A 110,000-nucleotide genomic window follows, 5' to 3' on the forward strand; every position below is an offset into this window, starting at 1 on the left:
CACGGCTCTCCGGATCCTTCGACAGGAACAGGTCAACCACCGCATCCGATATCTGGTCCGATACCTTGTCCGGATGACCCTCCGAAACACTCTCCGATGTAAACAAATAACTCTCGCGCATAGCTCTCCTGCTTTCTCTTTTTGTTGTTGACTGGTTGGATTTCTGAAAGTCGGGCGCGGCGTTATGCCTCGCGCGCGATGATGTAGCTCTCGTCGTTGAACCACAGCTCGCCATGCTTGCGCAGGGCGGCGCGCGTCGCTTCGAGATAGTTCGAATTGCCCATTGCCTCTGTCAGGCGTTCATCCTCGATCTGCGCCACATAGGTCGCCGCGTTCCACGCCGCGAGCAGAGTCGAGGTCCCGATCGACGCGTCCCCGCTATCGATCTCGTCCGGCATGGTGTGCATTTCGTAGCGAAAGACCGCCTGCCGATTGGGCAGGGGATCGAAGAGGAAATGTTTCGCCTCTTCGCCCAGCGCCTCGCGCGTCGCATCCAGCAGGTCGCGCCGCGAGGTCGTGAAGGGATCTTCGCCGGGCCACACTTTCTGGACGATCTCGACCCCCGGGTCGCTGCCCGCCGAATGGATGCCGAGCAACCGGCCGCCCGGCCCCAACGCCCGGGCCAGCGGCGCAAGCACGCGCCTCGCCTTGAACTGGGTTTCCGCGCGCAGCCGGAATGGCTGGCTGGCGAGGATCAGGTCGAAATCCGCTTCGGGCTTGCCCTGGCGTGGAATCACGCCATCCAGGAGGAAGCGGCAATCCTTGCGATAGAGGACAAGCACCGTCGGCGTTTCGGGCAGAAGGCTGCCATTTTTTTCGCTGACCTTGGTGCGCCAGCTATTGGCAAGAAACGGCTGTAGGTCGAGGATCTGCCGCTCGAAATCGGCCGTCGTCGATCCTTCGAGCGCCGCTTCCTTCCACACCACCTTGGCGGCCAATGCCGGGTTTTTGGGGCGAAGCCAGGGCGCATCGGCATAGGAAATATTGGTAACCGCGAACACGGTTTCGGGATGTTCGAGGAAGCGGTCGGGCAGCTTGTCGAGCGTCAGCCGAACATCCTCGAGGCTGATTTCCTTACCCGCGACATAGAAGGGAAAACGTTCGAACTTGCTGTGCATTGCGCGCAACACACGGGCCAGCACCGTGCCGTCGCCCATTCCCGCATCGAAGAAGCGCAGGGCTGGCGGACGCGGCGTGAGCGACGACAGTTCCTTGGCCACACGCTCGGCCACGATCCACTTCTCCGAGCAGGTGTTCACGAACATCAGATATTTCTGGCGGTTATCGTAGAATCGGAAATTCTGATCCGACTGTTCGGTATCGCTACCCTCTGTAGCGTCCGATTCCGGGGCCGGTTTTACGATTTGCTGTTCTGCGGAAGCGGCAGCCATGGGTCAGGGTCCTATCCAATATTTTATCTTTATCGACGGCCCATTCCGAGAAAGCGGAGAGCCTTGCCTTATATTGATGTTGGACGAAGCGTCTGGGCGTAAACCACAATCGGACCCACTTCCGATGTGGGGTATATCCCACTTTAAGCGATAACCCCGCGTCGTCGTTCGATTTGCGGCCGGGGCTGTTCGGCAGACAAGGGCTAATCTACGCTGGCCCGATTACGATCGGTGCCCCCGCGTTCGGGAGGGCTGCCGCCAATGGCCGACCATGGGAATAGGGAGAGCGTTCCATCGTTTGCATTTTGATCGGGCCCAGCCCGCTGGGGAATGTCGGCCGAACGGCATTCGGCCGCCCTTCCATCCGGCCGGACGAAAAGAGCGAGGGCTAACCATGCGCGCCATGCGATATTTCGTCGCGATCGCGAGATCGGGAAGCCTCAGGGCAGCCAGCGAGGTGCTCAATATCTCTCAGCCGGCACTGGGCATGCAGTTGCGACAGCTGGAGGACCGGCTGGGCGTGACCCTGTTCGATCGCCATTCGCGCGGCGTCACGCTCACTCGCGCAGGCGCGGTTTTCCTTGAGGAGGCCGAACAGGTCATGGTGGCCTATGCCAAGGCCGAGGCTTCGATCGCCCCCTTCCGCCGCCCGGTCACCGAGGTGCTGCGCATCGGCGTTTCGTCTACCGTGGCGCGCCTGCTGATCCCGGAGATGATCGCCGAGAAGTCCGATTCTTCCGGTATCGAGATCAAGGTACGCGTCGGCTATGATGCCGAGCTTCGCAGCAACATCCTTACCGACGAACTCGATGTCGCGCTATTCGATTCCCATCTTCCACTGAATCTCCCCAATACGCGCATCCTGGCGACCGAAGACCTCTGGCTCATCGGTCCGCCGAGCCGCGTCGACCCCGAGCTCGGCCCGATCAAGTTGCAGGCGCTTCAATCGATTCCGATCGTGATGGACAGCATCCGTGCGCCCGATCGGGCCTTTGCGGAATATCTCGCTACCACCCACGATATCCGGTTCGATCTGGTCGCAGAGGTCGAGCCAATCAGCTCGCGACGGCAGCTCATGCTCGAGCATGAAATGTGCTGCATCTCGACCTACCCAACCTTTCTCAACGAGTTGGGCGATGGCCGCCTCGTCGCGCGCCCGATCGACGCAGAGGGGGCGAGTTTGCGTTTATATCTGCTGACCCGATCGGGGCTCAATGGGCAGGTTTTGGAGCCATTCGAAGCGCTGATCGAAAAGGCGATTCGGCGCCTCGTAGCTGCCAACCAGGCTCCTTGGAAAGTGCTTTAGCTGTAAGTTATTCTTATACCTGTATCTCAAAAATAGTATTATTCAACCGCTCCAAATTACCTCCAAAGGGTCCGCAACAGGCGGTTCCTCAAGGAATCTCCATAAAAACAGACAACAGGGAGAGGGTAGCCATGGAGCAAACCAAAAATTCGCGCGATTCCAGAACCAAAGCAAAACTTATAGTCGGTGCCAGTCTGGCGGCGATGATCGCGTCCGTCGGCGTCCCTGCAGCGGCACAAACGACGGAGGATGACAGCGCGACGGAACAATCGGGCGGGCAGCCCATCGTCGTTACCGGCAGCCGTATTGCCCGTGGCGGTTTCGATTCGCCCACGCCGCTCACCGTGATCGGCGCCGAACGCATCGCCGAACTGGGCCAGACGAATATTGGCGAGGCGCTCTCGCAAACACCTGCTTTTCGCGCGACCAATAATCCGACGACCGCCAATCTCTTCGCGAATAATATCGGCGCGCGCTTCGCCGATCTGCGTGGCCTGGGCAACCAGCGCACGCTGGTTCTCGTCGATGGCCGCCGCTTCGCACCGAGTACGGATCTCGGAATCGTCGATCTCAATCTCATCCCGGCAGGCATCATCAGCCGGACCGAAATCGTCACCGGTGGCGCGTCCGCGGCCTACGGTTCGGACGCTGTAGCCGGCGTCATCAACATCATTCTCGAAAACGAGATCGACGGCATCCGCGGCACCGTCCAGGGTGGTATTTCCTCACGCGGCGACGATGGCGAAATTCTCGTTTCGCTGGCCGGCGGTCAGGACATCATGAACGGCAGTGGCCATTTCACGGTCGCCGCCGAATATAACCGCTATTTTGGAATCGGCGACTGCTACACACGGCCCGCTTGCAGGCTTGAACCCGGCACGATCACCAATCCCAATCCCGGGGTAAACGGCCTGCCCGCCATCCTTCTGCTCCCCAATGCCAAGGGTGCCACGATCCGCCCCGGCGGCGTCATCAACACGCCGGAAGCACTGGCCGGTATCCAGTTCGATTCCGCCGGCAATCCGATCCCGTTTAACCGCGGCGAATATTGGTCACCCACCAGCACCTTCATGATCGGCGGCGATGGCTATGATCCCTATTTCACCGGGATCAGAATTGCCCCGGAATATGAACGCTATTCGCTCTACGGCCATCTGACGGCGGATCTGACCGACAGCATTTCAGGCTTTCTCGACCTTTCCTACGGCCGCGTCGAAGGCTGGTCGATCTCCGCCCAGTCGCGCGATTCCAACCTTCCCATCCAGATCGACAACCCGTTTATTCCGGCGCCCATCCTCCAGATGATGGTCGACCAGAATATCCCTTCCTTCACGCTGGGCCGGGAAGGACTCGACCTTGGCCGCGCGATGAACCGTTCGAGCACGGGAACCTTCCGTCTCGCCGCCGGCCTGAACGGCGATCTGGGCGATAACTGGCGGTGGGATGCATATTACCAGTTCGGCACAACCCGCTATCGGCAGCGCACGACCAATGTACAGATCCCCGCCGCCTTCCGGCGGGCCGCCGACGTGACGACGCAGGGCGGTGTGCCGGTCTGCCGGGTCAATGCCGATGCGGACCCTAGCAACGACGATCCCGCCTGCGCGCCGCTGAACCTGTTCGGCGAAAATATGTGGTCGCAAGCCGCGAAGGATTATTCCTACGGCGCGACCCGGCAGCGGACGCGCTTCGAGCAGCATGTCGTTGCCGCCAATATCCAGGGGGAACCTTTCTCGACCTGGGCAGGGCCGGTCTCGGTCGCCGGCGGCATCGAATATCGGACCGACTCGGCCTCTGGCGACGCCGATCCGATATCCCTCGCCCGCGGCTTCCTGACGGGCAACGCGGTTGCGATCAACGGCGATAGCGAAGTGTTCGAAGGTTATGCCGAAACCGTGGTTCCGCTGTTGCGGTCAGACGATGGCGGCCCGACCCTGGACCTCAACGGCGCCATCCGCCGGACGGCTTATGAATTCGACGGCGCGAGCGGATCCAGCAGTTTCTCGGCCACCACCTGGAAAATCGGCGGTGTGTTCGAGCCGGTGGAAGGCCTCTTGTTCCGCGTGACGCGTTCGCGCGATATCCGGGCGCCCAACGTCAACGAGCTCTTTTCGTCGGCGCGCCAGACGCAGACGATCGTTCTCGATCCGGTCCAGAACACGACGATCAGCACACCGACGATTATCGCTGCGAACCCAGATCTCAGCGCCGAAGTCGCAAACAGCTGGACGGCCGGCGTCACGATCCAGCCGGGCGGCGCCTTGCAGGGCTTCAGCTTCTCGGCCGACTATTTCGACATCGATGTGAGCAACGCGATCACCCGTCCGGGCACGCAGACCGTGGTCAACCGTTGCGTAGCGGGCGCAACCGAATTCTGCCCGTTTATCGTCCGCGATACGAACGGCATCATAACCCAGGTCACTGATCCGCTGTTTAATTTCGCTTCACTGCAAACGAGCGGGATCGATTTCGAGCTGGCCTATAATACGGAAATGCCCGGCTTCGGGGACGAGATCGGCAACCTCAACATTCGTCTGCTCGCCACCTATGTCGAGCATCTGACGACCGAGGACAGCGGCGGACGGATCGATCGGGCAGGCCAGACCGGCTACCCCCCCGGGCAGCTGCCGGGCATGCCGCGCTGGCTGGCGGATCTAGTCGTCACCTATGCAACCGGTCCCTTGTCGGTAACCGCGCAGCTTCGCTACATCCACAAGGGCATCAACAACGTGACCCGCGTGGGCCCGGAGGACGACGGCTATGATCCGACGCTCCCCAACAGCGTCAATTTCAACCGCCTGCCAGCGGAAACCTATGTGAATCTTTTCGCCCATTACCGGATACCGATGGGTGGGAATGAAGACGCACTGGAGCTGTTTGGCGGTGTCGAGAACCTTTTCGACAACGGCCCGACTTCGGTTCACAGCAACAATTATGGCAGCAACAACGTACTGTTCGACCTGATCGGTACGCGTTTCACCTTCGGCGCCAGATTTGCATTCTGAGCGACCGAAGCGAAACGACCAGACCATGGGAGCGACAATGCCGGAAGAGCCTTTTACGCCTGCGGAGATGGAACGCCTGCGCGATCTCCTCGTTCGCGACGAGATCATGCAGTGTCTTTACCGCTACGCGCGCGGGCTCGACCGGCACGACGACGATCTGATCGCGAGCGCCTTCTGGCCGGATGCCGAGGTCAACTATCTGGAAGATTTCAGCGGACCGCGTGATCCGTTCGTCGACTGGGGCAACGAACTCCACGAAAGCAAGTACGAGATCCACCAGCATCATCTGACGACACAAAATATCGATGTCGACGGCGATGTGGCGCATGTCGAATCCTATGTCATCTATATGCTGCGATCGCCCGAGAAGCTCCAATATCTCGGCAGCGGCCGCTATATCGACAAATGCGAGCGGCGCGATGGGGTATGGCGGATTGCGCTGCGCGAATTCGTTCCCGAAATGCGCATCGCCGTCGAGGATGGCAGCTCCTACGAGCGCGCCGACCCGCCGGGCCCGAGTTTTTGGGACAGGCGGGACATTTCCTATCAACGCCCCATGCGCCGCCGAAACGGCGAGGAATAGGGCCCTGTATCCACACCTGCTTTCGGAAGGCCGGGTCGGCGGGTTCGCGGTGCGTAATCGCATTGTGATGGCACCCCTCACCCGTGCCCGTTCGCCGGATACCGTCCCCAACGCGCTCAACGTGGAATATTACCGGCAACGTGCCGGCGCCGGCATGATCATATCCGAAGCGACGGCCATCTGCCTACAGGGAACCGGCGCCTATAAGGGGCCCGGCCTATATGACGAGCGCCAAGTCGCGGGCTGGCAAAATGTGACCAGCGCGGTTCACGCGCAAGGCGGCCTGATCATCGCCCAGCTATGGCATGCGGGGCGCATGGCGCATCCCGACTTCCTGCCGGACGGCCTTTGGCCGGTGTCATCTTCGGCCATCACCGCCGACGCCATCGTAGCGACTCCCAACGGGCGGCAGCACCTCGTCAAGCCACGCCAGCTCGAAGCTGCCGAGATCGAGGAAATTCCTGGCCGGTATGCCGCCGCGGCCAAGGCCGCGGTGGATGCAGGCTTCGACGGTGTCGAGCTGCACGGCGCCAATGGCTATCTGATAGACCAGTTCTTGCGCAGCTGCGCCAACGAACGAACCGACGGTTGGGGCGGCACGATCGCGAAGCGCTGCCGCTTCCTGTTCGAAGTCGCCGCTGCCGTGGCCGCGGTAGCAGGACCTCAAAAAACGGGCGTGCGGCTTTCGCCCACCAGCCCCATTGGCGACATGCAGGACGAAAACCCGTTGGCCCTCTATACCCATGCCGTCCGGGGACTCGACGATCTGTCAATCGGCTATCTCCATATCGTCGAAGGCAATACGAGCGGCGAGCCGCAGGCCGAGGACCGGATCCTGACCCAGGCGCTGCGCCGCTCGTTCAAGGGCGACGTCATCGTCAACAACGGCTACGATCTGGACACTGCAGAAGACGCCATCGCAGACGGCATGGCGACGGCGGTTTCGTTCGGACGGCCATTTATAGCCAACCCCGATCTTCCCGCGCGCGCGCGGCAGGGCCTGCCACTGGCGGCGGTAAATCGCGCAACGCTCTATATCGACGGGGAGACCGGCTATACCGACTATCCGGCGGCGGGAGGGGCAACATCGTGACCGCCGACTCCGCCGCCCTCGACACTGGCCCGTCGCCAGCAGAACCGCGGAATTTTTCGAAGGGCTATCTCCGCGTCGTCATCGGGATCCTGTTCCTGATCGAAGCCGTGGCCTTCATGGAACGGGTCGTCATCCATACGATCGGGCAATCGATCAAGGCGGATCTCGGGCTAAGCGATCTTCAGCTTGGCATATTGAGCGGCTTCAGTTTCGTCGTTTTCTATTCTACGATGGGGCTGCCCATTGCCCGAATGGTGGAACGCTACAGCCGCAAGACGATCCTCGTCACATCGGTCGGCCTGTTTTCGGTCTTCGCGGCGCTGTGCGCGGCGGCCGGCAACTATGTGCAGCTTCTTGCCTTTCGTTCGGGGGTCGGTATCGGCGAGGCCGGAGTTCAGCCGACGGTCGTGTCGATGGTCGCCGATTATTTCGAAAAGCACAAACGCGGCGCAATACTCACCATCATCATGCTCGGCATCCCGTTCGGGTCTCTGATCGGCGCGGTCGGCGGCGGCATGCTCGCCGAACATCTCAACTGGAGAACCGCGTTCATCGTCGTCGCTGCGCCGGGCCTCCTCATCACGTTAATTGCAGCGATCGTGCTACGCGAACCGCGGCGCGGCGCGCAGGACGCGGTGGTCGCCACCGGCAAGCCGCCGCCCTTTGTCGAGGTACTGCGTTTCCTCGCTGCGAAAAGCTCGTTCCTTTTCGCGATTGCGGGAGTCGCCTTCGCGACCATGGGCATCGGGTCCATGGGCGCGTTCACCCATCCCTATCTGGTGCGCGAATACGGCACGAGCGTATCGGACGCGGCCGTGATGTTCGGCATATCGAGCGTCGTTGCCGTCACTTTCGGCATGTCGATCAGCGGCTTCGGATCGAACTGGCTCGCGCGCCAGGATACCCGCTGGTACGTCTTTGCCCCCGCAATCGGCACGCTGCTTTCGGCCCCGCTCTATTTCTCGGCATTCCAGGCTTCCACGGCGATAGCCTCCATGGCGCTGATCACGGCGGCGAGCATGTGTTCTATCTGCTATTCGATGCCGACCCTGTCCTTCGTGCAAAATCTCGCGACATCGCAGATGCGCGCGACGACCACTTTCTTCTTCTATTTCGTCGGCACGCTGGTCGGTCACGGACTGGGGCCGATCCTGTTCGGCTGGATCAGCGATATCGTCACCGTGTCCAGCTTTGCGGGCGGCAACTATATGGCGTTATGCACCACGGGCGAGGAGATTGCCGGCGCGTTGCATGACCGATGCCTCGCCGCCTCCTCGTCTGGGGCGCGTGGCGGAACCGTGCTCGTTGCGAGTTTCATGGTCCTGTCGTCGCTCTGTTTCCTGCTGGCGTCCCGCACGATCAAGGACGACATCGCCATTACCGAAGCGCAGGAAGCCGGGGCCTAGCCAGCGCACTGATGCCGGACACCAATGTCCGTTGCCTTGCCTGCATCCATATTGCTTAAGCGGCACAATCGTGGCTAGGTGACTCGGCGACAGCAGCTTCGGGAAGGTTGATTTTGGCGACGAACAGGAAAGCGGCAGCGAAAGACGCTGGTTCGATCACCGATGCCTGGCAGATTTTCGGGCCGAAACACATTCTCTACCGGATATTGATGGTCGGCAAGGCGCTCGACCGGATCGGCGCGCAACAGGTTCGTGATTCTGCCGATATCAGCCTCGCCGAGTGGCGGGTCATGGCGCATCTGGGGCGCCTCGGCGAAACCAGCGCCAGCGAGCTTTCGGCCGCAGCCCAGGTGGATCGGGCCGAAGTGAGCCGCGCTGTCAACTCGCTTGCGAAGCGCGACTTTATCCGCAAGCGTCCCAACCCGGCCAACCGGTTAAGCCAGCTTCTAAGTCTGACAGAGACCGGAGAGGAGGTCTTCGACCGGGTTTTCGCCGAACGGCAACAATTCTTCCAAAGCATCACGGCCGACCTCAGCCGCGAGGAGTTACGCGAGCTGGATGACCGGCTCTACCGGATCGCTGGCAAGATCGACGAGTTCGTCGAGAACCAGTAATCTCTCGGTTCCGATATATTAAGAATCCACGCGTTAGGCATTCCCCGCCGAAGGCGATGCAATGCGCAGCTGTGACCCAAAATCCACTTCCGTCAATTTCTTGACAAATCAACATTGCCAAGAAAGAGACGATCAGCCAATAAAGAACGACCTCGTACGAGTTCGCGGCACCCCCTGCCACGGATGCGGCAGGCCGGATGCAGGGTTATCACCGTCGCCGAAACCAAGGCGGCACCGATGGAGCACCGGGCAAGCGCGGCGAACGCCAAGAACAGAATATATGTTCGGGGCCGTGATCAGATTTTGGGGATGGAGAGATGCAAATGAAAGCGAAGAACAACTCCCGTGGAAACGGGTTCCTTATCAATGGTGGCGGTAGCCTGACGGCACTCGGCGTCGCCCTTTTCTGGAGCGCGACGCCCGCGCTGGCACAGGATCTGGACGACGACGAAGTCGTCGAGGCAAGCGCCGACCAGAACACCAACGACCAAGCGATCGTCGTCACCGGCTCGCGCATCGCGCGTTCCGGCTTCGACACGCCGACGCCGGTCACCTTTATCGGCGAAGATCAGATCGCCCGTCAGGGTACGACGAACGTCGCCGAAGTCCTGAACGACATTCCGGCGTTCCGCCCGCAGGCGACATCCTCGACCTCCGCGATCTTCTTCAGCAATATCGGCGCGAGCACCGCCGATCTTCGCGGCCTCGGTGCCAACCGGACGCTGGTGCTTATCGACGGCCGGCGCGTGGTTCCGGCAACGGTCGCCGGCGGCGGCTTTGCTGCGGCGGGCACCGTCGACCTCAACATGATCCCGACTTCGCTGGTCCGGCGCGTGGAAGTCGTCACCGGAGGCGCTTCGGCGGCCTATGGTTCTGACGCCGTTGCCGGCGTCGTCAACCTGATCCTCGATACCGATCTCGAGGGTATTCGCGCCAACGTCCAGTACGGTTTCGCCGATGCGGGCGACGACGACGAATGGTCCGCCTCCTTCGCCGCCGGGACGAGCTTCGCTGACGGCCGCGGCCATGCGATCTTCGGTATCGACTATGTCAACGACGAGGGCACGGGCGATTGCTATTCGCGCGATTGGTGTTCGCAGACCTGGAACACGGTCAGCAACCCGGGCAATGTCGACGGTCTCGCCAACACGCTGATCCTGCCGGACATCTCGGTCGCGCTCGGCACGTTCAACGGCATCATCATCGGCGGGCCGCTCCGTGGCACCGAGTTCAATGTCGACGGAACGACCTTCCAGCACGACTATGGCCAATATTACGGCGCGGGCATCTTCCAGTCGGGCGGTGCCGCCGGTCAGCGCGACGAACAACTCGCCTTCTACCAGTTTTTCCCGCTGGCAAGCCCGAGCGAACGCGTCAACGCCTTCGGCCATGTCGAATATGAATTTTCCGACGTCTTCACCGGTTTCATCGAGGCGTCCTACAGCCATGTGGAGGCCGACACCCTCGGTGCCCAACGTCGCGATATCGCCAGCATCGTGATCACTCGCGACAACGCCTTCCTGCCGGCAGGCGTGGCCGCGCAGATGGACTTTTTCGGACTGCCGGCTTTCCCGATGGGCAAGATGTGGAATGACATCGGCCCGTCGCGTGGCCATGTCGAACGCGAGACCTTCCGGATCGTCACGGGTTTCGAAGCCGATATCGACGATAACTGGAGCGTGAACGGCTATTATCAATATGGTCAGACCAACTATCACCAGATCGGCGAGAATACGACGATCAACTCGAATCGGGCCTTTGCTCTCGACGCGGTAATCGATCCGGGAACCGGCGATCCGGTCTGCCGCGCCGTACTGCTCGGCAACCCGGCCGCGGCCGGCTGCCAGCCGCTCAATCCGTTCGGCAATGGCAGCCCGTCTGCCGCCGCGATCGACTATGTCACCGGCACGTCCGAGCAGACCACCCGTCTCGCCCAGCATGTCGCCTCGATCACCCTCCAAGGCGATCTTCTCGACCTGTGGGCCGGCCCGCTCGCGATCGCAACCGGCGTGGAATTCCGCCAGGACGAAGCCAGCGGCACCGCCGACCCGATCTCGACGGCGCTCGACTTTTACACTTCGCCGGGCGCGCCGATCGACGGCGAAGTCGATGTGTTCGAAGGCTTTGTGGAAGCGGTGTTGCCGCTGTCAGACGATGCCGAGCTCAACGGCGCGGTCCGCGTCACTGATTATAGCACGTCTGGCAGGGTCACGACCTGGAAAATCGGTGCCGACTGGTCGCCGCTCGACTGGCTCCGCCTGCGCGCCACGCGGTCGCGGGACATTCGCGCACCCAATGTGTTCGAACTGTTCTCGCCGGCGCAGAGCTCGTTCCAGTCAATCAACGATCCGAATTTCGGGGGGACGCAGTTCCTGATTCCGGTGCTTCTCGCCGGTAACAATACGCTCCAGCCGGAGACTGCCGATACTTGGACCGCAGGCTTCGTGCTGCAGCCCGATTTCGGCTTCGGAGACCTGCGTTTCTCGGCCGACTATTTCGACATTACGCTCGACGGTGCCGTTGCGACGCTGGGCGGACAGGTAATCGTTGATCGGTGCGCCGCCGGTGCAACGGATCTCTGCTCGCTGGTCAGCCGCAATGCGACCACCGGCGAACTTACCCAGGTTCGCAATTTCAACTTGAACCTGAATACGCTGATCACGCGCGGTTTCGATCTCGAGGCCTCTTACAGCGTACCGGTCAGCACGGGCAGCGTGACGTTGCGCGTCCTCAGCACGATCGTCGACGACCTGATCACGGTGGATTCGAGCGGAACCTCCGTCGACCGCGCGGGCCAGAACGGTTCGCCGGTATCGCAGCCTTCGGGCGTTCCGCGATACATCGTGAACACCTATCTGACCTATGACGTCGAGCCGTTTGCAGCGCAAATTCAGGTTCGCCACGTATCGGGCGGCCGTTACAACAATACGCTGATCGGGCCCGACGAGGACGGCTATGATCCGGCGCTACCGAACAGCATCAGCGACAATCGCATCGGCGCCTTTACCTATGTCAACCTGAACGCGTCCTACGATATCTGGAGCGAGGGCGATCGCAACTTTGAGATCTACGGCGTCGTCAACAACCTGTTCGACAAGAATCCGCCCGTCGCGCCGTCCAGCTTCGGCCCGACCAATAACGTTCTCTACGACGTTGTCGGGCGGACCTACCGGGTCGGTCTGCGGCTCCGCTACTAACGAGACTCCTCCCTCGGCGAATTCTTCAAGCCGTTGGGTTTAACTGGGGCCGGAGATTATCTCCGGCCCTTTTTTTGGATTGGTGTTCAGGCTGCCGAGGCGAGGCCTTCCCGTACCTCTTCGCGCGGAAGGGACGTGCCGCGAATAAGATCAGCCGCCTTTTCACCGACCATGATCGACGGCGCGTTGGTGTTGCCACCGGGCACGGTCGGCATGATCGACGCGTCACAGACGCGCAGGCCCTCGATCCCGCGCACTCGCAGTTGCGGGTCGACAACCGATTGAGACCCGATGCCCATCGCGCAGGTGCCGACCGCATGATGCGTGACGATCAGCGTATTGCGCAGCCATTGTTCGATCGCCGCCTTGCCGCGGACCTCGGGGCCCGGAACCACCTCATGCGAAATCAGACTCGCGAGCGGATCGGTTTCATACACTTCGCGGACCATTTCCACGCTGCGCACAAGCGCATCGACGTCGCTTCGTTCAGACATCAGGTTCAGGCTGATTCGCGGCTTGTCCCTGGGATCCGCCGAACGGAGCTCCATCCACCCCCGGCTATCGGGCTGGACGAGACAGGCAACGACGCTCAATCGGTGCTCTTGCCGTTCACCGATCCCAGGGAACCAGGGCTTGGCGTCGCCGCGGGCCGGATTGAAATAGAGCTGGAGATCGGGCTGTTCGAGCTCCGGCCGGGACCGGACCTCCGCGTGGCAGCTGTTGCTCTGCGACGCGAGGACGCCGGTGCCGAACATCGCCCACCGTGCGAGTGAAATAGCCAGTCTGTCGGCACGCAGCTCGCGCAACAGGGTGATAGGCTCACGCGTCGCATGTTCGGTCCAATAGCCGGCATGTTCGGAAAGGTTGCGGCCGACCCCTGGTAGATCGCAGATCGGTTCAATGCCGATCGAGCGCAAATCATCGGCCGGACCGATGCCCGATAGCATCAAGAGCTGCGGGGAATTGTAAACGCCGCCGGCGAGAATCACTTCGCGCTCGGCACGGACGGTTTTGCTTTTTCCATCCTGCACATAGTCGAGCCCAGTCACCCGGCCGTTCTCCACGCGAATGCGCGTCGCATAGGCCCCGGTTGCGATAGTGAGGTTCGGCCGCGAGCGTACCGGATCGAGATAGGCCCGCGACGCGCTCGATCGCCGCCCCCGGCGATCGGTCGTCGTGTCCCCGCCGCCAAAGCCTTCATGGAGTTCGCCGTGGTGATCGTCGGTGATCGGATAGCCGAGCTTGCGCGCCGCTTCCATCACCGGCTCGTGGACGAGCTTGCGCGTATCGATCCGGCTGACCTGAAGCGGTCCCGATCCGCCATGATAGGTGCCTTCGCCGCGCCAATTGGTTTCCGAGCGTTTGAAATAGGGGAGTACATCGGCATAACCCCAGCCCTCGCAGCCCATTTGCCGCCAGCGGTCGTAATCGAGCGGATGGCCACGCGAATAGAGCATGCCGTTGATCGTCGAGGAACCGCCGAGCACCTTGCCGCGCGGTAGCGGGATTCGCCGGTCGCCCAGATGCGGTTCGGGTTCGGTCTCATATTGCCAGTTGGTCTCGGGATAGCGCCAGCTGTGGAAGCCGAGCGCAAGGCGGTAGAAGAACTGCCGATCGCGTCCGCCCGCTTCCAAGAGCAGCACCGAAACATCCGGATTCTCGGTCAGCCGGTGGGCGATCACGCACCCGGCAGAACCTGCCCCGACGATCACATAATCATAGCTTTGGGTCATCGAATATCAGCTCCTGCGGATCGGCAATCGCCCCACGGCACCGACATCGTTATTTGATTTATCAACATCCTTGCGTCGCCTCAACCCGCTGCTATCACACGAGCAGAAACAGGAATCCGGGGTGCGCGCAAGCCTTGTGCTGCCGCAGGAACCGGGAGCGACGAGGGGACAGAATGGCCGACGGAAATCAGGAATTCGAACTTATCATGCGCGATGGCGTCGATCCTTCTACGGCACCGAACAAGCCACCCTTGCCCCCGCGCGGTTATACGAAGCGCGAAGAAGACGGTCTGTTGATAGAACGCAATGTCGAAGTCCCGATGCGCGACGGGATCACGATCCTCGTCGATATCTACCGGCCCGCCAACGCGCCCGATGCGGACCTGCCGATCCTGCTCGGCTGGAGCCCCTATGGCAAGCACGGCCTGTCCGACACGCTTTGGCCGCCTTCGGGAGTCCAGGACGGCTGGATGTCGCGCTTCACCGCTTTCGAAGCGCCCGACCCCGCCTTCTGGTGCCCGGCCGGCTATGCGGTGGTTTTTGCCGATCCGCGCGGCGCCTGGCTGTCCGAAGGCGATCTTCGCCACAATGGCATCGGCGAGGGCGAGGACTGCTACGATTGCATCGAATGGCTGGCACAATTGCCATGGACCAATGGCAAGGTCGGGATGACCGGCGTCTCCTATCTCGCCGCGATCCAGTATCTCGTCGCCGCGCTGAAGCCGCCACACCTCGCTGCGCTCAATCCCTGGGAGGGCTTTTCGGATTGGTATCGCGAATTCGCCTATCATGGCGGCATCCGCGAAACCGGCTTCGTGCCGCGCGGCTCCGACAACCTCCGCTTCTCCCTGAACCGCACCGAAGACACCAACGCCAATGTCCAGGCGCACCCGCTCTACGACGCCTATTGGGAGAGCAAGGAACTCGATCTCGAGGCAATCGACATCCCCGCCTATGTCGTCGCAAGCTGGTCCGATCACGGCCTCCACACGCGCGGCACGATCGAGGCGTTCCGGCGCATGGCATCCGAAGAAAAATGGCTGGAGATCCACGGCCAGAAGAAATGGGCGCATTATTACATGCCCGAGAGCCGCGCAAAGCAGCGCATCTTTTTCGACCATTTCCTGAAGGGTGAGGACACCGCCGTCACCGAATGGCCGCGCGTCCAGATCGAAGTTCGCGAGAGCGCGCAGGTCCGCGCGACCCGCACCGAAGACGAATGGCCGCTCGCGCGCACTGACTACAGAAAACTTCATCTCGACGCCGCCAAACACGCGCTGTCCGAAACGGCACCGACAACCAGCTCGGCCGCGCGTTACGACCCGCTCGACGTGCTGGGCGAGGCGGTGTTCGATCACCGTTTCGAAGGGGACACCGAACTCACCGGCTATATGAAGCTCAAACTCTGGGTCGAGGCCGAGGGTGCTGACGACATGGATCTCTTCGTCGCGCTCCAGAAGCTTGACGCGGAGGGCGAGCCGGTCGGCATGACCTTTTACGCCTTTTACGAGAACGGTCCCGTCGCGCTGGGCTGGCTCCGCGCGAGCCACCGCGCGCTCGACGCCGCGCGCTCGACCCCCGAGCAACCGGTCCACAGCCATACCGAGGAACAGATGCTGCACCCGGGTGAAATCGTCCCGGTCGAGATCGAGCTATGGCCGTCCTCGACGTTGTTCCGTGCGGGTGAGACCCTGCGTGTCGTCGTGAAGGGCATGGATATCTATCGCGATGCCTTGCCCAACCTGCCCTTTGCGCGGCACGAAGATCTGCGCAACGCGGGAACGCACGTGATCCACACCGGCGGCGAGCATGACAGCCACCTGCTCGTCCCGGCGATCCCGGAAAAATAGGGAGCGCAACGCCCCTCCTACTTGTGGGAGGAGAGCCGTCAAGTCACCGCATAATAGGTGAAGATCGAGTGATCGGGATTGGTGCAGCGGCGCCCGGCACCCACGATCAGCGTTTTTCCCATCCAGTCGTGCGGCCCTTCGGGAACGACGAAGGTCGGCGAAAATTTGAAGTAGCCGGGCTGCAGCACGCCGTCGACGACCTCGTCGACGCCCTCCTTACCCGGCACCAGATAGCCGTTGTTGTTGATGTAGATCTTGGTGCCGTCATCGGCCTCAAGCATATAGTGCGACTTGACCACGACCACGCCGTCGCCGCGCACATCGGCGAAGTCGGCGCCGCTGTCGGGCACGATTTTGCCGCTCAGCCGCGGCCCGTAAATCTCGCCGCTCGAACAGGGCGTATAGCCCTTGTGGCCGCCGCCGGGCAGGGGCCCGAAGATACAGCGCTCGGGCCGGAAAAAGACTTTCATCTCGAACACATATTCGAGGCCGGCCGGTACCTGGGGGTCGTTATCGCTCATCCTGATTCTCCTTCGCCGACCGTCAAAGCACCATGAAATAATGGATGCGATTGGCTTTCGGAATCTTTTCCGCGACGCCGACGAAGATGTGCTTGCCCATCCATTCATAGGGGCCTTCGGGCACGTCGAACTTCGGCGATACGCGCATATAATATTCGTGCGGTTCGACCGGCTCGTTGCGCGCCATCTTCTCCATCGCATCGCCTTCGGCCCAGCGATAGCCGCGGCTCTGCAGATAGATCGGCACGCCGTCATCGGTTTCGAGAAAATAGCGGGCGTCGAAATCGATGACACCGTTGGGGCGTACGAGCGGAAAGTCTCCGCCACTCATCGGGATGACGCGACCCTTTATACGCGGGCCCTCAAACGTCCCTTCCTTGGCCCACACGCCGGCGCGCGTCTGCCCCATGCTGCTGGGCTCCAGCCAGACGGCCGGAGTCAGATCGATGCTGACGGTGAAAGCGAATTCGAATTTCGGTGCGAACGGATGCTCGGCCTGATCGGCTGCGGTCATGAAATCTCTCCTCAAGGGGTGCCGAACGACGTCAGGCCTGTGCGGGAACGGTAGGCAGCGTCTTGTAACGCGCGCCCATTATCTCGGCGAATTTGCCGTCTTTCAGATAATAATAGCCCAGGCTCTCTATATTGATCGCTTCGCCCTTCATCAGCGGCCCCGCGATGAAATCAGGCCAGTCCTCAAGGCCGAAAAACTCGGTGCGGACATGGACGGCAAGGAAATCCTCGTTGCCGACGGAGCTCACTACATCGAGCGTCTCGCGAACCTTGGATTTTACGTCGCGATAGAAATCGAGAATATTCTCGCGACCGATGATCTGCTTCTTGTCGCCAAGATTGAACACCACGTCGTCATGATAATATTTGCCGAAGCCATCGAAATCATTGGCGTTGAAACAGGCGATATAGTCTTCATAATCCGTAGCGTTCACGGGCAGCCTCTCTCTGTTATCTTCTTGCCGCCTCGGGCCCAAGGCACCGCCGCGGCACTACCGGCCTATCCTATTATTGTTGATCTATCAACTAATGGGCGAAGTTTATGGCGTTTCCCGGCCGATGAGACAAATGGCGGCCCGAAAACACTGGCACTGGGGGGGCAAAACCTTATGGTCAGAGCATGGGGAAGAGGAAAATGCATGCCGATGACGAGGGCCGATACCGTCGAAACTGATCGATTGTCAGGCGCGCGGCCTGTCTGGACCAATCTGGCGAGCACAGCGATTCATGGCTGAGGTAGCGACCGTCGCCGCATCCCGAACCGGACTGCTTCCGGCTTCGCCGAAAACGGCCGCTGCGCCCACCGATCGCGAGATCATGCAGGTTTTCCTCACGAAACCGGCCTTTCTGCTTGGCCGATTCGACCAGATTTGCACTGCCTTTTACGCCGAACTCTCATCGGGTGAAACGCTGGCCCAGGCAGAAATCCTGCTGCTGCTCGATTGGCTGGACGATTGCGACCAGATATCGCTGGCGCGCGCGGCCGGCATCGACACGTCGACCATGGCGCTCATTATCGATAATCTCGAAACCGCCGGCCTTGCCGAACGTCGTCCCGATCCGGTCGACAGGCGCCGGGTGCGGCCGCGGCTTACAGGGGCCGGCGTCCACCGAATTGGGCAGGTCCGCGCTTCCTTCAGTGCATTGCAGAAAGGGCTCATTGCCCCGCTCGAAACACGCGAGGAGAAAGAACTTCAAGCGTTGCTCTGGCCGCTGGCAACCAGCACAGACGGCCCCGCGCCGGCATGGAGCGCCGACCCTGAGAATCCGCTGTCCGGCTCGCCGAGCTTTTTGGGCCGCCGGGCGCTGCAAATGGCGCAGGCGCTGTTTATTGCCAGCACGGCGGAGCTGAAGCTCACGCCGCGGCAGTTTTCGGCACTTTTCATCCTGGCCCTGCGACCCGCCACCAGCCAGGTCGAATTCGCCCGAATCTTCGGTCTCGATCCCTCGACCTGCGGGGTGATCCTGCGCAACCTGCTGGCGCGGCAGTTGATAACGGGCAGGCTTTCACGTCGCGACCGGCGCAAGCGGCTCTATTCGGCAACCGATGCGGGACGCGAAACGCTGGCATTGGCCCAGCCGCTAGTCGATCAATCGGAGGCGCTCACGCTCGTCCCGTTCAGCACGGCTCGGGTCTCCCGACTTGTTGCGATCCTGAGAGAGGTTGTACTCGTGCACAGCGTGCATCTGCGCTTCCCCGGCAAACTGGGCTTTGACGAAGAATAAACGCGAAGGGTTTCGCTGGTTGAAAGCCCGCCCCGAGGCGCGCTTGACAGGGCGCGGGCGCAAGATACAACGATGTCTGACTATTGAAGAATCAGCGTATTTGAAACGCTGATCGCAGAGAGGATGAAATGGCCGACATGGACCTCCGGACGCTTCCCGTGCGCAACCCGCGCACCGGCGCAGTTGATTTCGAACTGACGGTCGCGACGTCCGCAGAGGTTTCCGCCAAGGCCGCCCGATTACGCGCGAACCAAAAGGCCTGGGCGGCGATGCCGCTTGCGGCGCGGATCGGCGTGATGGCGCGCTGGCTCGGCGAAGTGCAGAAGCGCGCGAACGACATCGCCGAAGCCGATGCCGTCGATACCGGGGGCTGCCACACCTCCTATCTCCAGGGTTTCATCACCATGGGTAATATCGGCGGCTGGATGGAGGACGCGCAGACGGGCCTCGACATGGCCGCGTATAACGGCCCGTCCAAAGCGATGCCGGACGTCGAGGTTCGTACCCAGTTCGTGCCTTATCCGCTGGTAAGCGTGATCGGACCGTGGAACGCGCCTGCGATGCTGGTGCTGCTCGACGCGATTCCGGCGCTTTTCGCCGGCTGTGCAGTACTGATCAAACCTTCGGAAATCACCCCGCGCTGGGTGGAGCCGCTATTCGAGGCGGTTGCCGCCGTGCCGGAGCTGGCCGGCGTGTTCGACTATGTGCAAGGCGATGGATCGACCGGTCAGGCGATGATCGACGAGGCCGACCTCGTTTGCTTCACCGGCAGCGTCCCGACCGGACGCAAAATTGCGGTGCAATGCGCCGAGCGGCTAATCCCCTGCTATCTGGAGCTTGGCGGCAAGGATCCGGTGATCGTTGCCGAAACCGCCGATATCGAGCGCGCGACCACTGCCGTGCTGCGCGGCGCGGTCCACGCCAACGGCATGGTCTGCTTTTCGATCGAGCGCATCTATGTGCATGAAAGCATCCACGACGCCTTTGTCGAGACGCTCGTCGAAAAGGCAAAAAAGGTCCGCCTGAACAGCGACGACCCGCGCGCCGGCCATTCCCACCCGTTCACCTTCGCGCCGCAGGCCGAGATTGTCGCAGGGCACGTCGCCGAAGCGAAGGAGAAGGGTGCGACCGTGCTCACCGGCGGCGAGATCGAGGAGATCGATGGCGGACTCTATATGCGGCCGACCGTGCTGACCGGTGTCGATCACGAGATGGCGATCATGCGCGACGAAACCTTCGGCCCGTGCCTGCCCGTCATGAAATACAAGACGATTGAGGAGGCCATCGCGCTCGCCAATGACACGATCTTCGGGCTCACGGCCTCGGTGATCGCGGGCAGCGAGGAAGAGGCGCTCGAGATTGCGCGCCAAATCAATGCCGGCGCGCTATTCGTGCAGGATACCTTCCTCACCTTTGCCAAGAACCGCACGGTCGGCAGCACCGCGTTCGGCGCGTCGGGCGTCGGCGGTGGCTCACGGACCGGGCCCGAGGCGATCCTGCGCTATGTCCGCCGCAAGGCGATACTGGTCCAGCGTGGCGAGGTCGCCGATATCCAGAACGATCATCATCTCGGAAAGCCGGGAGGGGAGGAATAATATTATGGCCGATTGGCAGATTACGCCGGAAGACCGGTGGGAAATACAGGATCTCTATGCGCGATACGCTTGGGGCATCGATCTCGCCGATACCGAGATGGCACTCTCCGCCTTTTCTAAGGAGGCGTTTTTCGATCATCTCTGGCAAGGCCGCGTCCATGGGCATGAGGCGATCCGCAAGAACCTGGAATCGCTTTGGTACGACCGGCAAAGCTGGTGGTACGGTCGCCAGCACATCATGAACACGCACCTGATGACGCCGCGCGACGACGGCAAGATCGATTGCAAATGCTTCTTCCAGATCCTCCAGTTCAACGTCGAATATCGGAACAATTTCGTCTTCGGCATCGGCACGCGGCAGGATGTGATCATCAAGGAAGACGGCAAGTGGCTGTTCGAGCAACTCCACGTCAACGCCTGGACCGACATGAGCGAAGTTCCCTGGCAGGGCGAGTTGACGATGAAGAGCAAGACCGGCGCTCCGGCGACCAAAGAGACCGCCCAGTGAAAATCGAAGCTGCCGTCAGCCGACCGGGCACACCGGCGCCCGCGTTCGAGGAACTCGAGCTCGAAGCACCGCGCGCCGGCGAGATGCGCGTGCGTATCGTTGCCACCGGCATCTGCCATACCGATGTCCACGAACATCCCGGCCGCCATTCGCCCCAGCCGATCGTGCTTGGCCATGAAGGCGCGGGCGTGGTCGAGGAGGTCGGCGAAGGCGTGCGCGATTTTGCGGCCGGCGACCATGTCATCCTCAGCGGCGCCTCCTGCGGCGCCTGCCCCAGCTGCGCGAACAACCGGCCAACCTATTGCGACCAGGCGATGCCGCGCTGTTTCGGCGGCCAGCGCATGGACGGCAGCACCGCGCTGTGCGCCGGCGACGAAACCATCCATTCGCATTTCTTCGGCCAATCGAGCTTTGCAAGCCATGTCATCGCCACCGATCGCACGGCAGTAAAGGTCGACAAGGACCTTCCACTCGAAAAACTCGGCCCGCTCGGCTGCGGGGTGATCACCGGAGCGGGATCGGTCATCGAAGCGCTGAAGGTCGGCTATGGCGACACGATCGCGATTTTCGGCGTCGGCGGCGTGGGCCTGAGCGCGGTGATGGCGGCGAACCTTGTCGGTGCGCGGCGCATCGTGGCGGTCGATCTCGCCGAGGACCGGCTGGAATTGGCGCGAGAACTTGGCGCAACCGATACCATCCTGGCGAGCGAAGACGATATCGCCGGAAAGCTCCGCGCGATCACCGGGCGCGGCCTCGATTATACGCTCAACACGACCAACGTTCCCGCGGTCCACACCACCGCGCTTGACTGCCTGGCGATGAACGGCACGGCCGCCTTCGTCGCCGCGCCGCTCGGCCAATGGGCGCCGGCGATGTTTCCGATGCTGGCAGGCGGCAAGATGCTGCGCGGCATTCTCGGCGGCGACGCATCGCCCAGCCTCTTCCTGCCTAAGCTGATCGACTATTGGCGGCAAGGCCGTTTCCCGTTCGACCGGCTTTTGACCTTCTACCCCTTTCACGACATCGCGCGCGCCTTCGAAGATATCGAAGCCGGCAAGGTGATCAAACCGGTGCTGATGATGGAGGCGAACGATGCTGCCTAAAGCGATTCGCAATCAGATCGAGGCCCTCGGCCCCGATCTCAACCCCGACATGATGCATGGCACGCAGGGGCTGATCGCCGGCCTTCATGGCGAACCCGACCCGGCGACCAAGATCGTCCGCGATCTCGCCTATGGCCCCGACGAGCGGCACAAGGTCGATATTTTCGCGAAAGACGGCGCTGCCGATGCCCCTGTCCTCGTCTTCGTCCATGGCGGGGGCTTCGTGATGGGCGACAAGCGCAGCGAAGGCACGCCCTTTTACGATAATATCGGCCAGTTCGCGGCGGCGAACGGCTGGATCGGCGCGACGATCACCTATCGGCTCGCCCCCGCCAATCCCTGGCCCGCCGGGCCCGAGGACCTGGCGACGCTCGTCGGATGGCTGCGCGCAAATATCGCCGATCATGGCGGTAATCCGGATAAAATTTTCCTAATGGGCCAGTCGGCCGGCGCGGTGCATGTCGCAAGCTACGCGGCGTTAAGCCGATTCCATGGGGCCGACGGCGCCGGAATCGCCGGCGCGTTGATGATCTCGTGCATCTACGATGTCGAGGCAGCGCACGCCAACCAGTTCCACATCGCCTATTATGGCGAGGACAAGGCGGCTTATGCCGAATGCTCGACAGTCGAAGGGCTGATCGAAGCCGATATCCCCTTCCTCGCTTCGGTCTCAGAATTCGATATCGAGGATTTCCAGAAACAGGCAGCCGATTTCGTCGGCCGCTATGGCAAAGCGCGCGGCGCCTATCCGCGCATGCTCTATCTGGAAGGCCATAACCATTTGTCCCCCGCGCTCGCGGTCGGTTCGTCCGCCGATTCGCTGGGCCCCGAAATTCGCGCCTTTGTTGAGGCGCATAGCTAGCGGCGCGCGGCAAGCCTGCCCCGAAAATCGAAGGAGAACCCCATGGTTGAACCGGTCAAATTTCCCGAAGTCGAACTCTATGAAGGTTGGGGCGAACCGATGCGTACCGAATGCACCATCCGGGGTCTCGAGCTGATTGAGGGCGAGATCCCGGCCGATCTGGAAGGCGCGCTCTACAAGGTAGGCGCCGATCGCCAATATCCATCGGGACGGACCGACGATATCTTTATCGACGGCGAGGGCATGATGCACATGTTCCGCTTCAAGGATCAGCAGGTCGACTATGTGAACCGCTGGGTGCAAACGACGCGCTACGAAATGCAGAAGGACGCGAAACGCAGCCTCTTCGGCCGCTACCGTAACCGTTACACCAACGATCCCAGTGTCGATCACAGCGTGTCCATGGGCACGGGCAACACGACCGCGATGTTCCATGCCGGCCATCTCTATGCGCTGAAGGAAGACGATCTCCCCTATGAGATCGACCCGGAAACGCTGGCGACGATCGGCAAGTCCGATATGGACGGCCAGATCGGATCGGTGAGCTTTACCGCGCATCCGAAGGTCGATCCGGTTACCGACGAACTGCTCGGCTTCTCCTATCAGGCAAAGGGCGACGCGACGAAGGACATCGCCTTTTACGTGTTCGGGCCGGACGGCAAGCTGGTTAACGAAATCTGGTTCGAGATGCCCTATCCCGGCATGGTCCACGATTTCGCGATCACCGACGAATGGGTGATCTTCCCCTTCTTCCCGATGATGACCGATCTCGATCATGTAAAAGAAGGCGGCGCCTATTACGAATATCACCCCGACAAGCCGACCCATGTCGCCCTCGTGCCGCGCTACGGCAAGGCTGAGGATATTCGCTGGTTCAAAGGGCCCAACGCCACCGCCGGCCATATGATGAATGCGACCCGCGAGGGCAGCAAGGTGATGCTCGACCTGTGCTATTATGACGGCAATTGCTTCGATTTCTTTCCCACACCAAGCGGCGAAATCACGCCCGAAGTACCACCCTTCCTGACCCGGCTGACCTTCGATCTCGAGCGCAATGACGATAGTTATGAGATCGAGCGGCTGCTTAATGTGCCCTGCGAAATGCCTCGCACCGACGACCGCTATCAGGGCCGTCCCTATAAGCACGGCTATTGCATCGTACGCGGAATGGACGGATCGAGCGGCACGGGCCATATCAATCTCGAAACCGGCGAGCTCCATGTCTGGAAGCCCGGCCCCGGCGATACCGTGCAGGAAGCGCAATTCGTGCCGCGTTCTCCGGATTCGGCTGAAGGCGATGGCTGGTTGCTTGTGCCGGTGTGCCGCGTTTCGCGAGTCCGCAGCGATCTGGCCGTTCTCGATGCGCAGAATGTCGAAGCGGGGCCGGTAGCACTGCTCAAACTGCCGGTCCGCGTCAGGGCGACCTTCCACGGCACCTGGGTGCCGGAAGAAGCGTTCACGACCGGCCGCTACAATTTCAAATTGCAGGCGGTATAGAGCCCTTGGCGACGGGCGCCGCGCCCTCTCCCGCCGATACGGCCCGAAGCGCAACCCCGCGCTTCGGGCCGCTCTATCGTGGGTGGCTATTGACGCTTGTCCTGCTGACGGCGGCTTTTGGCTATGTCGACCGGGTCATCGTCCAGACCTTGGCCCAACCGATCAAGGAAGATCTCGGGCTCTCCGACTTCCAGCTCGGAATGCTGAGCGGGCTCGGCTTCGCCATCCTCTATTCGGTACTCGGGCTGCCGATCGCGCGACTCGCCGAGCGGCACAGCCGAATCACGATCATTTCGGTTTCAGTGGCGCTCTTTTCGGGCTTTACCGCGCTGTGCGGCATGGCCGGCAATTTCACTCAGCTTTTTCTGTGCCGCATCGGCGTCGGTATCGGCGAGGCTGGAGTTCAGTCACCCAGCGTCTCGCTGCTCGGCGATCATTTCCCGGCCCATCAACGCGGCCGGGCGATGACCATCATGAAGCTGGGCGCGCCGGTTGGGTCCTTCTGCGGCGCCCTCGCCGCCGGCTGGCTCGCCCATCATTATGGCTGGCGGGTCGCGATTATGGCGATAGCCGGCCCGGGCCTCATCGTGGCGCTGCTGTTCCGGCTGACCTTGCGGGAACCGGAACGCGGCATGTGCGACGAAATCCCGCCTGCCAAAGGTGAGCGCCCGCCCTCCTTCAGCGCCGTGTTGAAAATGATGTGGCTGCGCCCCGAATTCCGCCACATGATCATCGCGCTGGCGCTGGTGACGATGGGCCTGTTCGGCGGCGGCGCTTTCGTCACGCCCTTCTTCATGCGCGTTCACGATCTGCCACTCGACCAAGCAGCGGTTTATATCGCGATCCTCACCGGCGTCGCCGCGTCTGCCGGCTTCGTGTTCGGCGGCTTCACGATCGATTTTATCGGTCGGCGGTCGCCTCGCTGGTACGGACTCTTGCCGGCGACCGGCGTAGCCATGGCGGTGCCCTTCTATCTGCTCGGCTATTGGGTTGGCGATCCGCGTCTCGGTCTCTTTTTCCAGATATTCGGCGGCGCCAGCCTCTTCTTCCATCAGATTCCGACGCTTGTCGCCTTCCAGAATATGGTGACCGCCCGGATGCGCGCGACAGCCGCTTTCGTCTTCTTCTTCGTCTCCTCGTTACTGGGAATCGGGCTGGGCCCGCCGCTGATGGGCTTTATCAGCGACCTGTACGCCAGCATGTTCTATGCTGGCGACTTCGCGGCGAGTTGCTCAGCCCAAGCCATGACGGCCGATTGCGCAAGCGCCTCGGCGCAGGGCGTGCGCTATGCCCTGATGACCAGTATGGTGCTTTATCTCTGGGCCGCGACGCATTTCTTTCTCGCCTCGCGCCGGTTTACGACACAGAATGAGTTGGCATGAAGGCAGATTATATCATCGTAGGCGCCGGTTCGGCCGGCTGCGTTCTCGCCAACCGGCTGAGCGCGGATCCCAAGAATCGCGTTTTGCTGGTCGAAGCCGGCGGCAAGGACAATCACTGGCTGCTGCGCATGCCGCTGGGCTTCATGCGCGCCTACAAGACGCCGCATTTCCTTTGGCATTATGAGACCGAGCCCGAGCCGAGCCTGAACAATCGCCGGATAGCGATACCGCGCGGCCGCGTCCTCGGCGGCTCCTCCTCGATCAACGGCCTGTTCTTCATGCGCGGCCACAGCCTCGATTTCGATACCTGGCGGCAGATGGGTTGCGAGGGTTGGGGCCATGCCGACGTCCTCCCCTATTTCAAGAAGATGGAGCGGAGCTGGCGCGGTGCGGGACCCTATCATGGCGATAGCGGGCCCCTGCCCGTGGTGCCCGTCGATACTTCGCGCCTCCTTCATGAACCGCTGATGCAGACGGCCGAGGCCGCCGGCTTCGGCACGACCGAGGATCTCCACGGAGAGGTCGAAGAGGGCTTCGCCCGCGGCGAACTGACCATCGACGAGAAAGGCCGCCGCGCCAGCACGTCACGGGCCTATCTGACCCCGGCCCTTGCCCGCCCGAACCTGACCGTCGTCACCGGTGCGCTGACCCGGCGCGTCGTTATCGAGAACGGCCGCGCAACCGGCATCGAAGTGCATCGCGACGGCAAGACCGAGCAGTATCACGCCGAAAAGGAAGTGATCCTGTGTGGCGGCAGTTACAATTCTCCACAATTGCTGATGCTTTCGGGAATCGGCCCCGGCGATCATCTGCGCGAACATGGAATCGAACCCGTTGCCGACCGGCCGATGGTCGGCCGCAACCTGCAAGAACATCCGCGCGTGCCTGTGCATTTCGCCATGAGCAAGCCGGCGAGCTTCCTCAACGAATTGCGGTTTGACAAGGTCGCGCTTTCGGTGATCCGCTGGGCGCTGACCGGCAGGGGGGCGTTCGCGACCCAAGTGAACAGCGCCAATCCGATCCTGAAATCGCAGCCCGACCTCGCCCAGCCCGATCTGCAGATCTGGGCGAACCCGATCCGCATGGACGCGAAAATCTGGTTTCCGGGTTTCGGCGAACGGCAGGAACACCGGATGACAGCGGACGTGATCCTGCTCCACCCGCGCAGCGCGGGCTGGGTACGCCTGCGCTCCGCCGATCCCGGAGATTCCCCGGCGGTGACGCTGAACATCTTTTCCGAGCCCGAGGATTTTGAAACCGCGAGGCGCGGAATTGAGATCGTCCGCCGCATCTATTCGACACCACCCCAGTCCGAGTTTACAGGCCGCGAAATCGTGCCCGGCGCGGAACTCGACGATCCGTCCGCGCTGGACACCTATATCCGCGAAAACGCGATGGTGACCCAGCACCCGGTTGGCACCTGCGCGATGGGCGCTTCGCCGGACACGGTATGCGACCCGCAATTACGCGTCCGCGGCGTAGCGGGCTTGCGCGTCGTCGACGCGTCGGTGATGCCGACCGTGCCTGGCGCCAACACCAACGGCCCGACGATCATGATCGCCGAAAAGGCCGCCGACCTGATATTGGGGCGCCCCTCGCTCCCCGCCGAAGACCCACGCACATTGAAAGAGGCTGCAGCATGACCAAGGAAGACTGGCTGGAAAATTATATCGGCGCGTTCAACCGCAGCGATTTCGATGCCTTCACCAGCTATTATGACGAGGATGTCGAGTTCGATCTCGGCGGAAAGCATTTCATTAAGGGCCGCCAGGGCATTCGCGACTTCTACACCGGCGTCTTCGCGAAGGTGGAGGAAACGCTCGAAGTGACGCAGGTCGTGCTCGACGACAAAGGTCTTGCCTGCATTATAGAGACCGAGTTCAAGGCCCTCGAAGACTGGCCAGATTTCATCGCCGGCCCGATGAAGAAGGGCGAGAGCATCTTCATCGAGAGCTTCATTTTCTACACGATCGGCGAGAACGGCAAGTTCACGAAGATCCGCACAACCCGCTCGAAAGGCTAGAGCCATGAATGCACCCTTTTCCTCTGATGCGCTTGGCGCGCTGCGCAACGATCTTGGCGCCGGAGCGCGCAAGCTCTTCATCGCCAACGAGTTCGTCGACGCCGTTTCCGGAGAAACCTTCGACGTCGTCGATCCGGCAACCGGCGAGATTTTTGCAAGCGCCGCTTCGGGCGGCGCTGCGGATATCGACGAGGCGGTAAAGGCCGCCCGCGCCGCTTTTCCCGGCTGGGCCGCGACCCCGCCTGCCGCGCGCGCAGACATTTTGCTGAAGCTCGCCGATCTCATCGTCGCCAATGGCGAACGGATCGCGCTAACCGAATCACTCGACAATGGCATGCCGTTCATGATGGCGAAGTTCGGCGGCGTGATGGGTGCCGCCGGCGTCCTCAAATATAACGCCGGCTGGGCGACCAAAATCGCGGGAGAAACGCTCACCCCATCCTCGCCCGGCGAATGGCACGCCTTCACCCTGCGCGAGCCGGTTGGCGTGGTCGGATCGATCGTGCCGTGGAATTTCCCCTTCATCATGGCGGTGGCCAAGATCGCGCCCGCACTCGCGGCGGGCTGCACGGTGGTGCTGAAACCCGCCGAACAAACGCCGCTCAGCGCCGTGATTCTCGGCGAATTGCTGCAGGAAGCGGGGCTGCCCGAAGGCGTCGTCAACATCGTTACAGGTTTCGGCGAGACGGCGGGCGCCGCACTCGCGGCCCATCCCGATGTCGACAAAGTCGCGTTTACCGGCTCGACCTCGGTCGGCAAGGCGATCGTCCATGCCTCGACCGGAAACCTCAAGCGCCTTTCGCTCGAACTCGGCGGCAAATCGCCCACCGTGATCTTCGAGGATGCCGATCTCGACAAGGCGATCCCGGCCGCCGCGATGGGCATATTCGGCAATGCCGGTCAGGTCTGCGCCGCCGGATCGCGCCTCTTCGTCCATGAGAAAATCGCCGATCAGGTGATCGACGGCATCGTCGAGCGTGCCAAATCCCTGCAGGTCGGCGCCGGCCTTGCGCCGGGCACCGAGATGGGCCCGCTGGTCAGCCAGGAGCAGCTCGAGCGCGTCATGGGCTATATCGAAAGCGGCGCGGGTGAAGGCGCGGAAATCACCGTCGGCGGCGAGCGGATCGACGGCTCGGGCTATTTCGTCCAGCCGACCGTGCTGACCGGCACGGCCTCGGGGATGAAAGTTGTCGACGAAGAGATTTTCGGCCCCGTGCTCTGCGCGATGCGCTTCGGCGACGAGGAGATCGACGCCATCGCCGCACAGGCCAACGCGACCGACTATGGCCTGTCCTCGGCAATCTGGACGCGTGACATTTCCAACGCGCTCAAGCTTGCCAAGCGATTGAAGGCGGGTTCGGTGCGGATCAACGGCGGCTCCGGCGTCGATCCGGCGATGCCGCTCGGCGGCTACAAGCAATCGGGCTGGGGACGTGAAAACGGCAGCGCTGGCATCTTGGCCTATACCGAGCTCAAGGCCGTGACGGTTGCGCTCTAGGCGGCTGGAGAGAGAGAAAATCGATGTTCGACTATAACGAATATATCCGCGTCTTCTGCACAGGCGACGACGAAGCGCTCGTCGATCGTTTCTTCAACGACAATCTCGTCTTCACCGGCGGAACGCGCATCCATCACGGCAAGCAAGGGCTGAAGGAGTTTCTCGACTGGGCGCATGACGGCGTCCGCGAGGTTCCGCGCGTCCAGCACTGGGCGCGCGACGGCGACATGTTGTTCGCCGATGTCGACATGGATTTCCATGCGACCAAAGAGCGACCGGACTTTCCGTTCGGCCACCTCCATCCTGGCGATTCGGTGACCGTGAAGTTCCACGTCACCTACCGGCTGGAAGACGAGAAGATTTCTGCGCTGAACTCAATGACCTGGGCGCCGGAATATGGCGTGACCAAGCTGCCCAAGCTTGGCGGCCATCCCAGCCAGGTCGCCGCTTACATGGCCTATGGTTCCGCCTTCTCGAACGCGGACCATGAACGCTATTCGCAATTCTACACCGACGATGCCACGCTCCAGCTCAGCACCATGCCGCTGATAGAGGGCAAGCAGGGCATCATCGATTTCTACACGCCGATGTTCCAGCGGGTGCGCGAACATCTGACGATCCACAAGCTGCTGGCGGACGACGAGGCGATATTCGGCGACACGACCAGCCGGTTCACTGCGGTGGAGGATTCGCCCGAATTCGTCGTTGCGCCGCTCGCCAAGGGCGAATCCGTCGAGGTCCGCGTTTTCGTGCTGTACACCCTGCGCGAGGGCCTGATCTCGTCGATCAAGGTCGCGCGCGCCGGCGAACTGGAACGTCTTACTTAGGCGATCCGTGCGAAACCGGCCGAGCGGATACGCGTGAACTTGCCGTCTGCGATATCATAGAAAGCGAAATTTATGCTCTGCCGTAACTCGCCCGCCTTGAGCGGTCCGGTAGGGAAATCGAGCCAGTCCTCATAGGGCCGAAGCGTGGTACGAACCTCGACGGCTACCCGGTCCGGCGAACCGACAAAGGTCAGCAGCTCCAGATTTTCTTCCAGCCGTTCCTTCACGCCGCGATAGAAATCGAGGATCGCGTTGCGCCCGGTCAGGGTCGCCGCCCGGCCATGAAAGGCGACGTCGTCTGCGTAATAGGCGCCGAAGCCGTCGAAATCGTCGCCGTTGAAGGCGGCAAGATAGGCTTCGAACCAGGCGCGCGAACCCGGCTGTTTCATATCAGGCTCTCTTCGCCTCGATGACCGAGAATTCGGTATCCGTCGGAAAAATACCGGTGAGTTCCAGCCCGGACTCGGCGAGCAACGTTCGATATTCCGATTCCGTGCGTTCCTTGCCGCCAACGCGCAGCATCACGAGATCGCCCTGGATCACGGACAAGGTGCCCGCCGCGGGTTCGACGATGTCGGGCACGATCCGTTCGACCAGAAGAACGACGCCATTTTCGTCGATCGCTTCGCGACAATTGCGCAGGATGGTGCGCGAATGTTCGTCGCCCCAATCGTGGATGATATATTTGAGGAGCAGGCAATCCGCCTTGGCCGGCACGGCCTCGAAGAAGCTGCCCGGCAGGAACTCGATCGCATCCCCCTTACCCAATTCGCTCCGATAGCGATTCCCGGGCTCGCCCAGCCCTTCGAGATCAAACACGCAACCTTTTAATTGCGGATGGGCATCGAGGATACCGATCAACAGCGCGCCATAGCCGCCGCCAACGTCCATCGCCGTCTCGAAACGGGAGAAATCATAGGCCCCTGCAACGACATGCCCGACCTTGAGCGTTGTCTCGGCCATGGCCCGGTTGAAGATATCCGACTGTACCGGATCGTTATTCTGCATCTCGGCAAAATGCTCCGGACCGGACTCGACCGAGGGCTCGCCCGTTTCGACGACATGGCCGAGTTCGGTAAACCCGTCCCAGAGCCGGCCCGACCAGTGTTGCGCCATGCCGCTCAACGAATCCGGATGGTCGCGCCGCAGAGTCTGGCCGATCGCGGTCAGCGCAAAGGTCCGCTCGTCGGTCTGCTGCAAGAGACCGAGCACGGCGAGCGCCCGCATCACACGGTGCAGGCCATCGGTCTGCACGCCGGCCACAGCCGCGATCTCGCTCGCGCTTTTCGGCCCTTCGGCAAGTTGGTCGAAGACGCCGAAACGGACCCCCTCACCGATTACTTTGGTCGACCAGCACGCACTGATCATATGCATCAATTCCTGCCTGTCCGGCGACAGGATCGCGGTTTCCTTGTTCACTATGCCGTTCCTCTCTGTGTAACCACCGACGCTATCACGGCCTGGCGTGCATAACTGTTCCGTCCGAGCATAAAGACTAGCACGGCAACGATCAGCGGGACGACGGCGATGCAGGTAAGCGTCAGCTGTAGCGAAAAATTCTGGGCGATAGCGACGCCGCCGAAGATCGGCGAGATGACGCCGCCGATCCTTCCGGCGCCGCCCGACCAGCCCAGCGCGGTCGAGCGCATGCGCGGCGGATAGACTTGGGTGATAAGCGTGTTGAGACCGCCTTGCCCGCCGGTTTGCGCGAAGCTCCAGAAGAGCAGAATGCCGATAAAGATCGGCGCCTCGAACGATACCTGGCCCATGGCGAAGAGCGCCACCGAGATGCCGATATAGTAAAACGGAATCAGCGTTGTCGCGCGGATGCGGTCCATAAGATAGCCGATCGTCAACGTACCGACCACGCCGCCGCCATAGGCGATCAGCGCTATGATCGCGAAGCGCTGGATCGGGATGCCCGCCATTTCCTGGAAAAAACTCGGAAGCCAGGCGGCGAGCAATGCGATATTGGCCATGCTCAGGAAGCATGCGGCCCACAGGATCGACGTCATCCATGTGCGGCCCTCTAGGAACACATCGAGCAGCTTGGCCTTCCGCGCAGTACCGTCCGCCTCCCCAAGCACGAAAACCTCGTCGCCGGCCAGCACGACCGAGCGGTCCATACGCTGGATCGTCCGCGCGATGCCGGGATCTTTCGGATTCCGTTCGGTTCGGTATTTGAGCGATTCGGGAACGAAGAACAGCAATAGCGGAATGCACAGGATTGGTACGATTCCACCGATCCAGAAGCCGCTCTGCCAACCATATATATCGATCAACCACGCAGCGACGGCGCCCGATGCGGCGCTGCCCGTCGAATAGCCGGCCAGCGCAATGGCGATGAAGGTCGAGCGACGGTGCCTCGGCGTCGCTTCCGAGATCATCGCCAGCGCCATCGGCAAGCCTGCCGACATGAAGACACCCGCTATGCCGCGCATGATCGACAGCTGGAAAAGCGTCTGAGCATAAACGCTCGCCAGGGTGACGGCACCGAAGGTCGCGCAGGCGAATATCAGCATGGAGCGCCGACCGAAGCGGTCCGCCAGCGGCGCGACGACGAAAGCGCCAACGGCAAGGCCGATCTGCTGGCAAAGGAAGAGCAGGGTCATGGCTTCTACCGGCTCGCCGAAACCTTCGGCGATCGCCGGGGCAATCTTGCCGACCATGAAAATATCGAAGCCGTCGATAAAGCAGACGAGCAGACAGACGAGCAGCACCGCCAGCTGTGGCCGGCCGATTTTCTGCCGATCGACAAAGGCCTCGACGTCGAATTGCGCCATTCGCTACTCTCCTCTGCGGGGCTCTCGATACGAAACTATGCCCGACGCCCGCTTGCGCCGCGAGTAAGCCATGTTTTTGTTGCGAGATCAACAAATCGAATCCGCGGGACACAAGCCAAATCGCGGACAGCCCCGGGGCCGAGGAAGAATTTCTCCGTCAGGAAACCATCTTCGAATATGTTGCCGGAAGCGGCCGTTAAAGTATAAAATCTCCCACAACGAGAGTGACAGTATCCTCGATCCGGATAGCGAAGTCGGCCACCATGTCGCCATCGGTATCGCCGAAGATCCGCGTTTCGCCGCCGATCTGCTGATAGCGCAGCTCGCCCGCAGCGCCGGAAAAGGCATCTGTTCCGATAAAGGTAAAATCCTGCGTGCCGCCGACTGTCGTGTCGGCGTCAATGCCGACAAGCTGGATGCGATCGCTCTCTGCCTGACTGAAATCGGTGATCCTGTCGGTCTGGCTCAGCGTCGCCGACAAATCCCCATCGACAAAAGCAAAGCGGTCGGCGCCGCCCCCGCCGGTCAAGGTATCCCGACCCGCGCCGCCGAACAGCGTATCGGCCCCCGCATCGCCGTTGAGGATGTCGTTGTCGGCTTCGCCCTGAAGCCGGTCATTGTCCGCGCCGCCGAACAAGGTGTCCGCGCCGTCCGAGCCCAGCAGCCGGTCATCGCCATTATCGCCATGGAGTTCGTCGCCGCCGCCATTGCCGGCCAGCGTGTCGTTGCCGTCGCCGCCGTGCAGCGTGTCGGACCCGCCGCCGCCGGCCAAAATATTATCGAGCGCATTGCCAAAACCTTCGCGCGCCACCGGGCCGACCAGCCGCAGCTCCTCGACATTGTCCGGCGCGGTGATTCCGTCGAGATAGACGAAGACGCGGTCCCAGCCCTCGCCCGCCGCTTCGATGATCTCGTCGCCCGCCTGTTGCAGGAAATAGGTGTCGTCCCCAGCGCCGCCGACCATGCTGTCGTTGCCGGACGATCCCGCCAGCGTGTCGTTTCCATCGCCGCCGGCCAACGTGTCATTGCCTGCTTCGCCGGATAGCCTGTCATTGCCGTTTCCACCGTTGACGGAATCATCGTCCCGCCCCCCGCGCAATGTGTCGTTCCCGTCATCGCCGCTGATATTGTCGGCACCCGAACCGCCGATCACGGAATCATTGTCGGCACCGCCGATAATGCTGTCAGCACCGTTGCCGCCGCGAATGAAGTCGTCACCGGCTCCGCCGTCGAGCGTGTCGTTACCACCCAAACCGTCCAGCGTATCGTTTCCGGAAAGTGCAAAAAGATCGTCAGCGCCTGCCGTTCCCCTGAGGTCATTGTCGGTGATGTCGAGTAGAGCGAGCAAAGCAGCCGCTGCCTGGATCAACCCTGCCCCGGTCAATGCGTCGGTGCCCGCCGCCTCCATGTCGATCGCGGTGCTCTTCAACACGCTGTCGATCTGCGCCCACGTCGCATTGGGCGCCGCCTGGAGAAGCAACGCCACGACAGCGGCGGCCGCTGGCGCGGCCGCCGAGGTGCCGAAGAAGTTGGGAAAGCCGTCCGGCTCCACGTCGCTGCCAAAAAAGGTCGTATTGCCGCCGTCAACCGCGACGAAATCGACATTCATCCTGTCGATGGCGGTCGCTAACCGGTTCCCAAATATATCGAACAGGATCGGTGTTCCGCCGAGTGACGTGTAGCTGTTGGCAAGCGGCGGATTTTGCCCGAATTCCGGCGTGAAGAAATAGGCCGAAGCACCGACCGCAAAGGCGCCGTCCGCATTGGGATGACCAAAAACCGTCGAAGCATCGACATCATATTCGAGCCAATTGGCATCGCCGACAAAATCGACGAACTTCATCAAGCCGGGCGCGGCGCCGCTGAACAGCACGATCCCCAGATCAAATTGCGCGGTGGCGCCGGTCGTGTTCGTGAAGGTGAAAATTTCGACCGCATCGCCGCCAAGATTATTGTCGAACGAACCGCCGATAATGTTGGTCGTCCCGGCTTCGTAGATAACGATATCGACATCGCTTTGCGATCCTGCTCCACCCGACACCGAGAAAAAGGGCTGATCCCATTGGAAGCTGAGCTGGATCGATTCGCCGGCTCCGAGCTCGAAGGTCAGGCTGGTATCGACACCGGCCGTGGGATCGAAATCGTGCAGCTCGCCGCCGAAATTGACCTCCGTCACGCCGGAAGCGGTAAAGGCGGATTCGTAGGAATCGTCTGCGCTGTTGCCGGCCGCAGAAAAATAGAAGGCGCCGCCGGCCGTGACCGTATCGACCGCCTGCGAGATGATGCCGTCCTGGAACATCGGGCTGTTCAGATAGCCGACATCGTCGACGATGACCGTCGCGCCGGCATTGGCGAGGTCGATGATGCCCTGAGCAAATGCCGCGATGCCTGTGAAAGCAGTGTGAAAATAGAGATCGGCACCTGGCGCGATATCGTGGACGATCTGAAGCATGGCTCGACCTTCGTCGGTCTCGCCAACCGTGGAATCGTCAAGCACGATGATGCCCGCCGGAAGATCGCCTGTACCGATATCGGTCGCATAGCCACCAAGATCGTTGAAACTGTCGGACAGCACGCCAATGCCGATGCCAGTTCCGTCGAGCGCGAAATCGCCGCGCACATCGTCGGCGGTCAGCGCGGAATCGGCCTGGTTCGTGGTTGATCCCCCGCGCGTGACCATCTGGGACGCTTGCGCAAAACGAAGTCCGTCGATCGCCTCAAGCGCCGAAATCGACGCCACCGGCAGCAGCCCTGACACGATATTGCCGAACATGGAGCCTTTTTGCAGACCCAGCGCTTCGAGTGCCGCCAGAGCCGCGGCGGGATCTTCGGCGGCGATATCGACCACCACCATATCGCCGGTAAAGGCGAGGCTCGGGAAAAGCGTCTGCAGCGCAGCCTGCGCCGTGGACGCCGTGTATGATTGCAATCCCGTACCAAAGGCAGAAAGCGCGCGGAGCGATCCATCGAGGATCGATGCCTTGGAGACCATCAGGCTTTGCATGAAGGGGGCGGGACCGCCCTCTACGCCGCCGCCCCCCGGCGACAATGCGGCCAGTCCCGGCCCCGCGGAGTGGGGGCCTGGAAGGTCGGTATATCGCAGATCCGGCAGGGTGAGATCAGGAGCGGAATCGTCCGGACCGGAGAGGCGGGGAACAGAGATATCGGGGGCGGAATATTCCGGTGTGCCCAGCCATTGCTGGCTTAGCCGGCCGAGATCGAACTCTTCCGATCTATCGTCCTCCGACCGTTTGGCCTCCCGACCATCGCCATTGGTTTCAAAAGGAATATCAGCCATTCCGTGTCCCCTCGTCGCGGAATGCGAAATGCTGCAAAGCATCGCGCCAACGTTTTCTAGCGGCCCTGTGTTACGATATCGGATGCAGGTGACCGCCACAAGACAATGGGCAGTCACCCTGGACAAAGGGTTACCCGCAGCTTTCGACCAGCGCCTTCCACTTCTCCAATGCATCAGGCAGCGAGTACCGTTCCACGATCCGGCTGCGCGCATTTGCGCCCAGCTCGGCTGCCAGCCCGGGATCTTTCAACAAGATATCGGCTTGGCGTGCGAGCTCTTCGGGATCGAAGAAATCGAACAGCAGCCCCTGCTCTTCATGCGTCACGACCTCTTCCACCGGCGCCGTCCGGCTGCCGATGATCGGGACACCGCACGCCATCGCCTCGAAACAGGACCAACTGAGCACAAAGGGATAGGTAAGATAGATATGCGCCCTCGAGCTCTGCAGAATTGCCATGTAGCGCGCATAGGGCACTCGACCGAGGAAATGGACGCGCGAGGCGTCATATTCGACTTCGGCATCCATCTGTTCGCGCCACGTCTCGAAGCGCTCGTTCTGCGGTGGCGCGCCGTAACTTACCTCGTCGCCGCCGACGATCACCAGATGCGCTTCCGGCTGGAGGCGCTGGATTTCGGGGATTGCCCGGGCCAGAATATGATAGCCGCGATAGGGTTCGAGATTGCGGGCGACGAAGGTCAGAACTTTGTCTTCGCGGGTCAACCTTCGGCCATCGCCAAGCGCGATTGAGGCTTCCGAATTGGGCGCAAGGCGATCCGTGTCGATACCGTCGAAAATGACGCGTATCCGGTCGAGATAGGGTTCGGGATGCGTGCTCTTTTGCCATTCGGTCGGACTGACGCCTATGTCGCAGGCTTCAAGGCTTAGCAGTAGCCCGCTGCTCCGCGTCCGTGTGCGGCAGATGGAATCGATATCGGCAGGCATCTCGGGATCGAAATCGACGTCGAGCCCGCGCCCCCGGTAGAAGAATTCGCAATAGTTGATCAGCGGCACCGCCGGAAAGACGTCCTTGCAATAAAGCGCCTCACCCCAGCCCGGATGGGCGATGATCAGATCGGGAACGAAATCCTTGCGTTGCAGTTCGATCAGTCCCCGAGCGACCTGTTGGCCATAGCGCACTGCATTTTCGAGCCTGTGCAGATATTGATGGGTTTGCACGCTTGACGGTTTTGGCTCTTTATACTGGAGCTTGAGGACGTTAGGGATCGTGACGTCTTCACGCTTGGTGAGAAAGGCGATTGTGTTATTCGGATTTTTCGCGAGTTCCGGCGCAAGATATTTGAATTGGCCCGGCATGTTCTGATGAATGAAGAGTATCTTCATGCTAGGCCATTTCCGCTGGTTTTATGACGCAAGCTTTAAACCTTTCTATCAATCCCGAGCCGCGACGATATCGACGCGGCCGACTAAACGGAACGCCTGAAAGAGCCAAGATGCCCCACTCCGTTCCAATCTTGAACCCTGCGGCCGGGAACAGGCGTATAAACTATTGTCGAGTACAAGAGTGACCTATCGGAAAGTGGGACTGGGCGGAATAATGCTTGCGACGGCGACAGCCATATACGCACAGACACCGATCACCGACCCCAGCCCCTTACCGTCGTTCAGGCTCGCGGAACCGGTCGCCGATCCGCTCAACGAACGTTTCGACGACGATCCGATCGTCCGGCATCTGAACGAGACCGCGGAAACGGCGCTGTTCCGGCAACAGCTGGGCGATGCCGTACGGCGCAACACCCGGATCGATCAGGCGCGCGCGCTCCGCGACGAGGCCGAGGCGGCACGGCGGGAGGCGCGATCCGACCTGTTCCCGACACTCGACCTGGGAGTGTCCACGCGCACGTCCTTTGCAAGAGAATTCTCCAACGATCCCGACAATCTCATCGAACGCTCGCGATCGACGAGCCGCACCGACGCGACCTTCAGCCTCCAGCAAAGGGTTCTCGATTTCGGGGCGGCTTCGATGCGGATCGCCGCCGCACGCCAACGGATCATCTCGGCAAGCCACGAACTCGAAAATCAGGCCGAGCAGGTCGCCCTGCGCGCGATTGCGGCCTGGTACGACGTCTTCGCCTATCGTTCGCTCGTCATGCTTGCCGGTCAGGTGCTCGAAAATTACGAAACGCTGCGCGAAGCGTTGCAGGAACGGATATCCCGCGGCGTGTCCGCCGCCGGTGATCTCGCACAGATCGACAGCTATATCGCCAATATCGAGACGCAGCTCGCCGGCGCGCGGCGCGAGCTCGCAAATGCTGAGGTCCGCTATATCGATTTCTTCGGCGCGCCGGCACCCCGGGGCCTGACCCGGGCCCCTCTTATCGGCGGGAGATTCGCGAGTATGGAAGCCGTTCAGTCGGCCGCGCTCGCCAACCCTCAGGTCGATATCGCGGCGGCCGACGCCCGGGCGGCACTGCAGGAAGCGCGCGCGGCGCGCGCGGAAACGCTGCCGACCGTCACCGCCGGGGTCGAAGGCGGCCGCTTCGGCATTTTCGAAAACGACAACGATTATGACGTTCGAGGCACGATAACGGTCCGCCACCGCTTTTTCGGCGGCGGCGACGCCCGCGCCGACGGTGCCGCAGCGCGCGCACGAGGCGCCGAAGCGCGCGCGGCCGGGATCCGGGAGGAAGCGGTACGCCAGGCCGTGATAGCCTGGACCGATCTCAATGCGCTTGAGGACCAGCTGGGCGCAGCGAGCGATGCCTATTTCGCGGGCCGCCAGTCACGCGACGTGGTCCTTGAACGTTTCCGCTATTCGCGCGGTTCGCTGTTCGAGGTCATCAGCGCGGAAGACACGTTTTTTGCTGCCGCGAACAGCTATCTGCGCACGGTCAACGAATATGACGTGGCCCATTATCTGCTGCTCGCCCGTACCGGCAGGCTGCTTTCGGCGCTCGACATCGATCCCGGCACCCTGGCGGAACCGCGATGACCGAGGAAACGATTATTCCAGAACGCGAAGGCCGGTTCGCGAATTGGCTGGCCGAACCGATGCTCGCCAACAAATCGACCTATTTCAAGGTCGCGTGCGCAGCCATGATGATCAATATTTTCGGGCTCGCAACATCGCTGTTCACGATGACCGTCTACGACCGGGTCGTCCCCAACAACGCGACAGCCTCGCTGATCGCGCTATCGATCGGACTGTTCATCGTCATCGTGTTCGATTTCGTGCTGCGTACGCTACGGGCCTATTTCCTGGATATCGCGGGCGCGCAGATCGACAAGGAGATTGGGGACACGATCTTCCAGCGGATGCTGCGGATCAGACTCGATCTCAAAAAGGGGTCGACCGGGATGCTGACCGGGCTGATGCGCGAACTTGAAACGCTGCGCGATTTCTTCGCATCGGCAACCATTACCGCGATCGTCGACGTTCCGTTCATCCTCCTGACCTTGCTGGTGATCTTCCTGATCGGCGGACCGGTCGTCCTCGTCCCCGCTATCCTGGTGCCGATCGTGATCGGCGTCGGCCTCGCCACCCAGCCCGCGCTCGATCGGATGTCGCGCAAGGCAATGACCCAAGGACTGCTCAAGCAGACCGTGCTCGTCGAAACCATTGGCGGGCTCGAGACCGTGAAGGCGACGAGCGCCGGCGATCTCCTTTCGAAACGCTGGCTGGAATCGATCCGCCAGCATTCGGACTTCTCGCTCCGGCAAAGACTGGTCGGCGCGATCAGCGTCAACGCCGCCGCAGCGGCCCAGATGCTGTCCTATGCCGGCGTCGTCATTATCGGCGTCAACATGATCCAGAGCCAGTCGCTCTCACTCGGCGGGCTGATCGCCTGCTCGATATTGTCCGGCCGCTGCGTCGCCCCGCTCGGGCAGATCGCCTCGCTGCTCTCGCGCATCACCATGACGCGCACCGCCTATCGCCAGATTAACGAGGTGATGCAGGTGCCCTCCGAGGGGCCGGAAACCGGAGCCCTTTCACTGAAGGAGATCAAGGGTGCGATCGAGTTCAAGGATGTCAGTTTCCGCTATCCGGACGCAGCCGAGCGCGCGCTCCACAATATCAGCTTTTCAATAAAGCCGGGTGAGCGGGTCGCGCTGCTAGGCCGGGTGGGTTCCGGCAAATCCACCGTCGCGCGGCTGGTACTTGGGCTCTTCCCGCCGGAAGACGGCCTCGTCATGATCGATGGTATCGACATCCGTCAGCTCGAACCACACAAGCTGCGCGAACATGTCGGTGCAGCCCTGCAGGAGAGCGTTCTGCTTTCCGGAACGGTTCGCGAGAATATCGGCCTTGGCCGCGCGGATGTCGATGACAGCGAGATCGTTCGCGCCGCGACAATATCCGGCACCCATCAGTTCATGGGCAAGATTACCAATGGATATGACCTTCGCCTCGCCGACCGCGGCGAAGGGCTTTCGGGCGGGCAGCGCCAGTCGATCGCAATTGCACGGGCGATCGCCGGACGCCCGCCGGTCTTCGTGCTCGACGAACCGACCAGCGCCATGGATGCCCAAACCGAGGCGGCGCTGCTCGAGCGGCTCGAGAAGGAAATGGCAGGCAAGACGCTGATATTGGTTACACATCGGCCGCCAATGATGCGGCTCGTCAACCGGATCATCTTGCTCGACGGCGGACGGGTCGTTGCCGACGGCCCTCGCGATGCGGTGCTCGAAAAGATCCAGGGTACGGGCCAAGCCTCTTCCAAGATAGTCGCGACCCGGAGCGGACGTAAAAAGCCGGACACGCCCCCGCCTTCCGACGTCATCAGCTCGGTGCAGGACGAGAAATGAGCGACATCGACAATCGTAATCAGGGCGACACGCCCCAGATCGAGGCCGAACCGGAGGATGAGTATTTCCTCGACACTCTCGGCGCGCGGCTCAATCCCAGCCGGGCATCGAATCTGCTGCTCTGGCTGATCGTCGGATTTTTTCTGCTTTTCTTGATCTGGGCCGCGCTAACCGAGGTCGACCGCACAGTGCGGGCGCAGGGCCGCGTCATTCCCAGTTCGCGCATGCAGGTCGCGTCCAATCTCGAAGGCGGAATCGTCTCGCGGATCCATGTCAATGTCGGCGACACCGTCGAACTCGGCGACGCGCTGGTCGAACTCGACACGACAATGTCGGGATCGGAGCTGGGATCGAACCGCGCACAGCTGACCGCGCTCAATTTACGCATGCTTCGCCTGTCCGCCGAGATCACCGGCCGACCGCCCCGATTTCCCGCTCCGGCAAGCCAGTCCGACGCCGAACAGATCGCGATCGAGCGCGCGCTCTACGCTGCGCGGACCGAGCAGTTGCAAAGCCTCAACGCCGCCTCCCAGGCGCGCATCAGCCAGACGCACCGCGCAGTATCGGAAGCGCGGTCGATGCTCGCCGCGCGCAACGCTTCGCTTTCCGCCGCCCGACATGAGGTCGATATCCTCCGCCCCCTTGTCGAGCGCGGGATCGAGCCGCGGCTCTCGCTGATTCGCGCAGAGGATGCGGCCGCCATCGCCGCAAGCGAAGTGCAGGCCGCGATGGCGACGCTGTCACGCGCCCAGGCTTCGGTATCCGAGTATCAGGCTACCGCCGTGCAAAATCGGCAGGAATGGCGCTCGATCGCCGCCGACGAACTGGCCAGGGTCCAGACCGAACGAGCCGCATTGCGGCGGCGTATGCCCGCGCTTCAGGATCGGGTCGAGCGATCGGTGGTTCGAGCGCCGCTCACCGGCCGCGTCAATCGCGTCTTCACGGCCACTGTCGGAGGCACCGTACGCGCCGGCGAACCGATAGCCGAAATCGTGCCGTCCGAAGAGGGCTTGGTCATCGAAGCGGCTGTACGGCCCAGCGATATCGGTCAGATTCGGATCGGACAGGTGGCGCGGGTCGGCATTACCGCCTATGACGCGACCGTTTACGGCCGTCTCGAAGGAACCGTCGTCACCATATCGCCCGACACGTTCGAGGAAGAACGCAGCGGGGCAACTTTTTACACTGTTCGCGTGGTGACGCGCGGCGAACTGTTCGACGGAAACGGCGATCCGGTAACGATCGGGCCGGGCATGACCACCGAGGTCAGCCTGTTGGGCGACAAGCAGTCGATCCTCGGTTATATCCTGACCCCAATCACGCGGCTCGGCCGCAGCGCACTCCGCGAATAGACCGAAACAGAGACGAAGGGCGCAGCCGCGCCTCCTTTACGCTCTGGCAGTCCCCGTTCAGGCAACGAACGACGCATAGGCCGCTTCAAGCCGCTTTGCATGATGGTCCCAGGAATGATTCTTTATGACCCAGCGCCGGGCCGCCTTGCCCATTGCGATGCTGGCTTCAGGATTCTCATACAATTCCTCGACGACGCGTGCGAGGTCCAACGGATCGCCCGGTCGGCAGATCCGTCCGGTTACACCATCCTCTACAATCTCCCTCAGCGCGCGCAGATCGCTAACAATCACCGCCTTTTCCATGGACATCGCCTCGAAAGGCTTCAGCGGCGAGACGAGCTCGCAGACGCGAAATGGCTTGCGAACGATCGGAACTGCATCGGCCAGCGACAGGTAGGAACGAATCTTGTCGGGCTTCACCTTGCCCTGGAAGGTGACCGCGCCGCAGGCGACCAGATCCTTTGCCTGGCTCTTAAGTTCGTCTGCGGCCCGCCCGGCGCCGACCACGACCAGCTTTGCCGGTATGTTTCGCTGGCGTAACAGGCCGACAGCCTCGATAACGTCATCCAATCCTTCATATTCGAGTAGCGAACCGGCATAGACGAGAACGAAATCCTGGGGTTCGATGCCGATTTTGGCGGCAAGCTTCTCGTCCCGCTCGGCAGGTTCGAATGCACCGGGATCGATCGCATTGCTGAGCAGCTCAAATCGGCCGGCATCGACTTCGCCCTCATCGAAACCAGCCAGTAGCTCGTCGCGAACCGCGACGGTAATCGTGAACACGAGATCCGCTTCCCTGACGATCAGCCGTTCGATCTGCCGCTCATAATCGAACCGCTCCGTCGCCTCCCAGCCGCGGCGGCGCGAAGCGGCCGTGAGTTCCCAAAGGCCGCGCACTTCGTAGATGAAAGGCAGGCCAAGCGATCGCGCCGCAATCAATGCGGGCAGGCCGTTACGATAATTTGACGCCGCATGCACAATCGTCCGCCCTTCGGCCTTGATGCGATCCCCCAATATGCGGGCGGCATTCTGCATATAATTTTCCGGATCGGCTTCTACGAACGGTGTCTGGCAATGCAGATAGGTGACGTCGCCGACCTGCAACTGCTCCGATTCCAGCGCATCCGGATCACTCACGATATCGGGACGATCCCAGGGAAAGCCGGGGCGCGTGAAGCAGCTGATATCGACATCGCGTCGCATCATCGTCGTCAGCATTTCCTGGGTCCGGATGGCATATCCGGCAACCGACCAGGGCTGCGAGCTCGACGCGACATAGGCAACCGAAACGCTTTTCTGCATCTGGGGGCCGGCTTTCGGCGGAATCAGGCGCTGCGCCGTGGCGCGCAGGTGCAACGCCAATCGCAACTCCCCGATAAACCGCGTGACCTCTTCGCCCTTCGCGTCCTCGAGCAACCGACCGGCAGAGGTCAATGCGCCCCATTTGAACAGTTTTGCCGAGGCATAATGGGCACGCTTCGCCTGGGGATCGAGGCCCAGCGAAAGGACCAGGCATTGATGCGCCATTGCCGGGTCGTCTTCGCTCAGTATCTCCGCCAGTTCGACGAGAATGATCTTGAACTCGACGAACTCGACCTGGCGCCAGAGATTCGTCAGCGCGCCGAACAGACCTATTTTCCGCATCGATTTTGCCGCTTCCAGTGCGATCTCCCGCCGCCACGATGGCGAGGATGTGACCCGCGAATATTTGGGCACTTGGACAAGCGATTTGTCCTCGGCCGCATCGCAGCCCAGCAACGGCGTGAGCGACGCCCGCGCTCTCGCCATGCGCATCTGGGACAGGGTCAGGGTATTGAGCCCCTCATCGATCGCTTCATAGAATTTCGCGAATTCATCGAGATGATCATCGCGGGAGCCCGCCAGTTCCGCAGCCAGTTCATCGGCTTGACGCCGAACGATAGCGAGATGCTTCGCCGTGTCCTGCAATCGCGCGCTGATGACTTGCGACTGGCTCGCCAGGGTCGCGGCCATGGCATGGGCCCGCTGGCCCGGATCAAGATGATCGTGCCAGGCGAAACCGTCTCCCCGCTGTAGCTTCTGGATACGCGCCCTTATATCGGATCGCATCTTGGGACCGATCGCCGAAAAGCTTGACGGTACGCCCATGCAAAGCTGCAGAGGCGCCAGTTTGCCGCTCCCTGCAAGCCGCACGCCGAGGTTGAGATGCGAAAAATCCGGCGGCAGCATGATAACGACCGGACGCGGACGTTTCAGCCCAATCCGATAGCTTTGCGGTTCGGCGGCAGATTTGGCGTAAACCCGAATGACGACCGCGCATTCCGGATGAAGATCGCCAAAGTCATCAAACAGGTCGAACACGAGAAAGGCGGGCTGTTCGCCCTCGCCGGTCAGTGTCGAGAGATCGAGCGGATTTCTCGCCCGCAACAGGCGACGCTCGCCCGGTCGCATGGCAAAATCGAGCGTGTTTTCATGGGGATCGATCTGCCAGCGCCCGGCAGCGGCCCGCGCAATGGCATCATCGAGCGCGAAGGAAAACGACGCGTCACCAACGCACAGTTCCAGACCGAGAAATGTCTCGCCTTCGTGATTGAGCCGGTATCTTCCGGCCCTGCGCCAGCGGAGATTCGCGCCCCAGAACGCCTTCAGCCGAGCGAGTAGCGATCGCGGTTCGACTGTTCGGGACGATCCGGGGGTGATCTCTCCCATGCGCATAACTGGGTCTCCTCGCTCGTTCCCGCCACCGCGTAAATTGCTGTGATTGGAATTGAAAAGCCGAACATCGTGACCCCCCCGGATCGTGCACAATCTCTTGCATAGCACCACATCCCATTGATCGAATGGGAACTTCTATGGCAATCGATCGGTTAACCGATCCGATGATACGGGATACGGCGTTGCCGCCGTCCCGTAAATAGCGGCAAACTGTTACACGGTGTGGATCGATTCACGAGGCTGGGAGGAAATGCGTGCCCGAAAACCCTTCGAAGCGGGAAATCGGCGAAAGGTTCGACGCCGAGTTCGCGAAGTTCAAGCGCCAGCATCCCGAGGCCACTGTCGCAACCTACTATACCCGTCGTCACGTCCTGAAGAATTGGGCGTTGGAAAAAGGCCATAACAGCCTTGGCGGAAAAATCGTCAAGCAGGACGGCGAGCAGATCGAATTCTGGGAGGCCGGCAGGCAAAAAGCCGAAAACTGGATCGATCGATACAACGTCGCCCCGACGGCGAAAGTCGTCGAATATGGCTGCGGAACGCTGCGCCTTGCCGCCCATTTCATCGCTTATCTTCCCGAGCGCCATTTTTTCGGACTCGACGTCATTCCGGAATTTCTCGAAAAAGGCCGGGACCTGATCGGCGCGGAACTGATCGGCGAAAAGGCGCCGGTCCTTGCGGTGATCGACGATGCAAGCATTGCCGCCGCCCGCGATTTCGCGCCGGATTTCGTCTTCAGCCACGCCGTAATGCATCACGTGCATCCCGACGAACTGAAAATCTATGCAGCGAATATCGCATCGATCGCATCGAAACCCGGGTGCCGGGTCGCTCTCAATGCGACGTGCCACCCGACACCCATTCGCTATGGCAATCTCGGCTGGGCGCAACCCGAAGCCCAAATCGTGGAACTGTTTCGACCGCTCGAATTCGCCGGCGTGCGAAAAGGCAAGGCAGTGAAAAGGGGGCGCTTCGACGTGCAGCCCGCAGCGTTCGAATTTGTTCGGACCTCGACCGAAGCCTAAAGCATCGCCTCCCGCCATTCGGAAAGGATGCCGCGTGTACGTCAACGATACCATTCTCGCCCGGGCGCATGAACCGCGATCGCTGATGCTGTTCATCCATTCGCAGCGAACCGGCGGATCGAACACCCTGCGTTGGCTGCGCACGCATTTCGGGGACGAGAGATCCTATACGTCGCGTACGGTCGACGATTTTCGCCATTGGCGACAGATCGAGGACCTGCACACGCTTGACAGCTTCGACCTCTATGGCGGGTTCTCCCGCTTCATCGAGCGCGACATATTCGATCGGCCGATCTACGCCATGGCCAATGTCCGTCACCCGTTTTACCGGATCGCCTCGCTTTACGGAATGAGCCGCGGACACCAAACACACTGGCTGCACGAAGTTTCGCTCAAACACAGCTTCGAAGACTATTACCGTATCGGTAGCGAAGCGAAGCCCGACTATTTCCACAATGTGACGACCCGCCGACTCGGAGGGCAACCCGATTTCGATGCCGCCAAGACAATAATCGAAAAATATTTCGGCCTGGTCGCGCTCACCAACTACCTGCCGGAAGCGACGAGGGTGCTGGTCGATACGCTCGGCTGGGACGACGCGCCGATGGAGGCGACTCCGGCACCGCCCGATCACATTCACTATGCGCGCTACGACGACAGCCCGGTCCGCGACGAGATTGTCGCGAACAACCGCGAAGACCTGCGCCTGTTCGAATTCATCAATGGCCTGAACGGGTTCGGCACAGACTAGTCCCGAGGCCCGACGCCACATTCTGCAGTTGAACCGCCCCGGCCCCGGTCCTACGCTCAATCGTCAACGAGCCGCAGCGCACCGAGGAGAGACCGTGTTTTCCAATCCCCGAAATCTTGAATCGGGAAATGCCGAGAACGCACTGCTCGCCTTCTTCCAGTCCCAGCGGAGCGGCTCGCATGCCGTCAACCGATGGCTGCACACGATCTTCGACAAAGACGACGTCTATTTTTTCCGGAATGTCGAAAATTTCGTTCACTGGCGCGACCAGAATTCGGAATTGCTCGCAGACTATCGTGTCTATTCCGGCTTTTCCGACTTCAAACCGATCGATCTCGGCGGCCGGCCCTTCGTCGCCTTCGCCTCGGTTCGCCACCCCGTGCACCGCCTGATCTCACTCTACGGTATGAGCAAGCGCGAAGAATCGCACGTCTATCACCAGCTGGCGATGGAGAATGATATCGAGGGCTATTATCGCAAGGGCTCGGAGGAGCGCCCCTATTATTTCCGCAACCTGTGCACGCAGCGAGTATCGGGTACCGATAGTTTCGACGCAGCGCAGGAAATGATGGAGCGCTTTTTTGGTGCGGTCGCCACGATCGACGAATTAAATCCCTTCACCAAGCTTTTGAGCGATACATATGGCATCGGCACCGATCCCGTCGAAGCCAAGTCAATGGATGCAGAACAACATCCCGAACTTTTGAACTCGCCGTTCGCCGAGCAGATTTTGGAGGAAAATAGCGCAGATCTGGCACTGTTCGAGTTTGTAGCCGGATTCGACCGCGGCAAAGCCTTAACTGATTGCAAGTTGGAACTTGCGATACTGGCAAAGACGGAAATGGAAGCTGAGGCCCATACCGAATCTACTGCGCGAGCCAAAGCGGAGGCTAAGGCCGAAACGGAAGCCGCAGCACGAGCCAAAGCGGAGGCCAAGGCCGAAACCGAAGCCGCAGCACGAGCCAAGGCAGAGGCCAAGGCCGAAACCGAAGCCGCAGCACGAGCCAAGGCGGAGGCCAAGGCCGAAGCCGAAGCCGCAGCACGAACCAAGGCGGAGGCCAAGGCCGAAACGGAAGCCGCAGCGCGAGCCAAGGCGGAGGCCAAAGTCAGAGCGGAGAACAAGGAAAAGGCGGCTGCCGCAGCAAGGGCGGAAGCCGACGCCAGAGCACGCGCAATAGCCCGAGAAAAGGCCACTTGCCAGCCTTGCCCTATCTGCGGCGATCCGATGAAATCGCTCAAGAAGGGAGATTATTGTCCCGGTTGCAATATGCCGGCCCGGGGCCGCTCGCTCGTCCCGCTGATCGACGAAATTCTCAATCCCTGGGTGCAAACCGAGGGTGCAACCGATCTTCCCATCCTAGCCTTTGCCGCCACATCGGCCGAGAAGAATGTGCTTGCGCGCATCTGGCCGATGATCAAATCCGTCTCGCTCTACGGAAGCTATGGCAGGGATCACGAAGAGGGCGTCGATGTTCGCGCGATGGCCGGTTATGCCGATGGAAGCTTTTCGGCAGCTATGGGAATTCTCCTGTTCGATTATTTCCCGGAGCATGAGGCCGCACTGGCCGAACTCTATCGCGTACTCGCCCCGGGATCGGTAATGTTCACCCTGATCCTGAGCGGCCGTGTGTTGCCCGGATATGCGCCACCAATCGTAACCAAGCGGATCGAACCCAAACCCGGCTATTTTGACTATATCCCGGAAGGCGGAGAGCTTTCGAGTGTTAAGGTGGGTCAGGACTGGCTGCTCGACGCCATCGCGCGCGCAGGCTTCGTGCCGCAGCAAGCGAGATTGTTCGACGAGGCATCCGGCCATACGCTCGAATGGTTTATCGGGTATAAGCCCAAGACCACCCCTCGCCTCCCTGTACAAAAGCGCGGCGATCCCACGGAAGTGGCGGCCGAACCACTGCGCGACAGTATTGCATCTGGCGCCGAAACCGAAGCGGAAGGCAAGACAGCCATCATCCCGGCCGCAACTCGCAACGGCATAGATTATATCGAAGGCTTTCGGCGCGAATATCGCCGCGATGTCGATCCAGCTTTCGGGTTCAGCTCCATAAAACTGACACTGACCATCCCGTCCGTGCCCGCGGCTGGACGCCTAGCAAGTTTCGCCGAACATATTGCGGGCACGGGCACGGTTGTCGGAACTATGCCCGGCGGCGTCCTGGTAAGCGAAGACATGGGCGAAAACTGGCGGGCAATCACCTTTCCCGAAGTGCCCGATGTCGAGTTCGAAAATTGTTTCACGACCCGCTCCGGCATTCACCTGCTTCAAACCAAGACAGACGACGCTTTCGACGGCAAACCCGGAACACCATCCGTCATTCATCGATTCGCGCCGGACTGGAGCTATCTCGACGCGGTTCCGATCGGCGATCATCGCTGGCACGGAACCTCGTCAATCGGCCAGCATGGCGACACAATTATCTGGGCCGAATATCCGCACAACGCGGGCAATCATACGCCGGGCAAGGAGGATCAGGCGATTTCTCCGCGCGTTTTCCGTTCACGCGATGAGGGCGCGACCTGGGAAACCGTCTTCTCCCAAAGCGGCGAGAATATCCGCCATTTTCACACTCTGCTCGCCGATCCGCACGTGCCGGGCCAATGGTGGCTTTCCTCCGGAGATCGGCCGCATGAATGCCGCGTCTGGCTAAGCCGGGACGATGGCGACAACTGGATCGACATCACCAACATCAAACCCGATGTCGATCTCAACGCGCAAGCCTATCCCCAGTCGGTGCAGCGCTACACGGATCTCTGGCTTGACAAGGATCGCGTTATTTGGGGCAGCGACGACTGGCTGGGATCTCCAAGAAATGCCATGCTTTCCGATGCGCCCGATATCGGCAACCAGCGCCGCAGCGGATCGCGGATGTTCGTCTCGGACCGCGTCGTGCCGCTCCAGCCCCGTAATTTGGGCTGGGTGGGCAATCCGGTCCGCTCGATCATCGATGTCGGCCCCGCGCTGATCGCGACCACAGAGGCGAAATATGATGTCCTCACCCGCCCCCAGATTTGTCTCGTCGCCAAGGATGGGCGGCCGCTCGTTCAGGAACTGCTGGCGGTCGATGTGGCGGAAGACGAGAAGAGCGGATTCACCTATTCGCGCTCCAGCCATGCCGCTGTGAACGGCACTTTCTTCACCTTCCGATCGAGCCGCGATCTTGGCCAGTACGCCACCCGCATCCTGCAATGGCATGTCGAGTTCGACTGAGACCAAAACCGCAGCCGAGCCGTTGACCTCGGCGCAGGTTTGCGCGCGCCCGCTGCGTCCGTTCGAATATCTGGAGATCAAGCCGAAGCCCGGCCGCCACCGCGCATTGCGCGACGCCTATAGTTTGCTCGCCGACGGCTTTGAACTCCAGGGCGAGCGCCTGCCATCGATTGCCGCGCCTATCGATTGGGGATTCGGCGCGCGATCGTTCAACTTCCACCTGCATGCCTTCCTGCCGCTCAACGCACTGCTTTCGGCCTATGATGCGACCAGCGATGCCGAATTGCTCGAGGCTTCCCTAGACTTGGCGCTCGACTGGATCGAGGTGAATATGAGGGGCTTGGCGCCGCCCCTCAGGCCGGAGACGGTCGATGCCTGCCTTGCCCAAAACGCCGGCAATCGCTGGTACGATATGGCGATCGGCCAGCGGCTCTACAAATTTGCCTATCTTCTGGATGCGGGCGTGCGGCTCGACATCGATCGGCCGGGCTGGTTCGAAAAAATTGCAGACGCGATCCGGCTCCACCATCGGCTGCTCGCCGACGATCGCGTTTATCAGGATCACAATAATCACGGCTTTTACCAGGCAATCGACCAATATGCCGCGTCAACCCGGCTACCGGAACTCGACGAAGGCGATTACCGCGCGCTGTCCCGTGCCCGCCTTGCCGAGATGATCGACCGGCAGTTTTGCGAGGACGGCGTTCATATCGAACATTCGCCCGGCTATCATCTGATGGTCACCACTACCCTGATCAACGCGCGCAATGCCGGAATGCTCGACAAAAAGCTGGCGCGAAAAATCGCCCGGCTGGAAAGCAATCTCGGGCTGTTCATTACTCCCGCCGGCGATATCGCGACGATCGGCGATACGGACCCGCGCAGCCTGTGGGGCGACACGAAATATACGGGGTTCTTCGCCGATCCTGCGCTGCAATATATCGTTTCGGCTGGCGTGGAGGGCACCGCTCCGGAACCCGGTGTTCAGGCAATGGCCGCAAGCGGTTATGCCATCGCCCGGCTGGACCCGGAACAGGGCGCGGACGAGGCCGAGCGGAAGAATTCCCGCGAACGCTCCTATCTGATCCAGCATGCCGGCTTTCACAGCCGCACGCACAAACATGCCGACCATATGAGCTTCATCTGGCACGATGCCGGCCGCGATATCCTGGCCGATCCCGGCCGCTACGGCTATGTCGGCACGGTTGAAAAGGGTTCGGATCTTCATGATCAGGGCTTCTTTTATTCAGCGCCCGAACGGATCTATTGCGAAAGCACCAGGGCCCATAATTGCGTCGAGATCGACGGTGCGAGCTATCCGCGGCGCGGCGTAAAGCCGTGGGGCTCGGCGCTGACACAGGCCGATTCCCAAGGGGAACTTGCCGTATTCAACGCATCAACGGCTCATATGCGAACGGTGAGCCATCGGCGATCGCTGGTGACGCGGCCCGGGCATTTCCTGCTCGTGCTCGACTGGCTCAGGGACCGGGAAACCGAACGCGACTATCGTCAATGGTTCTGCTTCGATCCGGCCTGGGATGTCGAAATCGCCGACGGGCAGGTTCGCGCCTCGGCTAACAGCCCCAACGGGAAAGAGACCCAAGAACTCGTTGCAGTCTCACTGGTTGATGACAGCGTCGCCGACCGGGTCGCGTCGGGCGAAACCGAGCCCGATCTTCTGGGGTGGCTGTCGGATCGCGCCAATCATCTCGAACCTGCGACCAGCCTGTCCTTCAAAACGCCGCGGGGAGAGTTCGGACGGTTTGCGACATTGTTCATACTTTCACCAAGGGCGGAGCCCGACCGGGCGAAGATCCGTTTCAACAGCTCCATGCGCGCGGGCCGGATCGTCTGGCATGACGATCGCGGCATCCATCAGGTCGATCTCAATACCGAGGAAGATGGGCGGTTAATGGCCGCCTATCGCCCTGTGGTGGTGCCCTCCGATGGCGAGACTGAAGTCAACATCGCGGCGTTCCGGGCCGCAATTGCCGAACAGCCGCAGGCGCGCATTGCCGCAATCGAGCATCAGCCGCTGCCCGACGCGACCGTGCTGAAAGACCGTGTCGATGGCGCTCTCAAAAATGGCTGGCATTTCGACGGCCTGGATCTCGACAGGTTTGACGCACCGATCGATTTCGACGCCGGGAGCCGTTCGGAACGCTATCTGCGCCATGCCTGGGCACCGATCGGGCCACTGCTGGTCCTCGCAGACCAGGTAGAGGACGGCACAGCCTATCTGGAGGCGGCACGCGCCTACACGTTACAATGGCTGACTCTTCACGCCCGGCCCTATCTACGATCGAGTTCGGCTGAGTTCGTCGACCAGCAATTGTTCGGCAAGGACGAAGGCGAAGAAGAATTCGCGTGGTACGATATGGGCGTCGGCCTGCGGTGCCACCTGCTCGCCTGCCTGCTCGATATTCTCTCCCGCAATCCGTCCGTTCCCGACGACGAGATCGCGCTGTTGCATGACAGCCTCGAAAAGCATCTCGCCCTTTTGGCGGAAGCCGGCTTCCAGCTGGACCACAATAATCACGGCCTTTATCAGGCGCTCGGCCGCTATGCCGCAGCCCGGCGCTTCGCCTGGTACCCGCTCTTCGCGCGCCACATCGCCCCGGCGCGCGACCAGCTGGCCGACATCGCACAGTCCCAGTTTTTCGCCGACGGAATGCACGCCGAACATTCGCCCGGCTATCATCTCAAGATCCTGCTGACGTTACTCGGCGCGCGGCAGGCAGGATTGATTGACGGCGCCGAGTTCGACGAAATGCTGGCGAAAGCCAGCGATGCGCTCACCTGGTTGATCACGCCGACAGGCGGATTGGCGGCGATCGGCGATACCGATCCGGGAGACTGGCGAGACCAGCCGGGGTTCGTGGCTTGGCCCGATGCGCGCATTGCGGATCTCTTCGCAGGTAAGGATAATTCGGCCCCGACCGGCCTCCGCCGGTTCGAGGATGCTGGCTACGCCATCGTCCGGCACGGCGACAGCCATCTCGTCCAAGCCTGCGGCTTTCACAGCCGCACGCACAAACATGCCGATCATCTCGGATTCGTCTGGCAGGAAGGGGAGAGCCCGATATTCATCGATCCCGGCCGGTTCGAATATCGGGGCCGGATGCCGCGCGAAGACCCGATGTTCGATCGCGGCTTCTGGTATGCCGACGAGCGCCGACGTTATGTGGAAGCGACGCGAGCCCATAATTGCGTAGAGATCGACGGTCTGAGTTACAACCGGCGCGTCGTACCCAACGGATCGAGCCTCACAGGCGCATCATTCAACGGAGACGCCTATACGATCTCGAGCGAGACGACCCATGAGGATACTATTCGTCACCGCCGGAAACTGGTCTTCCGGCCGGGGGAATGGCTCCTTATTCTCGACTGGCTCGACGATAGCGAAGGCCGGTCTCACGACTATCGCCAATATTTCCAGCTGGCTCCACAATGGAGGGCAAAAGCCGGTAGCCGCGGATATATGGCGCATTCAGAGGCGGGGAAAATCGTACTCGTCGACATACTCGGCAACAGCGTTGCGGAACCCGTTCGTCGGGGGCGGAAGACGCCCGAACTTCAGGGTTGGCACGCGCCGGGCGACGAGCGTTTCGAACCTTCGCCGAGCCTCTGCCTAGCGCAGATCGGCAAGGAATCGGCGCGTTTCGCCACGCTGGCGCTGCTCGGCAACACGCCGTTTTTCGGTCTGGCGGGGTCGGCCATGACGGCAGAAGGCGCGTCCATTCACTGGAAATGGGGACTAAAAACCGTCTCGATCACCTTGGCCGGTGAAACGATGGAAATGGCGCTGGGCGAGCAAGAGCCGGCATGAAGGGCCTCACAGACCTGTTCCGGCCCGGTGGCGGAGAAGACGATGACGGCTCTATCGTCGTTGCCGCAATCCTTTCCGAGGATTTCCAGGCCCAGGTCGATCATCTCGCCGTCACCGGACATCTGCCGCATTGGGAAAAGCTGGCCCAACGCGATTTCCGGCGATTGAAAGAAAACGTGCGTGCCTGTTTCAATCCGGGCTCGTCACCGGCCCGGGCCACCTCCCTGCTGCTCTTCCCGGATTGGGGGGCGCTGCTTTTCATGGGGCTGCGTGCCGCGGCGGGCGCCGCCGATCAGTCATTCGCCCGCCTGCTGCGCCGCTGTGCGGACTATCTTGGCAATGACGCGCTGCGCCGCCCATTCGACGCGTTGTTATATGGGGGGAATTTGCGACTCGACGGAGAGGAGAATCTCGAACAGGCAGTGGTAGAGATCGGCGCGCCCGATTCCGGCCTCGATGCCTATCTGGACGCGGCCGCCGCCTTCCTCGGCGAACATGGCCTGAAACGCCCTTTCAATCGCGGCACGGCAGAAGGATGGACGCCGTTCGATTCGGGATTTTACACCCGGTTGCTGCAGCATTTCGGATTGGCCGAACCGAGCCGGGAATTAGGTCGCAACGCGCTGCTACATTATCTTTTCATCGGTGTGCCCGAAAAGATCAGGCCCAACCCCCTTTTCGCTCCAGCATTCATGCCCGGCTCCGAAGCGCCAGGCACCGGCTATTTTGAGCGTTTATACAGCCAACGCGATTTCGATACCGCGCCATCTCTAATGTTCGACCCGGCGCACTATGCCGCCTTTGCGGGCCGGGAAGGCGACACGGACGGTGCGCTGTACGAGGATTTTCTACGCAACGGCCTGGACCGGCAGGCCCCTTTCAGCCCGCTGTTCGATGGCGACTATTATCGCGCCCATTATCTGGATCCGCTGGCCGAAGAGGGCGGCAAACGATTCGGCAACGCGGTCCGGCACTATCTCTTCACCGGCGCCTTGCAGGGTTGGAATCCCAATCCGGATTTCGACAGCGACTGGTATTTGCGCGAATATCCGACCGCGCGGACCGATATCAAGGCGCAGAAGCTGCTCGGCGCATTCGAGCATTTCCTGCTTGCGGGGAAAAGTGCCGGTTTTCACCCCACGGCACCGCTCCAGACCTTGCCTGTCGGTGAGCGCGAGGCAAAGATTCTGTTTCTGCGCCGCGCGATCAGGGCCGCCAAAACATTTGATCCCGCCGCACTTTCCTTTGAACCCCGTGGCTCGTCCGATATCTCCGTAATCGTTCCCGTCAGCGGGCGGTTCGCCTTTACCGCCAGCCTGTTGCGGCAGGCGTATTTCGCCAAGCTCCACAGCGAAAAGGTGGACGGGCTTAACGTCGAGATCATCATGGTCAGCAACGGTTCCACCGACGAAACCGATAGCGTGGTGAGCGAAGTCGCTGGCCTAAACCTTGTCGTCTTCCCGAAAGCGATCGGATTTCCCCGCGCGGTCAACGCCGGCGCGGCGGTGGCGAAAGGCGATACGCTGATCATTCTCAACAACGACATCTTCTTCGAACCCGACCTCTTCTCCCGGCTGGCGAAGGGGCTGCGCGCCGATCCCGGGCTGGGGCTGTTCGGTGCAGCCATACTCCTTCCCGACCAGCGCTTGCAGGAACTGGGTAGCCTCATATTCGCGGACGGATCGGGCTTCGGTATCGCGCGCGGCGAGGATCCGACCAGCGATTTTGCGCAAGCCCAGATGGAGGTCGACTATTGCTCCGCCTGCGCCGTAGCGATTGCACGCGCCGACTTCGAAGCCTTCGACGGCCTCGATGAACGTTTTTCGCCAGGCTATTATGAAGAGACGGACCTGTGTGCCCGGTTGAAGGCTGCGGGTCGGCGGATCGCCGTCGACGGCACCATCCAGATCGAACATTTCGAGCATGGCAGCTTTGCCAGCGGCGCGGCGGGCGAAGCAGTGCAGACTCTGATCGCCCGCCACCGGGAAGTGTTTCGCGAACGCCACGCCGAGATGCTGACCCGCCAACCCGATCGCGCGCAAGTGACTAGGGGCGCAACCCTCGATCCGCGGACGATCGGGCGGTACAGGATTTTCCTGATCACCAGGCAGGTTCCGGCAGCTCCGCCCTCGGGCCCGATGCCGGCGGCACTGAGGATCGCCGAAAAGGCTCGCATGCTGGGGGCCGATGTCGAATTCGGCGTCTTCGAGCCCAGCCGTGAAGACGGGCGCTTCGACGAGATGTCCCACCGACTGGTGAAGGACTGGACCGCTGAAGAGGGTCTGGCCGGCCATATCGCGAAGAATGCGCGCCGCTACAGCCATCTGCTGCTGTGCGAAGCCCCAGGCGCCGAACGTTTCGCGGACGCGATCCGGGCCGCCCGCGCCGAAAATCCACGATTGATCGTAGCCGGCGACGAAATGGCAAGCGCCGAAGACGGGCCAATAGGCGATCTCGTGGACGTTCGCATGATCGACCCCGACGAAGCGATGCTGCGATCGATCCTCGACCAGGAACCGCCGCGGCGATGACTGCATCCGCGCACCGCGAAATCCGCCATGCTGATCTTGAGGAAAGCGGCACGGCCTGCGCCCGTTCGATCGCTGCGCAGCTTGCCACGGCGATCACCGCGCGCGGCACGGCAACGCTAGCGCTGTCGGGCGGGCGAACGCCGGTGGCGTTGTTCGAAGCGCTTGCCAAAACCGCTATCGACTGGAGCAGGGTCACCGTGCTGCAGGTCGACGAACGCTGGGTCGCGCCCGAAAGCGCCGACAGCAATCAAAGCGCGATCCGCCGGCACCTGCTGCAAGGCAAGGCGGAGCGCGCCCGGTTCCTGCCGATGAAGACCGGCGACGCAACGCCTGTAGAAGGTCAACCCGCATATGAAGCGTTGCTCCGCACACTCGATTGGCCGATCGACGTCACCATGCTCGGCATCGGCGAGGATGGCCACACAGCTTCGCTTTTCCCCGGAGCACCCGAACTCGCCGAAGCGCTAACGACCGAAGCCTTGTGCCTTGCAGTCACGCCGAAAGCTGCACCACATGGGCGGCTCTCGCTATCACTTCGCGCCATTTTCGACAGTCGCCAAATCCACGTTCAGCTGTCCGGAGCCGCGAAGGAAGCGACCTATCGGCGAGCACTTGGCGAGGGGCCGGTCGAGGCCATGCCGATCCGCGCGATCCTGCGGCAACACAGGGTACCCGTCGAACTCTGGATAACGCCCTGATCGCGATCCGGACTTGGGCACCGGGCAGTTGAGCGCTATGGGGAGTGCGCGCTTGCTGGCTCGCGGCCGGCGGACACGAAATGGCTATCCGCCGCAAAGGTTTATGACATGAGTATCAACATCGGCATCTGCGGTTTCGGCAAGATGGGGCAGATCCGCGCAGAGGCGATCGAAGATCACGACGGCGACCTCGTCGTCCGCAAGATTTTCGACGATGCGTTGCCTCCCAATCCGCCCTATTCGGCCGCCGCCTCCGTCGACGAGATCGTCGACGATCCCGATATCGACGCCGTCATTATCTGCCTGCCCAATTTCCTCAACTATCCCACGACCTTGGCGGCGCTCAAAGCCGGCAAGCATGTCTTTTGCGAAAAGCCGCCGGCCTTCACGGCAGCGCAGGTCGAGGAAATTCGCGCCGCCGAACGCGAGGCGGGAACCGTGCTGATGTACGGTTTCAACCATCGCCACCATGACGCCGTCGTCGAAATGCACAAGCAGATATCGCGAGGCGAACACGGTCGCTTGCTGTGGATGCGGGGCCGCTACGGCAAGAGCGTCGACGCGGACTTCCTGAGCACATGGCGCGCCGACCCTGCACTCGCCGGCGGCGGGATCCTGCTCGACCAGGGCATACACATGCTCGATCTGATGCTGTTCCTCTCGGGCAAGCCGTTCGACGAAGTGAACGCGATGGTTTCCAATCTCTATTGGAAAACGCCGGGCATCGAGGACAATGTCTTCGCGATTTTCCGAAACAGCGAGACCGGCCTTTGCGCTTCGATCCATTCCACGATGACGCAATGGCGGCACCTCTTCTCGCTCGAAGTGTTTCTAGAACGCGGCTATATGGTGCTCAACGGACTCAAGACGTCGTCGGGCACTTATGGCGAGGAGGTACTCGCAATCGCCAAGAACCGGGCGAAGGCGCCGGCGGCAACATGGGACGACGAAGAACGCCTTCATTATGAGGTCGATACGAGCTGGGGCCGGGAGATCGAGCATTTCGCGACCTGCATCGCGACGGGCACGCCGGTCGAATATGGCAGTTCACTTCATGCACTCGAAGTGATGCAACTGGTCGATCGGGTCTATGCACACGAGCGGCATATCGGCCAAAACCTGCATACCGATCTTGGCGGCAGCGCGTGATCGGGCTAGGCGCGCAGCTATCGCACTATAGGGGACGGCGACAAAATGACCGACAGCACCGGCACCTTCGGCGCCGATAATCCTCGGGTTCGCCAGCTGTGCGCCAATGTGCTGCGCCTGCTTCGCGGCGAGGAATTTTCCGGCGCCCGGTTCGAGGAGCGGAAAAAGATCGTTATCTGCATGACGCCGCGATCGGGCAGCAGCTATCTTTCCTCGGTCCTTTCGGAAAATGGTCTCGGCAAGGTGCAGGAACATTTCCGCGTCGTGAAGGGCGCGCTGGAAGCACTGTGCGAGAAGCGCAAGCTCGAGACGGTCGAACAATGGGTCGCCGAACGGATCGCCAATCTCAGCACGGGGGGCATTTACGGCTTCAAGGCTGATTGGCCGCAATTCGTGCCGATCTACTATCTCGGCGGGTACGACTATTTCTTTCGTGACGCGGCCTTCGTCTATCTGACCCGCAACGACGTTATGGCGCAGGCGATATCGCGTTATATCTCCACCGAGACCGGCTATTTTCATTCGGTCCAGGCCGACTTGGCCCATACCGTCGAAAAGGATATCGAACTCGACTTCGACAAGCTGCAGGGCCATCTCGACCGGATCGTCGACATGCAGGGCGATTGGGAGCGCTTTTTCGCCCATGAGGGAATCTCGCCGCTGCGCATCAGCTATGAAGAGATTGACGCCGATGCCGGGGCCGTCGTCCGCAAGATCGGCAGTTATGCGGGATTGCAGCTACCGGAGGATCTGAAACTCGAAACCGACTATCGCAAGGTGAGTACAGAGCGGAACGACCGGATTCGGACTATGGCGATCGCCGAGGCGAAAGTGCGGCGCACAGGCGCTAACAGGCCCGGCGCGACAACGTAGGCCGACGCTCGGCTATTTACCGATTTGAAGCTTCATCGCATGGAGCGCCACGCCAAGCGGCCGCTGATCGGTGACCCTGTTGTCGACTTTGCGGAACTGCATCGCTTTATCCATGTAAAGATCGATTCGGCATTCGGTCCGATCGCCCGCCGCCAGGGGAATCTCTATAGAAGTGCGCTTGCCGCCGCGTTTCACCGCGAAATGCTGCAGGAAAGCGCCGTCAAGGTAGGCGCGGCCCGTCTGTTCCTCGTCGAGAGCATTGGGCGCTGCATGGGTCGATAGCGTTAGCGTTGCCGCCTCGTTCGGCGGAAGGCCGCCGACCCTCAGCCGGGAATGGTTGCCGACCGACCAGGCACCCCAAGCCTGGACCTTCGCCCAGCCGCTGCCGAAAATATTTCCGATGGGCCGGAGATCCCGGATCTGGACCTCCTCGCCGGGCGGCAAAAGGAATACCGGATCGAAGTCCGCGTCTCCAAAGTGCACGCCCAATTCCGGCGGAAGGTCAATGCCGGGCACAGCGAGCCGCGCAAGGTTCGCTACCTGCCGGGCATCGGCTTCCGCTTCGCCTATCCCCGCAAAGGCATCGATGGCCAGGCTCCAGGCCGCCGGATCGCTGCGATCGGCATCGAGGCAGCGCAATGCGGCGTCAATGGCAAGGCTCGGCAATCCCTCGGCGAGTGCCAACCGCCCACTTTCGCGCAGGACCGCAGGCGATGCATCGGCCCCTGCGCCGACCCTGTCGAGCAATTTGGCCGCCGCGTCCGCCAGATCGAGCGTTTCGAACTCGGCAGCCATCGCGAGGGCTGGCGATGGCGACGCGTCGCTTCGCGCCAAAACCGCATCGTGCCGGTCCATCGCTTCGGCGAACATATCGAGGCCGGCATAGACAGCGGCGCGCGAAAACCGGTCCCGCGCCAGGGCCAGCGCCTTTTCCCGCCGTTCGGCCCACAACACCCTGTCGGTCAACAGCGCGATGCAGCCGTCACTGAATTCCGCTGCGCTTTGCGCGACGATCCCGAGCGCATCGGCGACGGCTTCCAGGCCCTCGACCGCTGGAGGCAGGCAGACGCTCGGCAAGCCGATGGCCGCGGCCTCCACCGTCTTGATCTTGAGCCCGGTGCCGGCGACGGTCGGATTGATGGCAATCGCACTCTGCCCCAGCGCGCCAAGCAGCTGGTGGCGGGTCATCTCGCCAAGCGCGACCGCGCCCTCCGGCAGCGCGTCGAATTCGTTGCAGATACGCCCTCCGATCCGGAGCTCGGCATGCGGCAGGGCTTCGTGGATCCGCGGCCAACAATTCTCGAGAAACCAGTTCAGCGCCGCGACGTTCATCGAATTGCCGCTGGCGTGGAAGATCAGCGCACTGCTGCCGAAGGCTTCCTCGTCGGTTCGATAGGGCCAGACCTCTTCCAGCGCGTCATATTCGCACAGCATGACGGGATTGGTGACGCCGATCGACGGGAAATAGACCCTCTCGCTTTCCGAAATGGCGAGCACCGTCGCGCCGGGCACCGCGTTCAGCACATCGCGTTCCAGTTCCGGGCTCGTCTTGCGATACATGAGGTCGAGTTTGCGGCCGTCAAATTCGGTAGGCAGGCGTGAAAGTGCGTCATGGGTGACGATAGCCACCGGCGGCAAAGCGACCGTATCGGCAAGCTCTTCGGCAACCCTCACCATATGGGTGTAATTGCAGACCAATCCCGCATAGGCGTTGGCGCCCATCAAGGTGCGTGCCATTTCGACCGCAGCATCCGGAACGATCGTATAGGGGTGGAAGAGGTCGCTATCGGCGGCCTCGCCCTCGAAGAACTGCCGTTCTTGGGGCAGCAATGCATCGCTTTCGATCATCTGGCCGATGCGGCCCCTGGCGTTCACCGAAGGCGCGGCACGCCAGTCGGGAAAGCCCACCGGGAAGACGCGCACCCGCTCGCCGAATTCCTTCGCCAGCGCCTTGGCGTTGACATTGCCGACCAGCAGCAGATCGACGAGATATCCCTGGCGCAGGAAATGGTGGATCAGATTGCGCGTCACGACGCGGTTGCCCTGATCGGCGGGAAGCGGCGGGACGAGGCTCGCTACGAGCACTCGCCGTTCGGCCACGGCAGAGGCCTGCCCGTCCGGTTGTGGAGCCGAGCGTCCACCGGGCGCATAAAAGGCTGAAACAGAATCCCCGCCGGCAAATCGGACATCGCTCGGATAGCGATATTCCGCCGACCAGACGGGATCGCCGCTTTCGATCACAATGCGCGGGTCCGCCGTCTCGGCATCCCCGACCGCCCGGTCCAGCCAGACCATATGATGGGTCTTGTCCGCAAAAGCACTGCGCACGCGCCGCATTTCACCATTGCCGAAGCGGAATATTTCGCCGGCAACCGGCAACGCGCCATCCTTCCTGATCGCCAGCCCGCAACGCTGAAGCGCGGTTGCGCCGTTCCACACGCCCTCTTCCCACTGGCCGTCGTCGATGCGCTTCAAACTCCCGGTCCGGGCGCCAGGCTTGACGATTCGGACGCTGCGGGGATGGCCGTGTCGCCACGGGCTAAGGCCGCGTTCGACGGTCAGCCGATCGAGGCGCCGCTTGCGCCGGATACCCGTCACGCGATGACTACTGCCATCGCCAAGTTCGATCATTGCGCCGGGATAGACACTTTCAGAACGGCTGCCCGGCGCCAGCAGGATCGCCCCCAAACCCTGCTTGAGGGGATGGCGAGCAACGCCGCGGCAATATTTTTTATCGGAAAGCATCGCCACCCGGCGGCTCGGTATAGCCCCGGCGAGCCGGACGTCCGCGCGCGAAGGCGGATAGCCCGAGAAACACGCCACGACGCCGTGCACGCCGCGGGCATAGATGACGGACCCGGTTTCAACGAATGGCCGATCCCTGCACTCAAGCGCAAAGCCCGTGCCATCTGCGGTCGCCGTGCGCCATTGCTGACCATCGCCGCTATAGAGCACGCGATCGATATCTTCCGCGCCCTTGCCGTCCAGCACGATCGTCAGCCCGCCCCCTTCGCCGTCGTCCTTGCCGATCCGGACATCGAAGCCGGGAACCCGTTTGGGTTTGCCTTCCACCCGGAATTCAAATTCATAATCCTGGGCGTCGTCTTCGAACCGAACGCGCCAGCCGAGCATGGCATCGGGGCTTTTGGGGCGAGGCAGCGTCGCAAAGAGCCTGGAAAGGACGGTATCGCCTTCTCTGCCTTCTTCCTGAAGGCAGCAATGGATAAAGCTCGGCGTGCCATCGAGCGGTTCGACGGCGCGGACCGGACTTGGCCCCGCCAGTTGAAGATCGATCAACCATCGCTTGCCGGTCGCCCGTCGCAACTGAACGATCGTCGGCGGCCGCCACCAGCTTTCGAAGCGCTTGCCTGTATCCATCGCCTCACGGCCAGAGGGTTCCCAGAGCATTCTCGCGGATCGCGGGGTGGGGCCAACGGCATCCATCGAGCGCACAAAGGCCTCGAGCGCGGCGCGACCGACGCTATCGATGTCCGCACGGCCCCGCACCGCGTTTCGCAACGCTTCGGCGCGCTCAGACTCGGCGAAGGCGCGCTCGACGGCTTCGGCCAGCGCTTCGACATCGAAAGCCGGGGCCAAATGCGCGACCTTGCCGACCGTTTCCTGCAACACCGGCAAATCGTAACACGCCGTTTCCACGCCCATATAGGCCGCTTCGACCGGAGGATATCCATAGCCTTCGAAGTGACTGGGAAACAGCAGGACGCGCGACCGCGCGAGCAAGGCAAATTTCTGCTCGTCGCTGATCGCCGAATAGGTTTCGAGCCGGGCATTCTCCGCTTCGGCCAGCCGCTCGCGCAATTGGGCTTCGAATTCTTTATCGAGACCGCCACCGGCAACGATGCGCAATATCCGGTTGTTCCATGTCGAGGGCGCCAGCGCGAGGAGATCGGCACCGCCCTTGTGCTGGTCAGCGCTGCGCACAAAGGCGATGATCGCGTCATCGCGCTCCTGTACCGGCACGGCATCGGCCGCGGCGCTGTTGATCGGCGGCGGCACCGTTTCGAAGCGAACCCCCGCCACCGGACTGGTGTAGAAATCCTTGGCGTATTTCTGAGATTCCAGCGCGCTCGACACGACGAGCCCACCCTTATCCACAATGCGCCGCCACCCGTCCCACAGCCGCAGGTCTCGGGGTTCCGGCGCGAGCGCGTTGAACCAATCGCCGCTTTCGAAATTGAGCAGCGCCAGCCGCGCTTTGCGCTTGCCGGCGAAGGCAAGCGCCGCCGCGTAGAAAGCGGAATGGAAGACGCCGGTCGGGACGACCCAGACGAAATCGAACCGCCCCTTGGGCATTTCGTCCCGGAAATCTTCCGTGATCGCAAATGTCACGCCGCCCGGGCAAAGCGGCTCCAGGTCGGAAACGAAGACCGGCCGGTTGTTGGTTACGAAATGCACATCGGCCCCGGCCCGGGCCAGTGCATAGGCCATGATCAGCGCATGATAACGCCCGCCCGAATAGGCGGTGCTATTGTTGGTGCTGACGATCGCAATGCGCAACGGGCGCTGCTCTGCCCCATCCGTCATCGCGCATCCGTCCTGTGCGCGCCGGATCCCTCTGCCCCGACCGCATCCCGCTTAAGGGCGTCGTCGAAATCGATCCGGTCGAAGGTTTCCAGCGCGCCGCCGCGGGTCGCATTACGGATGAAGCCGCCTTCGCCCTCAATCAGCGCGCGAGCGGCGAGAAAAGACGTCATGATGTTCAGGATGGCCGGCGGACACCAGGGCTTGCCCGAACGGTAATTCTTGATGAAATGATTCCCGTCGCCGGTCGCGGTGCGCATCGAGTCCCCTGTCTTGCTGTTGCGATCGAACGCAAAGGTGAAATCGGCCCCATAGACGTAGAAGTTCCGAATCCCGAGCCAATATGCAACCTGCATCGCAACATAGACCGAAGAACCGCCGGGCGTGACCCGCGCAGCCGCGTTCTTCGAAAAAAGCGAAGGAAAGCCGATCACCTGTCGCAGCCAGCAATAATCGCCGGTCAGTTCGGGCGGCTCATCCTGAGCGAAACAGAGCGTACCGCCGGAACGTTCCAGCATCTCATCGCCGAAATCCTCGATCATCTGCCGGTCCCCGCTGATCGTGAATTGCGGGCGCAGCCGGGTATCGCCATAGGCGAGATAGAAGCGATTGAACGCGAAACAAAGCCGGCCCTCAAGCCGATCGAGGTCCTCGATCCGGACGCTCGGCCCATTGCCGATCAGCCATGCCGTCTCGCCGGCGAATTTATCCTTCATCGCATGAAGCCGGGGCGAAGAAGGTTGGGCGAACGGCCCGACGGTATCGAGGTGACGAAAGGCCTGACCGATACCGGCACTCTGTCCGGTGGCGATGGCCGTCGCTGGTAACGGCCAGGGTACGCTTGTCCGGGCGAAACTGATACCGCCGGCAAGCGGGCGGACGGCGGCGTTGCCGTAATGCACCGAGCCGCACCGGGCGCGTGGCTCCGCACTACCCCAATGTTCCACAACGGCCTCGTCCCCTGAGACAACCTCAAGACTGACAAGACCGGCCGTTTGACGATCGAGATCGTCGGGAATGTCGATCGGAAAGACGGGAATGCCGTCAACCGCTATCTCCGCCCGCAACAGGCCGGGCGCAACACCGGGCGGAAGCACCGCCGTAACGCGCAGGCGCACCGCCGACTCGTCACTGGATGCCGGACGCTCGACCCAGCCATTGGGAAGTGGGCCGCCATCGGTACGATACACCTCCCCCGACAGATCCAGCATCGCGATCAGGGGACTATCGAACCGCACGATCATTTCGAGCAGACGATTATGGTCGTTGAACCACATCGCCTCAATGGCATAGCTGAGCTGGCTGGCCTTTCGCATTCGCTCGGCGACCACCGCATCCTCGGCGGGTTTCACCTTGAGGGCGCGGGCGATCATGCCGGTCAATTCGGCCTGATCGGCAGCTTCGGTTTCAGGCAACGATAGCGCCGCCTTTTTGCCGGCGTGCCCGGGCGAACCGCCTTCCCAGCGCCACAGCAGCGCCCGGCGCCATGGTAACGGCTCCTCGGAATCGGCCGGCGGTGCCCAGATCCGCTTGTGGGCAAGCGCGGCAACTGCGTGGGCGGCGGGCGCCGGATCGACGAGGCACACGATCACCACATCGGCCTTCCCGGAGGTGGCTTCGCTGCTCGCCATGAGGGCCCCGGACTCGCCGACGGGAATTGTCGCGACGTCGCCCAAAGGCAGAAGCGCCCGCCAAAGCGACCGGATCCGCCGCGTTTCAACGGCGTTTCTGCCCAGCAGGGCAGGTGGCGCTACGAAAAGAATTTTCATAAAATCAGTTAGTTGACGGAATATTCAGCGCGGCCGACGATCATGTCAATCACTGTCGTCAACCACAGCATGTGAACCGCCTCGACGACATTATAGGCTTGGGAATCCATCCAGAAATTCACATCGCCCAGTTGGCGCAACGCGTTGTCGGGAGATTTTCCGGTAAAGGTGACGAGCTTGAGGCCACGGTCGCGCGCATATTTGCCAGCGTTCACAACATTGGGCGACATGCCGCTCGCCGAAATCAACACGACCGCATCGCCATCGTCGCCATGGCATTCGATCGCCCGGGCGATCCAGTTTTCGTACCCATAATCGTTCGCATAAGCGGTGATGAAATTGGGTTCGTTGAAATCGATCGAACGGACCTTGGCCTGTTTGGCGAAATCGACCGCACCGTGCGAGGAAATCGATGCGCTGGCGCCGTTGCCGGCCAGCATCATTTTGTTGCCGCTGTCGCGGATGCCTTCGGCAAGTTCCTTGAAGGCGATGAGATTGGCATGGTGGTCCGGCGCGAAGGCCGGAGCAAAACGCTCAAAATAGTCATTGAGCCAAGCGGTCCACTCCACGCCACATTCTCCCAATCTCTGTCCGGTGCTCCGCGGGCATTGCCCGAAACGCGGCCCGTCCCAAAGCGGGTATCCGCCTAACAGACCGACTGCGGGGCACACAAGGTGCCCCATGGCTAAGCATCTGACTTTTTCGGCATTTCGCCGAATGTTCCTTAGTCAACGCCGCCGGCGAGAAATCGTTCGGCAGCCGCATAAAATTCCTCGGGCTGCGACAGTTTGTACAGTTCGTTTCGTGCATCCGCCACGCCAAGATTGTCATAGGTCTGATATTCGCCGCCCATGGCGTAGGTTAAACGCTTGAAGGTGACGTTGCCCGTGCGATTGGGCGTGAAAATTTCAAAAATCGAAGGCTTGCGGACATTGTAGATCAGGTTGGTGAGCGCGGCGCCGTGCAGGGCGACAATCTGTTCGGCGCCTTCGAACATCCGCACCTGCTCCGCTACCGGAAAATCGCCGGGATCGACGGTCGCGAAGCCAAGTTGCCCCAGCCGGCCCTCGACCTCGTCGCCATCCGCGAGCGAACGGCGGCAGTTGCGCCGCGTCAGGAAGAGTTTCGCCGGGCGATCAACTCGATCCCCGTCTTCGTTGCAAAGCGCAGCGATCCGTCGAAATTCGGGTATGATTTCCGGATAGTTGGTAACGATCTTCTTCACGAGGCACGACGAAAACAGGATTTCGGGCGCTTCGTAGATCGTCTGCTTGTCGATCTCGACAAAATCCAGCCGGGGATCGAGCCGGCCCAGCAACTCGACATATTCCCGCACGAAGCGCGTGTGCGGATCCACGAAAACCGTAAGTTTCACGTCTTCCTTCACATGTCGGATCGCGTGAAGGATCGCCGCGACATTGCCGAGCACGAAATGACAATAATTCCTTTGAGAAAGGTTCGTCAGGATGACCGGATTATCGACCCGGCGCTTTTGTCGATATGTTCGGAACCCGTTGCTATAGGCGGACAACAGCTTCGGGGTCATGAAACGCTGCCGCATCAGGCGATGCATCGTTTCGAAAACGACCCGCTTTTCGTCATCGACGACGATTAAATCGCCTCCCAAGATCGAGGAGCCGTTCAAAATTTTCATGGCGAGCGGATATTCGGCATTGGCGACACGCTTGTCGGGCCAGAGACAGGTGAAATCCTTGTCTATGGATAGATTGTCCGCGATGAAGCCGGAAAGCGGATCCGGTTCGATTCCATCGAGCAATTCCGCTATTCTCTCGTTCTGCGGTCGCATCTTTTCGGCGAAACTGAGGAAATAGAAGCCCCGCTGGAATCGCCGTTGCGCGAACAGAATATCGGCCAGGGCAATCGCCAAGGAAAAGGCCCGGTCCCGGTCCGTCACCCCGATCACGTTGATCTCGGCTTCCAGTATGCGTGCAGCCTCGGCTATTCCATGCTCGCGCTCGAGCCGTTGTGCCATGCGTGTACGAAGCGTCATGCGTGTCGATCAGGTCGGGAAAGCTGTGGGGTGAGAATGGCCGAATAGCCCATAACCGGGTGCCTTCCCACCCCTTTCCGCAGCTGCTCGCGTGCCGACTCCATGTCGCCCGTCAGCCGTCCGGAGCGGCCGAAAGGCCGATCATCGCCTCGGCGATATCGAGATCGTCCTGCGTCTTGATCACATGGCCGGCCATCCGGTTGACGCTGACATAGCCGATCTTGCCGGCATAGGTGGCGCAGCCGCCCGCCGCCTTCGCTTCCAGGAAGGTCGCGCGGCGCCAGGCGGTGATCGCCCAGACGATGCGGCGTACGGGCTCCAGATCCTGCGAATTGGTCTTCTCGGCAAAAGTGAAATTCACCGGCTCGCCCTCGAACACGCATTCGAGATTTTCATCGACGACGCTCATCACCGCATCATGATTGCCGGCCGCGACCGTGTCGCAAAAGCTGCGGACATCCTCCACCGTCAGCAGCGGCGCGATCGAATGGACCTGGACCAGGAAATCGCAGGGATGCACGCCCAGAAATTCCTCGACGAAATCCTCGCTCGTCGCCTGGTTGCCGCCCAGCGCCTCCGGACGCCGATGGAAATAAGCGCCTTCGGCCTCGGCGATCGGGCCGAAATCGGGATGTTCGCTGTTGACCCAGATCTCGTCGAAGCGCCCGGATTTCAGGCATTTGCGGATCGCGTGGACGATCAGCGGCTGGCCGGCGAGCGGCGCGAGATTCTTCTTCTGCAGCCGCTGGCTGCCCATCCGGGCCGGGATCATCGCGATCATCTTCATGCCGCGCTTTCCCTGGCGAGATAATCGGGAATATGGCTTTCCGCATCGCGCGCGTCGAACAGCCCCTCGATCGCCGCCTCGCCCATCGCGAGCACGGCTTCGGCCGAGCTGCCGCCGATATGCGGTGTCGATATGAAATTGGGCAGTTCGAGAAGCGCCCGGTCTGTCGGCGGCTCGGGATCGAACACATCGAAGGCGGCGGCGGAGAGGTGCCCCTCAACGAGCGCGCGCTTCATCGCCGCTTCGTCGACCAGGCCGCCGCGCGCGGTGTTGATCAGGATCGCGCCGCTCTTCATCCGGGCCATTTCTTCCGCCGCGATCATCCCTGCCGTCGCCGGGGTCATCGGGACATGCAGCGAGACGATATCGGCGGTCGCGAGCAGCTCGTCGAACGTCGCCCGCTCCACCAGCCCTTCGGCGAAGGCAGGGACATCCCGGATATCATGGCCGATCACCCGCGCGCCGAATGCGCGGAGCAGCCCGGCCAGATCGCGCCCGACATGCCCGCAACCAACAAGGCCGACCGTCTGGCTGCCAAGCTGCCGCCCCAGATGCTGCCGGAACGTCCCGGCGAGAATCTCGCGCCCGGCGGGTTGGACGCGACGCAGCGCCATGATCATCAGCGATACCGCGAGTTCGCTGACCGAACGCCGGTTGACCCCGCCCGTCCAGCCGACTTTCACGCCGCGCGCCTGGCAGGCTTCCAGGTCGACATTGTCGAGCCCCACGCCATATTTGCTGATGATGGCGAGGCCGGGCAGGCGATCGAGCAACGCTCCGTCGATCCGTTCGAGCGCGACGATCGCGGCATCGCGGTCTGCGAGGAATTCGACAAGCGCCTCGCCGTTCAGCGATTGCCCGCTTTCGTTGAACCGAACGTCGTCGATCCTTGCGCTCAGCCGCTCCCGAAGCGCTTCATTGGCCGAAAAGGAACGCGACAACACCCCCAGTTTGAGACCCGTCTCGCTCGGCAAATGTCGCTCTCCCGTCCATGGCGCGCCCCGCGCCGTTTCCACATCGTCTCTACCGGCATAACCCGGAAGAGGCCATGCGCAAGCCGCACGCTTTCCGCCGGTGGGCGGATCCTGCGCTTTGACGGCGATATGCCGCCCGACTAAGAACGCCGGATGCAAACAAACGGCGCGTTTCGGCGTATCTTTCGGTGGGAACCATGAACCACGATCACGCGCCGCTCGACGCTGCCCTTGTCGCGCTCGCCCGCCGCGCGGCGACCGCCAGCGGCGACCTGCTGCGCCAGAATTTCGGCCAGGCCGAGCTGCTCTCGCAACAGGGCCGCGACATCAAGCTGGGCGAAGATCATCGCGCGCAACAGCTGATCGTCGAGACCATCCGGTCGGGCAGCGATCTTCCGATCCTGACCGAGGAAGCCGGATGGATCGGCGAGCCGCCGCCGGGCGAGGGCCTTTACTGGGTTGTCGATCCGCTCGACGGGTCGTTCAACTATCGCACCGGAACGCCGCTGTGCGGCACGGCCGTCGCGCTATGCGCGGGGCTGACCCCGCTCGCCGGCTGTATCCACGATTTCCTGCGCGACGCGCTCTACTGGGGCGGGCCGGGCATCGGGCTATATTGCAACGACGATCCCCTCGGCGACTTGCCGCAGCCGCACGGCATCCTCGCCACCGGCTTCCCGGTCGGCGGGGACTTTTCCGATCAGGGCATCGCGGCGATCGTCCGCCAGATTTCCGACTATAAGAAAGTCCGCATGATCGGTTCGGCGGCGCTGTCGCTCGCCTGGGTCGCGAGCGGGCGGTTCGACGCCTATGCCGAGAGCGGCATCCGCTGGTGGGACGTCGCCGCGGGGCTGGCGCTGGTCGCGGCCACCGGCGGGCGGGTGGCGATCGCCGGCGAAAGCCCGGACGGAACGTTCGAAATCTTCGCGTCCCGCCACCCGGAATGATATCGCTGCCGGGGGAGAGGATGCGATGACCGCCGACCATGCCGATATCCGCCAGCAAGTCGCCAGGCTGTGCGCCGATTTTCCGGGAGACTATTGGCGGGCGAAGGACAAGGCGCGCGCCTATCCCGGCGAATTCGTCGAGGCGCTGACCCGGTCCGGCTTTCTCGCCGCGCTGATCCCCGAAGTCTTTGGCGGCGCGGGGCTCCCGCTTTCGGCGGCGGCGGCGATCCTCGAGGAGATCCAGCTGCAGGGCTGCAATGGCGGCGCGTGCCATGCGCAAATGTATATCATGGGCACATTGCTGCGACACGGTTCGGATGAACAAAAGGCCGAATATCTGCCGAAAATCGCCAGCGGCGAACTGCGGCTCCAGGCGTTCGGCGTCACCGAACCGGGCAGCGGCACCGACACGCTGTCGCTGAAGACCACGGCGAAACGCGACGGCGACGATTATATCGTCAACGGCCAGAAAATCTGGACGAGCCGCGCCGAACATTCGGACCTGATGCTGCTGCTCGCCCGCACGACCCCGCGCGAGGAAGCCGCCAAACGCACCGACGGGCTCTCGGTGTTGCTCGTCGATATGCGCGCGGCAATCGGCAACGGGCTCTCCATCCGCCCCATCGACACGATGATGAACCATGCGACGACCGAGATCTTCTTCGATGACATGCGTGTGCCCGCGGCGAACCTGATCGGCGAAGAAGGACAGGGTTTCCGCTACATCCTTTCCGGCATGAACGCCGAGCGCATATTGATCGCCGCCGAGTGCATCGGCGATGCGAAATGGTTCATCGGCCGTGCAACCGATTATGCGAGGGAGCGGGAGGTGTTCGGCCGGCCGATCGGCCAGAATCAGGGCGTCCAGTTCCCGATCGCCAAGGCCTATGCGCAGATGCGCGCGGCCGAACTGATGGTCCGCGAGGCGCTTGCCCGATATGACGCCGGCGACAATGCCGGGGCCGAGGCCAATATGGCGAAGATGCTCGCGGCGGACGCAAGCTGGGCGGCGGGCGAAGCCTGCGTCCAGACGTTCGGCGGCTTCGGCTTTGCCGCCGAATACGATGTCGAACGCAAGTTCCGCGAAACCCGGCTCTACCAGGTCGCGCCGATCTCGACGAACCTCATCCTTTCCTATCTCGCCGAACATATTCTCGGCCTGCCGCGTTCCTATTGATGGCCGCGCTCGAGGACTGGATCGGCCGCGAGGAACGGCGCGGCGACCGGGTGACCGGCGGCCTGCTGCACCGTTTTCGCGCGACTATCGGCAATCCGCCGGAGCCGGCCGTCCCGCTGGGCCTTCACTGGTGCCTGTGCACGCCCGACACGCCAATGGCGGATCTGCAGGAGGACGGACATCAGCGGCTTGGCACATTCCTTCCGCCGATAGGGCTGCCACGCCGGATGTGGGCGGGAAGCGCCATCCGCTTTTTTGCGCCGATTGCCGCCAGCGCGGTTATCGAGCGCGTCTCGACCGTCGCCTCCGTCGCCGAGAAAACGGGAAAGAGCGGCGCGCTGGTTTTCGTGGAGATCGACCATCTTATCCGCGCGGACGGGATCGATGCGGTGCAGGAGCGCCAGACGCTCGTCTATCGGGAAACCGGCACGGCCCCCATATCGCTGCCTGTAACGGGGACCGCCGACCTGTCGGACTGGCCGGTTTGCCGCTCGCTGATCCCCGACGAAGCGTTGCTGTTCCGCTATTCGGCGCTCACCTTCAACACGCACCGCATCCATTACGATCTCGGCTATGTGCGAGACGTGGAAGGCTATCCCGGCCTCGTCGTCCACGGGCCGCTGATCGCGACCTTGCTGCTCGATCTCGCGACCCGGGAGATCGGCGCAGAGGCGATCGGCGCCTTTTCGTTTCGCGCGACCTCCCCCGCCTTTGCCGGCCAGCCGTTGCACCTCGTCGCGCGCGAGGCGGATACCGGCCTTGCCCTCGCGGCCCTCGGCGACGACGGTCGCTTCGTCATGGAGGCCGGGGCTACCCCGCGCTGACCCCGAAAAAAGCGGCGCGGCCGTAGCGATTTTCGGCCGTTTGACGAGCGCTGTAGCCAATATATCGAAACGAGTGGATGCTCGTCGATACGGAACGCATCTTCGGCGAAAACGACACCATATTTCGCCCGATCGTGACAAGATCGGCGCATTCTAACGATTTGATGCAATATTTTGAAACGACAGGGGCGCGATCGCAACCAGGCCGGACGGCCGTTTGCGGGATTTGGGAGCGTGTATGAAGTTTCAGTTTGGGAGGATATTGCATGAAAATCGGCTTCCTGCTCTTTCCGCATAGCGCGGAACCGGATGTTGCGGGCCCGAGCCGGCTGCTCGCCGCGCTGCCGGGCGTCACCGTGAGCCTCGCCGCGGCGGAGCAAGCGCCGGTCGTCATGGATTGCGGCTGCTCGATCCGGCCGACGGCCAGTTTCGCCGATGCGCCGGCTTTCGACGCGATCTGCGTTCCCGGCGGCAGCGGGGTCGCCGCCGCGCTGCAATCGCCGGAATTTCTCGACTATCTGTGCGAGGCGGCGGAGCGCGCACATTGGATCGGCGCGATCGGTACGGGCGCGTTCGTCCTCGGCGGGGCGGGCCTGCTTGTCGGGCGGTACGCGACCACCCACCCCGCCTATGCGGATTTGCTTTCGGGGGTTGGCGCCGAATATCGGGCCGGGCCGATCGTACGGGACGGCAATGTGCTGACCTGCGACGGCGCCGAGGCTGCGCTCGACTTCGCCGCCGGTCTCGCCGAAGCCGCAAGGGGACAGGATGCCGCAGCCGGTTTGCGGCATCTGGCCGCTCGCGATCCCGGCTATGCCGCGGCGGCGTGCGACCGCACGGCGCCGTGCACCGGCCATCTGCCGGAGGCGGGCACCGGCTACGCTGCGCATATCGAGGCCGTGCAGAGCGCGATTAGCGCCAACGTGATCGGCTCCGAGTATACGCTTTAAAACATCCCTTTTATTCAGTATGTTATGGAAGAATTCCGTGTGATCGCGCGCGCCTGGGCGCCCGCCCCCAGCCGCAAGAAAATTTCGCGTCGCTTGTAGAAAGCTGTCGAACGTGATTATAGCCCTAATTGTCCTGCTGCCTTTCGGGGGCAGTGGGCCGAACAGGGGCACAGTTCGAACTGAGAATGGCTAAGAAGGCGACGCCGAAATCCTTGTCCGATCACGAAGGGTCGTTGTTGTCGCTCGTCTACCGGTTCCAGCCGATAACCGCATATAAAGTCGCAAAATATTACCAGTCCTCGCCGGTCGCCAGCTTCAACAAGAGCATGGGGCAGGTATATCCGATGATCGCCCGCTTCGCGAAGGAGGGGCTGATCGAAAGCAAACGGATCGAAGGCGATGCCCGCGGGACCGAGCTCTGGTCGATTACCCGGAAGGGCGAAGGCGCGCTCAAGACCTGGGTCCAGACATTCCGGTCCGCCCAGCTGGTCGCCAGCGACTCGCTCAGCACCAAGGTGATGGCGTTCGGCCTGCTCCAGCCGCAGGAGCGGATCGACTGGGTGATCGAAGCGAAAGCGGAACTCGAAAAGAAGCGGGCAGAACTCGACGCGTTCAACGCGCAGACGGACCTGCCCTTCCAGGCCTTCGCCTATGACAATGCCGCCAGCACGCTGAAAGCCCGGATGGACTGGCTTGATCGCGTGCATCTCGAGCTCGTCACCAACAAAGACAAATATTGATTCGGCAGAAAAGAAAATGGCGGGGGTGGGACTTCCAATACCACCCCCGCCAGAAATCTAGACCGTGAGCATTTAGTCTAGAATCTGATCCGGCCCGTCACCGAATAGCGACGCCCGAGCGCGTCATAGGTCGACGGGAAGGTGTTGCCGGAATTCTGCGTGCTCGTGCCGAGGAACGAGGTGATGTTCGGCGGATCGCGATCGAGAAGATTGAAGATCGAGAAGGTCACGTCGAAATTTTCGCTGACGTTCGAACGCACGCTCAGATCGAAATAGCTGGCATCGTCGATCGCCAGAAATTCGGGAAGAATGCCCGTCGTCGTCGCGGCGAATTCATATTCCACGCCGTCAATCCAGCGCCACAGCAGCGAAACATCGACAAGATCGTCGACGCTCAGGGTCGTGCGGAAGTTGAACGACCATTCCGGTTGAACGGCGCCGGTGCTGAAATCGCAGTTGGAGCTGTACAGGCCGATACAATCGCGATTGATACCGCCCGGCACCGCGCGAAATTCGGCCCGCTCGGTCCAGTTGCCGTTGAGATCGAAATTCACCGAGCCGAAGCTGACCGGCAAATTATAGGCAATGCGGAAATCGACGCCCGACGTATGCAGCCTGCCCTGGTTGGTCAGCGGCGGGGCGAGGCCCGGCGTATCGCCGCCACCGTTGAGCGTACCGTTGAGCGGGTTGCGGATGATCAGCGAACAGACCGTCGGATCGCTGCCATTGCCATCGCCGTTCGGCCCGTAGCACGGGTTGAGAACGTCTCCCGGCGTACGCGTCGTGATCGCGTCGTTCACGATGATATCGTAATAGTCGATCGTCAGCGCGAGCCCCGGAACCTGCCGCGGCGTCACGATCACGCCGATCGTGTAGCTGTCGGAAACCTCCGGATCGAGATCGGGATTGCCGCCGGTGGTCAGGTTGGCCTGCGCCGCCGAAGGCTGCGAAATCGTGCCGATCAAGGCGGCCGGCGCGCCCTGCGCGATGCAGATCGCGGTCAGCGTCGCATTGCCGACCGGGTTGGTCCCGGCGCACGGATCGGTCGTCAGGCCCGTGAGTCCGGTGGTTACCGGCAGGAACAATTCGCCGATATTCGGCGAACGCACGGCCCGCTGGTAGATGCCGCGGATACGGAAACCTTCGAACGGCTCCCAGGTACCACCGGCCTTCCAGGTGACGCTCGTCCCGGTGTTCGAATAGTCGGACACGCGGATGCCGCCTTCGGCCGTCAGGCTGTAGAAACCGGGCGTATCTTCGACGATCGGGACGATCAGTTCGGCGAAGCCCTCGATCACGTCATATTGGCCGGCAAAGGTCGGCGACGGTGCGCCGGTGCCCAAAACCTCGTCCTGCGTGCCTTCCGACACATCGGCGACGCGGCTGGCATTATATTCGCGATATTCGACGCCGACGGCGAACCCGATCGGCGTTTCGGAAAACAGGCCGCTCTCGCCAAGTTCGCCATTGATCGACGCGTTGACCGTGGCCAGCGAGGTCGTATCGGTGAAGCTCGACGGCTGGTTGAAAAATGCCACGGCCTGCGGATCGATATTGGTGCCGACGCCGCCACCGAACAGGTTGATCGGGTAGCAACCGTTAGACGGATCGACGCAGTTGGTGGCATCGAGCGCGCGCAACGCCTGTTGGACGCGGGACTTGAGGCCCCAGCCCGAACGCGTCGTTACCCGGTCCGATTCGCCATAGGATGCCGAGACGTCATATTCGATCGTCTCGCTGAGATTGCCCCGCAGACCGGCCCAGACCTGAAACTGGGTGATGCCGATATCCGTATTGCGCGCACCCTGCTCGACGAGCCGGCGGTTGATCGTGACCGGAACCTCGAGATAGTTCGGATCGGTCGGATCCGTCGCCGCACCGGCCGCCGTGCACGTCGCGGCATCGATGCCGACGATCGGCGAAGCGCAAATCTGCTGACGGATAGTCTCATTGATGAAAGGGTTGTTGAGCGGGAAGATATAGGTGTCGCCGAACAGACCGGACGGCGCCAGCTGGAGGCTCACCGTCGTCTTGGTGAACATCGCGCGGGTATAGGCCTCGATATCGGGCGTTACCTCATACCGTGCGGCACCATAGATATTGTAGCGTTCGAGCGGCGTCTGGAAATAGTTGAACGGCGCATAGTTGAACGATGAATAGGTCGGGACCAGCGCCGTACCGTCGCTATTGATCTGATTGACCCCGCCGCCGCCGGCCACAAGGCTCGTGATCCGGGTAGGAACGCCGGTCGCCGACCCGGCAAAGCTGCCGTCGACGAAAACCGCGTTTTGCGAAATCAGGCGGTTCGACTGAAGGACGTCGTCGACCTCCTGATAGCCGATGCTGAGAACCGCATTGCCACGGCCGCCGTCGAAATTCGCACCGATCGTCAGATCGCCGCGAAGCCGTTCGCCATCGCCGCGTTCGGTAATGCCATAGGAAACGGCCGCCTCGACGCCCTCGAAATCGCGGCGCGTCACGAAGTTTGCGACGCCGGTAATGGCATCGGCGCCATAGACCGAGGACGCGCCCCCGGTGACGACTTCGACACGCTCGACCAGCGCGACCGGCACGACGTTGAGATCGGTCTGGCTGAACAGGGTTGCCGGGACGATACGGTTGCCGTCGAGCAGGATCAGGTTGCGGGTCGAGCCGAGGCCGCGAAGGTTGAGCGAACCGATACCGGTGCTGCCATTGTTGACCGAATTGTTGAGGCCCGGAACGATGCCGGGAAGCTCGCCGATCAGCTCTTCGGCGTTGGTCGCCTGGCGCAGATCGATCTCGTCCTGGCCGACCACCTGCACCGGGCTCGACTGTTCGAGGTTCGGATTGGTGATGCGCGAACCGGTAACGACGATCGCGGGCTGGTCGGCGCTGGCGAGTTCGTCCTGCGCGAGGGCCGGCGAAGCGATGAAAGTGCCGGCCGCGCCCCCCATCAACACGCAGCGAAGTGCCTGCTTACGTGCCGAAAAAGCGGTGCCCTTATATGTCTTGCTCATTGAATTCTAACCCCTTTGATGTCGTGGCAACCGCGTCGAAACCGGATGGAATATGCGTTCCCGATCATTCCGGCGCTTCCATTGCCTCCAAAGATTTCTGTCTGGCAGGTCATGCGCCTGCCCTTCACCATGGGTCGGGCTTATGCCGAGCCGGACTTTTCTCCACAATGGTTTTTTGCCTCGATTCGTAGGTTATTAGCTCTGTGTGGCAATCGGGCTACACATGGAAATGGCGTTTTTTCGATATTGTTACGCGTGTGGCCCATATTTGCACCGGCATTTTTATTCCGGTAAAGACTATTATATTACGAATCGAGTTATTGAATGGCGGCGGAGGATGGCGATGTCCCGACACGGAAAACGGCCGACAGGCACGATCGTCGATTGGCGGAAGCGGCGCGGGGAGATCGCGGCCGGCGCGCTGGCACTCTATCTGGAACGCCCCTGGCCCAATGTCGGCATCGAGGAGATCGCCGAGCGGCTCGGCATCAGCTATTGGCAGGTCTATTATTCGTTCGACGGCCAGGAAGACGTCTACAAGGCGGCGGTCGACCGGCTGATCGACCGGCTGGCGCGCCGGATCGCCGAAGCCCCGGCTTCCTGTACCTCGGTCAACCGGACCATCCACGCCTATGTCCGCCATGCCGCCGCGATCGTCGGCAGCGAGGATTATGCCCGGCTCGTCTTCCTCGCGATGCGGGACGAGCATACCGACCTCTGGGTAAAAGCCGCCTATGAGAAGAAGATCGCCATTCCGCTTCGCCAGGGGTTGGAGATCGCGGTCAAGCATGCGGGGCGCAAGGCCGGGCTCGACATGATCGTCCTCCACGGAGCCAGCGAGCGCTATCTGACCATGCTGGAAACGGCGCTGGCCCTACCGCGCCTGCTACGCCGCGATGCATTTGCCGACGGCAATTTCGAAAAGACGATAGCGGAAACCGCGAAGGAGGTGTGGTCGGCAACCTGCACGTTCGACGGCTTCGGAACCGATCCGGGAAGCGCGCAAGCCGCGGCCTGACGGCTTCATGTTCCCAAAGGACACAGCGAACGGCTAAATCGGCCGCTTTCCCGCCTTCCCTCTTGTCGCCCGCACGACATTCGTTCATTTCGGCTAGCATGCTTTGCGCGCGCGAAAATTTCAGTTCCGAGGCGCTTGCCGGCAATATTTCTCTCTTTCTCGATTTCGACGGGACGCTCGTCCCGCTCGCCGACCATCCCGACGCGATCGAACCGGCGCCCGGCCTTGCCCCCCTGCTCGAACGGGTCGGCATCCGGCTCGACGGACGGCTGATGCTGGTGAGCGGCCGGACGATCGCCGATCTCGACAGCCATCTCGGCGATCATCGGCTCGCACTGTACGGTTCGCACGGGATGGAACGCCGCCTTCCCGGAAAGCCGCGCGAGGACATGGCCGAAGCCGGCGATCTCGTCGCCCTGCGCGCGGCGGTCGACGAAGCGGTGGATGCGCTGCCGCCGCTCCTGATCGAGGAGAAGCGGTTCGGCCTTGCGCTGCATTATCGGCAGGCGCCCGAAGCCGAAGGCGCGGTGCTGCAAATCGCCGAGGATATGGCGAAGCGATTCGGCATGGCCGTAAAGCTAGGCAAGATGGTCGCCGAATTGCTGCCGCGCGGCTTCGACAAGGGTAGCGCGGTGGAAGCCGCCATGGCGCTTTCCGGCTTTGCCGGGACGACCCCGCTGTTCGTGGGCGACGACATCACCGACGAGGACGGCTTCCTCGCCGCGCAACGGCTGGGCGGTACCGGCATACTCGTCGGCGATCGCATCGGCAGCGCCGCGACGGCCGCACTTCCCGACACCGGGGCGGTCCTCGACTGGCTCCACACGCTGGCAGCGGAGGCACCATGACGGCGGATCTCAACCTCTGGCCGGTCGGCAATTGCCAGGTCAGTGGCCTGGTCGACACGCAAGGGTCGCTGGTCTGGGGCTGCGCGCCCCAGGTGGACGGAGACCCGGTCTTCTGCGCGCTGCTCGACGATCCGGCCGAAGGCGAAGAACCGCGCGGCATCTGGAGCCTCGAACTCGTCGATCAGGTGAGCGCGAGGCAGCGCTATCTGCGCAACTCGCCGATCCTCGCCACGGTGCTGACCGATGCCCATGGCGGCGAGGTCGAGATATTGACCTTCTGCCCGCGCTACGAGCGATCGGGCCGCATGTACCGCCCGGTCGCCTGGTCCCGCATCGTGACCCCGCTCGCCGGATCGCCGAGACTGCGGGTGCGCCTTTCGCCGGCCAAGAACTGGGGCGACCCGGCGGTCGAAAAGACCAACGGCACCAACCATATCCGCTATCTGGTGGGCGGGCAGACGCTGCGGCTGAGCACCGATGCGCCGATCGGCTATCTGCTCGATTCGCGGCCTTTTCGCGTCGAAAAGCCGCACCATTTCTTCCTCGGCCCCGATGAGCCGTTCGTCGGCAATGTCGGCCGCGAAGTCGCCTCGATGCGGGACCTGACGCTCGACTATTGGCGGACCTGGGTACGCGGCCTGGCGACGCCCTTCGAATGGCAGGATGCGGTGATCCGCGCCGCGATCACGCTCAAGCTCTGCCAGCATGAGGAAACCGGCGCGATCGTCGCGGCGCTGACGACGTCGATCCCCGAAGCGCCGCATTCGGAGCGCAATTGGGACTATCGCTATTGCTGGATCCGGGACGCCTATTACACGGTGCAGGCCCTGAACCGGCTCGGCGCGCTCGACGTGCTCGAAAAATATCTCGGCTATCTGCGCAATCTCGTCGACGAAATGAAAGAAGGCGCGATCCAGCCGCTGTTCGGCGTCAGCGGCGATACCGATCTCACCGAATGGACCGCCGAAACCCTGCCCGGCTATCGCGGCATGGGGCCGGTACGCGTCGGCAACGCCGCCTATACCCAGCGCCAGCACGATGTGTACGGCCAGATCATCATGCCCAACATCCAGGCCTTTTGCGACCGGCGGATGATGCGCATGTCCGGGCCGGCCGATTTCGAAAAACTGGAAGCGGTCGGCGAGATCGCCTGGGCGAGCTACGACCAGCCCGATGCGGGCCTGTGGGAGTTCCGCACCCGCACCGCCGTCCACACCTATAGCGCGGTGATGTGCTGGGCGGCCTGCGACCGGCTCTCCAACGCCGCGAGCATGTTGGGGCTCGCCGACAAGGTGGATTTCTGGGCCGAGCGCGCGAACACGATCCGCGAGGCGATCGAGGAGCAGAGCTGGAGCAAGGAGGCCGGCCGCTACGGCGCGAGCTTTGGCGGCGACGATGTCGATGCCAGCCTGTTGCAACTCGTCGACATGCGCTTCCTGACGCCGGACGATCCGCGCTTCCTCGCCACTTTCGACGCGGTCGAGCAGAGGCTGCGCCGCGAAAATCACCTGCTGCGCTATGACAGCGAAGACGATTTCGGACTGCCCGAAACCGCGTTCAACTTCTGCACCTTCTGGATGATCGAAGCGCTGCATCTGGTCGGCCGGTCGGAAGAAGCCCGGGCCTGGTTCGAAGAAATGCTGGCCCATCGCACCCAGTCTGGGCTGCTGTCCGAAGACATGGATTTCGAAACGGGCGAGCTTTGGGGCAACTTCCCGCAGACCTATTCGTTGGTCGGCATAATCAATTGTGCGGGACTTCTTTCGATCCCCTGGAACAAGGTCCGATGAGCCGACTGATCGTCATCTCCAACCGCGTATCCGCGCCCAAGGCCAAGAGTGCGGCCGGCGCACAGGGCGGCCTTGCCGTCGCGCTATCGGCGGCCTTGCGGGAAAATCGCGGCATCTGGTTCGGCTGGTCGGGCAACGAGACCGAACAATATGAGGGCAAGCTCGATATGCAGCGCCATGACGGCGTGACGACCGTGACGATCGACCTCGAGCGGCAGGATATCGACGAATATTATAATGGCTATGCCAATCGAACCTTGTGGCCGCTGTTTCACTACCGGATCGATCTCGCCGAATATGAACGTACCTTCGGCAGCGGCTATGAACGGGTCAACGAACTGTTCGCCGAGGCCGCCGCGCCCCTGATCGAGCCCGACGATCTCGTCTGGATCCATGACTATCACATGATCCCGCTCGGCAAGATGCTGCGCGACCGGGGCATCAAGAACCGGATCGGTTTCTTCCTCCATATTCCCTGGCCGCCGACCCGGCTGTTCGTCTCGCTGCCCTATCACGAGCGGCTCGTGCGCACGATGCTCGATTATGACGTGATCGGCTTCCAGACCCAGGAATGGCTCGAAAGTTTCGTCCATTATATCGAGAAGGAGCTCGGCGGGACGGTGGACGCCGACGGCACGGTCCATTGCGAAGGCAAGACCGTGCTCGCCCGGGCCTTTCCGATCGGCGTCGATTTCGACGAGTTCACGGCCGCGACGAAAAGCCCTGAAGCGAAGGCGGCGCACGACCAGCTCAAGGCGAGTTCGCTCGACAAGAAGGTGCTGATCGGCGTCGACCGGCTCGATTATTCGAAAGGCGTGGAAGAGCGCTTCCACGGCTATGAACGCTTTCTCACGCGCAACCCCGACCAGCGCGAGGATGTCGTGCTTCTCCAGATCGCGCCCCCTTCGCGCGGCGAGGTCCATACCTATCGGGAGATACGCGAGCGGCTCGAAACCTTGTCCGGCCATATCAACGGCGCCTTTGCCGAGGTCGATTGGGTGCCGATACGCTATGTGAACCAGGGCTATCCGCGCGCGGCGCTTGCCGGGCTCTATCGCGCGTCGGCGATCGCGCTGATCACCCCGCTGCGCGACGGCATGAACCTCGTCGCCAAGGAATATGTGGCGGCGCAGGACCCGGACGATCCCGGCGTCCTCATCCTCTCGCGCTTCGCGGGCGCGGCGCTGCAACTGAAAGACGCGCTGCTCATCAATCCCTACAGCAATGACGAGATCGCCGAGGCCATCGCCCAGGCGCTCGCCATGCCGCTCGCGGAACGCAAGCGCCGCTGGCAATCGATGTACGAGAATGTCCGCGACGAGGATGTGATCTGGTGGCGGCACGACTTTGTCGATGCGCTGAAGGGCTGACGCGCGGCGCCGTCCATGGCTTCGGAACAATATCCCGGGCTTTCGGGGTTCCTGAAGGCCGAAGGCCTTCCCGCCAGCTATGCCACGTTAGTCGAGAAAGTGGGCCAGCCGATCGCCGCGGCGATTGCCAAGCGCCGTCGCGCACGGGGCGGCCCGATCCTTGTCGGGATCAACGGCGCGCAGGGGACGGGGAAGACGACTCTCTGCAGGCTGCTGGAAACACTGCTGCTCCCCGAATTTGGCATCGGCGCGGCGACGCTCTCGCTCGACGATCTCTATTTGTCGCGCGCCGAGCGCACGGCGATGGCGCAGACCGTCCATCCGCTCTTCGCGACCCGCGGCGTCCCCGGCACCCATGACGTGGCTCTCGGCCAGCGGCTGATCGCCGCGCTGCTTGACGGCGAAGGACCGGTGGCGGTTCCGTCCTTCGACAAGAGCCGCGACGATCGCGCGCCGAAAAGCGAATGGCGCTCCGTCGATGCGCCGGTCGACGTGCTGCTCTTCGAAGGCTGGTGCGTCGGCGCCGAGCCGCAGGAGCGGGATGCGCTCGCCGTTCCCGTCAATCCGCTGGAAGCCGACGAGGATACGGACGGCCTGTGGCGGCGCCATGCCAACGCGATGCTGGCCGGCCCCTATCGCGCGCTGTTTGCGCGGATCGACCTTCTCGTCATGCTTCGCCCGCCCGGTTTCGAGAACGTCCTCGCCAATCGCCGGTTGCAGGAGGAAAAGCTCCGCGCGCGGCCGGACGCCGGCGGCGCGGTGATGGACGATGCCGCGATCGGACGCTTCGTGCAGCATTATGAACGGATCACCCGGCACATGCTGGCGACGCTGCCGGACAAGGCCGATATTCTCGTCGATTTCGCCGCCGACAGGTCGCTCGCGCGCTTGCGCGCACCCTAAGCCGGGGTGGTTTCCAGCCGGTCCGTCGAGGCGCGCTCCGGCCCATATTCGTTGATCGTCGTGCGGCGCATGTCGCGCTTGTACTTCAGATCCTCGAATCCGGTCGCCCGGTGCAAGGTGCAGCGATTGTCCCAGATGACGAGATCGCCGAGCCGCCATTCGTGCGAATAGATATAGTGCGGCTGCGTCGCGAAGACGTAGAGATCGTCGAGCAATGCGCGTCCCTCCGCCTCGTCCAGTTCGACGATGCTCGCCGCATGGGCGCCGATATAGAGGCACGGCCGGCCGCTTTCAGACGTGCGGACGAGCGGGTGGCGGACCGCCGGCATCGCCGCCTTCATCTCTTCGGAAATCTCGCTCATCCCGCCCTTTTTGCGCGAGTGCCAGAGATTATGCTCCACCGTGAGCCCCTCGATCCGTTGCTTCATCGCATCGGGAAGGTCGTCATAGACGGCACGGGTATCGACGAATTCGGTATTCCCGCCCTCCGGCGGCACGACATGGGCGAGCAGCAGCGACCATTTGGTCGGCAGGTCGTTGAACGAGCTGTCGGTGTGGAACAGTTCGTTGCCCTTGCTGTATTTATAGCGGGCGCTGTCCGCCTGAACGATATTGCCCTGCGCATCGAGATTGGACGCGTCGTACAAGCCGTGCGCAAGCCGCGGCGTGAAGGTGCCCGCATTTATCTTGAGATCGGGGGGAAATTCCAGCGGGCCGAAGGCGCGGCTGAACGCGATATGGGCCTCGTCATCCGGCTGCGATCCGCGCAGGGCCACGACCGCATATTCGGCCATCGCCTGCTCGACGATGCGGACCGTTTCCGCGCTCGGCGGATCGCCGATATCGATGCCGGTGATAATCGCCGCGAAGCGCGGATGTTCCTGTTGGATATCGACAGCCATTCCCCGCCCCGTCCTCCCGGTTCAGCCGTTCACGCCGCGCAGTTCCACATGGCCCGTCGTCACCCGTTCGAGATAGCGATACTGGCCCTGATAATCGGCGATCGCGCTGTGCTGCGCCGCCCAATTGTCCCAGACGAGCACCGTATCCTTTTCCCAGCGCACACGGCCCGTGAACGCCATCTGCTTGATATGATCGTGCAGGAAACGAAGGATGAGCTGGCTTTCCGCCTCGGAAAATCCCTTGAGCCGCCGTGTATAGACGGGGTTGAGGAACAGGTGCCTGAGCCCGGTACGCGGATGGACGCAGACGATCGGATGCTCGACCTCGGCATCGCCTTCGCTCGCGTCCATTTCCTTCATCATCACGCGCTTCTGGTCGGCACCGGAACCGAACAACACCGACGCGCTGTTGACGCCGACCAGCGTGTCGCAAAAGGCGCGCATCGGTTCCGACAGCGCTTCATAGGCAAGGTAGAGGTTCGCAAAGGCGGTATCGCCGCCATGGTCCGGCACCTCCACGGCCCGCATCGTTACCGATGTCGGCGGCGTTTCCAGATAAGTGGAATCGTTGTGAAAGCCGTTGCCCACGACCATGCGGGTGTCGTCCGGCTTGCGCTCGACGATCTGGACATCGGGATAATCGTCGACGCTGAAGATATGCGGAATTTTCTGGAGCGGCCCGAACATCTCCGCGCAGGCGATATGCTGTTCGCGCGTCAGTCCCGTCTGGCCGCGAAAGAAGATGACGAGATTCTCGGCAAAGGCGCGCATGATTTCCTCGCGCACCTCGTCGGGCACCGGCTTTGTCAGGTCGACGCCGCGGATCTCCGCCAGGACAGCCCCGTTAAGCGGCAGAACCTCGATATGCTCATAGCCGGAAGCCCGGTCATAGTCGCGCCAGCTGCGGGTGGTGGTCGTGTCCAGCATATATGCAAGGCTACATAAATAGCCGCTTCGACACAAGCATGGTTTATCGACGAAACACCTCATTTGGTGCGATGCAGCATGTATGGTGCTTGCGATATTCGCTCCGCCTGCACATAAAATGCGAAAGCGTCGGGGAGGGGATATATGGCGGAACAGCAAGCCATCGGGCAGCCTTCCCGGGGATATGCCAATTACGTCCTGTTCATACTGTTCCTCGGCTATGTGATGAATGCGCTCGACCGCGCGATCCTCAACATCCTGTTGCCGCCGATCCAGGAAGAGTTTGATCTCAGCTTTACCCAGCTCGGTCTTCTCGGCGGATTGGCCTTCGCGCTCTTCTACGCGACCATGGGCATACCGATCGCCAGCCTGGCCGATCGCACCAGCCGCAAATGGGTGCTGACCGCCTCGATCACCTTGTGGAGCGGCATGACGGCGCTGTGCGGCGCGGCGTCCAATTTCGCGATGCTGCTGACGTTCCGGGTCGGCACCGCGGTGGGCGAGGCCGGCGGCAGCCCGCCCTCCCATTCGCTGATCGCCGATTATTTTCCGCTTTCCCGGCGCGGCACCGCGCTTTCCATCTACGCGCTGGGCGTGTCGGTCGGCGGGATGATCGGGCTGGCGCTCGGCGGCTGGGGCAATGACTGGTGGGGCTGGCGTACGGCTTTCGTCGTCGCCGGCGCGCCCGGCCTGTTGATTGCGCTGCTCGTCGCCTTCACCGTCAGGGAACCGCAACGCGGCCTTTCGGACGGAATCGCGATCACGGCCCAGAAGGGCAATCCGTTTCGCGCGGTCGGCTATCTCTGGAAGCGCGCCGCCTTTCGCAACATGGCGCTCGCCGCCGCGCTTCATGCCTTTGTCTGGTACGGAGCCGGCACCTTCAATTCGGTGTTCCTCGTCAACACGCACGGCCTGACGACCAGCCAGGTCGGCACATGGCTCTCGGGCTTCGCGCTGCTCGGCGCGCTCGGCACCTTTCTCGGCGGCATTCTCTCCGACCGGCTGGCGACCCGGCACAAGGATGCGCGCTATTATATGTGGGTTCCCGGCGCCGCGGCCATCGCGGGCATTCCCTTCCAGATCATCGGATATATGGCCGGCGCCGTGCCGATCGCCATGTTCGGCTTTGCGATGAGCGCCTTTTTCGCGTCCTTCTTTTTCGGCCCCTCCTTCGCCATGGCGCAGGGCCTCGCCAGTCCCAGCCGCCGCGCCGTCGCCGCTTCGGTGCTGCTGTTCATCCAGACGATGATCGGGCTCGGCCTCGGGCCGCTCGTCGCGGGCTGGATCGCCGACCGGCTCATCCCGGCGCTGGGCGACGAGGCGCTCCGCTACGCGCTCGTCTTCGTCGCGCTCATCAATCTCTGGTCGGGTCTTCACTATTGGCTGGCGAGCCGTACAGTGCGCCGCGACATCGAACAGGCGCGCAACGAGACATGACCAAGCAGCGATCAGGCTGGCCCCGGCCGGGACGGGCAGGCGGCAACGATCCGGACCGGCCGCGCCTGCCCCGCGTGCTCGAGTCCAGCGAAAAGGACATCCAGGCGCAGCGCGAATTCGCCTGGCGGCTGATCGCGCTGGCCCGTCGCTGGACGGCGCGGCTCGACGAACGGCTCGCCGAGAACGGGCTCACCTCGGCGCGCTGGCAAGCCCTGTTCTGGATCTCCGAACAGGACGGCACGGTGACGCAGCAGCAGATCGCCGACCGTATCGGCGTCGCCTCCTCCACCATGGTGCGCACGATCGACGGCCTCGAACAACACGGCCTCGTCAAACGCGCGGGCAGCAAGGAAGACAAGCGCGCCAATACGCTCAGCATCACACCGGCCGCGGCCGCCATTCTCGACGATATCCGAGAGGGCGCCGATGCCGTCCGCAAGGAAGTGCTCGGCGAGATCCATCCCGCTGAAATCGCCATGTGCGACATGGTGACGGAGAAGATGCTTACCAACCTCCTCGCCGCCAAGAATGGCGCGAAAGACGCTGGGGACTAGCCGCCGAGGCTGTCGGACAGCCGCTCGCAGGCGGCGGCGAACTCTTCCTTGAACTGCTGGACGACCTGCCCCGAAGACATTGGCTGGTTCATGAGCCCGACCCCCTGCCCCACCCAATAGGTGGCGAGGTCCTTAGCGCCCTGATGGCCGCCCTGGCTGAGCTTGTCGATCTGGCGCAGCGCGGGTTCGCTCACCATGGACTGGAGAGGCATAGGCAGCGGCTCGGGGGCGCCTTTCGCTTCCCAGGCATCGGTCCAGGGAGACCGCAACTGGCGCGAAGGCTTGCCGGTGCGCGACCGCGAGCGGACGGTATCGCGCGAGCTCGCCGCGAGCATCTTTTCCTTCACGATCGGATTGGTTTCCGCCTCGGCCGTGGTCAGCCACACCGAGCCGCACCAGGCGCCGGCCGCGCCCATCGCCATCGCGGCCGCCATCTGTTCCCCGGTCGTGATGCCGCCGGCGGCGAGAACCGGAGTCTCCGCGCCGATCTCCCGCAGCGCTCGGGCAACCTCTGGCACGAGCACCATCGTCGAAACCTCCCCGCAATGGCCGCCGGCCTCGCCGCCCGCGACGACGAGGATATCGACCCCGGCATTGACCTGCGCCACCGCATGTTCCTTCGCGCCGACCAGGGCGGCAACCGGAATATCGTGATGGCGCCCGAGATCGAGCATCGCCTGCGGCGGCACGCCGAGCGCATTCGCGATCAGCTTGATCGGATATTCGAACGCGACCTCGAGGCTGGTCGCTGCGCCTTCCTCCCGCAGATTTTTCGCGAAATTGGCGGACATGCCGCGCGATTTTTCCAGATCGCCGGTTTCGATGTCATGATCGGCCAGGATGCCGGCGGCGAAATCCTTATGCTCCTGCGGGATCGAGGAGATCAGCGTGCCGGTGTCGTGCTTCTCGCCTTTGCCCTGAAACGTGTTCGGCACGATCAGGTCGACGCCATAGGGCTTGCCGCCCGCATGCGCGTCGATCCAGTCGAGTTCCTCGCGCAGCCGGTCCGGGGACAGGTTGACGGCCCCGAACACGCCCATCCCGCCCGCCTTCGACACTGCCGCGACGACATCCCGGCAATGCGAAAAGGCGAGCAGCGGAAACTCGATATCGAGCATCGCGCATATCGGCGAATTCATCATGGCACGCTCTCCTTTTTCTTATCACTCTATAGCGGTTTTCGGCCTTTCTAAATGGCGCAAAACTCCGCTAGGCATGGCGGGATGAGCAAGAAAACAGACATAGCGATCGTGGGTGCGGGCCATGGCGGCGCGCAGGCGGCGATCATGCTGCGCCAGCAGAAATATGAAGGCGAAATCACGCTGATCGGCGACGAGCCGGAATTTCCCTATGAGCGCCCTCCGCTCTCCAAGGAATATTTCGCCGGAGAAAAGCCGTTCGAACGGATCATGATCCGGCCCGAGAAATTCTGGGCAGAGCGCGATATCACGATGATGCTGGGACACCGCGTGGCCGCGGTCGATGCCGAGGCGCATCGGTTGATCTTCGCCGACGGCGCTGCCCTCGACTATGGCAAGCTGATCTGGGCGACGGGCGGCTCGCCGCGAGCACTGCCGGTGCCGGGCGCGGAGCTTGAGGGCGTGCATTTCGTCCGCAGCCGGGCCGACGCCGATGCGATGATGGTCAGGCTCGACAGTATCGAGCGCGTCGTCATCGTCGGTGGCGGCTATATCGGGCTCGAGGCGGCGGCCGTGCTGACGAAGCTCGGCAAGAAGGTCGTGCTGCTCGAAGCGCTGGACCGGGTGCTGGCGCGCGTCGCCGGCGACGCGCTGTCGCGCTTCTATGAGGGCGAGCACCGTGCACGCGGCGTCGACCTGCGGACCAATGTCGGCGTCAAGGCGATCGAAGGCGAAAGCGGCAGGGCGACGGGCGTGCGCCTCGTGGACGGCGAGACCGTTCCCGCCGACCTCGTCATTATCGGCATCGGCGTAATCCCGGCGGTCGAGCCGCTGATCGTGGCGGGCGCCGAGGGCGGCAACGGCGTGATCGTCGACGAATTTTGCCGCACGAGCCTGCCCGATATCTACGCGATCGGCGATTGCGCGGCGCATGCGAGCGGCTTTGCCGGCGGCGCGACGATCCGGCTGGAATCGGTGCAGAATGCCAACGACCAGGCGACCGTCGCCGCGAAACATATTGTCGGGCACGACGCGCCCTATGATGCCGTTCCGTGGTTCTGGTCCAACCAGTACGACCTCAAGCTGCAGACGGTGGGGCTGTCTTCCGGCCATGATGCGGCGGTGCTGCGCGGCGATCCGGCGACGCGCAGCTTCTCGGTCGTCTATCTGAAGGACGGCAAGGTGATCGCGCTCGACTGCGTCAACGCGACCAAGGATTATGTGCAGGGGCGCAAGCTCGTCATCGAGGGCGCGGCGATCGACCCCGACAAACTCGCCGACGCGGCAACGCCGCTGAAAGAACTCGCCGGATAGAGCGGGAGCGCCAAGGGAGAGGATAATGACCGACAGCAAGAGCGGCCCGCTGGCCGGATGCCGGATCGTCGAATTCGACGCGATCGGCCCGGTGCCGCTGGCGGGCATGATCCTGTCCGATCTGGGCGCCGAGATCGTACGGATCGGGCGACCCGGAAAAAGCGGCGTCGATGCGCCCGGCAACAAGGTGCTGCTGCGCGGCCGCAGCCATGTGGCGCTCGATCTGAAAGACGAAGCCCAGCGAGACCGGGCACTCGACCTTGTCGCCCGTGCCGACGGCCTGATCGAAGGCGCGCGGCCCGGCGTCATGGAACGGCTGGGCCTGGGCCCCGAAGACTGTTTCGCGCGCAACCCGAAGCTGGCCTATGGCCGGATGACGGGCTGGGGACAGGAAGGGCCGCTGTCGCAAAGCGCCGGCCATGATCTCGACTACATCGCGATCACCGGCGCGCTCGGCGCAATGGGCAAAAAAGGCGAGCCGCCAATGCCGCCGCTCAACCTTGTCGGCGATTATGGCGGCGGCACGATGTTTCTGTGCCTCGGCCTCGTTTCGGCGATCCTGTCCGCGCGGCAGACGGGCAAGGGGCAGGTGATCGATGCGGCGATGACCGATGGCGCGTCGGTGCTGATGAGCATGTTCTACGCCTTTCATGATGCCGGATTCTGGACGGCGGAGCGCGAGGCGAACCTGCTCGACGGCGGCACGCCCTTTTACCGTTGCTATGAATGTTCGGATGGGCACCATGTCGCGGTCGGGCCGCTGGAGCCGCAATTTTTCGCGGTTTTACTGGAGAAACTGGGGCTCGACCCGGCCGAATTCCCGCAGCATGACCGCGCGCGCTGGCCAGCGATGACCGCGGCCCTTACCGAGAAATTCGCCAGCCGCACGCGCGACGCATGGGCCGCGCATTTCGAGGGCAGCGACGCCTGCGTCGCGCCGGTGCTCTCTATCGCCGAAGCCCCGGCGCACCCCCACAATGTCGCGCGCAAGACCTTCGCCGAGCATGACGGAACGATGCAGCCGATGCCCGCGCCGCGCTTTTCCGAAACGCCCGCCGCCATCGGGACGAGCGAAACCATCGCTATCGAGGACGCGCTCGCCCGTTGGGGCTGATCAGCTCTCGCGCGTAAAGCTCAGCCCGGCATGGGCCGTCAGCCGCGCGATCAGCGGCTCGGCCATCACCGCACCCGGCGTCGTCACGCCGCCCGGTGCATCGGGCACATCGCGAACCAGGCAGAGCGCGCTCTCGGCAATCATCTTCGATGTCGAGCCATAGCCGGGATCCTTGTCGCCCTTGACGCCCGCCGTCACCCGCCCGCCATCGGGCATTTCGGCGACGAACAGCACATCGTAAAAGCCCGCTTCGCGCTCCTCGGCGCTGGGGCCCTCCCCGGGCTTCGGCCCGCCTTCCGCGCCCAGCGAATTATCGCCCGCCACCGCCTTGGCCGCCGCTTCCCCGGCATCGCCCGGCCCGGTCAGCACCATTTCGTCATAGACGAAATCCTCGCCCCAGGGATGGCCGAGCAGGAAGTTGCTGCGATGGACGTTGCGGGTGTTGATCGCCGCCATGATGAAGGGTGCGACCCAGCTATCCAGCGAGGCTTCGAAATCGACCGCGTCGCCGCGCGGCTGCTGGGGCCCGGTGAAGCCCGGCGTCAGCGCGAAGGGGTTGATCAGCAGCTGGAGAACCGCCGGATCCTTGGCGGCGGCGGCGAGCGTGGCCTTGAGGCTGGCCGCCGTACCGCCCGAAAACGTCCCCTGCATCGCGCGCACGCGGCCGCGGACCCGGCGCGCCACTTCGCCGAATTCTTCCTTCGCCGCCTGCTGGACGAACCAGACGCCAAGATCGAAAGGGATCGAATCGAAGCCGCAGGAAAAGACGATGCGCGCGCCGCTTGCCTTGGCCTTGGCATCATATTTGTCGATCATCTGGCGCATCCAGGCGGGCTCGCCGCACAGATCGACATAATCGGTGCCGGCTTCGGCGCAGACCGCGATCAGCGGCTCGCCGTAAAGCTGGTACGGCCCGACCGTGGTCAGCACGACCTTCGTGCGCCCGGCCATGGCGGCAAGCGATGCCGGATCGTCGGCATTGGCGACGACGAGCGGCGTATCGGCGGGCGCGCCGATCTCGTCCCGTACCGCGGCGAGCTTGTCGGCGCTGCGCCCGGCCATCGCCCATTCAAGATCGCCATGGCCGCTCTTCGCCAGATATTCGGCGACCAGCCGGCCGGTATAGCCGGTCGCTCCATAGACGATGACGTCGAATTCCCGGCTGCCGCTCATGGCGCTACTCCTTCAATGATGACCAACGAAAAAGGGCGCCGCGACGACCGCGGCGCCCCTTCCGTCCCTTCCCTACCCTTAGAACCGGAAGCCGGCGGCAAGGCCGTAGCGGCGGGGCTCCAGGGTGAAGACGTTGGTGAACAGGCCCGAAGACGGGTCGGTAAGATAATGGCCCGTGATCGCGTCGTTATCGAAAATATTCTGGATGAAGGCGCGGACGAACCAGCGATCGTCGGCCCCGTTCAGCTGCACCTGCGCATTGGCGATGCCGAAGGTTTCGATCCGGTCGACCGCCCGGTTGAAGCTGCGGGCATATTGCTGGCCCGTCAGCGAATAATCGGCACGCAGCACGAGGCTCATGCCGTTATCGAAGTCCGCCGTATACTGGCCGCCGACCGTGATCTTATAGTCGGGCGCAAGCGGCAGTTCGTTGCCGGAAAGATCGACCGGAACGCCGTCGGCGATGCTGAACGCGCCGAAGCTGTCGAGCAGCGGCTGCAACGCGGCGAGCGCCGGGTTGACCGCCGCGATCTGGCCGGCAGCACCCGCCTGCAGGATCGAGCAGATCGAATAGGCGCCGGTCGTGTTGGTACCGGGCACCGGCACCGTCGGCTGGAGGCCGAGGGCGTTGGCGTTGATCGCATTGACGAAGGCGTTCGCGCCGGCGGCGTTGCCCACCGCCTGCGGGATCACGGCGCAGTTCGCGCCGTTGGAAAGATCCTTGATGATCACCGTATCGCTGCGGCCGCCCGAAGGATCGCGGGTATCGACGAGCTGGGTGTTGCCGATGCTCGTGCTCAGCGTCGATGCGCTGATGTTGAACAGCCATGCCGGATCGGGCGAGATGATCGCCTCGAGCTCGAGACCCCAGACCGTGGCATCCGTATTGTCGTTGAACGAGGTCCGGTTGAGAATGCGGCTGAGCTGCAGATCCTGATAATCGTACATGAAGGCCGTCGCGTTGATCTGGACGGCGCCGTTCGCGAGCGTGTTCTTCGAGCCGACTTCGAAGGCGTTGATGATCTCCGGATTGAAGGTCGCCGGAACGCTGAAGATCGGATCGAAGGGCGGGTTGATACCGCCCGATTTATAGCCGCGCGACCAGGAGGCATAGACCAGATTATTGGGCGACCACTGCCAGTCCAGCACGATACGGCCGGTAACCTCGTCGAAGCTCGCATTGAACTCCCGATAGGCCTGCTGGCCCGCGGTTACGCCATCGGCATCGAAGCCGGCGCTGATCGTCGGGTTGGCGTCGGTCGTGCCGATGGGCACGGGCACGGCGAGAATCGGCGAGCGCGAACGTACATATTTGTCGTCGTTCGAATAGCGGATACCGCCGGTCAGCCGCAGATTATCGGTGATGTCGAAATAGACTTCGCCGAACAGGCCGTAGGATTCGAGCGTGAAGCTGTCCGTTTCGCTGTTGAAGAAAGGCGGCCCGAGGAAGCTCGGCGGAAGCGCTCCGGCGGCGCCCAGCGTGGTGAAGCCGCCCAACACGCCCGCGGCATAATCGAGGCCGAACGCGTTGACGAAATAATCGTTCTGGTAGGTGCGCGTGTTGACGTAGATCGCGCCGAGCAGGAAGTTGAACGGGCCGTCGAGATCGGAGTCGATATGCGCCTCGACCGAATATTGACGCCCGCTGATGCTCGAGCGGTCATATTCGATGCTCTGCGGCGCGCAGCCATAGACGTTGCCGCCATAAATGCCCGAATAGGCGAGGCTCGCCTCCGAAACGCAGGCATTGCCGGTCGGGCCGTTGGGGATCAGCGCCGCGGCAACCGGTGCGAACACCGCCTGCAGGGCCGGGCCGCCGGCGCCGCCGGCAAGCGCGGCCAGGGTGAACAGGCCGGTGTTGACGCCGAACGGATCGGCCGCGGAAAGATTGTAGTCGGTGCGGGAATCGACTTCGCTTTCGCCATAGCCGCCGATCAGGGTCAGCGCGACCGGGCCGAAATCATGTTCGAGCCGCCCCTGGATCAGCCATTCCTCGGCATAATAGGTCGGATCGAAATCGGCGCGGATGCGGCGCAGATCGGACGGGTTGGTCGCGTTGGCATATTGGTCCGTCCCGTAGATGCTGGTGAGGCCGAGCGCGGTGAGCGTCGCGGGGAGCCCCGGATCGACCGCCGCAAAAGGCGCCGACTGGATGGCGAACAGTTCGTTCGAGGAAAGCACCGCGGCGAGCGTCGAATTGCCGTTCACCACTTCGTTGGCGAGGGCATCGGGGCGGCAGCCCAGAACGCCGGTATCGTCGCGCGCGCAAAGCTGCTTCTGGATGCGCGAGCGGTTGTCGTCTTCCTCGAAATAGGTGCCGATGATGTCGATCGTCGTGTCGGGGCCGGGCTCGAGGCGGAGCGAACCGCGAATGCTGTACTGATCGCGGCCGTCGACATCGGTGTCGTTATATTCGTTATAGGTATAGCCGTCGCGGTTTAGATAATAGCCGGCGATGCGGATACCCGCCCAGTCGCCGATCGGCACGTTGACCATGCCTTCGGCGCGCATCGAATCGAAATTGCCATATTCGAACGAGCCGCGTGCCGCGAACTCGCTGAGATCGGGCCGCGCGGTGATGAAGTTGACGACGCCGGAGGTCGCGTTGCGCCCGAACAGCGTGCCCTGCGGCCCGCGCAGCACCTCGATCCGCTCGAGATCGTAATATTCCTGTTCGAACAAGCGGCTGCCGAGCAGCGGCTGGTCGTTGAGATGGATGCCCGTGGCGCTGTCGCACGAGGTGCCGACGCACAGATCGCCGACGCCGCGAATGGTGAAGCTGGAGCTGGTGAAGTTCGTCTTGGTGAACGAGACGTTGGGAAGCGAGAGCTGAAGATCGCTGGCATTTTCGATCTGCTGGCGTTCCAGCGCTTCGGCGGTAAAGGCCGAAACCGCGATCGGAACTTCCTGCAGGGTTTGCGCCTGGCGCTGGGCGGTAACGATGATCGGCGCGTTGGCGTTGTTATCCTGCGCCATAGCGGGGGTGACGAACCCCGCGGCAAGGCTGGTCGCAATCAGCAGCTCAAACTTTTTCACGGCATTCTCTCCCCATATGACATGCCGGTTGGCCCGGCCTTATCTTGCGGGCGGCTTGGGCCGCCTCTCAATTGTGCGGGAGAATATCGTTCTGGAGTTCGGCCCGGATTCCGGCGAGCAATTGGCGCGGCATGACGGGTCGGTATTCGCCCAGTGACATCATCCCTAAAGTTTTATTGTTCTGTTTTGATGAAGGCTAAGCCTCACCTGAATTTCCGTCAACCGCAATTGACGTAAAGGTAACGCTAAGCGCTTCGGGACGTGCAACGCTGCAACAGTGGCCAAGACCCGCTTGTTCCGCCGACGTTACGGCACGCTAGGCTGAGCGGATGATGTCGGCCGCCTTTTCGGCGATCATGATGACCGGGGCATTGGTGTTGCCGCCGACCAGCGCCGGCATCGCCGAGGCGTCGATCACCCGCAGGCCGGCCATGCCGCGCACGGCGAGATCGCCGTCGAGCGGCGAGTCGGCATCGCTACCCATCCGGACGCTGCCGACCGGGTGATAGATGGTTTCGGCGGTATCGCGGACATAGGCGTCGATCGCGTCATCGCCCGCCACCCCCTCGCCCGGCGCGATCTCGGGCCCGCGCAAAAAGGCGAGATCCTCGCCCCCGCAGATCGCCCGCATCATCTTCACCGCTTCGCGCATGACGCGGCGATCCTCCGTGCTGTCGAGATAGTTGGGATCGATACGCGGCGGCGCCAGCGGATCGGGCGAGCCGAGGCCGATCCGCCCCCGGCTTTCGGGCCGCAGCTGACAGGCATGGACGGTAAAGCCGTCCTTTTCGATCTCGGTCATGCCGTGATTGATCATGATCGCGTTGACGAGGTGGAGCTGGACGTCGGGCCGGTCCAGCCCTTCGCGCGATTTGAGGAAGGCGCCGGCCTGGAGGAAATTGTCGGTGCCCGCGCCCTTGCGCCGGGCAATAAAGTCGAGCGCGACGAGCAGCTTTTTCAGCCCCTTCTGCCTGGAATGGGCCGAGACGGGCTGGGTCATTTCATGCGCCAGCACGACATCGAGATGGTCCTGCAGATTCTTGCCGATCTGGGGCGAGGCATGGACGAGATCGATCCCCTGCGCCTTGATCTCCTCCGGATCGCCGATCCCCGAGAGCATCAGGAGTTGCGGCGACTGGACCGCGCCGCAGCAGACCAGCACCTCGCGGCGCGCGTGAATCGTGCGGCTTTCGCCGCGCTTGCCCGATACCGCCTCGACCCCGATAGCGCGCCTGCCCTCGGTCAGGATGCGGGTGACATGGCCGGTCGAGAGGATGGCGAGATTGTCGCGCTTCCCGGCGATGGGGCGCAGATAGGCGCGCGCGGCGCTGAACCGTTCTCCGTCCGCAATGGTGCGCTGATAGGGGCCGAAGCCTTCCTGCTCCGCGCCGTTGAAATCCTCGGTCGTCGGATAGCCGGCGGCGACACCGGCGCCGATAAAGGCGCGGTAGACGGGGTCTTCCATCGCGCTGTTGGTGACGCCGAGCGGCCCCTCGCGGCCGTGATAGGCCTCGTCGCCTTCCTCATAGCGTTCGGATTTCTTGAAATAGGGGAGCAGGTCGTCATAGCCCCAGCCGGCCAGACCCATCTGCCGCCATTGGTCGTAATCGCGGGCATGGCCGCGGATGTAGATCATGCCGTTGATGCTCGAAGACCCGCCCCAGCCGCGCCCGCGCGGCCAATAGAGCTTGCGGTCGTTCAGATGCTTTTGCGGTTCGGTATAGAAGAACCAGTTATGCGGATTGGGCTGTTTGAGCAGCGCGCCGACACCCGCCGGCATCTTCACCAGCAGGCTCTTGTCCTCCTTGCCCGCCTCGATCAGGCACACAGAGACTTTGGGATCGGCGGACAGCCGGTTGGCGAGCACGCAGCCCGCGCTCCCCGCGCCGACGATCACATAATCGAACGCGGCGGTATCGGCGGCCATCGCCTAAAGGCTCCGCCCGATCACTTCCTTCATGATCTCGTTGGTCCCGCCATAGATGCGCTGGACGCGAGCATCCCGCCAGATCCGCGCGATCGGATATTCGTTCATATAGCCCGCCCCGCCATGGAGCTGGAGCGCGGCATCGCAGCATTTCCACTGGACCTCGGTATGCCAGAGCTTGGCCGCGGACCCCTCGGTCGCCGTCAGTTCGCCCGCCAGGTGCCGCTTGATCGCCCAGTCGAGATGCGCCCAGCCGACCTGCAAATCGGTCGCGAGATCGGCGAGCGTGAAGCGCGTATTCTGAAAATCGAACACCGTCTTGCCGAAGGCCGCGCGTTCCTTGGTGAACGTGACCGCTTCGTCGAAGGCGCGCTGGGCCGAAGCCTGGGCGCCGACCGCGATCGACAGCCGCTCCTGCGGCAGCTGGTTCATCAGGTAGAAAAAGCCGTGCCCTTCCTCGCCGAGGCAATTGGTGATCGGCACGCGGACATCCTCGAAAAAGAGTTCCGAGGTATCGGCCGAATGCTGGCCGATCTTGTCGAGGTTGCGGCCGCGGGCGAAGCCCTCGCGCGTCGCCTCCACCAGGATCAGCGAAACGCCCTTGGCGCGCTCGTTCGGATCGGTCTTGGCGACGAGGACGATCAGGTCGGCATTCTGGCCGTTGGTGATATAGGTTTTCGACCCGTTGATCACATAATGATTGCCGTCGCGCTTCGCCGTCGTCTTCACATTCTGGAGATCGGAGCCCGTGCCCGGCTCGGTCATCGCGATGGCGGTGATCGCCTCGCCCGAGATCATCTTGGGCAGCCATTCCTGCTTCTGCTCTTCCGAGCCATAGGCGAGGATATAGTCGGCGACGATGTCCGATTGCAGCGTGATGCCCGCCGAAGACCCGGCATAGGCCAGTTCCTCGTTGATCACCGCATTATAGCCGAAATCCGCGCCCAGCCCGCCATATTCCTCCGGCATGGTCGGGCAGAGCAGCCCGGCCTCTCCGCAAGCCCGCCAGAATTCGCGGTCGACAATCTCTTCCTTCTCCCAGCGATCGAGATTGGGGTGCAATTCCTTGTCGAAGAATTTGCGCACCTGATCGCGAAGGAGTTCGTGCCCCTCGTCGAAAGCGGTGCGGTTGGCGGTATCCAGCATCGAGCGTCTCTCCCCAGGGGCGCCGACTCGCAGCATCGGCCCCGTCTCCGTTTCGGGCCATCTGATAGCAGGTTGACGCGAACGTCAACCTTCATGCACAAGCGCCGGCAACGAGACAAAAGCCCGACTCGCGGAACATGAGGAGAGAGACGATGGCGGACGCCTTTATCGTGGATGCAGTGCGCACGGCCGGCGGCCGGCGCGGCGGCAAGCTGGCCGGGGTTCACCCGGTCGATCTCGGCGCCGCGGTGTTCGACGCCATTGCCGAGCGCAGCGATTTCGATCCCGCCGCCATCGAGGATGTCGTGACCGGCTGCGTGATGCAGGGCGGCGAACAGACGATGGATGTCGGCCGCAACGCCGTGCTCGCCTCCAAGCTGCCCGACAGCGTCCCGGCCGTGTCGATCGACCGCCAGTGCGGCTCCTCCCAACAGGCGATGCAGTTCGCCGCGCAGGCGGTGATGAGCGGGACGCAGGATATCGTGCTGGCGTCCGGCATCGAGAGCATGACGCGCGTGCCGATGGGCTCGACGGCGACGCTCTACATGAAGGAAGGCATGGGCAATTATAAGAGCCCCCGCCTCGAGGAAGCCTATCCGAACGTCATGTTCAGCCAGTTCATGGGCGCCGAGATGCTGGTCAAGAAGCACGGCTTCACCCGGGACGATCTCGACGCCTTCGCGCTGGAATCCCACCAGAAGGCGATCGCCGCGACCGAGGCCGGCGCGTTCGACAACGAGATCGTGCCGCTGGAGATCGAAACGCCCGAGGGCGCGGAAACGCACAAGACCGACGAAGGCATCCGTTTCGACGCGACGATGGAATCGATCCAGTCGGTCAAGCTGCTGCAGGAAGGCGGGTCGATCACCGCCGCCAATGCCAGCCAGATCTGCGACGGCGCCTCGGCCGCGCTGATCGTGTCCGAACAGGCGCTCAAGGATCATGCCCTCACCCCCCGCGCGCGCATCCACACGCTGAAGGTGACCGCGGGCGATCCCGTCATCATGCTCGAAGAGCCGCTGTTCGCGACCGAAAAGGCGCTGGAGCGCGCCGGGCTGAATATCGGCGATATCGACATTTACGAGGTCAACGAGGCGTTCGCGCCGGTGCCGCTCGCCTGGATCAAATATCTCGGCGCGGACCGCGACAAGCTCAACGTCCATGGCGGCGCAATCGCGCTCGGCCACCCGCTCGGCGCTTCGGGCACCAAGCTCATGGCGACGATGCTCAATGCGCTCGAGCAGCGTAAGGGCAAATATGCGCTGCAGACGATGTGCGAAGGCGGCGGCCAGGCCAATGTCACGATCATCGAACGGGTGTAATCCCTAGCAATCAATCCGCCGTCACCCCAGCCAAGGCTGGGGTCCATCCCAGCGATGCCATCGCGACACCGACAGCCGGGATGGATTCCAGCCTTCGCTGGATCGACGAAGAGAAGAGGAAGGAAAGACCATGGAACTCAACGCAAACATCTCGGCCGTCGTCACCGGCGGGGCTTCGGGCCTCGGCGCGGCGACCGCGAAGGCGCTGGCCGCCAAGGGCGTCAAGGTCGCGATTTTCGACCTGCAGGAAGGCAAGGGCACGGCCATGGCCGAGGAAATCGGCGGCACCTTCTGCGAAGTGAATGTGACCGACGACGCCAGCGTCGATGCGGGCTTCGAGAAAGCGCGCGCGGCCAACGGCCAGGAGCGTATCCTCGTCAATTGCGCGGGCACCGGCAATGCGATCAAGACCGCCAGCCGCTCCAAGGAAGACGGCTCGATCCGCCACTTCCCGCTCGATGCGTTCAACTGGCTGATCCAGATCAACCTTGTCGGCACCTTCCGCTGCATCGCCAAATCGGCGGCCGGCATGATGACGCTCGATTCGCTGGACGACGGCGAACGCGGCGCCATCGTCAACACCGCTTCGGTCGCCGCCGAAGACGGCCAGATCGGCCAGGCGGCCTATTCCGCCTCGAAAGGCGGCGTCGTCGGCATGACCTTGCCGATCGCGCGCGACCTGATGAACGAGGGCATTCGCGTCAACACGATCCTGCCGGGCATTTTCGATACGCCCTTGCTCGCCGCCGCGCCGCCCAATGTGCGCGAAGCGCTGGCCGCTTCGGTGCCCTTCCCGAAACGGCTCGGCCAGCCCGAAGAATATGCGGGCCTCGCGCTGACGATGATCGAAAACGGCTATTTCAACGGCGAGGATGTCCGCCTCGACGGCGCGATCCGGATGGCCCCGCGCTAGGGCAAGTCCATGGGCTAGGGCGCTTCGGCGGCCGCCCAATATTCGTCGCGCAGCAAGCGCTTGTAGAGCTTCCCCGTCGCCTGGCGGGGGAGCTCTTTGCGAAAATCGATCTGGCGCGGCAGCTTGATGCTTGAGAGATGCTCGCGCATCCAGTCGCTGAGTTCCGCCGCGAAGCGTTCGTTGGCATCGGCCCAGTCGATCGGCTGGACGATGGCGACGACCTTCTCGCCCATTTCCGGATCCGGCGCGCCGATCACCGCGGCATCCATCACCTTGTCGTGCGTGATCAGGAGATTCTCGATCTCCTGCGGATAGATGTTCACGCCGCCCGAGATGATCATGAAGCTCTTGCGGTCGGTCAGGTAGAGATAGCCCTCCTCGTCGAGCCGCCCGATATCGCCGAGCGTCGCCCAGCCCTTGGCGTTGCGCGCATCGGCCGTCTTCTCGGCGTCATTATGGTAGCTGAAGGTGCTCGCGCTTTCGAAATAGACCATGCCGGTCTCGCCCTGGGGCAGTTCCTCGCCCGCTTCGTCGCAGATATGGATGGCGCAGCCGACCGGCCGGCCCACCGAGCCGGGATGGGCGAGCCAATCCTGGCTGTTGATGATCGTCGTCCCGGCGCCTTCGCTGCCGGCATAATATTCCCAGATGATTTCGCCCCACCAGTCGATCATCGCCTGTTTGACCGGAACCGGGCAGGGCGCCGCGGCATGGATTGCGACCTTGAGCGAGGTCATGTCGTAGCGCGCGCGCACCTCTTCGGGCAGTTTCAGCATCCGCACGAAATGGGTCGGCACGAACTGGCCCGCGGTGATCTTGTGGCGGTCTATGGCCCGGAGCGTGCCCTCAGCATCGAATTTCTCCATCACCACCACCGTGCCGCCGAGCCGGTGCACCGATAGCGAATAATGGAGCGGCGCGGCGTGATAGAGCGGCGCGGGGCACAGATAGACGGCATTCTCGTCGATCCCGAACACGTTGCGGCAGACCTCGACCAGCATATTGCCGGCGACGATCTCGCGGTCCTCGGAGAGCGGCAGGCGCACGCCCTTGGGCCGGCCGGTGGTTCCCGAGGAATAGAGCATCGGGGAACCCGCGCACTCGTCGGCGATCGGCGTGACCGGCTTTTCGGCAACCGCGGCCTGCCAGCTTGCAAAGCCGGGCACCGGATCGCCGAACATCGCCAGCGCCACATCGCCGCCGAGCCGCTCGGCAATGTCGCGCGGCGTTGCCGATATCCAGGCCGAGACGATCAGCAGCTTCGCGCCGCTGTCCCGCACGATATAGTCGACCTCCTCGGCCGTGAGCTTGGACGATACCGGGACCACGAACAGCCCGGCGCGCAGCGCGCCCCACATGATCGCGAAATAATCGGGCCGGTTCTCGATACACAGCGCGATCGTGTCGCGATCCTCGATGCCCAGCGAGCGGAAATAATGCGCCGCCTTGTTCGACGCCCGGTCGAGCTCGGCATAGCTCATCGTCTCGCCGCTCTGCGCCATGATGATGGCCGGCTTGCCGGGCTGGGTCTGCGCGTGGACGCTGGGATGCATGGCTGCCTCTTCCGAATCTTTTCTTTGCAGGTTTACGCAAAGGGAAAGCGGAAAGCGAGAGGCGCCCGATATGGGAGGTGCCGTTTAGAAAAAGGCGAAGCGCAGGCCGGCCCAGACGCTGCGCGGAGCCCCGCGCTCGACAAGGCCCGCGCCCGATATCGCCGCCTCGACACGGGCATCGAAGATATTCTCGACGCGCAGTTCCGCCTGGAAGGGCCCGTAGATCGGAACGAGCGCGCGCGCGCCGACGGTCAGCGCGTCGTCGAGCCGCTGCTGGTTGAGATCGTCTTCGAACCGCGCGCCGATATAGCGCACCGTAACCGCCGCCTCGCCGCCCATGGCGCGCATATAGCTGAGCGTCGCCGAGCCATTGTGGCGGGCGACCTGCGCGGGACGCAGCCCGTTAAGCGCCGCAGCGAGCCCCGAGGCGTCGACCTCGGCATCGGTAAAGGCGTAGGAGAGGCGCAGGCTCCACTGGGCGAATTGCGCCTGCGCGTCGAGTTCGATCCCCGCGGCCGCGATCCCGTCCAGATTCTGGCGCTGGCTGGCCACGCCGGGCACGAAGCCGATGCCGGGGAAGAAACCGGGGCCCTGGCCGACCGTGACATTGGCGATGGCATCGTCGAGCCGGTTGTAGAAGAGCGTGCCGGAAAGCCGGAGAAAGGAGGCGGGCGTGTAATCGATGCCCGCTTCGATCCCCTGCAGATCCTCTGGCCGCAGCGCGGCATTGGCGCCCGTCACATCGTCGCCGACCCGGAACGCGCGATACAGCTCGTTGAGCGTCGGCAGCCGCCAGCCCGTATAGCCCGCCGCGCGGATCGTCAGCGGATTGTCCGGCCGCCAGGCCAGCCCCGCGCGCCCGGTGAAGCGCCAGCCATCGCGATCGGGATAGAGCGTCTCGTCGTTGAGCGGCCCGCCGAGATCGCCCTGGCGGAAAAAACCGTTGTCGATCCACCAGCGATCGAGCCGCGCGCTGCCGGTAAAGGTCAGCGCGTCGGCGGCGCGAACCGTGGCGTCGGCGAAGGCGCCGGTGGTGCGCGTGGTGCCGCCGGCCTCGCGTTCGCGGGTCGGCGCGCCGGCGACGAAGAAGAAACGTTCGCGCGTGCGGCCCACCGTCTCGCGATAATCGCCGCCCAGGCGCAGCTCCACGGCATCGCCGGGAATCGGCGGGCGGATTTCGAAGCGTGCGCCGAACCCGCGCGCGGGCACGCTGAACTGGTCGAGCACCTGGGTCGCCGTGGTGCGGGCATCGTCGACGCTGGCGAAGCTCGAACGGAAATTGCGATCCTGATAATAGAACAGCCCTTCCCATTGCCAGCTGCCCCGGCCGAGCAGCCGGACGCTGGTGTCGAAGCCGCGCGTGCGGTTGTCGCTCATCGGGAAGCCGCGATTGCGTTCGTCCTCGAAAAACCGCCCGGCCAGCTGGATCTCGGCATTGCCGATGGGCGCGGAATAGCGGACCGTGCCGCCATAGCTCTTATAGGCCGCCGGCTCGTCGATCGGTCCGCGCTGCGAGGCGATAACGGGCACGAACCCGTCGCCGCGCCCATAATGGCCCGAAATGTCGATCAGCGAATTTTCCGTCGGCGGCAGCATGATGCCTGCGGAAAACTCAGACGCATCGCGATTGCCATAGGCGAGATTCGCCCGGGCCGGCTGGAAATTCTCGACCGACCGGCTTTCGAGCTCGATCGTCCCGGCCAGCGCGCCGGGCCCGTAAACGCCGCTGCCGCCGCCGCGCGTGACGCGAATGCGCCCCAGCGCCTGGGTGTCGAAGCCGGGCCAGCTGATCCACCCGCCGAAGGGATCGCTCTGCGGCACCCCATCGAGGACGAGCAGCGCCCGGCTCGACGCATTGCCGCCAAGCCCGCGCAGGGTCGCGCCCTGGCCGGTGGGGTGGCCCGAACGCGCGTCCGACGCGCGAAACAGCTGGAACCCGGCGACCTGGCCGAGGATATTCTCAAGCCGCCCGCTCGGCTCCCGCGCCAGCGCCTCCTGGTCGATCGTCACGACATTATAGGCGACATCGCCCAGCGGATCTTTGAGCCCGGCGGCGGTGACGACGATCTGTTGCTCCTGCGCGAGGGCCGGCACCGAGGTGGCGGCGAGAAGCAAGGCGATGGATTTGCGCATGGACATACTCGTTACTGAAGGGAGCGGTTAGCTGTTGCGATCGGGATGCGCCGCCTGGAACGCCTCGAGCTGGTTGGCCTTGGCATCATAGGCGACGAGATTGGGATAATCGTCGAGCGCGATATCGAAACGGCGCGCGTTGAACATCTGCGGCACGAGGCAGATATCGGCAACGCCGGGCAGGTCCCCGGACAGATAGGTGCCGCCATAGCGGATCGCGAGCGCTTCGAGCGCGGCGAACCCTTCGCGCACCCAATGCGCATACCAGGCATCGATTTCGTCCTGCGGATGGCCGAGATCCTGCTTCAGATATTTGAGCACGCGCAGATTGTTGAGCGGATGGATATCGCACGCGACCAGCTGCGCCATCGCGCGCACCTGCGCGCGCGCCACGAGATCGTCGGGCAGGAAGGAGGGGATCGGACAGGCTTCTTCGAGATAATCGACGATCGCCATCGACTGGATGAGATCGCCGCCCGTCACTTCCAGGGTCGGCACCAGCCCCTGCGGGTTGCGCGCGCGATACTCGCTATTTTTCTGCCCGTCCTCGAGCAGGTTCACCGGGATCCGCTCATAGTCATAGCCCTTGAGGTTGAGCGCGATGCGGACGCGATAGGCGGCCGAGGACCGGAAATAATCGTAGAGGCGGACCATCAGGCGGCCTTTCCTGCTTTGCGCCCTGGCTTTCGTTCGGCCACTTCGCGCCTTATGTCTGCGCCATGTTCGTCGAGCCGGGGCGCCGGACGGATATCGGAATCCGGCCGCGCGCCGAATTTGACCGGTGGCTGCATCTCGACATAGGCGCCCTCGCTCGGATGATCGCACCGCTTGAAGAAACCCGTCGCTTCGAGATGCGGATCCTCGAAAATCTCCTCGACGTCGCGGCAGGCGATGCACGGGATCCCGGCAGCGTTGAGGATATCGGTCCACTCGGCGCTCGTTTTCGCCGGCGTCAGTTCGGCGATCCGGCGATAGAGCGCGGGCTGGTTGCGGAACCGGCCGATCGGCGTGTCGAACGGCTCGCGCTTCAGCATCTCCGGATCGCCGAGCAGTTCGAACAGCGTCACCCAATTGGGATCGACATAGGGAACGAGGCTGACATGCCCGTCCGCAGTCGGGAAGGGCTGGCGGTCGGGATCGACCTGGCGCCGGTAGAGGATCGGCTCTTGCGGCGGATCGAAGGTCGCGCCGAACAGATGCTCTTCATAGAGAAACTGGGTGAAGGCCTCGAACATCGGCACTTCGACGCACTGTCCCTCGCCGGTGCGCAGCTTGTGGATCAGCGCCGCCATCGTCGCATAGGCGCCGTGAAGCCCGGCAACCTTGTCGGCGATCGCGGAGGGGATGTAGCGCGGCGCGGGATCGCCATCGACGCGGCTCATCAGCGAGGTCGCCCCGCTCGCCGCCTGGACGAGATCGTCATAGCATTGCAGCGGTTCATAGGGGCCGCCGGGGCCGAAGCCGGTGCAATGGACATATACGATGTCGGGCTTGATCGCCTTCACATCCTCATAGCCGAAGCCGAGCCTCTCGATGCCCGACTTCCTAACATTGTGAATGAAAACGTCGGCATCGGCGAGCAGGCCCTGCATCACCTCCCGGTCTTCCTCGCTGCGCAGGTCGAGCGCGATCGAACGCTTGCCGCGATTGAGCGTCATATGGCAGGCGCCCATGCCCTTGGTGACGGCGGGCTTGCCGGCGCTGCGAAAATGGTCGCCCTGCGGGGTTTCCACCTTGATGACATCGGCGCCGCAATCGGCGAGCGTCTGCGTCGCATAGGGACCGAAAATCACGCTCGTCATATCGACGATGCGCAGCCCTTCCAGCAATTTGGGACCTGCCATCGACGCCTCCTCCGGGAGCCTCCATATCGAAGCCCGCACGGTTTCGCCATGGCCCACGCCACCTTGCTTGCCGCTACTTTGGCAAGGGGAATCCGCCGCCGGTTCCGCCCAGGCTCGGCGCACCGGCATTCACGGACCTGCGCATAGAATAGCCAAGCAGTTCGTAAATACTTTCTTAATACCCGTTAACGAATACTGGTATTTTATAAGTAAAATTCCATTTACCATGCCTTTATTGGAACCAACCCAGCATTATGACGTTTGTGCAGAATGATATTTCTGGGGAAGAGCCATGATTAGCAATAACGGGGCGACCGAATTCACGACATTCTCGGTTGCCGATTCCGGGCCGGTTCCGATCGATCGCCGGACCGGGCAGCGCTATATGAGCGTGTTGCAGGCCGGCAAGATCATCACCAGCACGATGCAGGAACTCTGCCTGATCCGGAACATCTCTTCCGGCGGCATGATGGCCGAGGTTTTCGCCCCGCTCGACGATAACGAACATGTGGAGATCGAGTTCAAGGCCGGCAAGATCGTCAGCGGCATCGTCCGCTGGGTCGTCGACGGCCGCGCCGGCGTCGAGTTCGTCGAAAAGATCGACGTGCACGAGGTGCTTGCGCCCCATGGCGGCGCGATGGCGCCGCGCGCACCGCGCCTCAACATCCATGGCCAGGCGAGGATCGCGATCGGCGACAAGCACGAAACCGTACAGGTGATCGATATCTCGCAGGGCGGAGTGAAGGTAAGCGTTTCCGCAATGCTCGAGCGCGGCGCCGATGTCGTCGTCGAGATCGACGGCCTGCCGGTCCGCGCCAGCGTCGTGCGCTGGGTCGAGGGCGGCTATGCCGGCATCTCGTTCAACCGCACCATGCCGCTCGACCAGGTGGCTTTCTGGGCCGCCCAGCAGGAAACGCAGCGCGGCTTCGCCGGCTCTCCCTCGGTGCCGCCCATGGCCGCCGCCCACTAATTTCTCGCTCCAATGCGGTTGGTCCCGCACGCCGCGGCGTCGTACGATGCCGCGGCGTTTTTTGTGCGCGGCCCGAGGCGGCGAGGGCCGCGCGATCGCGCTGGCCGGGGACGGGCGATCGGGCGTGGCGCCGGGGGGATCCGGCGATGCTCCGCGAAACGGCCGGCGCTCCGCCAGGTTCGCCATCGCAGCGCATAAAAAAACCCCGCCGAAGCGGGGTCTCTTTTGGTGTCAGGCTGGTTGCGGGGGCAGGATTTGAACCTGCGACCTTCAGGTTATGAGCCTGACGAGCTACCGGGCTGCTCCACCCCGCGCCAACTTGAGGCCGGTGCGGCCAAAGGCTCTGACAATCGTAAATGGGCTTTCCCTGACCGTTTTCCACGCCGGCTACAAAGCCTGGCGGCGACCTACTCTTCCGTGCCTTAAGACACAGTACCATCGGCGCTGTCAGGTTTCACGGCCGAGTTCGGGATGGGATCGGGTGGGTCACTGACGCCATAGCCACCAAGCTATGAAGCCGGCGTAGAAAGGGGAAAGAAATCGATACCCGTCATGGGCTAAGACTCTTGATTATCCAGAACCAACGGACAAGTGCTCGGCACTGTCGTCGATGGTGGAACTCTCGAGTGTAAAAAGAGCTATTAGGACCGGTTAGCTACACGCATTACTGCGCTTCCACACCCGGCCTATCAACGTGGTGGTCTTCCACGGCTCGATGATATCTTATCTTGAGGGAGGCTTCCCGCTTAGATGCTTTCAGCGGTTATCCCGTCCATGCATAGCTACCCTGCTGCGCGGCTGGCGCCACGACAGGTCCACCAGAGGCATGTTCACCCCGGTCCTCTCGTACTAGGGGCAACTCCTCTCAAATATCGACGCCCACGGCAGATAGGGACCAAACTGTCTCGCGACGTTCTGAACCCAGCTCACGTACCACTTTAATTGGCGAACAGCCAAACCCTTGGGACCTGCTCCAGCCCCAGGATGTGATGAGCCGACATCGAGGTGCCAAACAACCCCGTCGATATGAGCTCTTGGGGGTTATCAGCCTGTTATCCCCGGCGTACCTTTTATCCGTTGAGCGATGGCCCTTCCACGAGGGACCACCGGATCACTATGACCGACTTTCGTCTCTGCTCGACCTGTCGGTCTCGCAGTCAGGCAGGCTTATGCCATTGCACTCTCGCAGTCGATTTCCAACCGACCTGAGCCTACCATCGCGCGCCTCCGTTACTCTTTAGGAGGCGACCGCCCCAGTCAAACTACCCGCCACAGAGGGTCCCTGATCCAGATTCATGGATCTAGGTTAGACATCAAAAAACAGCAGGGTGGTATTTCACTTGTTGGCTCCACGACATCTGGCGACGTCGCTTCAAAGCCTCCCACCTATTCTACACAGTTGTTTCCTAATGCCACTCTGAAGCTGCAGTAAAGGTGCACGGGGTCTTTCCGTCTAACCGCGGGTACTCCGCATCTTCACGGAGAATTCAATTTCGCTGAGTTGGTGTTGGAGACAGTGGGGAAGTCGTTACGCCATTCGTGCAGGTCGGAACTTACCCGACAAGGAATTTCGCTACCTTAGGACCGTTATAGTTACGGCCGCCGTTCACCGGGGCTTCAATTCGGAGCTTGCACTCCTCCTTTTAACCTTCCGGCACCGGGCAGGCGTCAGACCCTATACGTCGTCTTGAAGCCGACTTAGCAGAGCCCTGTGTTTTTGATAAACAGTCGCTACCCCCCAGCTTGTGCCCCCTGTCAAAAGTTGCCTTCTGACAGGGCCTCCTTCTCCCGAAGTTACGGAGGCAATTTGCCGAGTTCCTTCAACACCATTCTCTCAAGCGCCTTGGTATACTCTACCTGCCCACCTGTGTCGGTTTAGGGTACGGTCTATACGGTGGGGCTATTTCCTGGAACCTCTTCGAAGCCTGTTCAATCCAATAAGAACAGACAACACACGAGATCCGTCACACACCACCAGGCCCACGAATATTAACGTGGTTCCCATCGACTACCCCCTTCGGGCTCGTCTTAGGGGCCGGCTTACCCTGCTCAGATTAGCTTTAAGCAGGAACCCTTGGGCTTTCGGCGACAGGGCATCTCACCCTGTTTATCGCTACTCATGTCAGCATTCGCACTTCCGATACGTCCACGGTCCATTACCAGACCGCTTCATCCGCCTACGGAACGCTCCGCTACCGCGTGGATAAATCCACACCCTAAGCTTCGGTACATATCTTTAGCCCCGTTACATCTTCGCCGCAGAAACCCTTATTTAGACCAGTGAGCTGTTACGCTTTCTTTAAAGGATGGCTGCTTCTAAGCCAACCTCCTGGTTGTTTTGGGATTTCCACATGCTTTCACACTTAGATATGATTTGGGGACCTTAGCTGTAGGTTAGGGCTGTTTCCCTTTCGACGACGGACCTTAGCACCCGCCGTCTGTCTCCCGGATAGTATTCTTGGGTATTCGGAGTTTGGTTAGGTTTGGTAGATCTCGCGACCCCCTAGCCCATCCAGTGCTCTACCCCCCAAGATATTCGTCCGAGGCACTACCTAAATAGTTTTCGCGGAGAACCAGCTATTTCCCGGCTTGATTGGCCTTTCACCCCTAAACACAGCTCATCCGATAATTTTTCAACATTATACGGTTCGGCCCTCCAGTGCGTGTTACCGCACCTTCAGCCTGGCCATGCCTAGATCGCCGGGGTTCGGGTCTAATGCATCATACTCAGTCGCGCTATTAACACTCGCTTTCGCTTCGCCTCCGCCTAACGGCTTAAGCTTGCATGATACATTAAGTCACTGACCCATTATGCAAGAGGTACGCTGTCACCCCGCAAGGGGGCTCCAACTGATTGTAAGCATTCGGTTTCAGGAACTGTTTCACTCCCCTCATCGGGGTGCTTTTCACCTTTCCCTCACGGTACTTGTTCACTATCGGTCATACACGAGTATTTAGGCTTGGAGGGTGGTCCCCCCATGTTCAGACAGGATTTCACGTGTCCCGCCCTACTCGATTCACAAGTTTCGTTTACGCATACGGGGCTGTCACCCGCTATGGCCAAACTTTCCAGAATGTTCTGCTGACTACGCTTGCTTAATAGGCCTGGTCCGCGTTCGCTCGCCACTACTAACGGAATCTCGGTTGATGTCTTTTCCTCCGGTTACTGAGATGTTTCAGTTCGCCGGGTTCGCTTCACCAAAGCTATATATTCACTTCGGTGATATCCTTTCCACCTCTTTCCGAGCCCGGCCGTTCCGAAGAACGATCGAGAGCGAAAAGAAATGGTGAGGATGGGTTTCCCCATTCGGAAATCTGCGGATCAAAGGTTGCTCACACCTCCCCGCAGCTTATCGCAGCGTGCCACGTCCTTCATCGCCTGTGTATGCCAAGGCATCCACCAAATGCTCTTACCTCACACTTGAGAGTCCGCACCATCAACGACAATGCCGGGTCACCAGGACTTCAGAAAAGCCCCGATTACCACTCGACATGCACTGCCGCATGATACGGATAATCATTAATCTCAGCCTTTATTCATACACCCCCTCGAGGATAAGGAGGGGGTGCGATATTGCAGTAACATTTTGAGCGTTTCGGTCATATCAAACCGAAACAAATGCTACCGCGGCATCGATTTCTAAAACCCATTTACGATGTCAAAGAGGCGGGCAATTCCCGCCATTATCCGCGCCGAAGCGCGGAATTACGTGTCTTCATATCTGGAGGATGGTGGAGCCTATC

General features: G+C 62.3%; 77 protein-coding genes, 2 tRNA genes and 2 rRNA genes (1 of these 81 running past the window's edge). 47 read left to right on the forward strand and 34 right to left on the reverse strand.

What is annotated here, in order from left to right:
- Both H6P80_RS00005 and H6P80_RS00010 read right to left on the reverse strand, forming a co-directional pair.
- Positions 1-121: S-adenosylmethionine synthetase N-terminal domain-containing protein (locus tag H6P80_RS00005; protein ID WP_185799313.1), on the reverse strand; the 121-nt coding region annotated here is incomplete at its 3' end.
- Positions 122-182: 61 nt separating this feature from the next.
- Complete coding sequence (locus tag H6P80_RS00010) at positions 183-1,391, reverse strand: hypothetical protein (RefSeq protein ID WP_185799314.1); 1,209 nt, start codon at positions 1,389-1,391, stop codon at positions 183-185.
- A 394-nt stretch (positions 1,392-1,785) separates the two neighbouring features.
- On the opposite strand from H6P80_RS00010, the gene H6P80_RS00015 reads away from it, so the two are divergent.
- The 7 genes from H6P80_RS00015 to H6P80_RS00045 all read left to right on the forward strand — a co-directional run bounded on the left by H6P80_RS00015 (position 1,786) and on the right by H6P80_RS00045 (position 12,595).
- Entirely contained in the window at positions 1,786-2,697 is a 912-nt protein-coding gene (locus H6P80_RS00015) for a LysR family transcriptional regulator (protein WP_185799315.1), read from the forward strand.
- A gap of 131 nt (positions 2,698-2,828) precedes the next feature.
- Entirely contained in the window at positions 2,829-5,702 is a 2,874-nt protein-coding gene (locus tag H6P80_RS00020) for a TonB-dependent receptor plug domain-containing protein (RefSeq protein WP_185799316.1), read from the forward strand.
- A gap of 37 nt (positions 5,703-5,739) precedes the next feature.
- Entirely contained in the window at positions 5,740-6,285 is a 546-nt protein-coding gene (locus tag H6P80_RS00025) for a nuclear transport factor 2 family protein (RefSeq protein ID WP_185799317.1), read from the forward strand.
- A 16-nt stretch (positions 6,286-6,301) separates the two neighbouring features.
- On the forward strand, positions 6,302-7,378 hold the full coding sequence (locus tag H6P80_RS00030; protein ID WP_407947223.1) for an alkene reductase: 1,077 nt from the start codon (positions 6,302-6,304) through the stop codon (positions 7,376-7,378).
- Entirely contained in the window at positions 7,375-8,784 is a 1,410-nt protein-coding gene (locus H6P80_RS00035; protein WP_185799319.1) for a spinster family MFS transporter, read from the forward strand. Before H6P80_RS00030 ends, H6P80_RS00035 begins: the two co-directional genes overlap by 4 nt.
- 113 nt (positions 8,785-8,897) lie before the next feature.
- A complete protein-coding gene (locus H6P80_RS00040) occupies positions 8,898-9,398 on the forward strand; it encodes a MarR family winged helix-turn-helix transcriptional regulator (RefSeq protein ID WP_185799320.1) in 501 nt (166 codons plus the stop codon).
- A gap of 323 nt (positions 9,399-9,721) precedes the next feature.
- Positions 9,722-12,595: a TonB-dependent receptor plug domain-containing protein gene (locus H6P80_RS00045; RefSeq protein ID WP_185799321.1), complete on the forward strand. Its 2,874-nt coding sequence runs from the start codon at positions 9,722-9,724 to the stop codon at positions 12,593-12,595.
- A gap of 86 nt (positions 12,596-12,681) precedes the next feature.
- Here H6P80_RS00045 and H6P80_RS00050 read toward each other — a convergent pair whose 3' ends face one another.
- A complete protein-coding gene (locus H6P80_RS00050; protein ID WP_185799322.1) occupies positions 12,682-14,328 on the reverse strand; it encodes a GMC family oxidoreductase in 1,647 nt (548 codons plus the stop codon).
- 173 nt (positions 14,329-14,501) lie between these two features.
- Between H6P80_RS00050 and H6P80_RS00055 the strand changes: the two genes are divergently transcribed.
- Complete coding sequence (locus H6P80_RS00055) at positions 14,502-16,178, forward strand: CocE/NonD family hydrolase (protein WP_185799323.1); 1,677 nt, start codon at positions 14,502-14,504, stop codon at positions 16,176-16,178.
- Positions 16,179-16,216: 38 nt separating this feature from the next.
- On the opposite strand, the gene H6P80_RS00060 is transcribed toward H6P80_RS00055, so the two are convergent.
- The 3 genes from H6P80_RS00060 to H6P80_RS00070 are packed head-to-tail and all read right to left on the reverse strand — an operon-like array spanning position 16,217 to position 17,646.
- Positions 16,217-16,699, reverse strand: coding sequence for a DUF3237 domain-containing protein (locus H6P80_RS00060; RefSeq protein ID WP_185799324.1), 483 nt, complete (start codon positions 16,697-16,699; stop codon positions 16,217-16,219).
- Positions 16,700-16,721: 22 nt separating this feature from the next.
- Positions 16,722-17,213, reverse strand: coding sequence for a DUF3237 family protein (locus H6P80_RS00065; protein ID WP_185799325.1), 492 nt, complete (start codon positions 17,211-17,213; stop codon positions 16,722-16,724).
- 31 nt (positions 17,214-17,244) lie between these two features.
- Positions 17,245-17,646 (reverse strand): nuclear transport factor 2 family protein, encoded by a 402-nt coding sequence (locus H6P80_RS00070; protein ID WP_185799326.1) that lies wholly within the window; start codon positions 17,644-17,646, stop codon positions 17,245-17,247.
- Positions 17,647-17,938: 292 nt separating this feature from the next.
- On the opposite strand from H6P80_RS00070, the gene H6P80_RS00075 reads away from it, so the two are divergent.
- From H6P80_RS00075 to H6P80_RS00125, 11 genes are all read left to right on the forward strand, one after another.
- On the forward strand, positions 17,939-18,937 hold the full coding sequence (locus H6P80_RS00075; protein ID WP_185799327.1) for a MarR family winged helix-turn-helix transcriptional regulator: 999 nt from the start codon (positions 17,939-17,941) through the stop codon (positions 18,935-18,937).
- A gap of 128 nt (positions 18,938-19,065) precedes the next feature.
- Entirely contained in the window at positions 19,066-20,532 is a 1,467-nt protein-coding gene (locus H6P80_RS00080) for an aldehyde dehydrogenase family protein (RefSeq protein WP_185799328.1), read from the forward strand.
- A 4-nt stretch (positions 20,533-20,536) separates the two neighbouring features.
- Positions 20,537-21,040: a nuclear transport factor 2 family protein gene (locus tag H6P80_RS00085; protein WP_185799329.1), complete on the forward strand. Its 504-nt coding sequence runs from the start codon at positions 20,537-20,539 to the stop codon at positions 21,038-21,040.
- Positions 21,037-22,143, forward strand: a complete 1,107-nt coding sequence (locus H6P80_RS00090; RefSeq protein WP_185799330.1) for an NAD(P)-dependent alcohol dehydrogenase — start codon at positions 21,037-21,039, stop codon at positions 22,141-22,143. Before H6P80_RS00085 ends, H6P80_RS00090 begins: the two co-directional genes overlap by 4 nt.
- On the forward strand, positions 22,133-23,005 hold the full coding sequence (locus H6P80_RS00095) for an alpha/beta hydrolase (RefSeq protein WP_185799331.1): 873 nt from the start codon (positions 22,133-22,135) through the stop codon (positions 23,003-23,005). Before H6P80_RS00090 ends, H6P80_RS00095 begins: the two co-directional genes overlap by 11 nt.
- Positions 23,006-23,047: 42 nt before the next feature.
- Positions 23,048-24,502 carry a carotenoid oxygenase family protein gene (locus H6P80_RS00100; protein WP_185799332.1) on the forward strand — a complete coding sequence of 485 codons (1,455 nt, stop codon included), beginning with the start codon at positions 23,048-23,050 and terminating at the stop codon, positions 24,500-24,502.
- Between the two features lie 5 nt (positions 24,503-24,507).
- Complete coding sequence (locus H6P80_RS00105; RefSeq protein WP_185799333.1) at positions 24,508-25,884, forward strand: spinster family MFS transporter; 1,377 nt, start codon at positions 24,508-24,510, stop codon at positions 25,882-25,884.
- On the forward strand, positions 25,881-27,527 hold the full coding sequence (locus H6P80_RS00110; protein WP_185799334.1) for a GMC family oxidoreductase: 1,647 nt from the start codon (positions 25,881-25,883) through the stop codon (positions 27,525-27,527). Before H6P80_RS00105 ends, H6P80_RS00110 begins: the two co-directional genes overlap by 4 nt.
- Positions 27,524-27,907: a YybH family protein gene (locus H6P80_RS00115; protein WP_185799335.1), complete on the forward strand. Its 384-nt coding sequence runs from the start codon at positions 27,524-27,526 to the stop codon at positions 27,905-27,907. The genes H6P80_RS00110 and H6P80_RS00115 overlap by 4 nt, the downstream gene beginning before the upstream one ends.
- Positions 27,908-27,911: 4 nt before the next feature.
- Complete coding sequence (locus H6P80_RS00120; RefSeq protein WP_185799336.1) at positions 27,912-29,405, forward strand: aldehyde dehydrogenase family protein; 1,494 nt, start codon at positions 27,912-27,914, stop codon at positions 29,403-29,405.
- 23 nt (positions 29,406-29,428) lie between these two features.
- Positions 29,429-30,232, forward strand: coding sequence for a nuclear transport factor 2 family protein (locus H6P80_RS00125; protein WP_185799337.1), 804 nt, complete (start codon positions 29,429-29,431; stop codon positions 30,230-30,232).
- Here the strand turns inward: H6P80_RS00125 and H6P80_RS00130 are convergent.
- The 5 genes from H6P80_RS00130 to H6P80_RS00150 form a co-directional block, all read right to left on the reverse strand.
- Positions 30,229-30,621, reverse strand: a complete 393-nt coding sequence (locus H6P80_RS00130; protein WP_185799338.1) for a nuclear transport factor 2 family protein — start codon at positions 30,619-30,621, stop codon at positions 30,229-30,231. The genes H6P80_RS00125 and H6P80_RS00130 overlap by 4 nt on opposite strands.
- Position 30,622: 1 nt before the next feature.
- Complete coding sequence (locus H6P80_RS00135) at positions 30,623-31,651, reverse strand: methyltransferase (RefSeq protein ID WP_185799339.1); 1,029 nt, start codon at positions 31,649-31,651, stop codon at positions 30,623-30,625.
- Positions 31,651-33,015: an MFS transporter gene (locus tag H6P80_RS00140; RefSeq protein WP_185799340.1), complete on the reverse strand. Its 1,365-nt coding sequence runs from the start codon at positions 33,013-33,015 to the stop codon at positions 31,651-31,653. The genes H6P80_RS00135 and H6P80_RS00140 overlap by 1 nt, the downstream gene beginning before the upstream one ends.
- Before the next feature lie 196 nt (positions 33,016-33,211).
- Positions 33,212-36,313, reverse strand: coding sequence for a S8 family serine peptidase (locus tag H6P80_RS00145; RefSeq protein ID WP_185799341.1), 3,102 nt, complete (start codon positions 36,311-36,313; stop codon positions 33,212-33,214).
- A gap of 130 nt (positions 36,314-36,443) precedes the next feature.
- Positions 36,444-37,655, reverse strand: a complete 1,212-nt coding sequence (locus H6P80_RS00150; RefSeq protein ID WP_185799342.1) for a glycosyltransferase family 4 protein — start codon at positions 37,653-37,655, stop codon at positions 36,444-36,446.
- A gap of 181 nt (positions 37,656-37,836) precedes the next feature.
- On the opposite strand from H6P80_RS00150, the gene H6P80_RS00155 reads away from it, so the two are divergent.
- From H6P80_RS00155 to H6P80_RS00165, 3 genes are read left to right on the forward strand one after another with little or no spacing between them, the layout of a single operon-like run.
- Positions 37,837-39,264, forward strand: coding sequence for a TolC family protein (locus tag H6P80_RS00155; RefSeq protein WP_185799343.1), 1,428 nt, complete (start codon positions 37,837-37,839; stop codon positions 39,262-39,264).
- Positions 39,261-41,078, forward strand: coding sequence for a type I secretion system permease/ATPase (locus H6P80_RS00160; RefSeq protein WP_185799344.1), 1,818 nt, complete (start codon positions 39,261-39,263; stop codon positions 41,076-41,078). The genes H6P80_RS00155 and H6P80_RS00160 overlap by 4 nt, the downstream gene beginning before the upstream one ends.
- Positions 41,075-42,430, forward strand: coding sequence for an HlyD family type I secretion periplasmic adaptor subunit (locus H6P80_RS00165; protein ID WP_185799345.1), 1,356 nt, complete (start codon positions 41,075-41,077; stop codon positions 42,428-42,430). Before H6P80_RS00160 ends, H6P80_RS00165 begins: the two co-directional genes overlap by 4 nt.
- Positions 42,431-42,487: 57 nt before the next feature.
- Here the strand turns inward: H6P80_RS00165 and H6P80_RS00170 are convergent, their stop codons facing one another.
- Positions 42,488-45,124 (reverse strand): glycosyltransferase, encoded by a 2,637-nt coding sequence (locus tag H6P80_RS00170; protein WP_185799346.1) that lies wholly within the window; start codon positions 45,122-45,124, stop codon positions 42,488-42,490.
- Between the two features lie 254 nt (positions 45,125-45,378).
- Between H6P80_RS00170 and H6P80_RS00175 the strand changes: the two genes are divergently transcribed.
- From H6P80_RS00175 to H6P80_RS00210, 8 genes are all read left to right on the forward strand, one after another.
- Entirely contained in the window at positions 45,379-46,149 is a 771-nt protein-coding gene (locus H6P80_RS00175; RefSeq protein ID WP_185799347.1) for a class I SAM-dependent methyltransferase, read from the forward strand.
- A gap of 34 nt (positions 46,150-46,183) precedes the next feature.
- Positions 46,184-46,900 carry a hypothetical protein gene (locus tag H6P80_RS00180; RefSeq protein WP_185799348.1) on the forward strand — a complete coding sequence of 239 codons (717 nt, stop codon included), beginning with the start codon at positions 46,184-46,186 and terminating at the stop codon, positions 46,898-46,900.
- A gap of 94 nt (positions 46,901-46,994) precedes the next feature.
- On the forward strand, positions 46,995-50,123 hold the full coding sequence (locus H6P80_RS00185; RefSeq protein WP_185799349.1) for a class I SAM-dependent methyltransferase: 3,129 nt from the start codon (positions 46,995-46,997) through the stop codon (positions 50,121-50,123).
- Entirely contained in the window at positions 50,107-53,952 is a 3,846-nt protein-coding gene (locus H6P80_RS00190) for a heparinase II/III domain-containing protein (RefSeq protein ID WP_185799350.1), read from the forward strand. Before H6P80_RS00185 ends, H6P80_RS00190 begins: the two co-directional genes overlap by 17 nt.
- On the forward strand, positions 53,949-56,483 hold the full coding sequence (locus H6P80_RS00195; protein WP_185799351.1) for a glycosyltransferase family 2 protein: 2,535 nt from the start codon (positions 53,949-53,951) through the stop codon (positions 56,481-56,483). The genes H6P80_RS00190 and H6P80_RS00195 overlap by 4 nt, the downstream gene beginning before the upstream one ends.
- Positions 56,480-57,181: a 6-phosphogluconolactonase gene (pgl, locus tag H6P80_RS00200; protein WP_185799352.1), complete on the forward strand. Its 702-nt coding sequence runs from the start codon at positions 56,480-56,482 to the stop codon at positions 57,179-57,181. Before H6P80_RS00195 ends, pgl begins: the two co-directional genes overlap by 4 nt.
- A 108-nt stretch (positions 57,182-57,289) precedes the next feature.
- Positions 57,290-58,330, forward strand: a complete 1,041-nt coding sequence (locus tag H6P80_RS00205; protein WP_185799353.1) for a Gfo/Idh/MocA family protein — start codon at positions 57,290-57,292, stop codon at positions 58,328-58,330.
- Positions 58,331-58,375: 45 nt separating this feature from the next.
- On the forward strand, positions 58,376-59,203 hold the full coding sequence (locus tag H6P80_RS00210) for a Stf0 family sulfotransferase (RefSeq protein ID WP_185799354.1): 828 nt from the start codon (positions 58,376-58,378) through the stop codon (positions 59,201-59,203).
- Positions 59,204-59,215: 12 nt separating this feature from the next.
- On the opposite strand, the gene H6P80_RS00215 is transcribed toward H6P80_RS00210, so the two are convergent.
- The 6 genes from H6P80_RS00215 to H6P80_RS00240 form a co-directional block, all read right to left on the reverse strand.
- Entirely contained in the window at positions 59,216-63,748 is a 4,533-nt protein-coding gene (locus H6P80_RS00215) for a glycosyltransferase family 4 protein (protein ID WP_185799355.1), read from the reverse strand.
- The gene (locus tag H6P80_RS00220) at positions 63,745-65,376 is read right to left on the reverse strand and encodes a hypothetical protein (protein ID WP_185799356.1); all 1,632 of its coding nucleotides are present in this window, start codon (positions 65,374-65,376) and stop codon (positions 63,745-63,747) included. Before H6P80_RS00220 ends, H6P80_RS00215 begins: the two co-directional genes overlap by 4 nt.
- Before the next feature lie 146 nt (positions 65,377-65,522).
- Complete coding sequence (locus H6P80_RS16615; protein ID WP_221892846.1) at positions 65,523-66,083, reverse strand: D-sedoheptulose-7-phosphate isomerase; 561 nt, start codon at positions 66,081-66,083, stop codon at positions 65,523-65,525.
- Positions 66,084-66,238: 155 nt separating this feature from the next.
- A complete protein-coding gene (locus tag H6P80_RS00230; protein ID WP_185799358.1) occupies positions 66,239-67,525 on the reverse strand; it encodes a glycosyltransferase family 61 protein in 1,287 nt (428 codons plus the stop codon).
- Between the two features lie 112 nt (positions 67,526-67,637).
- On the reverse strand, positions 67,638-68,312 hold the full coding sequence (locus H6P80_RS00235; RefSeq protein ID WP_185799359.1) for an acylneuraminate cytidylyltransferase family protein: 675 nt from the start codon (positions 68,310-68,312) through the stop codon (positions 67,638-67,640).
- Positions 68,309-69,286, reverse strand: a complete 978-nt coding sequence (locus H6P80_RS00240; protein WP_185799360.1) for a phosphoglycerate dehydrogenase — start codon at positions 69,284-69,286, stop codon at positions 68,309-68,311. The genes H6P80_RS00235 and H6P80_RS00240 overlap by 4 nt, the downstream gene beginning before the upstream one ends.
- A 197-nt stretch (positions 69,287-69,483) precedes the next feature.
- Here H6P80_RS00240 and H6P80_RS00245 point away from each other — a divergent pair, with 197 nt between their 5' ends.
- From H6P80_RS00245 to H6P80_RS00265, 5 genes are all read left to right on the forward strand, one after another.
- Positions 69,484-70,233, forward strand: a complete 750-nt coding sequence (locus H6P80_RS00245; RefSeq protein ID WP_185799361.1) for an inositol monophosphatase family protein — start codon at positions 69,484-69,486, stop codon at positions 70,231-70,233.
- 25 nt (positions 70,234-70,258) lie between these two features.
- Positions 70,259-71,410, forward strand: a complete 1,152-nt coding sequence (locus H6P80_RS00250) for an acyl-CoA dehydrogenase family protein (RefSeq protein WP_185799362.1) — start codon at positions 70,259-70,261, stop codon at positions 71,408-71,410.
- Complete coding sequence (locus H6P80_RS00255) at positions 71,410-72,234, forward strand: FAS1-like dehydratase domain-containing protein (protein ID WP_185799363.1); 825 nt, start codon at positions 71,410-71,412, stop codon at positions 72,232-72,234. The genes H6P80_RS00250 and H6P80_RS00255 overlap by 1 nt, the downstream gene beginning before the upstream one ends.
- 266 nt (positions 72,235-72,500) lie before the next feature.
- Positions 72,501-73,184: a DJ-1/PfpI family protein gene (locus H6P80_RS00260; RefSeq protein WP_185799364.1), complete on the forward strand. Its 684-nt coding sequence runs from the start codon at positions 72,501-72,503 to the stop codon at positions 73,182-73,184.
- A gap of 185 nt (positions 73,185-73,369) precedes the next feature.
- Positions 73,370-73,924, forward strand: a complete 555-nt coding sequence (locus tag H6P80_RS00265; RefSeq protein WP_185799365.1) for a PadR family transcriptional regulator — start codon at positions 73,370-73,372, stop codon at positions 73,922-73,924.
- A 77-nt stretch (positions 73,925-74,001) separates the two neighbouring features.
- Here H6P80_RS00265 and H6P80_RS00270 read toward each other — a convergent pair whose 3' ends face one another.
- Entirely contained in the window at positions 74,002-76,923 is a 2,922-nt protein-coding gene (locus H6P80_RS00270; protein WP_185799366.1) for a TonB-dependent receptor plug domain-containing protein, read from the reverse strand.
- 343 nt (positions 76,924-77,266) lie between these two features.
- On the opposite strand from H6P80_RS00270, the gene H6P80_RS00275 reads away from it, so the two are divergent.
- The 5 genes from H6P80_RS00275 to H6P80_RS00295 all read left to right on the forward strand — a co-directional run bounded on the left by H6P80_RS00275 (position 77,267) and on the right by H6P80_RS00295 (position 82,852).
- A complete protein-coding gene (locus tag H6P80_RS00275; RefSeq protein WP_221892847.1) occupies positions 77,267-77,941 on the forward strand; it encodes a TetR/AcrR family transcriptional regulator in 675 nt (224 codons plus the stop codon).
- Between the two features lie 98 nt (positions 77,942-78,039).
- The gene (gene otsB, locus H6P80_RS00280; RefSeq protein ID WP_185799368.1) at positions 78,040-78,789 is read left to right on the forward strand and encodes a trehalose-phosphatase; all 750 of its coding nucleotides are present in this window, start codon (positions 78,040-78,042) and stop codon (positions 78,787-78,789) included.
- Positions 78,786-80,579: a glycoside hydrolase family 15 protein gene (locus H6P80_RS00285; RefSeq protein WP_185799369.1), complete on the forward strand. Its 1,794-nt coding sequence runs from the start codon at positions 78,786-78,788 to the stop codon at positions 80,577-80,579. The genes otsB and H6P80_RS00285 overlap by 4 nt, the downstream gene beginning before the upstream one ends.
- Complete coding sequence (gene otsA / locus H6P80_RS00290) at positions 80,576-81,949, forward strand: alpha,alpha-trehalose-phosphate synthase (UDP-forming) (RefSeq protein WP_185799370.1); 1,374 nt, start codon at positions 80,576-80,578, stop codon at positions 81,947-81,949. The genes H6P80_RS00285 and otsA overlap by 4 nt, the downstream gene beginning before the upstream one ends.
- Before the next feature lie 15 nt (positions 81,950-81,964).
- Positions 81,965-82,852 (forward strand): kinase, encoded by an 888-nt coding sequence (locus tag H6P80_RS00295; protein WP_185799371.1) that lies wholly within the window; start codon positions 81,965-81,967, stop codon positions 82,850-82,852.
- Here the strand turns inward: H6P80_RS00295 and H6P80_RS00300 are convergent.
- Positions 82,849-83,754, reverse strand: a complete 906-nt coding sequence (locus tag H6P80_RS00300) for a TauD/TfdA dioxygenase family protein (protein ID WP_185799372.1) — start codon at positions 83,752-83,754, stop codon at positions 82,849-82,851. The two genes, H6P80_RS00295 and H6P80_RS00300, sit on opposite strands and share 4 nt — an antisense overlap.
- 21 nt (positions 83,755-83,775) lie before the next feature.
- On the reverse strand, positions 83,776-84,681 hold the full coding sequence (locus tag H6P80_RS00305) for a TauD/TfdA dioxygenase family protein (RefSeq protein ID WP_185799373.1): 906 nt from the start codon (positions 84,679-84,681) through the stop codon (positions 83,776-83,778).
- A gap of 144 nt (positions 84,682-84,825) precedes the next feature.
- Between H6P80_RS00305 and H6P80_RS00310 the strand changes: the two genes are divergently transcribed.
- Both H6P80_RS00310 and H6P80_RS00315 read left to right on the forward strand, forming a co-directional pair.
- Positions 84,826-86,118 carry a spinster family MFS transporter gene (locus H6P80_RS00310; RefSeq protein ID WP_185799374.1) on the forward strand — a complete coding sequence of 431 codons (1,293 nt, stop codon included), beginning with the start codon at positions 84,826-84,828 and terminating at the stop codon, positions 86,116-86,118.
- Positions 86,115-86,672: a MarR family winged helix-turn-helix transcriptional regulator gene (locus tag H6P80_RS00315; protein WP_185799375.1), complete on the forward strand. Its 558-nt coding sequence runs from the start codon at positions 86,115-86,117 to the stop codon at positions 86,670-86,672. Before H6P80_RS00310 ends, H6P80_RS00315 begins: the two co-directional genes overlap by 4 nt.
- Here the strand turns inward: H6P80_RS00315 and H6P80_RS00320 are convergent.
- Positions 86,669-87,814, reverse strand: a complete 1,146-nt coding sequence (locus H6P80_RS00320) for an NAD(P)H-dependent flavin oxidoreductase (protein WP_235973675.1) — start codon at positions 87,812-87,814, stop codon at positions 86,669-86,671. The genes H6P80_RS00315 and H6P80_RS00320 overlap by 4 nt on opposite strands.
- An 81-nt stretch (positions 87,815-87,895) precedes the next feature.
- On the opposite strand from H6P80_RS00320, the gene H6P80_RS00325 reads away from it, so the two are divergent.
- Together H6P80_RS00325 and H6P80_RS00330 are read left to right on the forward strand one after the other, a co-directional pair.
- Entirely contained in the window at positions 87,896-89,125 is a 1,230-nt protein-coding gene (locus H6P80_RS00325) for an NAD(P)/FAD-dependent oxidoreductase (RefSeq protein ID WP_185799376.1), read from the forward strand.
- A gap of 25 nt (positions 89,126-89,150) precedes the next feature.
- A complete protein-coding gene (locus H6P80_RS00330; RefSeq protein ID WP_185799377.1) occupies positions 89,151-90,239 on the forward strand; it encodes a CaiB/BaiF CoA transferase family protein in 1,089 nt (362 codons plus the stop codon).
- Here the strand turns inward: H6P80_RS00330 and H6P80_RS00335 are convergent, their stop codons facing one another.
- From H6P80_RS00335 to H6P80_RS00350, 4 genes are all read right to left on the reverse strand, one after another.
- Entirely contained in the window at positions 90,240-91,412 is a 1,173-nt protein-coding gene (locus H6P80_RS00335) for a saccharopine dehydrogenase family protein (protein WP_185799378.1), read from the reverse strand.
- A gap of 78 nt (positions 91,413-91,490) precedes the next feature.
- The gene (locus H6P80_RS00340; RefSeq protein WP_328804906.1) at positions 91,491-94,448 is read right to left on the reverse strand and encodes a TonB-dependent receptor; all 2,958 of its coding nucleotides are present in this window, start codon (positions 94,446-94,448) and stop codon (positions 91,491-91,493) included.
- 316 nt (positions 94,449-94,764) lie between these two features.
- The gene (locus H6P80_RS00345) at positions 94,765-96,375 is read right to left on the reverse strand and encodes a choline dehydrogenase (RefSeq protein ID WP_185799379.1); all 1,611 of its coding nucleotides are present in this window, start codon (positions 96,373-96,375) and stop codon (positions 94,765-94,767) included.
- Positions 96,376-96,378: 3 nt separating this feature from the next.
- Complete coding sequence (locus H6P80_RS00350) at positions 96,379-97,521, reverse strand: acyl-CoA dehydrogenase family protein (protein WP_185799380.1); 1,143 nt, start codon at positions 97,519-97,521, stop codon at positions 96,379-96,381.
- Between the two features lie 152 nt (positions 97,522-97,673).
- Here H6P80_RS00350 and H6P80_RS00355 point away from each other — a divergent pair, with 152 nt between their 5' ends.
- Positions 97,674-98,843 carry an acetyl-CoA C-acetyltransferase gene (locus H6P80_RS00355; RefSeq protein ID WP_185799381.1) on the forward strand — a complete coding sequence of 390 codons (1,170 nt, stop codon included), beginning with the start codon at positions 97,674-97,676 and terminating at the stop codon, positions 98,841-98,843.
- A gap of 130 nt (positions 98,844-98,973) precedes the next feature.
- Positions 98,974-99,756 carry an SDR family NAD(P)-dependent oxidoreductase gene (locus H6P80_RS00360; protein WP_185799382.1) on the forward strand — a complete coding sequence of 261 codons (783 nt, stop codon included), beginning with the start codon at positions 98,974-98,976 and terminating at the stop codon, positions 99,754-99,756.
- Positions 99,757-99,770: 14 nt separating this feature from the next.
- Here H6P80_RS00360 and H6P80_RS00365 read toward each other — a convergent pair whose 3' ends face one another.
- The 4 genes from H6P80_RS00365 to H6P80_RS00380 form a co-directional block, all read right to left on the reverse strand.
- Positions 99,771-101,309: an acyl-CoA synthetase gene (locus H6P80_RS00365; RefSeq protein ID WP_185799383.1), complete on the reverse strand. Its 1,539-nt coding sequence runs from the start codon at positions 101,307-101,309 to the stop codon at positions 99,771-99,773.
- Positions 101,310-101,393: 84 nt separating this feature from the next.
- Positions 101,394-103,442: a TonB-dependent receptor gene (locus tag H6P80_RS00370; RefSeq protein ID WP_185799384.1), complete on the reverse strand. Its 2,049-nt coding sequence runs from the start codon at positions 103,440-103,442 to the stop codon at positions 101,394-101,396.
- A gap of 27 nt (positions 103,443-103,469) precedes the next feature.
- On the reverse strand, positions 103,470-104,096 hold the full coding sequence (gene maiA / locus H6P80_RS00375) for a maleylacetoacetate isomerase (protein WP_185799385.1): 627 nt from the start codon (positions 104,094-104,096) through the stop codon (positions 103,470-103,472).
- Positions 104,096-105,286 (reverse strand): CaiB/BaiF CoA transferase family protein, encoded by a 1,191-nt coding sequence (locus H6P80_RS00380; protein WP_185799386.1) that lies wholly within the window; start codon positions 105,284-105,286, stop codon positions 104,096-104,098. The genes maiA and H6P80_RS00380 overlap by 1 nt, the downstream gene beginning before the upstream one ends.
- 292 nt (positions 105,287-105,578) lie before the next feature.
- On the opposite strand from H6P80_RS00380, the gene H6P80_RS00385 reads away from it, so the two are divergent.
- On the forward strand, positions 105,579-106,256 hold the full coding sequence (locus H6P80_RS00385; RefSeq protein ID WP_185799387.1) for a PilZ domain-containing protein: 678 nt from the start codon (positions 105,579-105,581) through the stop codon (positions 106,254-106,256).
- A gap of 237 nt (positions 106,257-106,493) precedes the next feature.
- Here the strand turns inward: H6P80_RS00385 and H6P80_RS00390 are convergent.
- From H6P80_RS00390 to H6P80_RS00405, 4 genes are all read right to left on the reverse strand, one after another.
- Positions 106,494-106,570 (reverse strand) — tRNA-Met (locus H6P80_RS00390).
- Positions 106,571-106,650: 80 nt separating this feature from the next.
- Positions 106,651-106,765: ribosomal RNA gene (gene rrf / locus H6P80_RS00395) — 5S ribosomal RNA — on the reverse strand.
- Positions 106,766-106,877: 112 nt separating this feature from the next.
- A 23S ribosomal RNA gene (locus H6P80_RS00400) occupies positions 106,878-109,680 on the reverse strand.
- Positions 109,681-109,986: 306 nt separating this feature from the next.
- Positions 109,987-110,000, reverse strand: a tRNA-Ala gene (locus tag H6P80_RS00405); it runs 62 nt beyond the window's last position.

Source organism: Parasphingopyxis marina (assembly GCF_014237875.1).
Lineage (GTDB): Bacteria > Pseudomonadota > Alphaproteobacteria > Sphingomonadales > Sphingomonadaceae > Parasphingopyxis > Parasphingopyxis marina.

Excerpts from the sequence above, each read along its gene's own strand:
- H6P80_RS00010 (WP_185799314.1), bottom strand. The coding sequence starts at position 1,391 with ATGGCTGCCGCTTCCGCAGAACAGCAAATCGTAAAACCGGCCCCGGAA.
- H6P80_RS00015 (WP_185799315.1), top strand. The coding sequence starts at position 1,786 with ATGCGCGCCATGCGATATTTCGTCGCGATCGCGAGATCGGGAAGCCTC.
- H6P80_RS00020 (WP_185799316.1), top strand. The coding sequence starts at position 2,829 with ATGGAGCAAACCAAAAATTCGCGCGATTCCAGAACCAAAGCAAAACTT.
- H6P80_RS00025 (WP_185799317.1), top strand. The coding sequence starts at position 5,740 with ATGCCGGAAGAGCCTTTTACGCCTGCGGAGATGGAACGCCTGCGCGAT.
- H6P80_RS00045 (WP_185799321.1), top strand. The coding sequence starts at position 9,722 with ATGAAAGCGAAGAACAACTCCCGTGGAAACGGGTTCCTTATCAATGGT.
- H6P80_RS00050 (WP_185799322.1), bottom strand. The coding sequence starts at position 14,328 with ATGACCCAAAGCTATGATTATGTGATCGTCGGGGCAGGTTCTGCCGGG.
- H6P80_RS00055 (WP_185799323.1), top strand. The coding sequence starts at position 14,502 with ATGGCCGACGGAAATCAGGAATTCGAACTTATCATGCGCGATGGCGTC.
- H6P80_RS00060 (WP_185799324.1), bottom strand. The coding sequence starts at position 16,699 with ATGAGCGATAACGACCCCCAGGTACCGGCCGGCCTCGAATATGTGTTC.
- H6P80_RS00065 (WP_185799325.1), bottom strand. The coding sequence starts at position 17,213 with ATGACCGCAGCCGATCAGGCCGAGCATCCGTTCGCACCGAAATTCGAA.
- H6P80_RS00075 (WP_185799327.1), top strand. The coding sequence starts at position 17,939 with ATGGCTGAGGTAGCGACCGTCGCCGCATCCCGAACCGGACTGCTTCCG.
- H6P80_RS00080 (WP_185799328.1), top strand. The coding sequence starts at position 19,066 with ATGGCCGACATGGACCTCCGGACGCTTCCCGTGCGCAACCCGCGCACC.
- H6P80_RS00085 (WP_185799329.1), top strand. The coding sequence starts at position 20,537 with ATGGCCGATTGGCAGATTACGCCGGAAGACCGGTGGGAAATACAGGAT.
- H6P80_RS00095 (WP_185799331.1), top strand. The coding sequence starts at position 22,133 with ATGCTGCCTAAAGCGATTCGCAATCAGATCGAGGCCCTCGGCCCCGAT.
- H6P80_RS00100 (WP_185799332.1), top strand. The coding sequence starts at position 23,048 with ATGGTTGAACCGGTCAAATTTCCCGAAGTCGAACTCTATGAAGGTTGG.
- H6P80_RS00110 (WP_185799334.1), top strand. The coding sequence starts at position 25,881 with ATGAAGGCAGATTATATCATCGTAGGCGCCGGTTCGGCCGGCTGCGTT.
- H6P80_RS00115 (WP_185799335.1), top strand. The coding sequence starts at position 27,524 with ATGACCAAGGAAGACTGGCTGGAAAATTATATCGGCGCGTTCAACCGC.
- H6P80_RS00120 (WP_185799336.1), top strand. The coding sequence starts at position 27,912 with ATGAATGCACCCTTTTCCTCTGATGCGCTTGGCGCGCTGCGCAACGAT.
- H6P80_RS00125 (WP_185799337.1), top strand. The coding sequence starts at position 29,429 with ATGTTCGACTATAACGAATATATCCGCGTCTTCTGCACAGGCGACGAC.
- H6P80_RS00130 (WP_185799338.1), bottom strand. The coding sequence starts at position 30,621 with ATGAAACAGCCGGGTTCGCGCGCCTGGTTCGAAGCCTATCTTGCCGCC.
- H6P80_RS00140 (WP_185799340.1), bottom strand. The coding sequence starts at position 33,015 with ATGGCGCAATTCGACGTCGAGGCCTTTGTCGATCGGCAGAAAATCGGC.
- H6P80_RS00145 (WP_185799341.1), bottom strand. The coding sequence starts at position 36,313 with ATGGCTGATATTCCTTTTGAAACCAATGGCGATGGTCGGGAGGCCAAA.
- H6P80_RS00150 (WP_185799342.1), bottom strand. The coding sequence starts at position 37,655 with ATGAAGATACTCTTCATTCATCAGAACATGCCGGGCCAATTCAAATAT.
- H6P80_RS00160 (WP_185799344.1), top strand. The coding sequence starts at position 39,261 with ATGACCGAGGAAACGATTATTCCAGAACGCGAAGGCCGGTTCGCGAAT.
- H6P80_RS00165 (WP_185799345.1), top strand. The coding sequence starts at position 41,075 with ATGAGCGACATCGACAATCGTAATCAGGGCGACACGCCCCAGATCGAG.
- H6P80_RS00170 (WP_185799346.1), bottom strand. The coding sequence starts at position 45,124 with ATGCGCATGGGAGAGATCACCCCCGGATCGTCCCGAACAGTCGAACCG.
- H6P80_RS00190 (WP_185799350.1), top strand. The coding sequence starts at position 50,107 with ATGTCGAGTTCGACTGAGACCAAAACCGCAGCCGAGCCGTTGACCTCG.
- H6P80_RS00195 (WP_185799351.1), top strand. The coding sequence starts at position 53,949 with ATGAAGGGCCTCACAGACCTGTTCCGGCCCGGTGGCGGAGAAGACGAT.
- pgl (WP_185799352.1), top strand. The coding sequence starts at position 56,480 with ATGACTGCATCCGCGCACCGCGAAATCCGCCATGCTGATCTTGAGGAA.
- H6P80_RS00205 (WP_185799353.1), top strand. The coding sequence starts at position 57,290 with ATGAGTATCAACATCGGCATCTGCGGTTTCGGCAAGATGGGGCAGATC.
- H6P80_RS00210 (WP_185799354.1), top strand. The coding sequence starts at position 58,376 with ATGACCGACAGCACCGGCACCTTCGGCGCCGATAATCCTCGGGTTCGC.
- H6P80_RS00215 (WP_185799355.1), bottom strand. The coding sequence starts at position 63,748 with ATGACGGATGGGGCAGAGCAGCGCCCGTTGCGCATTGCGATCGTCAGC.
- H6P80_RS00220 (WP_185799356.1), bottom strand. The coding sequence starts at position 65,376 with ATGGCGAGCAGCGAAGCCACCTCCGGGAAGGCCGATGTGGTGATCGTG.
- H6P80_RS00230 (WP_185799358.1), bottom strand. The coding sequence starts at position 67,525 with ATGACGCTTCGTACACGCATGGCACAACGGCTCGAGCGCGAGCATGGA.
- H6P80_RS00235 (WP_185799359.1), bottom strand. The coding sequence starts at position 68,312 with ATGAAGATGATCGCGATGATCCCGGCCCGGATGGGCAGCCAGCGGCTG.
- H6P80_RS00245 (WP_185799361.1), top strand. The coding sequence starts at position 69,484 with ATGAACCACGATCACGCGCCGCTCGACGCTGCCCTTGTCGCGCTCGCC.
- H6P80_RS00250 (WP_185799362.1), top strand. The coding sequence starts at position 70,259 with ATGACCGCCGACCATGCCGATATCCGCCAGCAAGTCGCCAGGCTGTGC.
- H6P80_RS00255 (WP_185799363.1), top strand. The coding sequence starts at position 71,410 with ATGGCCGCGCTCGAGGACTGGATCGGCCGCGAGGAACGGCGCGGCGAC.
- H6P80_RS00260 (WP_185799364.1), top strand. The coding sequence starts at position 72,501 with ATGAAAATCGGCTTCCTGCTCTTTCCGCATAGCGCGGAACCGGATGTT.
- H6P80_RS00265 (WP_185799365.1), top strand. The coding sequence starts at position 73,370 with ATGGCTAAGAAGGCGACGCCGAAATCCTTGTCCGATCACGAAGGGTCG.
- H6P80_RS00270 (WP_185799366.1), bottom strand. The coding sequence starts at position 76,923 with ATGAGCAAGACATATAAGGGCACCGCTTTTTCGGCACGTAAGCAGGCA.
- H6P80_RS00275 (WP_221892847.1), top strand. The coding sequence starts at position 77,267 with ATGTCCCGACACGGAAAACGGCCGACAGGCACGATCGTCGATTGGCGG.
- otsB (WP_185799368.1), top strand. The coding sequence starts at position 78,040 with ATGCTTTGCGCGCGCGAAAATTTCAGTTCCGAGGCGCTTGCCGGCAAT.
- H6P80_RS00285 (WP_185799369.1), top strand. The coding sequence starts at position 78,786 with ATGACGGCGGATCTCAACCTCTGGCCGGTCGGCAATTGCCAGGTCAGT.
- otsA (WP_185799370.1), top strand. The coding sequence starts at position 80,576 with ATGAGCCGACTGATCGTCATCTCCAACCGCGTATCCGCGCCCAAGGCC.
- H6P80_RS00295 (WP_185799371.1), top strand. The coding sequence starts at position 81,965 with ATGGCTTCGGAACAATATCCCGGGCTTTCGGGGTTCCTGAAGGCCGAA.
- H6P80_RS00300 (WP_185799372.1), bottom strand. The coding sequence starts at position 83,754 with ATGGCTGTCGATATCCAACAGGAACATCCGCGCTTCGCGGCGATTATC.
- H6P80_RS00305 (WP_185799373.1), bottom strand. The coding sequence starts at position 84,681 with ATGCTGGACACGACCACCACCCGCAGCTGGCGCGACTATGACCGGGCT.
- H6P80_RS00310 (WP_185799374.1), top strand. The coding sequence starts at position 84,826 with ATGGCGGAACAGCAAGCCATCGGGCAGCCTTCCCGGGGATATGCCAAT.
- H6P80_RS00315 (WP_185799375.1), top strand. The coding sequence starts at position 86,115 with ATGACCAAGCAGCGATCAGGCTGGCCCCGGCCGGGACGGGCAGGCGGC.
- H6P80_RS00320 (WP_235973675.1), bottom strand. The coding sequence starts at position 87,814 with ATGATGAATTCGCCGATATGCGCGATGCTCGATATCGAGTTTCCGCTG.
- H6P80_RS00325 (WP_185799376.1), top strand. The coding sequence starts at position 87,896 with ATGAGCAAGAAAACAGACATAGCGATCGTGGGTGCGGGCCATGGCGGC.
- H6P80_RS00330 (WP_185799377.1), top strand. The coding sequence starts at position 89,151 with ATGACCGACAGCAAGAGCGGCCCGCTGGCCGGATGCCGGATCGTCGAA.
- H6P80_RS00335 (WP_185799378.1), bottom strand. The coding sequence starts at position 91,412 with ATGAGCGGCAGCCGGGAATTCGACGTCATCGTCTATGGAGCGACCGGC.
- H6P80_RS00345 (WP_185799379.1), bottom strand. The coding sequence starts at position 96,375 with ATGGCCGCCGATACCGCCGCGTTCGATTATGTGATCGTCGGCGCGGGG.
- H6P80_RS00350 (WP_185799380.1), bottom strand. The coding sequence starts at position 97,521 with ATGCTGGATACCGCCAACCGCACCGCTTTCGACGAGGGGCACGAACTC.
- H6P80_RS00355 (WP_185799381.1), top strand. The coding sequence starts at position 97,674 with ATGGCGGACGCCTTTATCGTGGATGCAGTGCGCACGGCCGGCGGCCGG.
- H6P80_RS00360 (WP_185799382.1), top strand. The coding sequence starts at position 98,974 with ATGGAACTCAACGCAAACATCTCGGCCGTCGTCACCGGCGGGGCTTCG.
- H6P80_RS00365 (WP_185799383.1), bottom strand. The coding sequence starts at position 101,309 with ATGCATCCCAGCGTCCACGCGCAGACCCAGCCCGGCAAGCCGGCCATC.
- H6P80_RS00370 (WP_185799384.1), bottom strand. The coding sequence starts at position 103,442 with ATGCGCAAATCCATCGCCTTGCTTCTCGCCGCCACCTCGGTGCCGGCC.
- maiA (WP_185799385.1), bottom strand. The coding sequence starts at position 104,096 with ATGGTCCGCCTCTACGATTATTTCCGGTCCTCGGCCGCCTATCGCGTC.
- H6P80_RS00380 (WP_185799386.1), bottom strand. The coding sequence starts at position 105,286 with ATGGCAGGTCCCAAATTGCTGGAAGGGCTGCGCATCGTCGATATGACG.
- H6P80_RS00385 (WP_185799387.1), top strand. The coding sequence starts at position 105,579 with ATGATTAGCAATAACGGGGCGACCGAATTCACGACATTCTCGGTTGCC.